This window comes from Veillonella fallax (assembly GCF_020687175.1).
Taxonomy (GTDB): Bacteria; Bacillota; Negativicutes; order Veillonellales; family Veillonellaceae; genus Veillonella; species Veillonella fallax.
The window spans coordinates 1-93,912 of sequence record NZ_JAJEQD010000009.1; the positions used below are offsets into that span (position 1 = coordinate 1).

The 93,912-nt window shown below is 39.5% G+C and carries 81 protein-coding genes and 1 other RNA gene; 81 read left to right on the forward strand and 1 reads right to left on the reverse strand.

Features of this window, described 5'->3' with window-relative positions:
* Positions 1-488 precede the first annotated feature (488 nt).
* The 42 genes from LKD20_RS05485 to pyrR all read left to right on the forward strand — a co-directional run bounded on the left by LKD20_RS05485 (position 489) and on the right by pyrR (position 48,223).
* A complete protein-coding gene (locus LKD20_RS05485; RefSeq protein WP_005385972.1) occupies positions 489-1,121 on the forward strand; it encodes a helix-turn-helix transcriptional regulator in 633 nt (210 codons plus the stop codon).
* A gap of 9 nt (positions 1,122-1,130) precedes the next feature.
* Positions 1,131-2,342 carry a diaminopropionate ammonia-lyase gene (dpaL, locus tag LKD20_RS05490; RefSeq protein WP_005385973.1) on the forward strand — a complete coding sequence of 404 codons (1,212 nt, stop codon included), beginning with the start codon at positions 1,131-1,133 and terminating at the stop codon, positions 2,340-2,342.
* Between the two features lie 12 nt (positions 2,343-2,354).
* Positions 2,355-3,665, forward strand: a complete 1,311-nt coding sequence (locus LKD20_RS05495; protein WP_119208547.1) for a YgeY family selenium metabolism-linked hydrolase — start codon at positions 2,355-2,357, stop codon at positions 3,663-3,665.
* 153 nt (positions 3,666-3,818) lie between these two features.
* Entirely contained in the window at positions 3,819-5,012 is a 1,194-nt protein-coding gene (gene ygeW, locus LKD20_RS05500) for a knotted carbamoyltransferase YgeW (RefSeq protein ID WP_227721114.1), read from the forward strand.
* 69 nt (positions 5,013-5,081) lie between these two features.
* Positions 5,082-6,017: a carbamate kinase gene (gene arcC / locus LKD20_RS05505; protein WP_005385976.1), complete on the forward strand. Its 936-nt coding sequence runs from the start codon at positions 5,082-5,084 to the stop codon at positions 6,015-6,017.
* Positions 6,018-6,069: 52 nt separating this feature from the next.
* Positions 6,070-7,398, forward strand: coding sequence for a putative aminohydrolase SsnA (ssnA, locus tag LKD20_RS05510; RefSeq protein ID WP_227721115.1), 1,329 nt, complete (start codon positions 6,070-6,072; stop codon positions 7,396-7,398).
* 28 nt (positions 7,399-7,426) lie between these two features.
* Entirely contained in the window at positions 7,427-9,118 is a 1,692-nt protein-coding gene (locus LKD20_RS05515; RefSeq protein ID WP_005385978.1) for a hypothetical protein, read from the forward strand.
* Complete coding sequence (hydA, locus tag LKD20_RS05520) at positions 9,115-10,464, forward strand: dihydropyrimidinase (protein WP_227721116.1); 1,350 nt, start codon at positions 9,115-9,117, stop codon at positions 10,462-10,464. The genes LKD20_RS05515 and hydA overlap by 4 nt, the downstream gene beginning before the upstream one ends.
* Positions 10,465-10,481: 17 nt before the next feature.
* The gene (gene xdh / locus LKD20_RS05525; RefSeq protein ID WP_227721117.1) at positions 10,482-13,031 is read left to right on the forward strand and encodes a selenium-dependent xanthine dehydrogenase; all 2,550 of its coding nucleotides are present in this window, start codon (positions 10,482-10,484) and stop codon (positions 13,029-13,031) included.
* Positions 13,032-13,176: 145 nt separating this feature from the next.
* Positions 13,177-14,562 (forward strand): nucleobase:cation symporter-2 family protein, encoded by a 1,386-nt coding sequence (locus LKD20_RS05530; protein ID WP_227721119.1) that lies wholly within the window; start codon positions 13,177-13,179, stop codon positions 14,560-14,562.
* Positions 14,563-14,767: 205 nt separating this feature from the next.
* Complete coding sequence (locus LKD20_RS05535; RefSeq protein WP_227721121.1) at positions 14,768-15,955, forward strand: RuBisCO large subunit C-terminal-like domain-containing protein; 1,188 nt, start codon at positions 14,768-14,770, stop codon at positions 15,953-15,955.
* A gap of 109 nt (positions 15,956-16,064) precedes the next feature.
* Entirely contained in the window at positions 16,065-16,871 is an 807-nt protein-coding gene (locus LKD20_RS05540; protein WP_227721122.1) for an MBL fold metallo-hydrolase, read from the forward strand.
* A 3-nt stretch (positions 16,872-16,874) separates the two neighbouring features.
* A complete protein-coding gene (rlmH, locus tag LKD20_RS05545; protein ID WP_005385984.1) occupies positions 16,875-17,354 on the forward strand; it encodes a 23S rRNA (pseudouridine(1915)-N(3))-methyltransferase RlmH in 480 nt (159 codons plus the stop codon).
* 204 nt (positions 17,355-17,558) lie between these two features.
* Positions 17,559-18,014, forward strand: coding sequence for a CBS domain-containing protein (locus LKD20_RS05550; RefSeq protein ID WP_024065467.1), 456 nt, complete (start codon positions 17,559-17,561; stop codon positions 18,012-18,014).
* A 163-nt stretch (positions 18,015-18,177) separates the two neighbouring features.
* Positions 18,178-19,482 (forward strand): trigger factor, encoded by a 1,305-nt coding sequence (gene tig, locus LKD20_RS05555; protein ID WP_227721123.1) that lies wholly within the window; start codon positions 18,178-18,180, stop codon positions 19,480-19,482.
* A gap of 36 nt (positions 19,483-19,518) precedes the next feature.
* Positions 19,519-20,112 carry an ATP-dependent Clp endopeptidase proteolytic subunit ClpP gene (gene clpP, locus LKD20_RS05560; protein WP_005385987.1) on the forward strand — a complete coding sequence of 198 codons (594 nt, stop codon included), beginning with the start codon at positions 19,519-19,521 and terminating at the stop codon, positions 20,110-20,112.
* Between the two features lie 12 nt (positions 20,113-20,124).
* On the forward strand, positions 20,125-21,378 hold the full coding sequence (gene clpX, locus LKD20_RS05565; RefSeq protein WP_255621279.1) for an ATP-dependent protease ATP-binding subunit ClpX: 1,254 nt from the start codon (positions 20,125-20,127) through the stop codon (positions 21,376-21,378).
* Positions 21,379-21,443: 65 nt separating this feature from the next.
* Positions 21,444-23,753: an endopeptidase La gene (gene lon, locus LKD20_RS05570; protein WP_227721125.1), complete on the forward strand. Its 2,310-nt coding sequence runs from the start codon at positions 21,444-21,446 to the stop codon at positions 23,751-23,753.
* Positions 23,753-24,451 carry a ribosome biogenesis GTP-binding protein YihA/YsxC gene (yihA, locus tag LKD20_RS05575; RefSeq protein ID WP_129823194.1) on the forward strand — a complete coding sequence of 233 codons (699 nt, stop codon included), beginning with the start codon at positions 23,753-23,755 and terminating at the stop codon, positions 24,449-24,451. Before lon ends, yihA begins: the two co-directional genes overlap by 1 nt.
* Positions 24,448-25,419 carry a polyprenyl synthetase family protein gene (locus LKD20_RS05580; protein ID WP_105094086.1) on the forward strand — a complete coding sequence of 324 codons (972 nt, stop codon included), beginning with the start codon at positions 24,448-24,450 and terminating at the stop codon, positions 25,417-25,419. The genes yihA and LKD20_RS05580 overlap by 4 nt, the downstream gene beginning before the upstream one ends.
* 1 nt (position 25,420) lies before the next feature.
* Positions 25,421-26,311 carry a twin-arginine translocase subunit TatC gene (gene tatC, locus LKD20_RS05585; protein ID WP_227721126.1) on the forward strand — a complete coding sequence of 297 codons (891 nt, stop codon included), beginning with the start codon at positions 25,421-25,423 and terminating at the stop codon, positions 26,309-26,311.
* A 21-nt stretch (positions 26,312-26,332) separates the two neighbouring features.
* Entirely contained in the window at positions 26,333-28,990 is a 2,658-nt protein-coding gene (locus LKD20_RS05590; protein WP_227721127.1) for a valine--tRNA ligase, read from the forward strand.
* 12 nt (positions 28,991-29,002) lie between these two features.
* The gene (locus LKD20_RS05595) at positions 29,003-30,310 is read left to right on the forward strand and encodes a bifunctional folylpolyglutamate synthase/dihydrofolate synthase (RefSeq protein WP_227721128.1); all 1,308 of its coding nucleotides are present in this window, start codon (positions 29,003-29,005) and stop codon (positions 30,308-30,310) included.
* Positions 30,311-30,319: 9 nt separating this feature from the next.
* Complete coding sequence (locus LKD20_RS05600; protein ID WP_227721129.1) at positions 30,320-31,558, forward strand: O-antigen ligase family protein; 1,239 nt, start codon at positions 30,320-30,322, stop codon at positions 31,556-31,558.
* A 519-nt stretch (positions 31,559-32,077) separates the two neighbouring features.
* On the forward strand, positions 32,078-33,583 hold the full coding sequence (gene scpC, locus LKD20_RS05605) for a succinyl-CoA:acetate CoA-transferase ScpC (RefSeq protein WP_039969068.1): 1,506 nt from the start codon (positions 32,078-32,080) through the stop codon (positions 33,581-33,583).
* Between the two features lie 28 nt (positions 33,584-33,611).
* Complete coding sequence (locus LKD20_RS05610; protein ID WP_005386006.1) at positions 33,612-35,258, forward strand: acyl-CoA mutase large subunit family protein; 1,647 nt, start codon at positions 33,612-33,614, stop codon at positions 35,256-35,258.
* 28 nt (positions 35,259-35,286) lie between these two features.
* Positions 35,287-35,682, forward strand: a complete 396-nt coding sequence (locus LKD20_RS05615; RefSeq protein WP_060923999.1) for a cobalamin B12-binding domain-containing protein — start codon at positions 35,287-35,289, stop codon at positions 35,680-35,682.
* Positions 35,683-35,760: 78 nt separating this feature from the next.
* The gene (gene meaB / locus LKD20_RS05620; protein WP_060923998.1) at positions 35,761-36,699 is read left to right on the forward strand and encodes a methylmalonyl Co-A mutase-associated GTPase MeaB; all 939 of its coding nucleotides are present in this window, start codon (positions 35,761-35,763) and stop codon (positions 36,697-36,699) included.
* Between the two features lie 51 nt (positions 36,700-36,750).
* Positions 36,751-37,173: a methylmalonyl-CoA epimerase gene (gene mce / locus LKD20_RS05625; protein ID WP_005386012.1), complete on the forward strand. Its 423-nt coding sequence runs from the start codon at positions 36,751-36,753 to the stop codon at positions 37,171-37,173.
* A 151-nt stretch (positions 37,174-37,324) separates the two neighbouring features.
* Positions 37,325-38,854 carry a methylmalonyl-CoA decarboxylase subunit alpha gene (gene mmdA / locus LKD20_RS05630; protein WP_227721130.1) on the forward strand — a complete coding sequence of 510 codons (1,530 nt, stop codon included), beginning with the start codon at positions 37,325-37,327 and terminating at the stop codon, positions 38,852-38,854.
* Positions 38,855-38,927: 73 nt separating this feature from the next.
* Positions 38,928-39,272, forward strand: coding sequence for a methylmalonyl-CoA decarboxylase subunit delta (gene mmdD / locus LKD20_RS05635; protein ID WP_039969070.1), 345 nt, complete (start codon positions 38,928-38,930; stop codon positions 39,270-39,272).
* Between the two features lie 23 nt (positions 39,273-39,295).
* Positions 39,296-39,463 carry a methylmalonyl-CoA decarboxylase subunit epsilon gene (gene mmdE, locus LKD20_RS05640; protein ID WP_004696483.1) on the forward strand — a complete coding sequence of 56 codons (168 nt, stop codon included), beginning with the start codon at positions 39,296-39,298 and terminating at the stop codon, positions 39,461-39,463.
* A gap of 101 nt (positions 39,464-39,564) precedes the next feature.
* Positions 39,565-39,948 carry a methylmalonyl-CoA decarboxylase subunit gamma gene (gene mmdC, locus LKD20_RS05645; protein WP_105089440.1) on the forward strand — a complete coding sequence of 128 codons (384 nt, stop codon included), beginning with the start codon at positions 39,565-39,567 and terminating at the stop codon, positions 39,946-39,948.
* A gap of 70 nt (positions 39,949-40,018) precedes the next feature.
* Positions 40,019-41,140: a methylmalonyl-CoA decarboxylase subunit beta gene (mmdB, locus tag LKD20_RS05650; protein WP_005386017.1), complete on the forward strand. Its 1,122-nt coding sequence runs from the start codon at positions 40,019-40,021 to the stop codon at positions 41,138-41,140.
* Positions 41,141-41,332: 192 nt separating this feature from the next.
* Positions 41,333-41,590, forward strand: a complete 258-nt coding sequence (locus LKD20_RS05655) for a hypothetical protein (protein ID WP_005377387.1) — start codon at positions 41,333-41,335, stop codon at positions 41,588-41,590.
* Positions 41,591-41,628: 38 nt separating this feature from the next.
* On the forward strand, positions 41,629-42,927 hold the full coding sequence (locus LKD20_RS05660; RefSeq protein WP_105089439.1) for an SLC13 family permease: 1,299 nt from the start codon (positions 41,629-41,631) through the stop codon (positions 42,925-42,927).
* A 617-nt stretch (positions 42,928-43,544) separates the two neighbouring features.
* Entirely contained in the window at positions 43,545-44,843 is a 1,299-nt protein-coding gene (locus tag LKD20_RS05665) for an SLC13 family permease (RefSeq protein WP_105098821.1), read from the forward strand.
* 238 nt (positions 44,844-45,081) lie between these two features.
* Entirely contained in the window at positions 45,082-45,345 is a 264-nt protein-coding gene (locus tag LKD20_RS05670; RefSeq protein WP_004696474.1) for a SemiSWEET family transporter, read from the forward strand.
* Between the two features lie 490 nt (positions 45,346-45,835).
* Complete coding sequence (gene fdxA / locus LKD20_RS05675; protein WP_005386021.1) at positions 45,836-46,000, forward strand: 4Fe-4S ferredoxin; 165 nt, start codon at positions 45,836-45,838, stop codon at positions 45,998-46,000.
* A 107-nt stretch (positions 46,001-46,107) separates the two neighbouring features.
* Positions 46,108-46,548 carry a signal peptidase II gene (lspA, locus tag LKD20_RS05680; protein WP_024065015.1) on the forward strand — a complete coding sequence of 147 codons (441 nt, stop codon included), beginning with the start codon at positions 46,108-46,110 and terminating at the stop codon, positions 46,546-46,548.
* A gap of 61 nt (positions 46,549-46,609) precedes the next feature.
* Positions 46,610-47,533 (forward strand): RluA family pseudouridine synthase, encoded by a 924-nt coding sequence (locus LKD20_RS05685; RefSeq protein WP_227721131.1) that lies wholly within the window; start codon positions 46,610-46,612, stop codon positions 47,531-47,533.
* Positions 47,534-47,701: 168 nt separating this feature from the next.
* Entirely contained in the window at positions 47,702-48,223 is a 522-nt protein-coding gene (gene pyrR, locus LKD20_RS05690) for a bifunctional pyr operon transcriptional regulator/uracil phosphoribosyltransferase PyrR (RefSeq protein WP_105089436.1), read from the forward strand.
* A gap of 44 nt (positions 48,224-48,267) precedes the next feature.
* On the opposite strand, the gene LKD20_RS05695 is transcribed toward pyrR, so the two are convergent.
* Positions 48,268-49,461 (reverse strand): tRNA(Met) cytidine acetate ligase, encoded by a 1,194-nt coding sequence (locus LKD20_RS05695; RefSeq protein WP_227721132.1) that lies wholly within the window; start codon positions 49,459-49,461, stop codon positions 48,268-48,270.
* Positions 49,462-49,647: 186 nt separating this feature from the next.
* Here LKD20_RS05695 and LKD20_RS05700 point away from each other — a divergent pair, with 186 nt between their 5' ends.
* The 39 genes from LKD20_RS05700 (at position 49,648) to rny (ending at position 93,707) form a co-directional block, all read left to right on the forward strand.
* The gene (locus tag LKD20_RS05700; protein WP_039969076.1) at positions 49,648-50,211 is read left to right on the forward strand and encodes a hypothetical protein; all 564 of its coding nucleotides are present in this window, start codon (positions 49,648-49,650) and stop codon (positions 50,209-50,211) included.
* 3 nt (positions 50,212-50,214) lie between these two features.
* Positions 50,215-51,420 carry an acetate/propionate family kinase gene (locus LKD20_RS05705; RefSeq protein ID WP_105089434.1) on the forward strand — a complete coding sequence of 402 codons (1,206 nt, stop codon included), beginning with the start codon at positions 50,215-50,217 and terminating at the stop codon, positions 51,418-51,420.
* Between the two features lie 151 nt (positions 51,421-51,571).
* A complete protein-coding gene (locus LKD20_RS05710) occupies positions 51,572-52,195 on the forward strand; it encodes a hypothetical protein (protein ID WP_105085904.1) in 624 nt (207 codons plus the stop codon).
* 102 nt (positions 52,196-52,297) lie between these two features.
* Positions 52,298-52,864, forward strand: a complete 567-nt coding sequence (locus tag LKD20_RS05715) for a Maf family protein (protein WP_156720049.1) — start codon at positions 52,298-52,300, stop codon at positions 52,862-52,864.
* Positions 52,865-53,031: 167 nt separating this feature from the next.
* A complete protein-coding gene (radC, locus tag LKD20_RS05720) occupies positions 53,032-53,730 on the forward strand; it encodes a RadC family protein (RefSeq protein ID WP_105094535.1) in 699 nt (232 codons plus the stop codon).
* A gap of 169 nt (positions 53,731-53,899) precedes the next feature.
* Entirely contained in the window at positions 53,900-54,937 is a 1,038-nt protein-coding gene (locus LKD20_RS05725) for a rod shape-determining protein (protein ID WP_060923982.1), read from the forward strand.
* 1 nt (position 54,938) lies between these two features.
* Positions 54,939-55,856, forward strand: coding sequence for a rod shape-determining protein MreC (gene mreC / locus LKD20_RS05730; RefSeq protein WP_227721133.1), 918 nt, complete (start codon positions 54,939-54,941; stop codon positions 55,854-55,856).
* A complete protein-coding gene (gene mreD, locus LKD20_RS05735) occupies positions 55,853-56,344 on the forward strand; it encodes a rod shape-determining protein MreD (RefSeq protein ID WP_178884681.1) in 492 nt (163 codons plus the stop codon). Before mreC ends, mreD begins: the two co-directional genes overlap by 4 nt.
* Before the next feature lie 23 nt (positions 56,345-56,367).
* The gene (gene mrdA / locus LKD20_RS05740) at positions 56,368-58,290 is read left to right on the forward strand and encodes a penicillin-binding protein 2 (RefSeq protein ID WP_227721134.1); all 1,923 of its coding nucleotides are present in this window, start codon (positions 56,368-56,370) and stop codon (positions 58,288-58,290) included.
* Between the two features lies 1 nt (position 58,291).
* Positions 58,292-59,215, forward strand: a complete 924-nt coding sequence (locus tag LKD20_RS05745) for a P-loop NTPase (RefSeq protein ID WP_227721135.1) — start codon at positions 58,292-58,294, stop codon at positions 59,213-59,215.
* 8 nt (positions 59,216-59,223) lie between these two features.
* Positions 59,224-60,327 (forward strand): rod shape-determining protein RodA, encoded by a 1,104-nt coding sequence (gene rodA, locus LKD20_RS05750; protein WP_082717856.1) that lies wholly within the window; start codon positions 59,224-59,226, stop codon positions 60,325-60,327.
* 57 nt (positions 60,328-60,384) lie between these two features.
* The gene (locus tag LKD20_RS05755) at positions 60,385-62,268 is read left to right on the forward strand and encodes a TIGR03960 family B12-binding radical SAM protein (protein WP_227721136.1); all 1,884 of its coding nucleotides are present in this window, start codon (positions 60,385-60,387) and stop codon (positions 62,266-62,268) included.
* Positions 62,240-62,935, forward strand: coding sequence for a TIGR03936 family radical SAM-associated protein (locus LKD20_RS05760; protein WP_060923975.1), 696 nt, complete (start codon positions 62,240-62,242; stop codon positions 62,933-62,935). Before LKD20_RS05755 ends, LKD20_RS05760 begins: the two co-directional genes overlap by 29 nt.
* A gap of 116 nt (positions 62,936-63,051) precedes the next feature.
* Positions 63,052-64,479 (forward strand): Rne/Rng family ribonuclease, encoded by a 1,428-nt coding sequence (locus LKD20_RS05765; RefSeq protein ID WP_156720056.1) that lies wholly within the window; start codon positions 63,052-63,054, stop codon positions 64,477-64,479.
* A 26-nt stretch (positions 64,480-64,505) separates the two neighbouring features.
* Entirely contained in the window at positions 64,506-65,081 is a 576-nt protein-coding gene (locus tag LKD20_RS05770; RefSeq protein WP_227721138.1) for a manganese efflux pump MntP, read from the forward strand.
* A gap of 204 nt (positions 65,082-65,285) precedes the next feature.
* On the forward strand, positions 65,286-65,597 hold the full coding sequence (gene rplU / locus LKD20_RS05775; protein WP_004698652.1) for a 50S ribosomal protein L21: 312 nt from the start codon (positions 65,286-65,288) through the stop codon (positions 65,595-65,597).
* 2 nt (positions 65,598-65,599) lie between these two features.
* Positions 65,600-65,914, forward strand: a complete 315-nt coding sequence (locus LKD20_RS05780; RefSeq protein WP_227721139.1) for a ribosomal-processing cysteine protease Prp — start codon at positions 65,600-65,602, stop codon at positions 65,912-65,914.
* Between the two features lie 12 nt (positions 65,915-65,926).
* Positions 65,927-66,211, forward strand: a complete 285-nt coding sequence (rpmA, locus tag LKD20_RS05785) for a 50S ribosomal protein L27 (protein WP_004696430.1) — start codon at positions 65,927-65,929, stop codon at positions 66,209-66,211.
* A 213-nt stretch (positions 66,212-66,424) separates the two neighbouring features.
* Complete coding sequence (locus LKD20_RS05790; RefSeq protein WP_060923971.1) at positions 66,425-67,081, forward strand: ABC transporter ATP-binding protein; 657 nt, start codon at positions 66,425-66,427, stop codon at positions 67,079-67,081.
* Positions 67,078-67,842, forward strand: a complete 765-nt coding sequence (locus LKD20_RS05795; protein ID WP_227721140.1) for an ABC transporter permease — start codon at positions 67,078-67,080, stop codon at positions 67,840-67,842. Before LKD20_RS05790 ends, LKD20_RS05795 begins: the two co-directional genes overlap by 4 nt.
* Positions 67,843-68,131: 289 nt before the next feature.
* Complete coding sequence (gene hydG, locus LKD20_RS05800) at positions 68,132-69,550, forward strand: [FeFe] hydrogenase H-cluster radical SAM maturase HydG (protein ID WP_227721141.1); 1,419 nt, start codon at positions 68,132-68,134, stop codon at positions 69,548-69,550.
* A 195-nt stretch (positions 69,551-69,745) separates the two neighbouring features.
* Entirely contained in the window at positions 69,746-71,728 is a 1,983-nt protein-coding gene (recJ, locus tag LKD20_RS05805) for a single-stranded-DNA-specific exonuclease RecJ (RefSeq protein ID WP_227721142.1), read from the forward strand.
* 11 nt (positions 71,729-71,739) lie between these two features.
* Complete coding sequence (locus LKD20_RS05810) at positions 71,740-73,980, forward strand: RelA/SpoT family protein (protein ID WP_105094523.1); 2,241 nt, start codon at positions 71,740-71,742, stop codon at positions 73,978-73,980.
* Positions 73,980-74,615 carry an MBL fold metallo-hydrolase gene (locus LKD20_RS05815; RefSeq protein WP_227721143.1) on the forward strand — a complete coding sequence of 212 codons (636 nt, stop codon included), beginning with the start codon at positions 73,980-73,982 and terminating at the stop codon, positions 74,613-74,615. The genes LKD20_RS05810 and LKD20_RS05815 overlap by 1 nt, the downstream gene beginning before the upstream one ends.
* A 40-nt stretch (positions 74,616-74,655) precedes the next feature.
* Positions 74,656-75,147 (forward strand): Fur family transcriptional regulator, encoded by a 492-nt coding sequence (locus tag LKD20_RS05820; protein ID WP_105085886.1) that lies wholly within the window; start codon positions 74,656-74,658, stop codon positions 75,145-75,147.
* A complete protein-coding gene (gene hemZ, locus LKD20_RS05825; RefSeq protein ID WP_227721144.1) occupies positions 75,140-76,567 on the forward strand; it encodes a coproporphyrinogen dehydrogenase HemZ in 1,428 nt (475 codons plus the stop codon). The genes LKD20_RS05820 and hemZ overlap by 8 nt, the downstream gene beginning before the upstream one ends.
* The gene (gene hisS, locus LKD20_RS05830; protein WP_227721146.1) at positions 76,567-77,838 is read left to right on the forward strand and encodes a histidine--tRNA ligase; all 1,272 of its coding nucleotides are present in this window, start codon (positions 76,567-76,569) and stop codon (positions 77,836-77,838) included. Before hemZ ends, hisS begins: the two co-directional genes overlap by 1 nt.
* Positions 77,839-77,846: 8 nt before the next feature.
* Positions 77,847-79,652: an aspartate--tRNA ligase gene (aspS, locus tag LKD20_RS05835; RefSeq protein WP_227721154.1), complete on the forward strand. Its 1,806-nt coding sequence runs from the start codon at positions 77,847-77,849 to the stop codon at positions 79,650-79,652.
* Between the two features lie 80 nt (positions 79,653-79,732).
* Positions 79,733-79,905: non-coding RNA, 6S RNA (gene ssrS / locus LKD20_RS05840), on the forward strand.
* Positions 79,906-80,081: 176 nt separating this feature from the next.
* Positions 80,082-81,383 carry a replication-associated recombination protein A gene (locus LKD20_RS05845; protein WP_227721147.1) on the forward strand — a complete coding sequence of 434 codons (1,302 nt, stop codon included), beginning with the start codon at positions 80,082-80,084 and terminating at the stop codon, positions 81,381-81,383.
* 82 nt (positions 81,384-81,465) lie between these two features.
* Entirely contained in the window at positions 81,466-84,210 is a 2,745-nt protein-coding gene (locus tag LKD20_RS05850) for an FtsK/SpoIIIE family DNA translocase (RefSeq protein WP_227721148.1), read from the forward strand.
* A gap of 48 nt (positions 84,211-84,258) precedes the next feature.
* Positions 84,259-84,711 carry a helix-turn-helix domain-containing protein gene (locus LKD20_RS05855; protein ID WP_105089411.1) on the forward strand — a complete coding sequence of 151 codons (453 nt, stop codon included), beginning with the start codon at positions 84,259-84,261 and terminating at the stop codon, positions 84,709-84,711.
* A 30-nt stretch (positions 84,712-84,741) separates the two neighbouring features.
* Positions 84,742-86,700: a YgiQ family radical SAM protein gene (locus LKD20_RS05860; RefSeq protein ID WP_227721149.1), complete on the forward strand. Its 1,959-nt coding sequence runs from the start codon at positions 84,742-84,744 to the stop codon at positions 86,698-86,700.
* A 61-nt stretch (positions 86,701-86,761) separates the two neighbouring features.
* On the forward strand, positions 86,762-87,799 hold the full coding sequence (locus tag LKD20_RS05865; RefSeq protein WP_105089409.1) for an ABC transporter substrate-binding protein: 1,038 nt from the start codon (positions 86,762-86,764) through the stop codon (positions 87,797-87,799).
* 64 nt (positions 87,800-87,863) lie between these two features.
* On the forward strand, positions 87,864-89,210 hold the full coding sequence (gene rimO / locus LKD20_RS05870) for a 30S ribosomal protein S12 methylthiotransferase RimO (RefSeq protein ID WP_227721150.1): 1,347 nt from the start codon (positions 87,864-87,866) through the stop codon (positions 89,208-89,210).
* 37 nt (positions 89,211-89,247) lie between these two features.
* The gene (locus tag LKD20_RS05875) at positions 89,248-90,495 is read left to right on the forward strand and encodes a competence/damage-inducible protein A (RefSeq protein ID WP_227721151.1); all 1,248 of its coding nucleotides are present in this window, start codon (positions 89,248-89,250) and stop codon (positions 90,493-90,495) included.
* 4 nt (positions 90,496-90,499) lie between these two features.
* Positions 90,500-91,540: a recombinase RecA gene (gene recA / locus LKD20_RS05880; RefSeq protein ID WP_005386086.1), complete on the forward strand. Its 1,041-nt coding sequence runs from the start codon at positions 90,500-90,502 to the stop codon at positions 91,538-91,540.
* A 2-nt stretch (positions 91,541-91,542) separates the two neighbouring features.
* Positions 91,543-91,986 (forward strand): regulatory protein RecX, encoded by a 444-nt coding sequence (locus LKD20_RS05885; protein WP_227721152.1) that lies wholly within the window; start codon positions 91,543-91,545, stop codon positions 91,984-91,986.
* Positions 91,987-92,162: 176 nt separating this feature from the next.
* A complete protein-coding gene (gene rny / locus LKD20_RS05890) occupies positions 92,163-93,707 on the forward strand; it encodes a ribonuclease Y (RefSeq protein WP_255403550.1) in 1,545 nt (514 codons plus the stop codon).
* Positions 93,708-93,912 lie beyond the last annotated feature (205 nt).

The window sequence follows — 93,912 nt, forward strand, 5'->3', positions numbered from 1 at the left end:
GTGATTTACATAATTATGATCGCCTATTTACCAATCTTTGGGACTGAAATAGCAACACTTTTTGTCCTATAAGCCAATATTTATAAGGGATATAGATAAATACTGATATACTGGATCTGTTTTGTAGATATAAGAATATAGATATACACTTGTCTCTATAGAATTTTACTATATTTATTTATGTAGATATGATGATGCATATGTCATCAAATTTTTTTATAACAATAAAATTATGTGATAAAAATCATAGTGTTTATATGTGTTTATATCAATGTACGTATATAGTTGAATAATTATTAATAACTTTAATGCATGATAGCGTTGCATTTTTGTATACATAGACCTATAATTTAAGTAAGGAACCTAACAAAAAATTAGGTTAATACAAAATTAGTTAGAATTATTCTCATAATACTAATTATGTAAACGGACTGAAGTTATTTAGACCATAAAGACTAACCGATACCGATGAGAGGGAGGTTATCTCAATGAGTACATTGGAACGGCTAAAAGTTATAGCCCATGGATTGGCCATACAATTTGGACCATCTTGTGAAGTACTAATACATGACTTACAAGGTGATCTTGATACATCACTTGTATATATAGAAAATGGTACAATAACGAATCGCCATGTTGGCGATGGTCCATCACATGTAGTTTTAGATGTACTCAACTATGATGATGGTAGTGAAGGTAGATTTGGGTATCTAACAAAAACTAAGGATGGACGGATATTAAAATCCTCTACCATGTATATCCGTGATGATGATGGCAATATTGCATACTTGTTAGGAATCAATCAGGATATAACAGAGTTTGTTATGATGCATCGATCACTCGAAAGTCTTATAGGCATAGGCCAAGCTGAGGCTGGCACTGTTGAAAAAATTACTACAAGTGTATCGGAACTATTAGATGATTTACTACTAGAAGCAGAACGGTTGGTTGGTAAACCTGGACCACTTATGAATAAAGTAGAACGGCTAAAGGCTATTAGCTACTTAAATGAAAAAGGGGCTTTTCTTATCTCGAAATCTTCAGAAAAGATTGCGGAGTATTTCAATATTTCTAAGTTTACTCTTTATAGTGATTTAAATACTGTAAAGGAAGAATCCTAGGAGGCAAATATGGACCGAATTCAGTGGAAACGTAATACGATGGCACCATCTAGTGACAAGTTCTTGTCCGTTATGGATGTTAGAGAAATCAAGAAAGCTAAAGCGTTTCATGAAAGTTTTCCACAATATAGTGTAACTCCACTAGTATCACTAGAAAAATTAGCATCTCATATCGGAGTTGATTCTCTCTTTGTGAAAGATGAGTCTTACCGCTTTGGCCTTAATGCTTTTAAGGTATTAGGTGGCTCCTATGCGATGGCAAAATATGTAGCACAACAAACCGGTAAAAATGTTGAAGATGTACCATACGATGTGTTAACATCTCCGCAATTAAAAGAAGAATTTGGTCAAGCTACATTCTTTACTGCTACTGATGGTAACCACGGTCGTGGCGTAGCATGGGCTGCTAATAAATTAGGTCAAAAAGCTGTAGTATTCATGCCTAAAGGCTCTACAGAATATCGTAGAAAACAAATTGAAAATGAAGGTGCTACCGTAACAATCGAAGAATTTAACTACGATGAATGTGTACGGTTAGCAACTAAAAAATCTAAAGAGGTTCCAAATGGTGTTGTAGTTCAAGATACAGCTTGGGAAGGTTACGAAGAAATTCCAAACTGGATCATGCAAGGTTATGGCACAATGGCTATGGAAACAGCAGAACAGTTAGAAGCTGCAAACTGCAAGGTACCAACTCACGTAGTTGTACAAGCTGGTGTAGGTTCTTTAGCAGGTTCTGTAGTGGGCTACTTCACTAATTTATATAGCAATGCAGCTAAGAAGCCTAAATTAGTAGTTGTAGAAGCTCAAGCAGCAGCTTGCTTATACAAAGGGGCTGTAGCTGATGATGGTAATCCTCGTATCGTTGAGGGTGATTTAGATACAATCATGGCAGGGCTTGCATGTGGCGAACCAAATACAGTTTCTTGGGATATTTTAAGAAACCATGCGGATGTGTTCGTATCTGCTCCTGATTGGGTAGCAAGACTTGGGATGCGCGTTGGTGGGGCACCAATTAAAGGTGATACACCAATTACGACCGGTGAATCTGGTGCAGTTCCACTAGGTCTTGTAACGGCAATTATGACAATGCCAGAATATGAAGACTTACGCAAGGAATTAGAATTAGATGCGTCTTCAAAGGTGCTCTGCTTCTCCACTGAAGGTGATACAGACCCTGAAAGATATAAAAACATTATGTGGTACGGTGAAGATCGTTAGGAGGCATTAATTATGGATTTACAAGCAATTAAACAAGCAGCAGCAACTTATGGACCAGCGATGACCAAGTTCTTACGTGAAATCGTAGCATTCCCTGGTGAAAGTGCAGAAGAAAAAGAACACGTTCAACGCATTGAAAAAGAAATGAAAGACCTTGGCTTCGACGAAGTTGAAGTAGACCCAATGGGTAACATTCTTGGTTACATGGGTACTGGTAAAACTCTAATTGCCTTCGACGCTCATATCGATACTGTAGGTATTGGTAACCGCGATAACTGGAACTTCGATCCTTATGAAGGTTTCGAAGATGAAACTAAAATCGGTGGTCGTGGCGTATCCGACCAATTAGGTGGTATCGTATCCGCTGTATACGGCGCTAAAATCATGAAAGACTTAGGTCTTTTAAGTGATAAATATCGCGTGCTTGTTGTAGGTACAGTTCAAGAAGAAGACTGCGATGGTCTTTGCTGGGAATACATGATTAAAGAACGCAATATTCGTCCTGAATTCGTAGTATCTACTGAACCAACTGACGGTGGTATCTACCGTGGTCAACGTGGCCGTATGGAAATCCGCGTAGACGTACAAGGCGTATCTTGCCATGGTTCCGCTCCAGAACGCGGTGACAATGCTATCTACAAGATGGCTGACATCCTTCAAGATATCCGTGAATTGAATGCTAACTCTGCTGATGAAAGCACAAAAATTAAAGGTCTTGTAAAAATGCTTGACCCTAAATTCAATCCTGACCACTACGAAGAAGCTCGCTTCTTAGGTCGCGGTACTGTAACTACTTCCCAAATCTTCTACACTTCCCCAAGCCGTTGTGCAGTAGCTGACTCTTGTTCCGTTTCCTTAGACCGTCGTATGACAGCTGGTGAAACATGGCAATCCTGCTTGGCTGAAATCGAAGCTTTACCACATGTTAAAGAGTATGGTGCAAAAGTATCCATGTACGAATATGCTCGTCCATCCTGGACTGGTTTAACATATCCAATCGAATGCTACTTCCCAACTTGGGTAATTCCTAAAGATCACAAAGTAACAGAAGCTTTGGAAGAAGCATATACTAGCTTGTATGGTAATGAACGTATCGGTGCAGAAGACACAGTTGAAATGCGTAAAGCTCGCCCATTGACTGATAAATGGACATTCTCCACAAATGGTGTATCCATCATGGGCCGTAATGGTATCCCTTGCATCGGCTTCGGTCCTGGTGCAGAAGCACAAGCTCATGCTCCTAACGAAATCACATGGAAACAAGACCTTGTAACATGTGCAGCTGTATATGCATTATTGCCATCCGTATACTGCAAAGACTAATATCAAATACATTGAATTAGATCTATTTAAAGCAGACATAATTAAAAATAGTTGATATTAAGAATTTCATATGGTACCTCACCCTTGGTTGAGGTACCGTATAAAGTTAGATCCTAAGTAGCCCTTTAGGGAATTGAAAGAGAGGACTTACAGATGACAGACTTCAATAAAAGTATTGAAACTTTAAAAGGCTTAGACGTTAGCAAAATGTACGGCGAAGATTTCTTCCTTACATGGGAAAAATCTGAAGATGAATTAAAAGGTGTTTGGGCAGTAGCTGATGCGTTACGTGCTCTTAGAGAACGCAATATTTCCACTAAAGTATTCGACAGCGGCCTTGGCATTTCCTTATTCCGTGATAACTCCACAAGAACTCGCTTCTCCTTCGCTTCCGCTTGTAACCTTTTAGGTTTAGAAGTTCAAGACTTGGATGAAGGTAAATCCCAAATCGCTCACGGCGAAACAGTTCGTGAAACAGCAAATATGATCTCCTTCATGGCCGATGTTATCGGTATCCGCGACGATATGTACATCGGTAAAGGTAATGCTTACATGCATCAAGTATCTGATGCAGTTAAAGAAGGTCATGAAGATGGCGTATTAGAACAACGTCCTACACTTGTAAATTTACAATGTGATATCGACCATCCAACACAAATCATGGCTGACGCAGCTCATATCATTAAAGAGTTCGGTGGTGTAGAAAACCTTAAAGGCAAAAAACTTGCTATGACTTGGGCTTACTCTCCATCTTATGGTAAACCTTTATCTGTACCTCAAGGTGCTATTGGTTTATTCACTCGTCTAGGTATGGAAGTTGTATTAGCACATCCAGAAGGCTACGAAGTAATGCCGGAAGTTGAAGAAATCGCTAAAAAACAAGCTGAAGAAAGTGGCGGTTCCTTCCGCAGAACTAACGATATGAAAGAAGCTTTCAAAGATGCAGATATCGTATATCCTAAGAGCTGGGCTCCATTTGGTGCAATGGAAAAACGTACTAAATTATATGGTGAAAATGATCATGAAGGTATTAAAGCATTAGAGAAAGTTCTCCTTGAAGAAAATGGTAAACATAAAGATTGGGCATGTACTGAAGAGATGATGAGTCTCACTAAAGACGGCAAAGCTCTTTACTTACATTGCTTACCAGCAGATATTACAGGTGTAAGTTGTGAAGAAGGCGAAGTTGACGCAACAGTATTTGATCGCTATCGCGTACCTCTTTATAAAGAAGCAAGCTACAAACCATATGTTATTGCAGCGATGATCTTCTTAAGCAAATTTAAGAATCCTGTAGAAACTTTAAAAGAATTAGAGCGGAAGGGAACTGATCGAGTTCAACCGTAAAGTAAAGTTTAGGGGCCATCCGCGGTGATGGCTCCTTTTTATTCTTATTAGTTTGTTATGAGGCATAACATGAAAAAAAGAGTTGTAGTAGCACTAGGTGGGAATGCATTGGGCAATTCCCTTCCAGAACAAAAGATTGCCGTAAAAAGTACAGCTAAAACAATTATTGATTTAGTAGAAGCCAATTGTGATGTAGTAGTAACTCATGGTAATGGCCCTCAAATTGGTATGATCAACAATGCGATGGCTGCGTTGACACGTGAAGTAGAAGGTCAACCAAATACTCCATTATCTGTATGTGTAGCAATGAGCCAAGCATATATTGGCTATGACTTACAAAATGCGCTCCATGAAGAGTTGCTAAATCGTGGTATTGAACATTTACCAACCATGACAATGGTTACACAAGTATTAGTTGATCAAAATGACCCTGGTTTTAAAAATCCTACAAAACCAATTGGTCACTTTATGACTAAAGAAGAAGCTGAATACGCAGAAAAAAATTACGATTACGTTGTAAAAGAAGATTCTGGCCGCGGTTATCGCCGTGTAGTAGCATCTCCAGCACCTAAAGAAATTATCGAAATCGAAGCGATTAAAGGCTTAGTAGGTAAACAATTAATCGTTGCTTGTGGCGGTGGCGGTATCCCTGTAACTAGAGAAGGTAATGAACTTCATGGTGCAGCAGCCGTTATTGATAAAGATTGGACTAGTAGCTTATTAGCACAAGAAATTGATGCTGATGTACTTGTTATCTTAACAGCAGTTGAAAAAGTAGCCATTAATTTTGGTAAAGAAAATGAACAATGGCTTGATGAAATCACTGTAGCAGATGCGAAAAAATATGCAGCAGCAGGTGAGTTTGCAGAAGGATCTATGAAACCAAAAGTAGAAGCTGCCATTGCATTTGCAGAATCTAAAAAAGGCCGTGTTTCTATTATCACATTATTAGAAAAATCTAAGGATGGTATAGCAGGAAAAACCGGCACGCGTATCGTATTATAATAATATATAGATTTATAAGTATGCATCCAACGATTCGTTGGGGAGGTGCCCTATGATTTTATTAGGAAAAGGTACTGTAATTACTCGCGATACTGATAGACCTATCATTTATGATGGCGCTGTTGTTATTGACGGAACTCAGATTATTGATATTGGCGCATATGATGAATTATGCAAAACATATAAAGAAGCAGAAGTTATTGATGCTCATGGCGGTTTGATTATGCCAGGCTTTATTAATGCACATCATCATATTTATTCTGCTCTTGCACGCGGTTTGTCCTTACCTGGTCCAGCACCAACTAACTTTGGTGAAATTTTAGAAGGTTTATGGTTCTATTTAGATAATAAATTGACCGCTCCAGATGTGAAGGCAAGCGCATTGCTTACATACTTAGGCTGTATCGAAAATGGTGTAACTACAATCTTCGATCATCATGCAAGCTACGGGGAAACTGCTAATAGCTTATCTATTATTGCTGATGTAGCTAAACAGTTCGGTGTTCGTTCTTGTTTATGCTATGAAGTCTCTGACCGTAACGGTGTTGACCAAATGAAAGCTGCTGTTGCAGAAAATGTACGTTTTGGTAAAGAGGCGAAAAAGGATCCATCTAGACTCGCAGCTATGATGGGCTTACATGCATCCTTTACATTAAGTCCTGAAACATTAGATTATGTAAAAGCACAAAATGAAGACAAGTTAGGCTATCACGTTCATGTTGCAGAAGGCCCAGAAGATGTGGCAGATAGTAAAGAAAAATATGGCATGACACCTGTAAGACGACTTGTAGAAGCTGGTATTTTAGGACCTAAGAGTATCGCTGGTCACTGCGTACACGTAACTGACCAAGATGTGGAATTATTAAAAGAATCTCAAGCTAAGGTTGTTCATAACCCTGAAAGTAACATGGGTAATGCAGTAGGTACAACAGATATCTTGAAGCTTTTAGGGGCAGGTATCACAGTTGGCCTTGGTACAGATGGCTATACAAATGACATGCTAGAATCCTACAAAGTTGCAAATTGTCTTGTAAAACATGAGCAACATAAACCATATGTAGGCTGGGGCGAAGTTCCTCATATGCTATTTGAAAATAACCGTAACATGGCAAATGAATTCTTTGACACCACAGTAGGCATTCTTAAAAAGGGTGCTGCCGCTGACGTAATCGTTCTTGATTACGCAGCACCAACACCACTTGATGAAAATAACATCAATGGTCACTTATTATTCGGTGCTAATGGTATGTATGTGGTAACAACTATTAGTGATGGTGTACCACGTATGATTGATCGTAAATTACAAGGCATCGATAAAGCTGAAGTAATGAACGAAGTTTTAGCAACATCTAAAGGTTTATGGAAACGACTAAACCCATAACGCAAACGCTTTAAAGGAGTGTGACATTATGAGTGACATTATGTATCCGGTAAGTTTCGGAAAATTGATGAACCACATTATGACTGAGTACAAGATGTACAATCGTATTTATAATGTAAATAAAATTCATCGTATCAATCATGAACAACGTTTACCAATGTTTGGTAAATCTATTGAAAATCCTGTAGGTCCAGCAGCAGGTCCTAATACACAGTTGGCACAAAATATTGTGGCATCTTATGTCGCAGGTGCTCGTTGCATCGAATTAAAAACTGTACAAATTATGTACGGTGAAGAACTAGGTATTCCTAGACCTTGTATCTACTCTGTAGACGAAGCATACAACGTAGAATGGTCTTCTGAATATAGCTGTGATGAAGCTGCTGATGAATATATCAAAGCATGGTTTGCATTAAAATTAATCTCTAAAGAATTAGGCTTAGGCGATCCAGATGGTTTCCTATTCATCATGAGTGTTGGTTACAACTTGGCTGGTATCAAGAGCCCTATGGTTGATAAATTCATCAACACAATGCGCAGTGCATCTCAATCTCCTATGTGGGATACTTGTAAACAATGGTGCCTTGACCATGTAGATGAATTTGAACATATCGATGCTGATTATATCAACTCTATCAGCGATGAACTTTGCCAAGCAATTACATTGTCCACAATGCACGGTTGCCCAGCAGAAGAAATCGAATCTATTTGTTCTTACCTTATCAGTGAAAAAGGCCTTCATTTATACTTGAAATGCAATCCTACATTGTTAGGTCCAAAACGCATTAGAGAGTTATTAGATAATGCAGGCTTTGAATACATTGACTTTGAAGATCATCAATTCGAAGTTGACCTTCAATTTGACAAAGCTGTTCCAATGTTAGAACGTCTTATCGCTCTTGGTGAAAAACACAACAAGATCTTTGGCGTTAAATTGACAAATACATTCCCTGTACAAATTCACAACAATGAATTGCCAGGTGAGCAAATGTACATGTCTGGTAAATCCTTGTTACCTGTAACAATTGGTGTAGCTGAGCTCTTAAGTGCTCAATTCGGCGAACGTTTACCAATGTCTTACAGCGGTGGTGCTGTAAAACAAAATATCAAAGCTATCTTTGATTGTGGTATCTGGCCTGTAACAGTATGTACAATTCTTCTTCAAGGTGAAGGCTACAATACATTTAAAGGTTTAGCCGATGAAGTAGAATCTACTGATTACAACGCTGCTTTGAAAGTACATAAAGATCTAATCGCTAAACTTGCTAAAGACATTAGTGAAAATAAAATCTTCAAGAAGAGCGATGCAATGAAGAAAAAACGTGAAGCAATGCCATCCTTCCCAGGTACACGTAGTTCTGATTATCACTGCCGTGTAACATGTGGATCTTGTGTTCGCGTATGTCCTAATAGATGTAATGAAGTCGTTACTGTAAATGATGCTAAATTGATCGTTCATGTAGATCAAAGCTGTAATGAGTGTGGTAACTGTGCATGTCATTGCGTAGAACCTTGTCAACCATACAAGGATCGCATTACATTCTTCCACAATGCTGAAGCTTTAGCAGATAGTACAAATGATGGTTTCTACATCACAGGCACTAGCTGTGGTTATCGCTTCAAAGGTGAAGAAGCCGTATGTGACATCGATGCATTACCTGAAGAATTGAAAGGAGTCGTACATGCCTTCTGTAAAGAGCATGTGTACTATGTATCATGATTATCATACAACAAGGGGACTTGGTCTTAACTGATCGAATTCTTACCGGAGATTTACTTATCGATGGCGACAAAATTGTCGCCATCGATGAACACATTTCTGTTCCAGAAGGTGCTGAAGTTATTAATGCAAAAGGTTGCTATGTGTTCCCAGGATTTATAGATCCTCATACACACTTTCAGATGACAAATGCCTTAGCGTCTACTGCGGATGATTTTGATAGTGGTACAAAAGCCGCTATTCTTGGTGGGACAACATCAATCATCAATTTTGCTTCTCCTGAGGAAGGATCCCTTTGTAAAGGTTTAGAAGTTCACAAGGAGCGTGCTGCAGGGCATTGCTCCTGTGACTACAAATTCCATATGGAACTTGTAGAAATGAATGAAGATGTAGCCCGTGAGATACCACAGGTCGTAGAGGCTGGTGTGTCATCCTTTAAAGTGTACTTAGCGTATGGTTTCCGTTTAACAGATCGAGAAATTTATGATGCTATAGAGGCAATTAAACCTACAGGAGCTCTTGTTGGAGCACACTGTGAAAATGGTGATTTAATTGACGCTCTCGTAGCTGATAAACGTAAACGTGGTGAATTAGATGTAGGCAATCATCCACTCACAAGACCGGCCATGATTGAATCGGAAGCGATTAAGCGTTTTAGTACAATAGGTGCTGCATTAGAGTATCCCGTACATATTGTTCATGTAAGTTCTAAAGAGGGGATAGAAGAGGTTATTCGGGAACGAGACCTTGGACATAAAGTAACTTGTGAAACTTGCCCACAATATTTGGTGCTTGATGAATCACGATATAATTTACCTGATTTTGAAGGTGTTAAATATGTGATGAGTCCACCGCTGAGAACGATACAAGATCAAATGGCATTAAAGGATGCATTAGTAAATGGTCTATTCCAAACTATTGGTTCGGATCATTGTAGCTTTACCTTTAATGATCAAAAATTAAAGAGTCGACATGACTTTACCCGGATTCCTGGTGGCATCCCAGGTGCTGAGGAACGAGGGATTGTCGCTTATGATGTGTTGGTAAACCAATGCAATATGAGCGCTGTAGATTTTATGAAATTAGTTAGTGAAAACCCTGCAAAACTTTATGGTATGTACCCTAAGAAGGGAACATTATCCATAGGTAGCGATGGGGATATTACAATTGTTGATAAGCGCATTGAGCATGTGCTTTCAAAAGAGTCTGCCCATACAAAGGCTGACTATATACCTTATGAGGGGATATCCGTAACAGGCAAAGTTCGAGATGTTATCCTTAGAGGTCACCATGTGGTACAAGATGGATCCTTATTAGAATCATATCTTGGTGAATGTATTCCTTAATGAGAGGAGGGCTATATATGTACCGCTTTCAAGTGAATGGCACCCAACATGAGGTTCAAGAGGATCAACGTTTAATTGATTTCTTGAGAGCTGATTTGAAATTGACGGGCACTAAAGAAGGTTGTAGTGCTGGTGCTTGTGGTACGTGTACAGTAATTATAGACGGAAAAAAAGCAAAGGCTTGTGTAACTAAATTATCCCAATTAGATGGTAAATCAGTCGTAACAATTGAGGGCTTATCTGAACGGGAAAAAGCGGTATACACCTATGCTTTTGGTGAATGCGGAGCGGTGCAGTGTGGTTTCTGTATCCCAGGTATGATTATTAGTGCAAAAGTTTTGATTGATGAAAATAATGACCCTACACCTGACGATGTTAAAAAAGCTATTTTAGGCAATATCTGTCGTTGTACTGGTTATGTGAAAATCGAAGAAGGCATTATGCTGGCAGCAAAAATGTTCCGTGAGAACTTACCAGTTCCTGAAAAGGATACAACTGGTAATGTAGGTGCTCGTTTACACCGCGTTGATGCGGAGGAAAAAGCACTTGGTACTGGACAATATGCTGATGATATCCATATGGATGGCATGATTTACGCAAAAGCGTTGCGTTCTAAATACCCTCGTGCTAGAGTCGATCGCGTTGATGTGTCTAAAGCACTTGCACATCCTAAGTGTGTAACGGCTTTGACTGCTAAAGATGTACCATTCAATAAGACTGGTCACTTAGTGCCAGACTGGGATGTACTCATCGCAGAAGGTGATAATACTCGCTATGTTGGCGATGCAATTGCATTAGTAGCAACTACAGAAAAGAAATATTTGGACGAAGTTCTTGCTCTCGTTGAAGTTGATTATACAGAGTTAGAGCCTGTAGTAGACCCATTAGAAGCATTGAAACCGGATGCACCTCAATTACATCCAGACGGAAATATATTGACTCGTCAAACATTATCTCGTGGTGATGTAGATAAGGCTATTGCTGAGGCCGCATTTGTAGTGACGAATCACTATTCCACACCTCAAACCGACCATGCATTCATGGAACCTGAATGTGCTGTAGCATATCGTGAAGGCGATGTAATTCATTTACATTCCGGTAGCCAAAATGTTTACGATGATCGTCATGAAGTATCTCGTATGCTTGGCATTCCTGAGGAATCTGTAAAAGTTCATAGTATGCTTGTAGGTGGTGGCTTTGGTGGTAAAGAGGACATGAGCGTACAGCATCATGCATCTCTTGTAGCTTGGCTCACAGGCAAACCAACTAAGGTTCTCTTCTCTCGTCAAGAAAGTCTTAATATTCATCCTAAACGACATGCGATGGAAATGGATATTACTACGGCTTGTGATGCAGAAGGTAACTTGGTAGCAAGTAAGGTGAACATCGTATCTAACTGTGGTGCATATGCATCCTTAGGTGGTCCTGTACTTCAACGTGCAGGTACACACTCTTGTGGTCCTTACAAATTTGATAACTTTGCCTTTGATGGTGTTTGCGTTTACACAAATACTGTTCCTGGTGGTGCATTCCGCGGGTTCGGTGTAACACAAACCATCTTTGGTCAAGAACAAAACATTGATGAATTAGCTGCATTGGTAGGCATGGATCCTTGGGAGTTCCGTTATAAAAACGTTGTTCGCCCTGGTGATTCTTTACCAAACGGCCAAATTTGCTCCGAAGAAACTGCATTAGCAGAATGTTTGGAAGCAGTAAAAGATGCATACTATGCATCTGACCGTACAGGTCTTGCAGTATGTTTGAAAAACAGTGGTATCGGTGTAGGTTTACCTGATACTGGTCGCGTTATCTTAGAAGTACGTGATGGTAAAGTTCGTATCCGTACTGGTGCAGCATGTATCGGTCAAGGTATGGCCACTATGGCTACTCAAGTACTTTGTGAAACAACTGGTTTAACAGCGGATAAGGTATTTGTAGAACGTCCTGATACAGTACGTACTCCAGACTCTGGTACAACTACTGCATCTCGTCAAACAGTATTTACTGGTGAAGCAACGCGTAAAGCAAGTCTTCGCTTAAAAGAAATGTTAGAAACTAAGACATTAGAAGAACTGAATGGCGTAGAAATTTATGAAGAGTTCCTTGGTGCAACAGATCCATTTAACTCTGATAAACCACATCCAAAAAATCACGTTGCTTATGGGTATGGTGCATGTGTAGCTAGAATTGGCGAAGATAATAAAGTTGCTGAGCTTCATGTAGCATATGATGTAGGTCGTGTAGTTAATCCTCAATCTTGCTCTGGTCAAGCTGAAGGCGGTGCTATCATGGGTATGGGCTATGCAGTTACAGAGGACTTCCCTTATAAAGATGGTTATGTAACAGCTAAATATGGTACGTTAGGCCTTCTTAGAGCTACACAATGTCCTCCAATTCATGTAAGCCTTATTGAAAAAGGGACACCAGAACAATATGCATACGGTGCCAAAGGTATTGGTGAAATCTCCAGTATTCCAATTGCTCCGGCCATTGCAAATGCGTATCGTCGTATCGACGGAGAACCACGTAGGTCCTTGCCGATTCAACATACAGGTTATAAAAAATAGAATATTTGCTTAGTGGAGAGGGGCTACGGCCCCTGTCCATCAAGGTTCCCACGTGAAGTCTATGAGATTTTTAAACTCTATCAAGTACGATAGTATGACTATATTATTTACTAGTAACTAAAACGTAAGATATGAGGTGATTCTTATGAGTAAAGGTGTATCTGGTGTCAACCATGTAGATGGTATGCTGCCAATCCCGCAATTATTTGCTTATGGTTTACAGCACGTGTTAGCCATGTATGCTGGTGCCGTAGCGGTACCAATCATTATTGCGCAAGCCATGCATTTGCCGATTGAAGATTTAATTCGTTTGATTACAGCTGATTTGTTCACATGTGGTGTAGCCACATTGATTCAAACATTAGGCTTTGGCCCTGTTGGTGGTCGTATTCCGCTTATTCAAGGTGTAACATTTGCTTCTGTAGGACCGATGATCATGATTGGTCAACAGCATGATATTAATACCATTTATGGTGCTATTATTGTAGCTGGTATATTTACATTTATTGTGGCACCATTCTTCAGTCGTTTGATTCGCTTATTCCCACCTGTAGTAACAGGTACCATCATTACTATTATTGGTATCAACTTGATGCCAGTAGCCGTTAACTGGATGGGTGGTGGCGTAGGTAATAAAAACTTCGGAGATCCACTATACATAGCTCTTGGTGTAGCTACATTTATTCTCGTTATTTTGACATATCGATTTGGTAAAGGGTTCCTGGGTAATCTGGCTATCTTGGTAGGGCTTATCCTCGGTACTGCTCTTGCTATGATTTGTGGTATTACGGACTTCTCTGAAGTAGGTCGCTCTCAATGGGTTTCCGTTGTAACACCATTCTACTTTGGCCTTCCTACCTTTGATTTTGCTTCTATTATTTCTATGATTATTGTAATGCTTGTAGTTATGGTAGAAACAACAGGTGATAGTATTGCGGTTGGTGAAATCGTAGACAAACCTATCGGCCAAAAAGAATTGGCTGCAGTACTTCGTGCTGATGGTTTATCCACTTTAATCGGTGGTATTCTTAATAGCTTCCCTTACACTGCATTCGCTCAAAACGTTGGTCTTATCGCTGTAACACGCGTAAAAAGTCGCTTCGTTGTAGCCGCATCTGGTGTAATCTTGATTTTATTAGGTTTATTCCCTAAGTTAGCAGCTGTTGTAGCTTGTATCCCTAATGCTGTATTAGGCGGTGCAGGTATCGCAATGTTTGGTATGATTATTGCCAGCGGTATTCGCTCCCTTGGTAAAGTTAGCTTCGATGGTAACTACAATTTGATGCTCGTAGCAATTAGTATTGGGGTATCCATGATTCCATTGGCAGCGCCTCAAATTTATGCACACTTCCCAGCTTGGGCACAAATTCTTTTGAAATCTGGTATCACAGCTGGTAGTATCGTAGCCGTTCTTTTGAACGTTGTATTCAACGGCTTCGGTTACAAAACAGTTAATGAACCTAACCGTGCAACACGTAAATATCGTCACTTCACACGATTCAAAGGTTATCCTAAACATTTCTATCAATAAGATATAGTTAAATTAGTTAATTCTCATACGATTGCATGTATTGTCTCTCACGGTAGAAACCTTGTTTATATAGGTAAAAATCTATATACATGTTTTCGCTCTTTCAAAAGGCCTCACTCTAGTTTTAGAGTGAGGCCTTTTTTGTATGGAATCGTGTACTACTTTGGTATATAATTAAATAATATTATTGCAAAGGAGACGCATTATGAAAGACGAGCGATTTATAGTTACGTATCGAATAGAAGCAAGTTCATATGAAGAGGCAAAAGCCATCGCATGGGCTGTTCAGGTAGAACAAACCATAGAGTTTCCTTATGAGTTTGTAACGGATCCGTATATTAAAGGAACTATCACTGGTAGATTAGAGTCACTTGAACCTATGGGGCCTGATTCCACATATGCCAATGTAGGGGTTATGCCTAATGTTACGATTAATCCGTCTCATTACTATGTGGCTCGTATTTCATACCTTGTAGATACAACAGCGCTAGAAGCAACGCAATTCTTAAACGTAGTCTTTGGTAATTCATCATTACAGCCACATATTTGGGTTGTGGATATTGAACTTTGTCCCACTCTATATGATGTGTTTAAAGGACCTAGATTTGGCTTGCAAGGGCTTCGTCAATTGGTTGAAACGCCAACGCGTCCTATGATTCAGGCCGTAGTAAAACCTATGGGAACACCGAATGAAGAGCTCGCTCGTATGTGCGGTGCTTATACACGTGGTGGAGCAGATGTTATCAAAGATGACCACGGTATTTCTAATCAGTCATTCTCTCAATTTAAAGATCGTGTACAACGATGTGCTGCCATGGTACGTGAAATGAATGAAGCCCATGGTACACATACACTATATGCAGCTAATGTGTCGGGTGATGGTACAGACGTAATAGAACGAGCTTATTTTGCTAAGGAAGCTGGCGCAACGGCCCTTATGGTGGCCTCAGGACTGGTTGGATTTGGTTGGCTACATAAACTGGCTAGTGATGAAAAATTAGGATTGCCCATTATTCACCATCCCGCTTATTCAGGTGGATTTGTAAGTCCTGGTACATCTGGTATAGCTGATTATCTACAATTAGGCTTGTTGCCTCGTATCTTTGGGGCTGATATGCCGATTTTCGTATCCTATGGTGGTCGTTTTACTTTCACTGAGGAACAGTGTAAGCGGATATCCAACTATATTAAACAATCGATGACCTTGATGAAGGCTGCGTGTCCAGCACCTGGTGGTGGTGTAACAGATGCACGATTGAATGAACTTGTTAAGTTATACGGCAATGATACAATGTTCCTCGTTGGTGGCGATATGTTCCGTAGAGGTCCGGATATTGAGTCTAATATGGCTTACTTTGTAGAGCGTTTGACTGACTTATCTGAAAGTAAGTAATGATAGTTTACGGGTACATAACTTAATACAATAGTTATATAGAATAACTAAGTCACTGACTTTCACAGAACTAGGTAAAGAATTATGATTTAGTATATGGAGTGTTTTGATGAGTGAATCCTCGCCGTTGGAGGTCCATGTCCTTGCTAGTGGTAGCAAAGGCAATTGTACAGTAATAAAAAAAGGGAACTCCGTCATATTGCACGATGTGGGCATTAGTTGTCGACGTATCGTCAATGGTTTAAAAGAATTGCATATCGATATGGCACAGGTAGAGGGCATTTTTATCAGTCATGAACATAGTGATCATATTGCAGGTCTTCAACAATTGTTGAAACGTTTTGATATCCCTGTGTATACGAAACAAGGGACGTGGCGTGAAATTCAAGATAAGTTAATTGTGCCAAAGAATCAATTAATAGAATTGACTAAGGGGAGCCTCTCTCTTGGTAATCTTGTAGTCGAGTCTTTTGGCGTTAGTCATGATGCGGCTGATCCAATAGGTATTAATGTATTTGCTGGAAAAGATAAGGCTACTGTCGTTACCGATACGGGTGTAATTTCTGATAGTATCTTACATCGTATGGATGATACGACTCTGTTAGTACTAGAAGCCAATTATGATCCTCATATGTTGCGGTTTGGTCCTTATCAACCATTTTTAAAACAACGTGTAGCTAGCGATGAAGGTCATTTAAGCAATGAAATGGCTGCCCGAGCTTTGCTTATGATGAAGCGACCTGACTTTATGCAAGTTATTTTGGCCCATCGTTCTGAAAATAACAATAATGCCATCCTTGTTACGCAAACAATAGGACAAATGCTCGTAGATGGAGGCATTCGCATTGGACCGGAAATGAAGTTGCAACATGGACAACCTAATGAAATTGTGTCTATGCAATCTGTAAAGAGGTAGAGTATGAGATTTTATGTAGTTTGTATTGGCAAGTTAAAAGATGCTTACTTGCGCGATGGGGTAGCGGAATTTGTAAAACGTATGCGTCCATACGGGGGCATTACGATTACAGAACTAAATGAAAGTAAAATTGGAGACAAACCAAGTGATGCAGATCGTAAACAAGTCGTTGTAGAAGAGGGGGAACGCCTATTAAAAGCGGTTCCTAAGAACGCCTATACCGTTTTGCTTGATGTGTATGGTAAAACGATGTCTTCTGAAGAGTTAGCTAAAACAATAGCTAAACTAGAAGTCGATGGTATAAGTGATATGGCATTCATCGTTGGCGGTGCTTTTGGCGTAAGCGATGAGTTGCGCAAGTCTGTAAATTATAAATTATCCTTTAGTCCTATGACATTTACCCATCAAATGGTACGTTTATTACTAGTAGAGCAAATTTATAGAGCATCTAAAATTAATCGCAATGAACCTTATCATTGGTGATGTAGTTAATTTAAATAGATCGTATCGCTTGAATAAATAATATATATTATGATGAGTGCAGATTGATTTTGTATTAGTATCAGAAATACTATTTGTAATAGCCTTATAAATTATTTATATAATGTTCTTATAAAAAAAGGAGTTTTATTATATTATGTCGAATAGTATAATAAAGCAAGATGTATTTGTAAGGAGGAATTCACTATGAAAATCCAAGAAGTAATGAATAAATACCCTGTTACTGTTGGCAAAGATGCGCCAATTTCTGATGTAGCTGATTTGTTGGTAAAATATAATTTAACAGCTGTTTCCGTAGTGGATGACAACAATAAATTATTAGGTATTATTTCTGAAGGTGATTTGCTTTATAAAAAAGTTCGCCCTCATGTACCTCACTATGTAAATGTGTTGGGCGCTAGTATTTATTACAATGGCATTGGCGAATATAATGCGCAATTCAAAAAATTGTTAGCATCTCACGTTCATGAGTTGATGACTGACGAAGTCATTACAACTACACCGGATAAAGATGTAGAGGAAATTGTATCTGTTATGCTTGATCAACATTTGAAAAATGTTCCTGTTGTAGATAAGGATTACCATTTGATTGGTATCTTGTCTCGTCGTGACATTATCAAATTGATTGCTAAAGATAACTAATTCGCATAATTATGTAGAACATAGAAAGACCACCTATTTTGGGGTGGTCTTTTAGTGTAAATTGAGAAGAATTGCATTGACCTTGCATTTATGTTATTATTAGGAGTGCATAATATACTACAGAAATTTGGGCGTATTGCCCTTCGAGGAGGACATATTTTAAATGAAAGCAACTGTAAATCCTGTTGATCAACACGTAGTAACGTTAACTATTGAAGTACCTGCAGCAGAAGTAGATAAAGGCATTAAACAAGCTGTAAAACGCATTGCAGGTCAAGTAAACATTCCTGGCTTCCGTAAAGGCCATGCGCCTCGCCGTATTTTGGAAATGAACTTCGGCAAAGAAGCTATCTTGGAAGAAGCATTCGAAGTATTGGCTAGCCAAAACTACAGTGCTGCACTTCGTGAAAACGATATCGTTCCAGTATCTGAACCAGAAATCGAACGCGAACAATTCGAAGAAGGTAAAGATTTGATTTTCAAAGCTACTGTAACTAAACGCCCTGAAGTTAAACTTGGCGATTACAAAGGCTTAGAAGCAGAAAAACAAGACGCTACAGTAACTGATGAACAAATCGAAGAACAATTGAACAACATTCGTGAACAACAAGCGAAAATGGTTGTTGCTGAAGAAGGCGCTACAATTCAAAAAGACGACTTCGCAGTAATCGACTTCGCTGGTTCCGTTGACGGTAAACCATTCGATGGTGGTGAAGGTAAATCCTACCCATTACAAATCGGTTCTGGTAGCTTCATTCCTGGCTTCGAAGATCAATTGATCGGCGCTAAAGCTGGCGATGATGTAACTGTAAAAGTAACATTCCCTGAAGACTACTTCGTAGCAGAACTTGCTGGTAAAGAAGCAGAATTCAAAACTCATATCCATGACATCAAACGTAAAGAGTTGCCTGAATTGAACGACGAGTTCGCAAAAGAAGCAAGCTCTTACGAAACTATTGAAGAATTGAAAAAAGATCTTCGCGCTAAAATGGAAGAAGAAGCTTCCCGTCGCGCAATCGATACTTACAATGCTGACTTGATTCAAACAGCTGTTAAAAATGCTACTGTTGAAATCCCAGAAGTAATGATCGAAGATCGTGTAGAACAAATGATTCAAGAATTGGCTATGAACATGGAAGGCCGTGGCTTGAAACTTGATGACTACTTGAAATTCTCCAACAAAACTATCGAAGATTTACGTTCTGAATACAAAGATTCCGCAGCTGAAAACGTACGCGCTGATTTAGTATTAGACGCTATCGCAACTGCTGAAGGCATCGAAGTAACTCCAGATGATATGAACCGTGAAATCTTCATTATGGCTCAAAACTTTGGGGCAGATCCTAAAGAAGTTTGGGATATTATTGCAAAAGAAGGTCGTGTAGCTATGTTGGCAGGCTCTGTAGCTCGCAAAAAAGCAGCTCGATTCATTATTGATAATGCAAAAGGCGCTGAAGCGGCTAAATAATAGTTTGCTCAACTAGGTACATGAAAAGGTGAATATATGTATGTACCAATCGTAGTTGAACAAAGTGAACGCGGTGAGCGTTCCTATGATATTTACTCTCGCTTGTTAAAGGACCGCATTATCTTCCTAGGTGGACCTATTGATGATAATGTAGCAAATGCGGTTATTGCGCAAATGTTATTCCTAGAAGCAGAGGATCCTGATAAGGATATCCATTTGTACATTAATAGCCCCGGTGGTGTTGTAACTGCCGGCATGGCTATTTATGATACTATGCAATATATTAAACCAGATGTGTCTACCATTTGTGTAGGCTCTGCAGCAAGCATGGGGGCCGTGCTTTTAACAGCAGGTGCCAAGGGCAAACGTTATGCGTTGCCTCATGCACGCGTTATGATTCACCAACCATTAGGTGGTGTTCAAGGGCAAGCATCTGAAATTGAAATCCATGCCCGTGAGATTCTTCGTATGCGTGAAGAATTAAATGGTATCTTAGCTTCTCGCAGTGGACAAGATATTGAGGTTGTAGCGCGCGATACAGATCGCGATAATTTCATGAGTGCTCAGGATGCTGTTGAATACGGCTTAATTGATGAGGTACTCACAAGAGAACCTGTAGAAAGCAAGTAATGGAGGCGCCCATTGGCAAAAGATAAAGACACTATGCGCTGCAGTTTTTGTGGACGCACAAGCGAAGAAGTCCGCAAATTAGTAGCGGGTCCTAACGTATATATTTGTGATGAATGCGTTGAAGTATGTGAACGTATTATTGCTGATGAGTTAGGTGACGTAGAGACGGACGACTTCAACTTAAAAGAATTGCCAACGCCGAGAGAAATTAAAGCTCATCTTGACGAATATGTTATTGGTCAAGATGATGCTAAAATCTCTTTAGCTGTGGCTGTATATAATCACTACAAACGTTTACAAACAGATAATGTAGTTGATGATGTAGAATTACAAAAGGCTAATGTTTTATTCATTGGTCCTACTGGTAGTGGTAAAACACTATTGGCTCAAACCTTAGCGAAAATGCTAGAAGTACCATTTGCTATTGCAGATGCTACAAGCTTAACTGAAGCTGGTTATGTAGGGGAAGATGTGGAAAATATCTTGCTCAAAATTATCCAAGCTGCAGATTATGATATAGCTCGGGCTGAACGTGGCATTATTTATATCGATGAAATTGATAAGATTGCACGTAAGTCTGAGAACCCTTCCATTACACGTGATGTGTCTGGTGAAGGCGTACAACAAGCATTGCTTAAAATCTTAGAAGGTACCGTAGCTTCTGTTCCACCTCAAGGTGGTAGAAAGCATCCAAATCAAGAAATGCTTCAAATTGATACTACAAATATTCTCTTTATTTGTGGTGGTGCATTTGATGGTATGGACAAGGTTATTACTAAGCGTACCGCTAAGAAAACCCTTGGTTTTGGTGCAGATGTACAACGTAAAGAAGAACGTAATGTATCGGCTATCTTGAAGGATGTTGTACCTGAAGATTTATTGAAGTTTGGCTTAATCCCTGAGTTCATTGGTCGTTTGCCAGTAATGGTAACATTAGATCAATTGGATAGAGATGCATTGATCCAAATTTTGACAAAGCCTAAAAATGCATTAACAAAACAATATGAAAAAATTCTATCCCTTGATGGTGTAGACTTAACTTTCACTGAAGATGCATTAGAAGAAATCGCTGATGAAGCATTACAGCGAAAAACAGGTGCTCGTGGTTTGCGTGCTATCATTGAAAAGGTGATGAAACGCGTTATGTTTGAAGTTCCTTCCATGCCAGAAGTAACTAAGTGCATAGTTAATCGTGAATCCGTGTTGAGCACAGGTGAACCTATACTCAAAAATGAGGCAGACCAAGACATCCAGTTGAAATCGTAATTCGAAGAAACTCATTTCTGTGTAGGAATGAGTTTCTTTTCATAATATAAATACCTGGAGGAAGTATGAATTTACTCGAAATTGGGATTCCAACTGTACCCCTTAGAGGTATGGTTGTATACCCGAATATCGTGATTCACCTCGATATCGGTCGAGACAAATCCATTAAAGCGGTAGAAGCCGCAATGAACGAGGATCGCATTTTAGCAGTTGTCAGCCAAAAGGATGATGCTGTTGATTCGCCTACTGTTCATGACTTAGCCCAAATGGGTACATTAGTAAAAATTAAGCAAATGTTACGCTTACCAGGTGGTATTGTACGTGTTCTTGTAGAGGGCATTACACGTATTCGCGTAATGAATATAACAAGTATGGATCCGTACTATGTAGGGGACTACGAACGTGTAGCCTCCGAATTTGAAGACGATGTTGAGTTAGAAGCCTATCGTCGTTTAGTGCAATCTAAGTTTGGCGAATGGGCTGAAGAGGCTAAATCTGTTACGGATGAAGGCGTAACACGGGTTATGGAATTACGTGACCCATGTGAATTAGCTGACCAAGTTGCGTTCTTGTTGCCTATTAATAATACTAAACGCCAAGAGTTACTTGAAGAGTTATCCGTAGCTCGTCGTTTAAATATGATCGTAGGCATCTTGAATATGGAATTACAAATTTCTGATTTGGAAAATTCTATTAATAATCAAGTTCGTCAATCTATGGAAAAAGCGCAAAAAGAATATTTCTTGCGTGAAAAAATCCGAGTTATCCACGATGAGTTAGGTGACAAAGGAGATCCAGAGGAAGAAGCCGAAGAGTTACGTGTTAAATTGAAAGCTCTTAACCTTAGCGAAGATGTACATGAGCGTATCGATAAAGAAATCTCTCGTTATAGTCGCATGCCTCAATTGATGCCAGAAGCAACTATTTTGCGCAATTACCTAGATTGGGTGTTGGCGTTACCTTGGAACGAATTGACTGAGGATCGCTTAGATATCAAAGAAGCTCATGATATGCTTGAGGCTGATCATTATGGCCTTGAAAAGGTTAAGAAACGCATTCTTGAATTCTTAGCTGTTCGTAAGTTAACTGGTAAGAATAGTGGTTCCATTCTTTGCTTAGTTGGACCACCAGGTGTTGGTAAAACATCCTTGGCTACGTCTATAGCTAAAGCAATGAACCGTAAGTTCATCCGCGCATCTTTAGGTGGTGTTCGTGATGAAGCCGAAATTCGTGGCCATCGCCGTACGTATATTGGTGCATTGCCTGGTCGTATGATTCAAGGCCTCAAGAATGTAGGCACTAAGAATCCTGTATTCTTATTGGATGAAATTGATAAACTTGCATCTGATTATAAAGGCGATCCATCCTCTGCATTGTTAGAGGTATTGGACCCTGAACAAAATAGCACATTTAGTGATCACTTCATTGAAGTACCATTTGATTTCTCCGAAGTATTCTGGATTACAACGGCTAACGTTGCATCCAATATTCCTGGTCCCTTGTTAGATCGTATGGAAATTATTGAACTATCTAGCTATATGGAACAAGAAAAATTAGAAATTGCTAAGCGCTATTTAGTACCTAAACAAATCAAGAAAAATGGCCTTGAAGATTACAAGGTCAAATTATCTGATGCAGTATTGAAAAAGGTGGTTTCCGAATATACTCGTGAAGCCGGTGTTCGTACCTTAGAAAAAACGATTGCTAAGATTTGTCGTAAAATTGCTTATAAAGTCGTTGAAGAAGGTGGGGATGCACCGAAAGTAACGACAAAAAATCTTCACGAATTCTTGGGTGCACCAATTTTTGTTGACCAAGAGCGCGAAAAGAAACCGCAAATTGGCTATGTTAATGGCCTAGCTTGGACTTCTGTAGGTGGCGTTGTATTGCCATGTGAAGCAACAACTATGAACGGTACTGGTAAACTTGCATTAACGGGTAGCTTAGGTAAGGTTATGCAAGAGTCTGGTCAAGCTGCAATGAGCTATATTCGCCACAATGCAAAAGCCTTAAAAATCGATGATGATTTCTATAAGAAACTCGATATACACGTTCACTTGCCAGAAGGTGCAACACCTAAGGATGGCCCTTCCGCAGGTATTACGATGACATTGGCTATGGTATCTATTTTAACAAATCGCAAGGTTCGTTCTGATATTGCCATGACTGGTGAAATTACATTGCGTGGCCGTGTACTACCAATCGGCGGTTTAAAAGAAAAGTTATTAGCAGCCTTGTCTAATGGTATTAAAGAAGTATTGATTCCTAAAGGTAATGAAAAGGATATTGCAGAATTACCTGATATTGTAAAAGACGGTCTCATTATTACGCCAGTTAAGACAATGGATGAAGTATTAGCAAAGGCACTTGTGTAATGCAAAAAAAGAAAAAATCCACTAAACAAATGGGCCCAAAACCACAATATACACGAAAAGAACCGAAGGGGCCTCGTATTATAGCAGCAAAATATAATACTTCCTGTGTTAAGGCTGATCAATATCCTGAAGGGGATACTGTGGAAATAGCCTTCATCGGGCGCTCTAATGTGGGCAAATCTTCGTTGATTAACTCGTTGTGTAATTATCGTGGGTTGGCTCTCGTTAGTGGCCAACCAGGTAAGACTAAGACAATTAACTACTTTGATATTGAATCAAAAGAGGATATTTCTGAAACAGAGGAACGCAGATATAACTGGTTTCTCGTAGACCTTCCTGGTTATGGTTTTGCAAAGACAAATAAGGGAAACCGCAACTTGTGGTCTTCCTTTATTGCCGATTATATTTTACATTCTGAACGATTGATGTTGTTGTGCTTACTTATCGATGGCCGTCATCCAGAGATGCCTATCGATAAGGTGGCCTATGATTGGCTTATTGAGGCTGGTGTACCATTACAAATTGTAGTTACTAAAGCTGACAAACTAACGGCTAAAGAGAAGTCTGCGAACTTGGCTAAAATTAAGGAAATGTATCCAACGAATACACCGCCTATTTTATATAGCTCCTTAAAACACACGGGACGTGAACTTTTACAACAACGCATCAATAAAGTTCTAGTAGGAGATGAAGCATGAGTCAAACCAATGAATTAGAGATTATGGAACGCATTGCTCTAGATTTAGAGGGTGTGGAAGAGTCTCTTGCATCATCTTTTAATACAGGTGCAGAAGACTTTAATGCACTGATTCGACCATTATCTGCTGCAGGTGGCAAGCGCTTGCGCGCGCAATTATGTTTATTGATTGCTAATGCAGGTACATCTGTAGAACGTCAGCGTATTAGAATTGCTGAAGCCGTAGAGATGCTTCATTTAGCGACTTTGATTCACGATGATGTGTTAGATCAAGCAGAGATTCGTCGAGGCGAAGAAACGATACATATGCATAAAGGAAATAAGGTAGCTATTCTTAGTGGTGATTACTTGTTTGCTAAAGCATTCCAAATTGTATCTGAAATGCCTAATATGAAATATTTGCAGATTTTTTCTCATATCATTACTTGTCTTGTGGAAGGCGAGTTTATGCAGATGGAAGATGTGTATCGCATCGATCAAGGGATTGAGCGCTATATGACTAAGACCCAAAAGAAAACAGCTGACTTTATGGAAGGCTGTATGGAACTTGGTGGCCTATTAGGGGGCTGGAGCGAATCTGAAATCGTTGAGTTGAAAAAATATGGTCATGCTCTGGGCATGGCATTCCAAATTACTGATGATATTATGGATTATCGTGAAACAACAGCGACGACTGGTAAACCCGTGGGGAATGATCTTCGCGAAGGTTTATTGACATATCCGTTGTTAAGTATCGTTAATGATGATAATAAAGATAAATTGCTTGAGGATATTAAAGCCTTGAATAATGGCGGCGATGAGCAGGCTATTATCGACTATGTTATCGCTCAAGGCGGTATTGATAATACATTAGCTGTAGCTGATCAATATTGCAAGGATGCTTTGGCAGCGCTCGATGCTGTACGTGATTTCCCAGGCAAGGAATTCCTTGTGATGGCAGTAGAAAATTTAGCTGATAGAAAGGTATAATATGGAACCATTCGAACCAAAACCGGACTTCGAATATCCCATACAAAAACCTTCTTTTGATAGTGTAGTTCGTCAAAAGCGTCGCGAAGCTGAACTAAAGGCTGAGCAAGAACGGTATAAGGTGGCAAATTTACAAGTTCCTGAGGAACCGGAGGATGAACCCATTTATACTGAAATGGAACAGAAAATGATGGACGAAGCTCGGGAACTATCCCTTGTGGGTCATCTATCTGAATTGCGAAAGCGTCTTATTATAATGGCTATTGCAGTTGTTATAGGAACTTGTATTTCTTATTATTATGTAGACTTTTTATTGGAAATACTCCTAAAACCAGCTGGTAAGCTCTATTATATGAAACCAACGGAAGCCTTCTTTACCTATATGAAGGTGTCTATAGTAGGTGGTCTTATTATAGCGGCGCCTATTATATTGCATCAGATTTGGCTATTTGTTAAGCCAGCTCTTACCGCACGAGAAAAGCAGTTATCTAACTGGATCTTACCTGTTGCCATAGGCCTATTTGGCATAGGTATTGTGTTTTCTTATTTTCTCGTGCTACCAGCAGCCGTTAAGTTCTTTATGGGCTTCGCAACAGACGAGTTACAACCGCTATTTTCCATTGGTCAGTACATGGACTTTGTATTGTCCTTTGTACTACCCTTTGGATTTATCTTTGAGTTGCCGTTGATTTTAATCATCTTGGGATATTTCAACTTAATTACATCGCGTTTTTTAAAAACGAAGCGAAAGATATTTATTCTTATATCCTTTATCATAGGTGCTGTCATTTCACCAACACCGGATATGTTCTCTCAAACGATGATTGCATTGCCTATGATATTGCTATATGAAATGAGCCTATTTGTATTGGCTAAGATTATGAAGCGCTAAGGAGTTTATTTAGGAGGAACGATGAAAACCTACGAAAATTTAACCACTTATAACCCCGGTGAAATAGAAGGGAAATGGTATTCTTATTGGGAAAATCAAGGATACTTTCACGAAGAAGTAGACACAAATAAAGAACCATTTAGTATCGTATTGCCGCCTCCTAATGTAACTGGTATGTTGCACATGGGCCATGCTTTAGATAATACATTGCAAGATATTCTTATCCGTTTTAAACGTATGCAAGGCTACAATGTATTGTGGATGCCTGGTACTGACCATGCTGGTATTGCTACTCAAATCAAAGTAGAAGAGATGCTCGCTAAAGAAGAGGGGAAATCTCGCTATGATTTAGGCCGTGAAAAATTTGTAGAGCGCGTATGGGAATGGAAAAAAGAATACGGTGATACTATCGTAAAACAAATCCGTAGCCTAGGCGCATCTTGTGACTGGTCTCGCGAACGTTTTACATTGGATGAAGGATACTATCATGCAGTGCGCGAAGTATTTGTAAGCCTTTATGAAAAAGGATTAATCTATCGCGGTGAACGCATTATTAACTGGTGCCCTCGTTGTGCTACTGCTTTATCTGATGTTGAAGTTGAACATGAAGACGAACATGGCCACTTATGGCATATTAAATATCCTGTAAAAGGTGAGGATAATCGTTTCGTAGTTGTTGCTACCACACGTCCAGAAACAATGTTCGGTGACGTGGCAGTAGCAGTAAATCCCGATGATGATCGTTATAAAGACCTCATCGGCAAAACATTGATTTTACCATTTGTTAATCGCGAAATTCCTGTAATTGCCGATGACTATGTAGATGCTAGCTTCGGTACAGGCTGTGTAAAAATTACGCCTGCTCATGACCCTAATGACTTTGAAATGGGCCAACGTCATAATTTGGAATCCATCGTTGTTATGAACAATGATGCCACAATGAATGAAGGTGCTGGCAAGTTCAATGGCATGACTCGTGAAGAAGCTCGTAAACAAGTAGTAGCAGAGCTCAAAGAATTAGGCTTGCTTGAAAAAATCGATGATCATGACCATGCAGTAGGTCATTGCTCTCGTTGTAATACAATTATCGAGCCAATGGTATCTAAACAATGGTTCGTAGATATGAAACCATTAGCAGAGCCAGCTCTTAAGGTTGTTAAAGATCACGAAGTAGAGTTCGTTCCTGAACGTTTTACAAAAACATATGTAAACTGGCTTGAAAACATCCGCGACTGGACGATTTCTCGTCAATTATGGTGGGGTCATCGTATTCCTGCATGGTACTGTGATGACTGCGGCGAAACAATCGTAAGCCGTGAAGACATCACTGAATGTCCTCATTGTCATGGTCATGTAACACAAGATCCAGACGTTCTTGATACATGGTTCAGTTCTGGCTTGTGGCCATTTGCTACAATGGGGTGGCCTGAGCAAACTCCTGAGCTTAAACAATGGTATCCAACAAGTGTTCTCGTAACTGGCTACGATATCATCTTCTTCTGGGTTGCTCGTATGATCTTTATGGCTCTTGAGTTCGAACATGAAATTCCATTTAAACATGTATTTATTCATGGTCTTGTTCGTGATAGCCAAGGTCGTAAAATGAGTAAATCCTTGGGCAATGGTATTAATCCTCTTGAAGTTATCGACCAATATGGTGCCGATGCATTGCGCTTTACTCTTGTTACTGGTAACACACCAGGTAATGATATGCGCTTCTATATGGAACGTGTTGAGGCTAATCGTAACTTTGCCAATAAGATTTGGAATGCATCCAAATTTGTATTGATGAATCTTACAAATTATGATGAAAGCTTCGTTCCAACTGCAGATGATTTGACATTAGCAGACCAATGGATTGTTCAAAAATATAACGAAACAGTACAAAGTGTAACGTCTAATCTCGATAAATTCGAGTTGGGTGAAGCTGCAAGTTCTGTATATGATTTCATTTGGAACACATACTGTGACTGGTATATTGAGTTAGCTAAACCTCGTTTATACAACGATGGTAATGAACGTGATCGTCGTACAGTTCAATATTTACTTGTAACAATCTTGCGTCACATGCTTGAATTGTTACATCCATTTATGCCGTTCGTAACAGAACATATTTGGCAACATTTACCTCATGAAGGGGATAGCATCGTTGTTGCAAAATGGCCTGAAGCATTAAAGTTTGATAATCTTGAAGGTGCAGCACGTCAAATGGAAGTTATGATGGATGCCATCAAGGGTATTCGTAACATGCGTGCTGAAATGAATGTGCCTTTAGGTAAAAAAGCTGAGGTTATCGTAGCACCAACAGATGAAGCATTAGCTCAAACTGTAGCAGATCATAGGGATTACTTTGTTACATTAGCTTGGGCTGAGAAGGTAACAATTCTTGGTGCCGATGATCCAAAACCAGAAAATGCAACTGTAACAGTTGTGAATGGTATGGAAGTATATCTCTTGCTTAAAGACTTAATCGATGGCGAAAAAGAAAGAGAGCGTATTGCAAAGGAAAAAATCCAAATGGAAAAAGAAATTTCTCGTTTGGAAGGTAAATTGTCTAACCAAGGCTTCCTAGCAAAAGCTCCTGAAGCTGTAGTAGCAAAAGAAAAAGAAAAGTTAGAAGAATATAAACAAAAACAACAAGCGTTATTGGAACGTGAAGCGTTCCTTGAAACCTTATAATAGGAGGTTTATATGACATATCAAGAGGCCTTAGCCTATTTAGAACAGGCATCTTCATTCGGTATTAAGCCTGGCCTTGAACGAATAACAGCCCTTATGGAAGCCTTAGGGAATCCACAAGAGGACTATAAAATTGTTCATGTTACAGGAACGAATGGTAAGGGCTCGGTTACCTCATATATTTCCTACGCACTGTTTACAAGTGGATTACGGGTGGGGCGATTTACATCGCCTCACCTTCAATCCTATACGGAGCGAATTCAAATCAATGATGGAAATATTACGGAGGAAGCCTTCGGTGAATTAATTAGCCGTGTAAAAGTGGCCGTTGATACTATCATTAGTAATGGAATAGAAGCACCAACGCAATTTGAAATCTTGACGGCTGCAGCCTTTTTGTTCTTTAAAGATCAAGCTGTAGACTATGCAGTGGTAGAAGTTGGCTTAGGTGGACTACTAGACTCCACAAATATCGTGACTCCAAAAGTATCTGTTATTACCAATGTAACAATCGATCATCAAGCCTACTGTGGTGATACTGTTGAGGAAATTGCACGTCATAAGGCGGGGATTATTAAATCTAAAGTCCCTGTTGTAACGGCTGCACAGGATGCACCTCTTCGTATTATTGAAGAGGTGGCTAAAGAGAAGCATGCTAAAGTATATGCTTTCAATAAAGATTTTGGTATCGATAGCCGTAGTGCCGTAACAGGTGGTCAAATGATTACTGTGAGCACTAATGATGCCGCTCCTGCAATGTTATTTACGACAATGGCAGGTATTCATCAATCTGTAAATCTCGCATGTGCATTGATGGCTGTACGTCTATTGATGAAAGAAGATAAGAGCATCAGTGAAGAAACGATGCGCGAAGGCTTTGCTCGTACTACGTGGGCAGGGCGTTTTGAAGTTAAACGCGGCTTAGATCGCACCTTTATCTTTGACGGCGCGCATAATGCGGCTGGCGCAGAATCCTTCAGTATAACCTATGGTGAGCTATTTAAGGACGCCCCAAAAACGATTGTGATGGCAATTCTTAAAGATAAAAATCAAGATGCCATTATTCGTGAAGTAGTTAAGGCAGGGGATACGGTTCTTGTAGTACCTGCACCTACAGATAGAACAGAAGTGCCAGAGGTTTTGGTTGAAAAAATACGTCACATTGTGCCAAAAGCTATAGCTCAAACAGCTGATTCTGTTAAAGATGCATTGGCTTTAGCCTATAAACATACAAAGAATGGTGATATTATCGCTGTTTGTGGTTCTTTATATATTTTAGGAGATGCTCGTCAGTGGTTTAACCATGAGATGAGTCACTAAGGTGAGCCTATGGAACTCTCACTTATTCCTAATCAGAAGAGAATCACGTTCTATATTGAGCGTCTAATTTATGGTGTGGTGGTTGCTATGCCATTACAACCTATGGTGGGGGATGTACTTCTGTGGCTAGCGATAGGGCTTGCTTTATATGATTTGATCTCTAGTAAATCACTAAGCTTACCAACGGGCTATTTATCGTGGTCCGTTATGATATTTGTAGTATGGACTGGCATATCTGCACTAGTATCAGAAAATTGGGATTGGTCAATTCAAAGTTGGTTTTATCAAATCGTAGCCAGCGGAGGAATGTATTATCTAGTTCGCACATACATTCAAACACCTAAACAGTGGAATTATTTTCTTCGTGCTCTATTAGGTACTGCTGTACTAGTGTGTATCATAGGAGCTTATCAATATGTATTTGTTCCTAATATTCATATAAAAGAGTGGGTAGATGCAGCACAGTTCCCAAAATTGATGCGACGTATGTCATCTACATTACAAAACCCTAATTTATTGGGCGCTTATCTATTGATGGTACTCAGCGTATGTATCAGCTATATTTTGGTATATATGAAAGAAAATCGTACCCGCGAAGTGGTTACGATGCTCATTATAGGTATTATATTATTCTTAACAATGCTATTAACTTATTCTAGAGGCATTTGGATTAGCTTTGCGGCGATGATCCTCTACTGGGCTATCTTTGTAGAGCGAAGATTATTCTTATCCCTATTAGTAGTGCCAATTATCTTGTACTTTTATGATGGTGAAATTACCTCGAGACTATGGTCCATATTCCAAGGCCATGATACATCAGCTGATCTTCGATGGGCTTTGTGGGATAGTACCATGTATATCGTACGTGAAAATCCTATCTTTGGTATTGGGTGGAATACATTTTACTTAGTATATCCAGATTATAACTATTATATTCAAGGACCTCACGTCTTGATGTATCATGCTCATAATTTGTATCTCAATATATTAGCTGAATCAGGCATCCCAGGATTGATATCATTCCTAGCAGTTATTATTGGTCATGTTATTACATCTATAAGACTTGAAGGGGATATATTCCGCCAAGCTGCACAAGTTGGTGTAGGTGCGTTAGCTATAGGTGTTTTATTTAGTGGCTTATCCGATTTTGAGCTATATAGTCATCAAGTAACCATCGTATTTTGGCAATTGTTTGGTTGGGTAGGGGCTTTTGTAAAAGTTCAGTTATCTGCTGATAAATCTGCATAATTGTCATATCTTGTATAATTAGCATGTTTTATGGTAGATATATAATTTCATAATATGGTATAATTAATACATACCTTGGGTAGGTACGTATTAGGTAGTATAACCGGTTTTCTAATGTTAGACATAATTGAACATTATCGTTAGCATTTGAAAGCCGGTTTTTTGTATATCATTGTATCTTTATAGGGAGGTGTAAGGTCTAGTTCTTGTATATGAGATGTTGTTTTATATTGAAAAGGGTCTATATATTGTATAGAGAGAGTTCGATTTAATTGAAAAACATCAATATATGCCATATATCGATGATTCCTGTGAGTTATAACGATGTGAATAAAACTTATGTGGAAATGTGAAAATCTATGCATTTTAATCATAATGCTAATCAAAGTGTGATAAAAAATACATTTTAGTCATATAAGTTGACAATGCATTGGATGTGGACTACGATGAAGTCGGTTTAAGGAACGACCAAGAGATCAAACTGTCGTTTATACAATGTTACTCTTAAAGGAGATGGTAATGGTGATAGACATCAAAGACCGCGTTAAATGTGCGGCCCTCCAAGGTAAAATTGTCACTGCTTATGATGCAGCTCTTTTGATTAACCCTAACGATAAAGTTGGTATTTCCGGCTTTACTCCATCTGGTTATGCAAAAGCAGTGCCATTGGCATTGGCAGAAAGAATGGAAAAAGAACCATTCAAAATTGATTTGTGGACAGGTGCTTCCGTAGGTGATGAAGCTGATGGCGCGTTAACTCGTGCTAACGGTATCAATCGTCGTTTCCCATATCAAACAAATGGGGATACACGTAAAGCCTTAAATAGCGGTGCTGTTAAATACATCGATATGCATTTAAGCACAATGGCACAAAATGTTCGCTATGGTTTCTTTGGCGATTTAGACGTAGCTATCGTAGAAGTTTGTCAAATCAACGAAGATGGCTCTTTAGTACCTACAACATCTGTTGGTAACTCTCCAACATTTGTTAGCCAAGCTAAAAAAGTTATCGTAGAAGTAAACGTATCCCAACCACTTTCCTTGGTAGGTATGCATGATATCTATGAACCACTCGATCCACCACATCGTAAACCAATTCCATTGGAAACACCTGGTGATCGTATTGGTACTGAAGCAATTCCTTGTGATCCAAGTAAAATTGTTGCAGTAGTACCTTGTGATGTTCCTGATACAACAAGACCTTTGGCACCTATCGATGATGATGCAAAAGCAATGAGTCAACACCTTATCAAATTCTTCGAACAAGAAATTGCAGAAGGTCGTTTACCTAAAAACTTGCTTCCATTACAATCTGGTGTAGGTTCCGTAGCGAATGCGGTAATCAGTGGTCTTGCTAAAGGCCCATTCACAGATTTGTCCATCTATACAGAAGTAATCCAAGATGGTATGTTCGACTTGATCGATGCTGGTAAAGTAACTGTATGTTCCGGTACTGCATTAAGTCCTTCTCCAGATGGGTTGAAACGTTTCTATGCGAATATTGATGAATATCGTAAAAAAATCATTCTTCGTCCGCAAGAAATTTCCAACAACCCTGGTATTGCTCGCCGTATTGGTGTCATTGCCATGAATACCGCTATCGAATTTGATATTTTTGGCAATGTAAACTCTACTCATATTATGGGTAGCAAAATGATGAATGGTGTTGGTGGTTCTGGTGACTTTGCACGTAGTGCATATCTCACTATTTTCTGCACTAACTCCGTTGCTAAAAATGGCGACATCAGTTCTATCGTTCCATATGTATCTCATGTGGATCACCCAGAACATGACACTATGATTTTCTGTACAGAACAAGGTGTTGCTGACTGCCGTGGTTTGAGCCCAGTGGAAAGAGCTCGTTTAATCATTGAAAAATGTGCTCACCCAGACTACAAACCTATGTTAACTGAATACCTAGAAAAAGCATTAGCTGCAACAAAGAATGCCCATACACCTATGTTGCTTGATGAAGCTCTTTCTTGGCATAAACGCTTCACAGAAACTGGAAGCATGAAAAAATAACCTGTTTTTTTAGGAGGATGATGAAAACATGGCTTACGAAAACTTAAAAGCCCAAATTGCTGAGTACAACAAACTTTGTGACGAAAAAAGTGCAAAAACTCCAGAACGTCAAAATTTAAAATACAACCGTGTATACACACCAGTTGATATCGAAGGTTTTGACTATGAACGTGATTTGGGTATGCCTGGCGAATTCCCTTACACTCGTGGCGTACAACCTACTATGTACCGTGGTCGTTTCTGGACAATGCGTATGTATGCAGGCTTCGCTACAGCAGAAGAATCTAACAAACGTTACCGCTACTTAATCGAGTCTGGTGCAACTGGTCTTTCCTGCGCATTCGACTTACCTACACAAATCGGTTACGACTCCGACGATGCAGTTGCAGAAGGCGAAGTTGGTAAAGTAGGTGTAGCGATTGACTCCTTGGCAGATATGGAAATCTTGTTCGACGGCATCGACCTTGGTAAAGTATCCACATCCATGACAATCAACGCTCCAGCATCTGTTTTGTTGGCAATGTACATCGCAGTAGCTGAAAAACAAGGCGTACCTTCCACAGAATTGAAAGGTACAATTCAAAATGATATTTTGAAAGAATACGCAGCTCGTGGTACTTACATTTTCCCACCAAAACCATCCATGCGTTTGATCACTAATATCTTCGAATATTGTTCTCAAAACGTTCCAAAATGGAACACAATTTCCATCTCCGGTTACCACATCCGTGAAGCAGGTTCCACAGCAGCTCAAGAAATCGCATTCACAATTGCTGATGGTATCGCATACGTAGAAGCAGCTTTGAAAGCTGGTCTTGATGTTGATACATTTGCTGGTCGTCTTTCCTTCTTCTGGAATGCTCATAACAACGTACTTGAAGAAGTTGCTAAATTCCGTGCATCCCGCCGTTTATGGGCAACAATCATGAAAGAACGTTTTGGTGCTAAAAAACCAAAATCCATGATGCTTCGTGTACATACTCAAACAGCTGGTTCCATGTTGACTGCACAACAAGTTGATAACAACATCGTTCGTGTTGCTCTTCAAACTGCAGCTGCTGTAATGGGCGGTACTCAATCCTTACATACAAACTCCCGTGACGAAGCGTTGGCTCTTCCTACAGAAGCATCTGTACAAGTAGCTCTTCGTACACAACAAATCGTGGCTTACGAATCTGGTTTGGCTGACGTAGTTGACCCATTGGGCGGTTCCTACTATGTAGAAGCTATGACTAACGCTATCTATGACGAAGCTATGGCATACATCAAGAAAATTGATGAAATGGGCGGCGCTGTAGTAGCAATCGAAAAAGGCTACATCCAAAAAGAAATTCAAGAATCCGCTTACAAATGGCAAATGGAAGTTGAATCTGGCTTGCGCACAATCGTTGGCGTAAACAAATTCCAAGTTGAAGAAGAAGCTCCAAAAGACTTACTTCGCGTAGATGCTTCCGTTGGTGTTAACCAATCCAAGAAAACTCAAGCAGTTCGCGCTAACCGCGATCAAGCAGCAGTTGATAAAGCATTAGCAGCTCTTAAAGCTGGTGCAGCTGATGAAAACGTTAACTTGATGCCATTAATTCTTGATGCAGTTAAAACATATGCTACTTTGGGTGAAATTTGTAATGTATTGCGCGAAGTATTCGGTGAATACGAAGCTCATTCCACATTATAATATCGGCTAATTTCGGAGGTAATTAATCATGGCAGAAAAACGTATTAGAGTAATCGTAGCAAAACCAGGTCTTGATGGTCATGACCGTGGTGCAAAAGTAGTAGCACGCGCACTTCGCGATGCTGGTTTCGAAGTAATCTACACAGGTCTTCGTCAAACTCCAGAACAAATCGTTGAAGCAGCTCTTTCTGAAGACGTTAATGTAGTTGCATTATCCCTTCTTTCTGGTGCTCATAACACATTGTTCCCTAAAATTGTTGAACTTTTGAAAGAAAAAGGCATGGGCGATGTACTTGTAATCGGTGGTGGCGTTATTCCTGACGCTGATATCCCTGGTTTGAAAAAAGCTGGCGTAGCAGCAGTATTCACACCTGGCACACCAACTGGCGATATCGTTAAATTCATCAACGAAAACGTTAAATAATTAATTGGGTAAGAGAGGAGCACAACTGAATAGTTGGCTCCCCTCTATTCCCATATTTTAAGATAGGTGGTGAGGCGAGTGGATTTAGTTAAAGAACTTTTTGAAGGTTCCCGACTAGCCTTAGCACGGTCCATAACGGCTGTAGAAAACGAGTATGAAAATGCCATTGATATTATGAAGGCTATTTACCCTAAAACAGGGAATGCACGTATTCTCGGTATTACTGGGGCCCCTGGTGCTGGTAAAAGTACTTTGACTGATAAAGTTGTTAAACATTATCTAGATCAAGGTAAAAAAATCGGCATCGTTGCCATCGACCCAACAAGCCCATTCTCTGGTGGTGCTATCTTGGGGGACCGTATTCGAATGAATGATTTGACATTAAATGAAAATGTATTTATTCGAAGCATGGGCACGCGTGGTAGTCTTGGTGGTTTATCCAAAAAGACTGCAGACGTTGTAAAACTCATGGATGCCTTTGGCATGGATTTAGTAATCATTGAAACAGTAGGTGTAGGTCAATCCGAAGTAGATATCGTTAAAAATGCTGATACTACATTGGTTGTACTTGTTCCTGGTCTTGGTGATGATATCCAAGCTATCAAGGCAGGTATTCTTGAAATTGGCGATGTATTTGCTATCAATAAAGCTGACCGAGATGGTTGTGATCGTTTGAATGTAGAAATTGAAATGATGCTTGACCTAGACTCTCGTGAAGTAAAATGGCGCCCACCAATTAAGCGCACAATTGCTAGTAAAGACCAAGGCGTAGATGAACTTATCGACGCTTTAGATGAACATTTTGAGTATCTTGAAGATTCTGGTGAATTGGAATCTCGTCGGGCAGAACGTACTCGTGATGAAATCATCGCAATGATTAATGAACAAATTGGTCGTTATGTAGCTGATAAAATCGTTACAAGCGACGAATTTAATAGCCAAGTGGCAGCTGTTAATGAACGCGAAAGCGATCCATACACAGTTGTTAACGGCGTAATGACAAGCGTGCTAAAGTAGACGGCGACTACATAGCATTAGAGATTTAGCCTTGAAAAGGAGATAATCGAAATGGCTTTTAAAGTATTACAAGTGGATCACATCGGTATTGGTGTTAATGATTTAGCAGCAACTAAAGAATTCTATAAAAATGCATTGGGTATTGAACATCTTCCAGAAGATGAAGTGGTTGAAGAACAAAAAGTAAAAGTATCCTTCTTCCCATGTGGCGATGCTGAACTTGAATTCTTAGAAACTACAACTCCAGATGGCCCTATCGGTAAATTCATCGAAAAAAATGGCGGTCGTGATGGTATCCAACACGTTGCATTGCGCGTTGATAATATTGAAAATGCTATTGCTGATTTGATGGCTAAAGGCGTTCGTATGATTGACGAAAAACCTCGTTATGGTGCAGGCGGTTCTTCCATTGCTTTCTTACATCCAAAAGCAACAGGCGGCGTATTGCTTGAATTATGTCAACGTATGAAATAATACAGTATCCAATTCACATCATTATGTATGAGTAATAGATATACATATTCATATAATCACTGGTTATATATTAAATATGTATGCATGCTTGAACTTTAATTATTAATGAAATAAAATGATACTGTAACAAGTTTTATTTGGAGGTGCTATAATGGCAACAGTGCAAGAAAAAATCGAGTTATTGCACGAAAAACTAGCTAAAGTTAAAGCTGGTGGCGGTGAAAAACGCGTTGAGAAACAACATGCTCAAGGCAAAATGACTGCTCGTGAACGTTTGGCTAAATTGTTCGATGATAACTCTTTCGTTGAACTTGATCAATTTGTTAAACATCGTTGTGTTAACTTCGGTCAAGAAAAGAAAGAATTACCAGGCGAAGGTGTAGTAACTGGTTATGGTACTATCGACGGCCGTTTAGTATATGCATTCGCACAAGACTTCACTGTAGAAGGTGGTTCCCTTGGTGAAATGCATGCTGCTAAAATCGTTAAAGTACAACGTTTAGCAATGAAAATGGGTGCTCCTATCATTGGTATCAATGATTCCGGCGGTGCTCGTATTCAAGAAGCTGTAGATGCTCTTGCTGGTTACGGTAAAATTTTCTTTGAAAATACAAATGCATCTGGCGTTATTCCACAAATTTCCGTAATCATGGGTCCATGCGCAGGCGGTGCTGTATATTCTCCAGCATTGACTGACTTCATCTACATGGTTAAACACACATCTCAAATGTTTATCACTGGTCCTGCAGTTATCAAATCTGTAACTGGTGAAGAAGTAACAGCTGAAGACCTTGGTGGTGCAATGGCTCACAACTCCGTATCTGGTGTTGCTCACTTTGCAGCTGAAGACGAAGATGATTGCATCGCTCAAATTCGCTACTTATTAGGCTTCTTGCCATCCAATAACATGGAAGATGCTCCATTAGTAGACACTGGCGATGATCCAACTCGCGAAGACGAAGGCTTGAACAGCTTGTTGCCTGATAACAGTAACATGCCATACGACATGAAAGATGTTATCGCAGCTACTGTAGATAATGGCGAATACTATGAAGTACAACCATTCTATGCTACAAACATTATCACTTGTTTCGCACGTTTTGACGGTCAATCCGTTGGTATCATTGCTAACCAACCAAAAGTAATGGCTGGTTGCTTGGACATCAATGCATCCGACAAATCTTCCCGTTTCATCCGTTTCTGTGATGCTTTCAATATTCCAATCGTTAACTTCGTTGACGTTCCTGGTTTCTTGCCTGGCACAAATCAAGAATGGGGCGGTATCATTCGTCATGGTGCTAAAATGTTGTATGCTTACTCTGAAGCTACAGTACCAAAAATTACTGTTATCACTCGTAAAGCATACGGCGGTTCTTACCTCGCTATGTGTTCCCAAGATTTGGGCGCTGACCAAGTATACGCTTGGCCTACATCCGAAATCGCTGTAATGGGTCCTGCTGGTGCAGCTAACATTATCTTCAAAAAAGATGAAGACAAAGACGCTAAAACAGCTAAATACGTAGAAGAGTTCGCAACTCCATATAAAGCTGCAGAACGTGGCTTCGTAGATGTTGTAATCGAACCAAAACAAACTCGTCCAGCAGTTATCAACGCTTTGGCAATGCTTGCAAGCAAACGCGAAAACCGTGCTCCAAAGAAACATGGTAATATTCCATTATAATTCGATTCGATAACAAGATCATCGAATTTGGGAGATACCTTTCTTTACTACTTTTTTAGAAAGGGGAATGATTATGGAAGGACAAGCAGTTACTACCAATCCTTGGTTAATCATGGCCATTAATATGACAGTTGTATTTGTTGTGTTGATTCTTTTAGGTATTTTGATGTCAATCGTTCATTTGATTGACCCTACTAAGAAGAAAAAAGACGTACCACCAAGTGCACCTGTTGCGGCTCCCGCAGCTACACCGGTGGCTGCACCAAATGCATCTGCTCAAAATGAAGGTGAAGTAGTAGCAGCTATCGTAGGTGCCATTGTGGCGATGGGGTATTCATCTGAACAAATTGCATCTATTCGACCTACAGCAACCAGTGCTAAATGGCGCTTGGAAGGTCGTTTAAGCGGTAGAGGTTAATAATATTTTAGGAGGCATTTGTAATGAGCAATGCTACAACAACTAACGGTAAAGCTCCATCTCAAGATGTAGTAGCAGTAATCGTTGGTGCATTAGCGGCAATGGGTTATTCCGCTGATCAAATCGCGCATATCCGTCCAATCGTAAGCTATAATTGGAAAATGGAAGGACGTTTGCGCGGTAATCGATAAGATTATTGGCAGTTAGATAATCTAATAGATTATCCAATTTATATGTGTAAAGAAAATTTATAAGTATTGTGTAGACACTACACATTTTGGAGGAATTTAAAATGAAAAAATTCAACATTACAGTAAACGGCACAGCATATGATGTAGAAGTTAATGAAGTAAAAGGTGCAGCTCCTGCAGCAGCTCCTAAAGCAGCTCCAGCAGCAGCTCCTAAAGCAGCTCCTGCACCAGCTCCAGCTCCAGCTGCAGCAGCAGCTCCAGTTCCAGCAGGTGCTGAAACTGTAAAAGCTCCAATGCCTGGTAAAATCTTATCTGTAGCAGTATCCGCTGGTCAAGCAGTTAAAAAAGGCGAAACTTTGTTGATCCTTGAAGCTATGAAAATGCAAAACGAAATCGCAGCTCCTCATGATGCTGTAGTTTCTGAAGTTCGCGTAGCAGCTAACCAAACTGTATCCACTGGCGACGACATGGTTGTTCTTGGTTAATACCAAGTTGTGTGTGGCGCGGCTGAGCCGCGTCATATAACAATTTTATATTTGTGAAAGGGGAACGCATATGGAGGCTTTTGCTGTTGCGATTCAATCCGTTATTACAGATAGCGGGTTCCTCGCATTTACAACAGGCAATGCTATTATGATTCTTGTAGGTTTGATCCTATTGTACTTGGCATTTGCTAAAGAGTTTGAACCTTTATTGTTGGGTCCGATTGCGTTTGGTTGTGTACTTGCTAATATTCCTCGTAATGGTTTCGAAGAAGGCGTTATGGCACTTATTAGCGCAGGTATCTCCCAAGAAATCTTCCCACCTTTAATTTTCCTTGGTGTAGGTGCAATGACTGACTTTGGTCCACTCATTGCTAATCCTAAAACATTGCTTTTAGGTGCTGCTGCTCAAATCGGCGTATTCGTTGCTTTAGGTGGCGCAATGATGCTTGGCTTCACAGCTCAAGAAGCAGCTGCTATCGGTATCATCGGTGGTGCTGACGGCCCTACATCCATTTACTTAGCTACTAAGCTAGCTCCTCATTTATTAGGTGCTATCGCGGTTGCCGCATATTCCTATATGTCCTTGGTACCGTTGATTCAACCACCTGTAATGAAATTATTCACTACGCAAAAAGAACGCGAAATTGTTATGGAACAATTGCGTGAAGTTACACGTTTTGAAAAAATCGTATTCCCAATTATTTCTACGATCTTCATTTCCTTATTGCTTCCTTCCATTACATCCCTTTTAGGTATGTTGATGTTAGGTAACTTGTTCCGTGAATCTGGCGTAACTGATCGTTTGTCCGATACATCTCAAAATGCTTTGATCAATACTGTTACTATCTTCTTAGCAACTGGTACTGGTTTAACAATGAGTGCGGAACACTTCTTAAGCGTGCAAACACTCCTTATCATTTGCTTAGGTTTGGTTGCATTCATCGGTGGTACTGCTGGTGGCGTATTATTCGGTAAATTGATGAGCTTAGTAGATGGTGGTAAAACAAATCCACTTATTGGTTCTGCTGGTGTATCCGCGGTTCCAATGGCGGCTCGCGTATCTCAAGTTGTAGGTGCGAAAGCTAACCCAGCTAACTTCTTGCTCATGCATGCTATGGGTCCAAACGTAGCTGGCGTTATCGGTACAGCAGTAGCAGCAGGTACAATGCTTGCTATGTTGTCCAGCCACTAGTAATTTAATAATTATTCACCAAGGTGTGCCTAATTAGGTACACCTATTGGTGAATATAAAAACCCTTCAAATCTATGTATTCATGCATAAATAGGGTATATTTGCAATAAATGCTTTTCAGATCGGTCATTAGGTGATACAAGCATTCACACAATAACCTTCTAGTGCTTTAAATATAGTAGAGGTGGTCACTTGTTATCTGTAGAATTAAAAATACTGATTTGTTTTATCTGGGCATTTATTGTATTTTTTATTACGGCACTGATTATCGGTGTTGAAGGCAAAGCTAAATGGTTTCAACGCAGAACTAAATATACTTGGTTTAATCGCCGAGGATTTTTAGGTGAAACCTTATTCTTTGGGTATCCTAAAACAAGAGAGGGATATGGGATTACTTTTTTGATGGCTTCCGCCATTGGTATCGTAGGTTATATTTTATACCTCTTATAACTATATCAGTGCATTTCTCTGAAGGGAGATGATGATGTATGGGTACTGCAGAACAAACCTTAATCGTCCTCGCAGTCATGGCTGTTTTATTTGTTACGGAAATTATTCCTTTAGCTATTACTTCTTTAGGCGGCGCTATTACACTTGGCCTTATGGGTATTATTACTCCTAAGGTTGTATTCTCTGGTTTATCTGATAGTACAGTTGTGTTGTTTGCTGGCATGTTCGTTGTTGGTGCAGCATTGTTCTACACTGGTTTGGCTCAAAAAATTGGGGAAACAGTAGTATCTCATGCTGGTACTAGCGAAAATGGCTTAATGCTAGCAATCATGGTTGTTACAGCAACTATGTCCGCATTCTTATCTAACACTGGTACTACAGCTGCTTTACTTCCTGTAGTTGTTGGTATCTGTGCTGTTGCTAAGATTCCTGCATCTCGCCAATTGATGCCTTTAGCATTCGCTGCAGGTATTGGTGGTATCATTACAATGGTTGGTACACCTCCAAACATTATTGTAAGTGGTACATTAACTAAATTTGGTGAACAACCATTTGGTTTCTTCGAATTTGCTTGGATCGGTATTCCTTTGACTATCGCCACAATCGCATTCATGATGCTTATTGGTAAACATTTATTGCCTAAACATGAAATTCAAGATGCTGGCGACGTTGAACAAGAAGTAGCTGCTGAAGATATTTCTAACGATCCTAAGAAACAATTATACTCTGGTCTTATTCTTTTAGGTGTAATCATTGCTATGATTTTAGGTGACTTCCTAAAAGGTTATGGTATCAACTTACCATTGAGCATGGTTGCAGTTATTGGCGCAATGCTTTGCGTATTAACTGGTTGCTTGAACGAAAAACAAGCTTACACATCTATTGACTGGGTAACAATCTTCTTATTTGCTGGTATGATGCCAGTAGCAACTGCACTTGACCAATCTGGTGCAGGTAAAATGATTGCTAATGCAGTAATCGGTGTTATGGGTTCTGACCCTAGCCCTTACTTTGCAACAGCAGTATTATTCGCATTGTCTTGTGTTATGACTCAATTTATGTCTAACACAGCATCTTGTGCATTGTTGGCTCCTATCGGTATCTCCATTGCTCAAGGTATGGGCGCTGACCCTCATGCTGTATTGATGGCTATCGGCGTTGCTGCATCTTGTGCATTCGGTACACCTGTAGGTACACCTCCAAATACATTAGTACTTGGCCCTGGTCAATACAAATTTACAGACTATGTAAAAGCCGGCGTTCCATTGATTTTAGTTTGCTTCGTAGTAAGCTTAATTATCATTCCAATGGTATGGCCATTCTTCCCTGGTAAATAATAGGGGATAGGTTACTCTACTATAAAGCACATACGAGGTCGAATCATAAGATTCGGCCTCGTTTTTTATGATAATAAATATTGATAATTAAGTTCCTAGTATAGCACTTAGGGTTTCATAAAAATGATAATTACTATACAAAAATATATATAGTTATTTATCATTTTCATTTGACTTTCAAAAAGAGCTGTATGATAATGAGAACATAAATTGAGGCAAGTGTCTTTCTAAATGATAATAAAAAGTTTAAATCTATGTATTCATGCATAAATAGGGTATATTTGTAATAAATGCTTTTCAGATCGGTCATTAGGTGATACAAGAATTCACAGAATAATCTTCTAGTGCTTTTAAAATAGTAGAGGTGGTCACTTGTTATCGATAGAATTAAAAATACTGATTTGTTTTATTTGGGCATTTATTGTGTTTTTTATTACTGCACTGATTATCGGTAATGAAAAAAAGGCCAAATGGTTCCAACGTAGAACTAAATATACTTGGTTTAATAGCCGAGGTTTTTTAGGGGAGTATTATTCTTTGGCTATCAGTATTGTAGGCTATATTTTATATCTCATCTAATACAATCAGTGCATTTCTCTGAAGGGAGATGATGATGTATGGGTATTGCAGAACAAACCTTAATCGTCCTTGCAGTCATGGCTGTTTTATTCGTTACGGAAATTATTCCTTTAGCTATTACTTCTCTAGGCGGCGCAATTACTCTAGGCCTTATGGGTATTATTACTCCTAAGGTTGTATTCTCTGGTTTATCTGATAGTACAGTTGTGTTGTTCGCTGGCATGTTCGTTGTTGGTGCTGCATTGTTCTACACTGGTTTAGCTCAAAAAATTGGTGAAACTGTAGTATCTCGTGCTGGTACTAACGAAAATAGCTTAATGCTTGCCATCATGGTTATTACAGCAATTATGTCCGCATTCTTGTCCAACACTGGTACAACAGCTGCTTTACTTCCAGTAGTTGTTGGTATCTGTGCTGTTGCTAAGATTCCTGCGTCTCGCCAATTGATGCCTATGGCTTTTGCTGCAGGTGTTGGTGGTATCAATACAATGGTTGGTACACCTCCAAACATTATTGTAAGTGGTACATTAGCTAAATTTGGTCTTACACAATTTGGTTTCTTCGAATTTGCTTGGATTGGTATTCCTTTGACTATCGCTACTATCGTTTTCATGATGCTTATTGGTAAACATTTATTACCTAATCATGAAATTACAGATGCTGGCGAAGTAGAACAAGAAGTAGCTGCAGAAGATATTTCTAACGATCCTAAGAAACAATTATTCTCTGGTCTTATTCTTTTAGGCGTAATTATCGCTATGATTTTAGGCGACTTCCTAAAAGGCTATGGTATTAACTTACCATTGAGCATGGTTGCAGTTATTGGCGCAATGCTTTGCGTATTAACTGGTTGCTTGAACGAAAGACAAGCGTACACTTCTATTGACTGGGTAACAATTTTTTTATTCGCTGGTATGATGCCAGTGGCAACTGCACTTGACCAATCTGGTGCAGGTAAAATGATTGCTAATTCTGTAATCGGCGTTATAGGCGATAATCCTAGCCCTTACTTTGCAATAGCTGTATTGTTCATCTTGTCTTGTGTTATGACTCAATTCATGTCTAACACAGCATCTAGTGCATTATTGGCTCCTATCGGCATCTCCATTGCCCAAGGTATGGGCGCTGACCCTCATGCAGTATTGATGGCTATTGGCATTGCTGCATCTTGTGCATTCGGTACACCTGTAGGTACACCTCCAAATACATTAGTACTTGGTCCTGGCCAATACAAATTTACAGACTATGTAAAAGCCGGCGTTCCATTGATTTTAGTTTGCTTCGTAGTAAGCTTAATTATCATTCCAATGGTATGGCCATTCTTCCCTGGTAAATAATAGGGGATAGGTTACTCTACTATAAAGCACATACGAGGTCGAATCGTAAGATTCGGCCTCGTTTTTTATGATTTTAGCCTATATGATTTTAATATAGATTACATATAAGTGTAATCAAAAGCAATATGAATTAAACTAATTTGCATGATTAATTTTACACAATTGACTACATCGGAAAAATATGATATAGTATATTGTGTAAGATATAATAATGTAATGTTGAATAAGGAGATCATCTATGACAAAAGAAAGATTTAACATGTTAGTTGGTTCTATTGGTGCATTTATTGGTGTATTTGTATTTTTAGCCTATATCCCACAAATAATTGCTAATCTTCATGGTCAACCTAGTCAACCATGGCAACCATTATTTGCAGCAGTATCCTGTTTGATCTGGGTATTATATGGTTGGACAAAATCACCTAAACGTGATTATATTTTAATCGTACCAAACCTTGCAGGCGTTATTTTAGGTACACTAACATTCTTAACATCTTTCTAAGTGCTATAAGAAAAAAATAGTATTATTGTTATATAGTGAATAATAGTAAAGATATTACTTTACTTTATAAATATAAATGAGGTCGAATCGTATGATTCGGCCTTTTTTAGAGTGAAGTTTATATGTTAGATTAAAATATAGATAAGCGTTAAATCTGTTGTAATAAAAAAATAGTTTTTATGATAATAAATATTGATAATTAAATTCCTATTATAATGATTAGGATTTTATAAAATTGATAATTACAACATTCTCATTTGTTGAATATCATATTCAATTAATTAAATGAAAAGTAATATCAAAATACCTATAAACATAGGCTTTGTATGATAAAAATGAAAAAGTAATATGCAAAAATATATACAGTTTTTTATCATTTTCATTTGACTTTCAAAAAGAACTGTGTGATAATGAGAACATAAGTTGAGGCAAGTGCCTTTCTAAATGATAATAAAAAGTTCTGATCTATATTTTTATGGAGGTCCTAATTATGAGAGTTATTGCTGATGGTTGCATTAAATGTGGTTCTTGCGCATCTGTTTGCCCAGTTTCTGCTATTTCTGAAGGCGAAACTAAATATGAAATCAACGATACTTGCATCGATTGCGGTTCTTGCGAATCCGTTTGCCCAGTATCTGTAATTTCCGCTGAGTAATCACAAATTAAACGGCCCCTCATTGAGGGGCTTTTTATTTTGCCTAAATTTGCTTAACTTAGTATAATAGGACTATTAAGATATATATTATTATAAGGGAGTACAGCTTGTTTTATATTATACTAATTCTTTGGTTACTCTTAGATCAATGGACTAAATATTACATTATGAATCATTTTATGTTAGGTGAGTCTTTAGTGGTTATACCCAATGTATTTCATTTAACATATATTATTAATCGCGGTGCAGCATTTGGTATGCTTGCTAATCAGCGATGGTTCTTCTTACTGGTAGCAGTTATTTTGCTGGGGGTTTGTGCGTATTATTGGAAGCGCTTATCAAAAGGTCCGTGGACTTTACAGATTGGATCTGCTTTATTAGTATCTGGTGCTATTGGTAATGGCATAGATCGTTACATGCTTCACGGCGTTGTTGATTTTTTTGATTTCCGTATATGGCCTATTTTTAATGTTGCTGATATTGGTATCTGTGTAGGCGTAGCTTTAGTAGTCTACTATTTATTTACATTAAAAGATGATGATAAATAATTCATATATTATGACAAATAATTAATTAATATATGATACTTAACTCATAGAGAGGTAGAGGATGAACGAATATATTGTAAATGCTGAGCAAGACGGTATGAGACTGGATGTGTTCTTAACAGAACATATGGAAGGGTCTCGTAGTTATATTCAAAGCTTAATTAAAGGTGGTCACGTTACAGTAGGTGCTAAGGTAGGGAAAGCAAATCTTAGACTTACACCCAATGCTATTGTACGTGTAGAGGTACCGGAACCTGAATCTGTAGAGGTAAAATCAGAGGATATTCCTTTAGATGTATTGTATGAAGATCATGATATTATCATTGTAAATAAACAACGTGGTATGGTTGTTCATCCTGCGGTAGGCAATTATTCGGGTACACTTGTTAATGCATTGCTATATCATTGTAAGGATCTGTCCGGTATTAATGGAGAAATAAGACCTGGTATTGTTCACCGTTTAGATAAAGATACATCTGGCGTTATGATGGCTGCTAAGAATGATGCAGCCCATATAGGTTTAGCTGAGCAGGTAAAAGAACATTCTGCTAAACGGACGTATTTAGCATTAGTACAAGGTAATATTGTAGAAGAAAAGGGTACTATTAAAGCTCCTATTGGAAGACATCCTAAGGATCGTATGAAAATGGCGGTTGTCTTTGAAAATAGTAAGGATGCAGTCACTCACTTTAACGTGGTTGAACGATTTGGTCATCAAACCTTGGTTGAATGTAATTTAGAGACTGGGCGCACACATCAAATTCGTGTACATTTTGCTCATATTGGACATCCTGTTGTTAATGATCCGTTCTATGGCTACCGTCGTATGGACTTCCCTATTGAAGGGCAAGCATTACATTCTAAATCTCTAGATGTAAAACATCCTATTACAGGTGAAAGTATGCATTTTGAGGCGCCTCTTCCAGATGACTTCAAAGCATGTATAGAGTTTGCTAAAACATATCGAGAAGATAAGCGTAAATAAACGAAAAAATGAAAAGAAATCAAACGAAATGTAAAGAAACGTAGACAAACGTAGACAAACGTAAATACATGCAAATGAAATAACTGCCTTATATTGTGGTTTACTAAATAATCTTCTAACTATATTTGTAAAGGGGCATAGAGAACTCTGTGCTATAAGGGCGTATATATGGAAAAGAAACGCTTATTGATGGATCAAGATGCTATTATGCGCGCGATTCGTCGTATTAGTCACGAAATCCTAGAACGTAATAAAGGCTTATCTAATGCTCTTATTGTAGGCATTGAACGACGTGGTGTTATTTTGGCAAAACGTTTGCAGGCCGAAATCGAACGCATTGAAGGTATTCGTATTGAATGTGAATCACTCAATGTAGCTATGTATCGTGATGATCGTGATGCTCGCCAAAAAGAGGGGAAACCATGTACGATTGATACAACGGAGAAAACAATCATTCTCGTGGATGATGTACTTTACACAGGGCGTACTATTCGTGCAGCGTTAAATGCATTGATGACATCTGGTAGACCTAAATCTATTCAATTAGCAGTACTCGTGGACCGTGGTCATCGTGAATTGCCGATTCGCGCAGACTATGTGGGTAAAAATATTCCTACATCACATCTTGAAAGTGTACGAGTTGCCGTAGAAGACTTAGATGGTGAAGAAGGGGTTACAATACAGGAATAATCTGTATTGTAACCCCTTTTTTGCTTAAATTAAAATTATACTTTTTATTTGATATATTGCGGTGTATAGGTATAGTCTGTATGCCCTATACGTTTACCTTTATTATGGAAACATAAGGCTTGTATATCTGTAGCTAGTGTATCTATATGATGCATAGATTTTCCAAGATTATTGAGCTGAGTAGGTGCTTTAGCCCATTTTTGAATGACTGGAATGTCATGTTTAGTCCTCAGCCATTGACGTCCTCTGTCGTTAAAGGCTAGTAATCTAGCGTATTGAGGGCCGTCTTGCATAGCGATATTTATCAAGTCTTTCGTAATGCCTAATGTAAGATATGCACCCATGCGCTGTAAACGGGCGTAGGTGTAGCGCTTGGATTTTATTTGCTCAATGGCAGATTCCCATGAAGGCTGTTGTGCTGCTTTTAACCACAAGTGTTCAATACCTTCAGTAAAATCAACAAAACGCTCTAATTCATTGATATTCATGCGGCGACTCAACATATGTACCATATTGTAATATCTATTGTAGTCGACATAGTCATCATTTGTGATTCTATGCGTCATATCAGCTAGAATTGGTGTTGGAATAGTACTTTGAAGCGTTGAACACATATCCAAGGGATTAGCAGTAGTGATGAGATGACGCAATGCCGTACCGGATGGTAACTCTTGATTGAAATTGTGATTGTGGTGATCAGATGTACGCTGAATAGGAATATATTCTAAGTTTGGATAATATTTTATTGCAGCACGGATATATTCAAGTCCTAATAAGGCATTAGGTGTGCTAAGTGATTCGGAGCCTAGCGCTTTACGGAAGGCTGTACCATAGGACATGCCTTCATTTAAATAATTGCGTAATTCATTTTGGGTGCTTTCACAATCCATACGCTTAGCCGTATGAATGAGTTGATTTAAATCAGTTGTTTCAGAACCAAAAGAAAGCGTATCAATGGATAAAGCCTTAATTAAACGAACCGCACCTGTCCCAAAAAGTTGCGCACTGCCTAAGGAATAGAGTGTAGGGAGTTCGATAACAACATCTGCACCGCCAAGCATGGCCCAACGCGCGCGATCGAATTTTGAGAAAAGGGCTGGTTCGCCACGTTGTACAAAGGAGCCACTCATAATACAGATGCGCAATACATCAGGATATCTTGTAGCTAATGTATGTAGTTGATGTGCATGACCATTGTGAAATGGATTGTATTCGCAAATAATACCGATGGTTTTCATAGTGACTCCTTTCATTAGTGTTAGTGTAACAAAGCATAGAGGTACTGTAAATAAATTTTGAATTTAATAGACTGTATAGTGAAAAAATAGATGTAAAAATATGTGTAAAACTAAAGTTTTTTGTGGATTTTATTTGTTCTATAGGCTATAATTAACTGTAAATGCTGAATTGATGTGAGGTATATGATGAAACAAAATTGGAAACGTACATTACAAGGGGCTCTGCTCGGTGCTGCGCTACTAGCAATGGCGGGATGTGGCTCTACAAATGTAATGGATACATATAGTTTTGGCCATCAAGTTATCCGTGCTGGTCAATCTGAAATTACCATTGCTTTGCCTTATGAAATGGGTAAAAGCACAAAAAATATGTCTGATGATGGGTATCCAATTGATATTTATGGATCTGTTACAGACCATATGGTGATTGAGGTTGAGGCTTTGCGTGCCGGTGAAAATAAACCATTGCCAACGGTGGATGAGTATGTTAACCGCAGCAAATCTGAGTTTACTAAAATTGGCGGCACCATCAAAGAAGAGTCTGTAGCTTTAGAAGGCGCGTCTGCTAAAAAGCTTGATGTGACTTATACAACTCAAGGGCAAACATTTAGATTTTCTCAATACGTATTCTTAGATCATGGCGTATTGTGGAATATAGTCTACCAATATCCTGAAAAGGATCAGGTAGGTGCTGATATCAGCAAAGAAATTCAAAACAAGATTCAAGTTACACAACAGAAAGAGGGTTAATCGATGAACGTATTAGTAGTTAACTGCGGTAGTTCTTCCTTGAAATATCAATTACTTGATATGACAACTGAAACAGAATTGGCAAAAGGTCTTTTTGAGAAGATTGGTGATCAAGACGCTATCTTCACTCATAAACGTCCTAACGCAGATAAATTAGAACGCGTTGAACCAATTTTGAATCATAAAGAAGCTCTTCGTATTTTACTTGATATTTTAGTTGATGCTGAATATGGTGTAATTAAGTCTATGGACGAAATCGACGCTGTTGGTCACCGTGTAGTACATGGCGGTGAAAAATTCGCTGACTCCGTATTGATCACTCCAGCTGTTATGGAAGCATTAGAAGAATGCTGCTCATTGGCTCCATTGCATAACCCACCAAACATTCAAGGTATCGAAGCTTGCCAAGCTATCATGCCTAACGTACCACAAGTTGCTGTATTCGATACTGCATTCCACCAAACAATGCCTAAAGAAGCTTACATGTATGCGCTTCCTTACGAATACTATGAAGATTATGGCATCCGTCGTTACGGTTTCCATGGTACATCCCACAAATATGTTGCACAACGTTGCGCTGAATTGATGGGCAAACACATGTCTGATCTTCGCATCATCACATGTCACTTAGGTAATGGTTCTTCCGTATCCGCTATTAAAGGTGGTCGCTCCATCGATACTACAATGGGCTTTACTCCATTGTCTGGTTTGATCATGGGTACTCGTACTGGTGATATTGACCCAGCTATCGTTCCATTCTTGATGAACAAAACTGGCATGAACTACGATGAAGTAGACGCTATTATGAATAAAAAATCCGGTGTACTTGGTATTTCCGGTGTGTCCAATGACTTCCGTGTTATCGAAGAAGCAGCATCTAATGGTAACAAACGTGCTCAATTAGCATTGAACATGTTCCATTACAAAGTTCGCCGCGTAATTGGTGCATTCGCAGCAGTTATGGGTGGCGTTGATGCTATCGTATTCACAGCTGGTATCGGTGAAAACGGTATCGGTAACCGTGATGCAATCTGCAACGGTTTAGAATACTTGGGTACTCGCATTGACTCTGAACGCAACAACATCCGCGGTAAAGAACAAGAAATCAGTGCTGAAGGCTCTAAAGTTAAAATCTTCGTAATCCCTACAAACGAAGAAATCATGATTGCTCGCGATACTCAACGTATTACAGCATCCTTGAAAAAATAATATAGTTCGTATCTGAACTAGGTGACTAATAGAGTCATACAACCCCGTCTATATCATAGATATAGGCGGGGTTTTTGTAGTTTTTATACTTAGAATACCTTATAATAGAATGTATAGTTATAAAGTAGTAGTTCTTTTAAAGGGGTAATATATGACAGTATTATATGAAGAAAAATCTCAGCGTGCTAAAAGTGCAGAGTGGTTAGTATTATGTTTTGTTATTCTATTATTATGTGGTGTCGGGTACACTACATATCGTAGTATTAACTTGCATACTATTTTAATAGCAGAATATTTTATTGAAATTATGGCTATCATCGTAATTGTTAAACAAGCTGTTAGTCGATATACCTATATTTTGACAGATACAAAGTTAGTAATTGAAGAATCTTCTATATTTAGAAAGCGCCATTTTGAGGTAGATTACGATATGATTGATGGCGTATTTAAGTTTGAACGTGAATTATTGACAAATATTAAATATCGATATAAATATAGAAAATGTTCAACTTCTGATCCACGTCCTATTTGGTCTCTAGTATATGCGATTGTAAAGGGTGATAAGGTTCAAAATGGTCGCCTTTTATTGAAAGCAGATGATAAATTTTTTGACATCTTAGAGGAACATGTACCAGGTCGTATCCGTGTGCCTCAAGCGGACATTGTGTTTTATGCTGCAGTCCGTGCTGATGCGGTAAAACATGGCGAAGATGTACAAGAGTACTATAAAAAGTTAACAACACCTGAAAAGGATGGCCCTAATATTCTTGTTTAATTTACAGATATTTTCTAATTTATATTATCTAAATTAGTTGGAATGGTTTTATTTATAAAACGGTGAAATTAACTAAAATTTGTATACGATAAAGGAGTGCAAATGGCTGGATTATATTTGGCGAGCCAATCACCACGAAGAACTGAATTATTAACACAAGTTGGTATTGATCATATTGTTGTATCAAGTACCTATGAAGAGGCTAATAAGGGTTATGATGATCCTATTGAAATGGTGAAAGAACAAGCTTTAGGTAAGGCTCGTGCGGCTGTAGGCGTACCTGAAGGGAGCATCGTACTAGGTGCTGATACGATTGTCGTATTAGACAATCAAGTGCTAGGTAAACCTCATAATGAATCTGAGGCCCGTCATATGCTAGAGCGTTTATCAGGCCAAGTTCATTCTGTAATTACTGGCGTAGCCTTGCTTATTAAAGGTCAAGAAATAGTTTTTCATAATGAAACAAAGGTATATTTTAAAAAATTAGCTCCTTTTGAAATAGAATCCTATATTGCTAGTGGCGAACCTATGGACAAAGCTGGCGCCTATGGCATACAAGGTAAAGGTGCTTTATGGGTAGAGAAGATAGAAGGCTCTTATACCAATGTGGTAGGATTACCTGTTGAACATGTATACGATGAATTGTGTAAAGCATTAGGTGCTAAATAATACTATCATTTGATGGCGATGGTGCTATAATCGGCTGTGCTGTGCTGTGCTGTGCTGTGCTGTGCTGTGCTGTGCTGTGCTGTGCTGTGCGCTATTGATATAGTAAGAGAGTAGATGTGTGTAGTTAGATTTACAAATGGTGTTATCTATTTGAATGGAGAGATTCTATGGAAGTACCAACAGTAAGTGTAAAAGACATGTTACCATTTCAGCGTCCCCGTGAAAAATTTCTTGCTTTAGGACCATCCCATATGGCGATGGAGGAATTGCTAGCTATTTTATTGCGTACTGGGGTGAAAGGTCAGTCTGCCATATCGCTAGCGAGTGATATTGTACAGTCCTATGATGATGGGGAGTACGGTCTTAATAGAATGACCGTTGAAGAGCTTATAAAAATTAAGGGAATTGGTACAGATAAAGCGGTAACTTTGTGTGCGGCTCTTGAGATGGGGCGACGATTAGGGGAACTAAAAATTAAGGAAACATACGAAGATTTTTCTCAACCTTTTGTCATTGCTCAATATGTAATGGAGCGCCTGCGACACGAAGATGTGGAGCATGTATGGGCAGCTATGTTGACGTCTCGAAATAAGTTGATTCAGTTAGAACATATTTCGAATGGAGGTTTAGTATCTAGCCTCGTAGAGCAGCGAGCTGTTTTTAAGAAGGCCATAGCTTGTAATGCGGCAGCCATTATCTTAATACATAATCATCCATCTGGCGATAGCCGGCCTAGTGACGAAGATATTCGGCTTACCAAGTTATTTGTTAGTGCAGGTCAGTTTATGGGAATACCAGTATTAGATCATATTATTATTGGTGATAATGAATTCACTAGCCTTAGTGAAATAGGTAAACTTAGTTAGAGAATGCACATATTAATAGTAAAAGCACTCATAATAATGAGTTCACTCTTTCTGATTTGTTCAGTGAAGAGATGTATACATCATTATAGGAGTGCTTTTTCTATTCAATAGATAAAGTCGCATTATATGTGGTAAAATGGAATGATGATGTAATGAAGGAGATTTTACTATGAGTTCCATTTTACCTACTCTAGGAAAAGATGTAAGTATAGATATTGGTTCCATACAGACGCGCCTCATGGGGGGGACGCGAGGAACTGTTATAAGCGAACCATCTATTATAGCAACTGATACAAAACAAGAAAAAGTAGTAGCCGTTGGGGATGAAGCGGCACGTCTTGTATTGCGTATGCCCGATATGTGGCGCCCTTTAACACCATTAAAAGATGGATTTATTGTGGACTATCGAGTTATGCACACGATGCTTAACTATTTTCTGAATAAAGTGTCTAATGCATTGCGCCGCGCTCGAGTTCTTGTTGGTGTTCCTTGTGGGATGACCGACGTTGAGCAAAGAGCGATGATGGATGCTGTTATTCAGGCTGGAGCACGCGAAGTATTTCTTATCGAACGACCTGTCGCTGCAGCCATTGGTTGCGGTGCACCTATCTTTGAAGCTCGTGGATCTATGGTCATTGATATTGGTGGTGGCACTGTCGATATGGGCATTGTTTCATTGGGCGGCATTGTAGACAGTAAAACGATTCGCTTCGGTGGCTCAGATATCAATAATGCATTACTACGCTATGTACGTGAGTGTTTTGGGGTTATCGTTTCTGAAGAAATTATAGAAGATATTAAACATACAGTAGGCACTGCTATGGCACCTTTAGAAGATGCTGAATATGCCTTTCAAGGCCGTGATATGATGAATGGTTTAGGCAGACGTTGTGTTATTCATCAGTCAGAGGTATATCAAGTTGTTAATGACTGTATTGCTGGTCTTTTAGATGAAGTGAAACAAATGATTCGTTCTGCTGAACCTGAGATTGTAGCAGATATTATGCAATATGGAATATATCTTACTGGTGGTACTGCGCAACTGTCGGGTTTGGCTGAGCGTATCGGGGGCGAGTTAGGTGTGCCTGTACATGTTCCGGATGCACCAGAGACAAAAGTCGTTGTGGGCCTTAACGGGGCTTCATCTGACTTGGTGAGCTTATCACGTTTTATTGTGAATTCTAAAAATAGAAAGGGCCAAGACTAATATGATACAGTCAGATAAAAAGTTAATTATCGTTGTTGTCATTAGCTGTATTCTATTAGCGTTGCTCGGATTTGCATGGAAACAACGAACTAGTATTCCTTTTGTTACTGTCACTCTTGAAGGTATTACAACGCCATTTGCTTATGGATCTGCCCGTTTGCTTGACGGTGTACAAACCGGTTTTACAGTGCTCAATAATGCTATTTCTGCAACTATTGAAAGTGATGAGGCAGCATCTCGCAAGGCTGCATTAGAACAAAAGGTTGTTAACTATGATGAAGTAGTAGCAGAAAATATTCGACTTCGTCAATTGCTCAACTATAAGAGCAATCATCCGGAATTCTCCATGACTTTAGCCGGTATTATTACAAAGGATTACGGCACATGGACAAATACTTTCACTATCGATAAGGGTAGTGAAGAAGGGATGGCTGTCAATATGGCTGTCGTTGTACCAAGTGGGGTAGTTGGTTTTATTACCGATGTATACCCTCACTCTTCTCGAGTACAAACCATTCTTGACCCGCGTAGTGCAATCGGTGTTATTGTACAACGTCCTGAATCTCGCCTATCTGGCGTCGTAAAAGGTGATGGTGACTCACCTCGTACGCCATCAATGATAAATATTGCCCGTGATGGTGATGTATTAGTAGGGGATAAATTAATCACCTCTGGGTATGGTGGTATCTACCCTAAAGGATTGCCTGTTGGTAATGTACAGTCCATCGAAAATGATACGGAAGGTTTTGTAAAGAATGCCGTAATTACACCAAGTGTGGACTTCTATCGTTTAGAAGAGGTATTTGTCCTTACATCATCTTCAGTAAGTGCACCACCAAAACCAGGGCTTGAGCCTAAACTAGTACCTCAAACACAACGAGATCAAGTTGAAGGGGCAAAGGGGGCCGTTAAACCATGACGCGTCTAGCTTTAGTACTCTGTGGATTTTTAATTTACTTTATACAGGCGCAATTATTGCCTGCTATTTTTCATACGAATTGGTTGCCAAATTTAATTTTGACCACCATTGTTATAGTCACACTATTTAAAGGTCGTTATATGGGGCTGATGGCAGCTGTTATAGGTGGTATTGTACATGATGTATTGATATCTAACTTCTTTGGGCTCCATTTATTCCCTTACGTTCTTGTGGTTTACCTATTATCTGCAGTGAAACATCGACTCTATGAAGAACGTTGGTATTGGTCCAGTGCTATTGTAGCCATTTGTACATTGCTTGATGGATTTATCCGGAGCTTAATGATATTGGCCAGTGGTGGAGATTTACATATAGGGCTATATATGTGGCATATGGTTATACCAGTACTATTTTGGAACGGTCTATTGGCGGCCATCGTACATGGATTATTGTGGCGTAAGGACGAACAGCAAGATTATATTTGGTAATAAATTAGTAAGGGGGTGAAAGAGTGCTTGAAGGCCTCTATAAACGAAGAAAAACGAGTCGCTTTGATGTACTCTTTTACATTGTAGCGGGCATATTTATAGTGTTAGCATTGCGTTTGTTTATGCTACAAATCTTGGCTGGTGGCTATTATCAAGCCAAGGCGGAAGGCAACCGATTGCGCATGGTACCGATGACTGCAGCACGAGGCGTTATGTATGATCGTAATGGTCAAATTCTTGTAGGCTCTCGACCTGCCTATACTATATCTATCATGCCTACCGGAAAGGCTTTGGATGATGGTGAAGTTGCTAAATTGGCAGCTTTATTAAAAATGAAGCCTGAAGATATTACAAAGAAGGTTAATGATCACAAGTATGGTTATGAGCCAATACGTATTGCTAATGATATTTCTATGGACGTAGTGACAACCATTGAAGAGCATCGTCATGAATTACCAGGGGTAACGATTGATGTTGAGCCACTTCGATACTATCCATATGAAACGATGGCGTCTCAATTATTTGGTTATGTTGGTGAAGTGAGTGAAGAGGAATTAGAAGAGCTAAAACAGCAAGACCCTAATACACTGGTAAGTGGTGGTACTATTTTAGGTCGTTCTGGTCTCGAAAAATTATATGATTCTATCTTGCGTGGTACCGATGGTGGTAAACAAGTTGAGGTAGATGCTACAGGTCGTCCCGTGGCTGAAGTAGATAGAAAACATACGGTGCCAGGTGCTAATATTCATCTAACCATCGATGTGAATTTACAAAAGGCTGCAGAAGAAGCTGTTAAAAACCAGCTCGATCAATTGCGTGCGCAAGGTATTCCCGCACAAGGGGCAGCAGTGGTGGCCATGGACCCTAATACAGGGGCTATTTTAGCTATGGTCAGTGCGCCTGAATTTAATCCAAACTGGTTTTCTAAAGGGATTACAACTGCTCAATGGAATCAGCTGAATAATGATAAAAATCATCCATTTGATAATAAGGTTATTTCTGGTGAATATCCACCAGGGTCACCATTTAAGATTATCACCGGTACAGCAGCGTTAGATCTTAAAAAGGTTACTCCTGAAGAGATGATCTTTGACAGTGGTAAGCACTGGTTGATCGATAAGAGAAATGCAGAAGGTGAAGCCTTAGGATGGCTTAATTTTAATAGAGCGCTTGCTAAGTCAGATAACGTTTACTTCTATGAAATGGGTAATCGCGTTGGTATAGAAAATCTCGATAAATATGCTGCTTATTTTGGCATTGGCGAAAAGACTGGTATTAATTTACCAGGTGAGGCGTCTGGCATTATGGCAAGCCCTGAGTATAAACGAAAAGTATATGATGAAGATTGGTACTTAGGTGAAACCTTCGATGCTGCTATTGGTCAATCTTTTACCTTAGTTACGCCATTGCAAATGGCTGTTTTGCTCAGCGAAGTAGCTAATGGTGGCATTAAATATAAACCTTATGTGGTAAGCCGTATTGATAATAAAGATGGCACTCCGAAAGAGATTTTCGGTCCTGATAAATTAGGTATTCTACCAGTTCCAAAAAATATTATGGACCTCATTCGAGAAGGTTTGCGCGATGTTACAAATGAAGGTGGTACAGCAGGGGACTTATTTAAAGGCTTCCCTATAAATGTAGCTGGTAAGACTGGTACTGCAGAAAATGCACATGGCCGAGATCATGGCTGGTTTGTAGCTTATGCACCATATGATAAGCCACAAATTGTTGTGGTTGCACTCGTTGAACAAGGTAGCTTTGGTGCAGGCTCTGCAGGTCCAATCGTACGAGATGTGTTAGCCGCATATTTCAATGTACCATTAAATAAAAAAACGAATGACACAAATACTAAAAGTAATAAAGATAGTACAACTGTAGGGAATACGTCTAATGGGCAGAAACCTCAGAATGCAGTAACAAGTGGGCAACCAAGAAAGGATTAGTATGGGCGAAATCATTGGTGTTGTATCCGGCAAGGGTGGCGTAGGTAAAACGACCGTCACTGCATGCTTGGGTGCAGCCTTAAGTCATGCAGGGCACCGCGTATTGCTCTGTGATGGGGACTTTGGATTGCGCGATTTGGATCTCGTATTAGGCGTGGCAGATGAAATTATCTATGATGCACTTGATGCGAGTGAAGATAAAGAATATACAGATGATGCTATTGTATCCATTGCAGAAAATCTAGATTTCTTACCAGCTAGTCAAAGTGCACGCTGGGAAGATATAGGTCGAAAGAAGTATAAGAAATTAGTTCGTCGACTTTGTGATGTATATGACTATATTTTAATCGATGCACCAGCAGGGATTGGTAAGGGCATTGAGTCTATTTTAGACTTGGTAAATCGGTGTATTGTTGTAACGCATCCGTTATGGGTATCCTTACGTAATGGAGCGCGCATGATTCAAGTATGTCAAGAACATAATATTCGCGACTTTGCTATTGTCTTTAATGCAGTGCCAGTAGATGGTGAAGACATAGATTTATATGATATGTTGGAAGTCCTTCGCGCCGAGTATGTAGGGGCTATGATTCCTTATGATGAAGATATCCTAACATATACACAAGATGGTCATTTGTTAGACCTTGCTTCTCCTGAGTTTCGTAATGTATTAGCACCTCTTGTAGACTATGTTGTAACAGGTGATTGTTGGGAAGATTATGATGTACAAAAACAATTTGATGCCTATGTAACTAAGAAAAAAGCGGCTAAAGAAGAAGCATGTACACCGACTCTTGCTTCAGCTGGTGAGTCTATCTTTGGAGATTCGAATACTGTTTTGTATATTAATCGCGGTGGATGGACTACTCAGCGTTTATTAGTGCAAGGTAAGCAAAGTTTATGGCGCCGTCGTAAATTGAAATAGGTGATATGATGTGGCGGAAACTATGGAATGATAGCGACTGGGCTATTATCATATGTACTTTTCTACTGGTTTGCATTGGCTTAGCAGCTATTGGCAGTGCAACTCATGTTAATCAAGAGCCTATTGGATTTGGTAGTTTAGTAGTAAAGCAACTTATATTTTTCCTTGCTAATGCAGCTGTTGTGATAGGCATGCAATTCCTTAACTACCATCGGTTAAAGGATTGGGGCAATATCATTTATGGCATTACCCTTTTGATGTTAATTGCCGTTATGGCCGTTGGTACATCTGCATTGGGTGCTCAACGGTGGATCCAACTGGGTCCTATTACCATTCAGCCATCAGAATTTTCTAAATTATTGATGATTATCTGTATGGCCAAAATGCTAGAGCCTCGTATTGGCAAGTTAGATACATTTAAGTCTTTAATATTGCCTGTATTATATGTTGGGGTACCTATTGGACTTGTATTTTTACAACCTGACTTAGGTACATCTCTTGTGTACATTGCCATTTTTGTGGGAATGCTATTTATCTCTGGCATTAAAACTAGACTCATAAAAATCATCGCGGGCACTGGTTTATTATTGATGCCTTTAGGCTGGTTTGTACTGAAAGAATACCAAAAACAACGTATTCTCGTATTTTTAAATCCAGATATTGATCCCTTTGGATCTGGCTATCATATTATTCAGTCTAAGATTGCCATTGGTTCTGGTTTGATTTTTGGCAAAGGTATCTTTAATGGCACACAAAGTCAGTTGAACTTCTTACCAGAAAACCATACGGATTTTATTTTCTCCGTTATTGGTGAAGAATTTGGCTTTGTAGGTTGTATCATAGTATTATTATTGCTCTTTATGCTGATTTATCGCAGCATTAAAGTGGCGTATATGTGCAATGATAATTTTGGTATGTTATTAGCTACAGGTATTGCCACCATGTTTACCTTTGAGGTACTCGTAAACGTAGGTATGACAATTGGTATTATGCCTGTTACTGGTATTCCATTGCCATTCCTTAGTTATGGTGTTAGCGCATTGACTACGAATATGTTGAGTATTGGTATTTTGTTAAATATCGCAATGCAACGGACAAAATATATTTTTTAAATAACCTATATATAGGATTGATTGTGAAAGAAGTCTTTCAGAAAAGACGGAGGATGTATGATTCAATTAGATACGTCATGGTTACAACATGTCCAAAAGCCTGCTCGTTATACGGGTGGCGAATATAACAGTATCGTAAAAGATCATAGTACTGTTGATGTAACAATGGCATTAGCTTTTCCAGATGTATACGAAGTGGCCATGAGCCATTTGGGTATTAAAATTTTATATGGTCTTGTAAACCGTCGTGATGATGCAGCAGCGGAGCGTGTGTTTGCACCTTGGCACGATATGGAAGAGGAGATGCGCAAGCGCAACATTCCTTTATTCTCTTTGGAAACTCGTACGCCTATTAAAGACTTTGATGTACTAGCCTTTACGCTTCAATATGAGATGAGCTTTACTAATATTTTAAATATGCTCGATTTGGCTGGCATTCCTATGTACGCTAAAGATCGTGATATGGATTTCCCGTTACTCGTATGTGGTGGCCCATGTGCATTTAATGTAGAGCCTATTGCAGATTTCTTTGATATTGTATCTCTCGGTGAATCCGAAGAATGGGGCGATGAATTTATCGACCTTTATAAAGCTGAAAAAGCAAAAGGATTCCCAGGTGGTAAAGAGGCGTTTTTGCGTAAAGTGGCTCAAATTCCTGGTACCTATTGTCCAGCGTTATACGATGTAGAATACACAGAACAAGGCGATTTTAAATCTATAACACCTCGCTTTGAAGAGGTACCGGTAGCTGTAGAGAAACGCATCGTAGAGGACGTAGAAAATGTATTTTACCCTACAAAACCTGTTGTGCCTTTCTTAGATATTGTGCATGACCGTGCAGTACTAGAATTATTCCGCGGCTGTACACGGGGTTGTCGTTTCTGCCAAGCGGGAATGCTATACCGCCCTGTTCGTGAAAAGACGCCAGAGCGTTTGCTTCGAATTGCTAAGGATACGATTGCTAACACTGGCTATAATGAAATCTCTTTGATGAGCTTAAGCTCTGCGGATTATTCTAAATTGCCAGAGCTGGTAGATATGCTTATGGAAGAGTTCAAAGACAAACAAGTGAGCGTAAGCTTGCCATCCTTGCGCATTGATAGTTTTTCCATCGATATTGCGAAAAAGGTGCAACAAGTACGTAAAAGTGGTCTTACTTTTGCTCCTGAAGCAGGGACACAGCGCATGCGCGATGTTATCAACAAAGGCGTTAGCGAAGAAGACTTATTGGCAGCGTGTACAAATGCCTTTAAATCTGGGTGGAATACAGTTAAATTGTACTTCATGATGGGCCTTCCAACTGAAACTGATGAAGACCTAGCGGGTATTGCTAATTTGGCGTATAAGGTGCTTGATTTACACCGCGATATTACGGGTAAACGCAATGGCTCTGTAACCGTTAGCGTATCCTTCTTCGTACCAAAAACACATTCTCCATACCAATGGTATGGTCAACAAGATGTAGAGGAAATTCATCGTAAGCAACGCTACTTAAAATCTCTCATCAATAACCGCAATATTTCTTATCACTATCATGATGGCTATACTGGCTACATGGAGGCCGCTTTTGCTCGTGGAGACCGTAGATTGTCTAAGGTTCTTGTAAAAGCCTGGGAAGCAGGTTGTAAATTTGATGGCTGGACTGAGTACTTTAACTATGAAACTTGGTTAAAAGCATTCGCTGACTGTGGTTTGGATCCTGCATATTTTGCACGTCGTACTCGTGATTTCGACGAGCCATTACCTTGGGATCATTTGGATTGCACTGTAAGTAAAGCTTTCTTGAAACGAGAGTGGGAACAAGCGGTGGAGGCAAACTTAACAAGTGATTGCCGTCGCGGTCCATGTAAGGGCTGTAACGTATGTCCAGAGCTAAATACTGCAATTATTGACTATAAGGAGGGTGGCAGAGTTGAAAAAGTTACGTTTGGCCTTAAATAAAGGCGAAAAATTGCGATTCTTGTCGCACCTTGATTATGCACAAGCAGTAGAACGTATGATTCGCCGCGCAGAAATTAAAATGGCTTATTCTGAAGGCTTTAATCCACATATGAAAATTAGCTTTTCCTCTGCACTTGCTCTAGGTGTAACAGCGGCGGCTGAATATATCGATATGGACGTGCTAGAAGAGGACTCTTTAGAGTCTATTATGGAGCGTTTGAACCGCGTAGCACCCCCTGGTCTTGAGGTACTAGGTGGCAAGGAAATGCCTGAAAAGGTTAAAAAGATGATGGCTATCTGTAACTTTGCTATTTATGAGGTAACAGGCCCTGTAACAGATGAAAACGCTGATTGGAATGCATTACTAAAACCTTTCAATGAAGCTACGGAGATTTCTTATGAAAAGGTAACGCCTAAGAAAACTCGCACTATTGATGTGAAAGAATTTGTAAAAGAACCTATCGTAGCATCTGTTAAGGACGGTATGGTAACCCTTACTATGGGCATTGGCATCTATCCGCAAGGTACAATCAAACCTAGCGAAGTGTGGAATCTTGGTAAAGACCAATATAATTGGCCTATTACAAGTGGCTATGAAATTCATCGTAAAGCCATTATGGTGGAAAATGAAGATGGTCGTTACACTCCATTGGAAATTAACTACTAATACTCGTTATATACATCTAAATTACTAATATCTTTACATAAATCTTAAGCGATTTATATATGCTTTAGTGCTTTAAAAGAGCTATATATTTTAAATTGAACGAAGGGAGGGATAGGATGCATAAAATTTTGGTCAATGTTATGCGAGAAGAAATCCGCATGGCTGTTATCGACGAAGAAGGGCAGTTAGTAGACTTTGTCTTAGAGCGTACTGATGAGTCTCATATGGCAAATCATATGTACAAAGGTACTGTTAAGAACGTATTAAACGGTATGCAAGCGGCCTTTGTTGATATTGGGGGCTCTCAAAATGCGTATTTGAACCTTCAACAGGGGAAAGAACAGAAAATCTTGCCACGCCTATCTGTGGGACAGCAAATTCTTGTACAAGTGGTAAAAGAGGAAATGCTTGGTAAAGGGGCTCGCGTTACAGCTGATGTGAGTTTGGCAGGACGTTTTATGGTGCTTTTACCATATTCTGAAGGCATGCATATTTCTAAGAAAATTACTGATGAAGCAGTACGTGCTAAATTACAAGAATTAGCAGCGCCTTATGTACAGGAAGGCTGTGGATTTATTATTCGTACGGCAGCCGCTAAGGCTAGTGCTGACGAAATCGGTCGTGATATGGAATATCTATGGCGTACATGGCAACATGTGTTAAAACGATTTAAGGTGGCTAAGAGTGGTACTGATCTCTATAGTGATGCGGACTTCTGGTTCCGCCTTGTACGAGACTATGCGCACCGCAATGTAGAGGAAATCATCGTCGATTCCGATATGGGTGAGTCTCGATTGCTAGATCTCTTAGGTCATGGGCCTACATCACAGCAAATTAAAGTGACACGTCACCGTGGTAGCACACCTATCTTTAAAGCCAATCATATTGAACCACAATTAGAAGATCTTATCTCTCGTGATATTAATCTACCTTCCGGTGGCTCTATCCGTATTGATCATACGGAGGCTCTCACCGTATTTGATGTAAACTCGGCTCATTACACAGGTAAGTCTAATAAGTTAGAAGATCTGGCTTTTACAGTCAATAAAGAGGCAGCAAAAGAAATCTGTCGACAATTGCGATTGCGCGATATTGGTGGTATTATCGTCGTCGATTTTATCGATATGAAGGATAAGTCCCATCAACAAGAGTTGTTAAAATTGTTGAGCGCACAGGCCAAGTTAGATAAGATGAAAACTGTGGTATGTGGTATTAGTTCGCTTGGTCTTGTGGAGATGACAAGAAAGCGTGCCCGTCAAGGTTTGCAAACTTTGATGTTTGATACATGTCCTCAATGTGGAGGCACTGGATACATGTTGTCAGGTAGAACTGTATACATGCAAATTATCCGTCGTATACGTGAGCTGTTTAAATCAGGTCGCATTAAATCTAATCTAGAAATCGAAGTACATCCAGAGGTAGCCCAATACTTAACTAAGGCTGTCCTTGAGGAGTTAGGCGATTCTATAGGGCGTAAGATTTCGATTGTAGTGAATTCACAAATTAGCCGAGAAGGATATTCTTTGATGGCAGTAGCAGAATAAGTAAGTAGTTTTTATAGGTGAGTTTCGTGTCTGTATTTGAAATTGTATTAATTAGTATTGGTCTAGCCATGGATGCCTTTGGTGTATCGATTGGTAAAGGTTTATCAATGCCGGTAGGTGAAAATGGCCGAAAGGTTACATTGGCATTCTTATTTGGATTATTCCAGTTTCTCATGCCTGTTATGGGATGGCTTATTGGTCGCCAGTTTATCGATGTCATATCTGAATGGGATCATTGGATTATCTTTGGACTTCTCGGCTATTTAGGTGTTGCTATGATTAGAGAAGGGCTTAGCGATGAAACTGATGAAGACGATGATAAGCAGTTTTTAGGCACTTGGGAAATGATGATGCTCTCCGTAGCCACCAGCCTTGATGCTATGGCTGTAGGTCTTACTTTTGCTTTTATGCCCATCAATGTGTGGGAAGCCTCTACTATGATAGGGGTAATTACCTTTGGTATTTCTCTTATTGGTGTGTACCTAGGCAAATTTATGGGCCAGTTCGTGGGAAAATATGCAGACATACTAGGTGGGGGTGTATTGATTCTCATCGGTACAAAAATACTTTTACAACACCTCGGTATTATTGGAGAATTTTAGAGGTTTGTATATATATGAAAGTATCATAAACTGAGCTATGTATGTTGAATTTTGTTTGACATAGATAGGTAAATACGATATACTATATCAGTATTAGTTCGGTTTACTGAACTTTGCAATCCGCGTGAAGCAGGTTTAAACGCCCGACCGAAGTTCGGGTCGGGATACCGAATTCAGCGAGTTCGATAACAAGGAGGTGTTCTCATGTACGCAATTATTAAAACTGGTGGTAAACAATATCGCGTTGCTGAAGGCGATGTAATTACTATCGAAAAATTGGAAGCAGCTGCTAACGAGTCCGTTACATTCGAAGAAGTTTTGACTGTAGTGAATGACGGCGACGTTAAAGTTGGCGCTCCTCTTGTAAACGGTGCAAAAGTTACAGGTACAGTTCTTGAGCATGGTAAAGGTAAAAAAATCTTAGTATTCAAATACAAAGCTAAATCCAACTACCGTCGTCGTCAAGGCCATCGTCAACCGTTCACAAAAGTTCGTATTGAATCTATCCAAGCTTAATTATGGTTTCCATTGAAATCCAGCGGAATAGTGAGAATCAAGTCATTGGTTGTCACCTATCCGGTCATGCAGGATATGATGAGCATGGCTTCGATATCGTATGTGCTGCAGTGTCTGCCTTAACGGCAACGGCAATGTTAGGACTTACCCAGATTGCTCAGCAAGAAGGGGAATATACGAATAGCGAAGGTCGATGTGATATGGTTCTCTCTGGTACGATTAACCAGAGTGGACAGGATATTCTGGGGACTATGCTTCTCGGTTTAGAGGAAATTAGCCGTCAATATCCAGAGTTTGTCCAAATACACGAAATATAGGAGGTGAACTTAATGTTTACTTTTGATTTGCAATTGTTCGCACATAAAAAAGGTGTGTCCAGTACTCGTAACGGTCGTGACAGTGAATCTAAACGTCTTGGTGTTAAATGCCATGATGGTTCCATCGTAAAGAGCGGTAACATCATCGTTCGTCAACGTGGTACTCACTTCCACCCTGGTACTAACGTAGGTATCGGTAAAGATGACACTTTATTCGCACTTGTGCCTGGTAAAGTAGCATTCGAACGTGCTGGTCGTTACAACCGTAAAGTTAGCGTATACCCTGTAGAAGCTTAATTTTACAAAGATTATTAATCCCTAGTGGTTTTCCACTAGGGATTTTTTGCTTTCTGTAGTATGTGTCTGATAGATATATTATAATTAAGTTTAGCATTATCATATTGGCAATGATATCATAATTAGAATCATTATGCTTAAGAATACTAAATAACTAGCAACAGTGAGCCGATATTTTGCTTTTAATACACATATGACGAGATAGGGGACATTATGGCACTGCTAGAATTATCAAATATATCTTATATTGTAAAAGACAAATCTATTATCAGTGATGTATCTTTATCGGTAAATCAAGGCGATTATATTACTATTGTAGGTCCTTCTGGAAGTGGTAAAAGTACACTTTTAAAATTATGTAGTGATCTGATTAGTCCTACATCGGGAACTATTACTTATAATGATCGTCCTTTAACGGCTATAGATCCTGAATCTTATCGTAGAGAGGTGGGCTACTGCTTTCAAAGACCTTATTTGTTTGCGAAAACAGTACGTCGTAATATTCTATTTCCTTATGATATTCGCGGTTTAAAACCGGATATGAGTCGTATAGAATATCTCTTTGATTTACTACATATGCCACTAAATTATATGGAACGCCGTAATGATGAGTTGTCTGGTGGTGAAATGCAACGAATATGCCTTATTCGGAGCCTTATTTTCGAGCCTAAAGTGTTGCTTTTAGACGAGGTTACGTCTGCCTTAGATGCGACGAATACATCTATTGTAGAAAATGTGATTGATGAGCTTCATAAAAAGGGGATCACCATTATCTCCATTACTCATAATGAAGAGCAAAGCTTGCGTATTGCAAATCGCCGCATCACTATCGTAGACGGTCAATTAGCTAAAGAGGAGGTACTGATATGAGTCAGTTTCAAACTATATCTACTATATCGTTGTGCCTTGCATCAGTGCTAGTTATTATTAGTATGATTATGTCTTATCGACAAGAATTGAAGCTAGAAAAGGATATTTTCATCAGTGCTATACGTGCTACAGTTCAACTATTAGTCATCGGGTTTATTTTATCGTATATTTTTAGTACGGAAAGTCCAATATTTATTATTGGCTTACTTGGATTTATGGCTTTTAATGCCGCTTATAACTCAGCTAAACGAGGGCAAGGGATTCCGCATGCGTTATGGATTTCCTGGTTTGCTATCACCATTGGTGCATGGATAACCTTATCTATTTTATTGGTAACTGGCGTGCTTAGTTTTACTGCGTACCAATTGATTCCTGTTGGTGGTATGGTCATTAGTGGTGCTATGGTAGCCATTGGGCTTTGTTATCGTCAAATGCTATCAAATTTTGAATTGCGTAAACAAGAGGTGGAAATTAAATTAGCCTTGGGTAGTACACCTAAACAAGCTTCGAAAGCAATAGTTCGTGATGTTATAAAGATGGGTCTACAACCTACTGTAGATAGTGCCAAGACATTAGGTATCGTAGCGCTGCCGGGGATGATGACAGGCCTTATCCTAGCAGGCATGCCTCCATTAGAAGCTGTAAAATATCAAATGATCGTTACATTTATGTCGTTATCCACTATATCCATTGCTTGTTTTATTACGTGTCAATTGGCATATAGAACATTTTTTAATACTAGAAATCAATTATATAAGTAATTTCTATTGAAATGTTAATAGTAAATAAGGAATTAATTTAATTACATACATTTTAGTCATATTCGATATAGATAATCGATATAAATTAGAAATTCCCATACTATAAAGGTTGCTTCCTCTTATGAGGGAGTAACCTTTTATTATTGTGTGTCAAATTCCTATGTTTTTTAGTAGGAATAGTGGTATACTATGTACAGTATCAGTGAAATACCAGAAGACTGGTTGTCATATACTTTCATATACCTAAAGAGGGGTGGCGTTGCCACTAGAAAGATTTGAGGTAAGTACTATGTATGATGTAAAATCTCCAAAGGCGGAGGAATTTATTTCCCATCAGGAAATCCTTGACACCCTTGCCTATGCAGAGGAAAACAAGGAAAATCGGGAGTTGTTAGATGCTATTTTAGCAAAAGCTGCTACATTTAAGGGGTTAAACCATAGAGAAGCAGCTGTTCTATTAGAATGTCCGTTGCCTGAATATAAGGAAAAGCTTTATGCGTTAGCTAAAGAAATCAAGAAAGCTATTTATGGCGATCGTATCGTTCTATTTGCACCATTATACTTGTCTAACTATTGTATTAATGGTTGTGTATACTGTCCGTACCATTCTAAAAATCGCGATATTAAACGTAAAAAGTTGACTCAAGACCAAATTAGAGAAGAGGTTATTGCCTTAGAAGCAATGGGGCATAAGCGTATCGTAATTGAGTCTGGTGAAGATCCTCTTAATAATCCGCTTGAATATATTTTGGAATCTATCAAGACTATTTACGGTATTAAAAACAAAAATGGAGAAATTCGCCGTGTAAACGTAAATATTGCAGCTTGTTCCGTTGAGGATTACAAGAAATTACATGAAGCTGGTATTGGTACATATACATTATTCCAAGAAACGTACAATAAAGAAAACTACGAAGCACTTCATCCAACAGGCCCTAAGAGCGACTACGCCTACCATACAGAGGCGATGGACCGCGCTATGCAAGGTGGCATTGATGATGTAGGTATCGGTGTTCTTTATGGCTTAGAACATTATAAATATGATTTTGTAGGTTTGTTGATGCATGCAGAGCATTTAGAAGCAGTATTTGGTGTAGGTCCACATACAATTTCTGTACCTCGTATTTGTCCAGCTGATGATATCGATGTAGATGATTTCAGTAATGCTGTACCTGACGATATATTTGAGAAAATCGTTGCTCTTATTCGTGTATCCACACCGTATACAGGTATGATTATGTCTACCCGTGAAAGTCAATCCATGCGTGAACGCGGTTTGGCATTAGGTATCTCCCAAATTAGTGGTGGCTCTCGTACTAGTGTAGGTGGCTACAAAGAAGAAGAAAAACCAGAAGATAATTCTGCTCAATTTGATCGCAGTGATACACGTACATTAGATGAAATTGTAGATTGGTTACTAGACCTTGGATATGTACCAAGTTTCTGTACTGCATGTTATCGTGCAGGTAGAACAGGGGACAGATTCATGGCCCTTGCTAAATCCGGTCAAATCCACAACTGTTGCCAACCGAATGCATTGATGACATTAAACGAATACATCATGGATTATGGTGATGAAAAGACTAAAGCTCATGGCGCTAAAGTTATTGAAGAACAGTTAGAAAATATCAAAAATGACTTAGTTAAAGATAAAGCGAAAGCTTATATTGCACAGATGAAAGACGGCGAACGAGACTTCCGGTTCTAAGTAATTCACTGATCTAGAACCTCCTATTGATAATGGGAGGTTCTTTTTTGTTGAGAAAAAGACAAGGCTTAAATGAGAATAAAATATATAAAATGGTTTATTTTATTCACTTTTTGATGTATAATAAATAAAAATGATAATGATAATACGTTGAATTATTATAATAATATTGATTATAAACTACTGAGGGATATGATGATTAAGAAAAAACGTTGGCGCATTTCTACAAGCGACAAAGAACAAGAAAATATCTTAATCCGTGAACTTGGTGTAAATCCTATTGTGGCAAAATTAATGGTAAATCGCCACATAGATGTTGACGAAGGACGGAAGTTTTTACAAGGCTCTTTGTCAGATTTGTTAGATCCATTCACATTAAAAGACATGGATGTAGCTGTTTCGCTAGTTCAGGAGACAATTGAAAAGCATAAACCAATCGTTATTTATGGCGATTATGATGTAGACGGTATTACGGCCACATCTGTTCTATATCGATTTTTAAAGAAACTAGGTGCCGATGTTACCTATTACATACCAGAGCGTCAAAGTGAAGGCTATGGACTCAATTTAGAGGCTTTAGAGCACCTTATAGAGCGGGGGACATCTCTAGTTATTACTGTAGACTGCGGTATCAGTTCTTACGATATTGTAGAGCCTGTACGTGACCGTATTGATATGATTATTACGGATCATCATACGGCACCAGATTTGATTCCACGAGCAAAGGCTGTTATTAACCACAAGCAGAAGGATTGTCCTTATAAGGATAAAAACTTGTCCGGCGTTGGGGTTGCCTTTAAATTATGCCAAGCTTTATGGCTCACAAAATATGGTGAATGGTATTTAGATGATTTAGATATTGTCGCACTAGGTACTGTGGCAGACGTAGTACCGTTAGTAGGTGAGAACCGCATCATTGTAAAAGCAGGCCTAGAGAAGATGAATAGTCATCCTAATTTGGGCATTAAAAAGCTTATCGATGTGGCGGGTCTCCATGATCGAACTATAACATCTGGACATATCGGTTTTACTTTGGCACCTCGCCTTAATGCAGCAGGTCGCGTAACTCATGCAACACGTGCTGTTGAGTTACTTGTTACCGATGATGCTGATATGGCTGAAGCGATTGCTGAAGAATTAAACGAAACAAATCGTGAGCGTCAAGAACTAGAGCGGAATATTCACGAACTAGCTCGTATTGATGTGGCTAACCAAGGCCATAAGGCTGACTATGTAACCGTTGTAGCCGGTGAAGAGTGGCATCCTGGCGTTATCGGTATTGTAGCATCTCGCTTGGTTGAGGAGTTTTATAAGCCAACCTTGGTTATTAGTATCCACGATGGCGTTGGCAAAGGCTCCTGCCGTAGTATCGATGGTTTTAATATCTACGATGCACTGAAGTCTTGTGAAGATGTTTTGCTTCAATTCGGTGGCCATGCTGCAGCAGCAGGCTTTAGTATTGATGCAAATCGTATAGATGAATTACGGGAACGTTTAACTGCGTATTGTAAGGAGCATGTAACACCGGAGGAATACATTCCTGTTGTTGCTATTGATGCGGAACTACCCGTTGATGATATCGATGTAGATATTATTGACCGCGTATCAGCCCTTGAGCCATATGGTATGGCCAATAGTACGCCGGTCTTTGCCGTTATGGAAGCAACCGTACAAGATATAATGCTAATGGGACAATTGAAAAATCATTGCAAGGTGATTTTAGAAACCTCTAGTGGCACATTGGATGCCATTGCTTGGAATCGACCCGATTTATTTAAAACTATATTCATTGGAACTGTGGTGAAAGTAGCATTTTCATTGCAAAAGAATGAATGGCAAGGGATGGTTTCTCCACAGCTTATGATCCAAGCTATTGAACCGCTCACTGAAGAGCCGATTACGCTTTCCACGGAAGGTCTTAGACAAATGTATGTCATAGTAAAACAAGCTATGCGTGGTCGTAGTCAATCGGTTTATAATGTGGAACAAGAAATTTTGCGCCGTAAGCCGGCAGATCAAAATAATCGCAGTGCCCTTACATCCTTAGATGTATTTAAGGAGTTGGGCATCATAGAAGAATATACCAGTGATGATGGTCAATTAATGCTAAGATGGAATGCCATTGAAGGAAAATTAGATCTTGTTACGTCCGTAACATTTCTTACCTATAGTGTATAGGAGGTGACACCATGACAACTGTAAATGAAGAAGGCAAAGCTTTAGTAGAACAAAGCACTTTTAATAAAGGAAAAGCTTTAGCTGAATTTATGGAGTATATCCATACCTATTTAACAGATGATGAGTGTAACCAAGTATTAAAGGCTTTTGAGCTTGCAGATAAGGCTCACGAAGGTCAGCTTAGAGCTTCTGGTGAACCGTATATCATGCATCCACTAGCAGTAGCTGATATTTTGGCACACTTACAAATTGACCATATTACGCTTATGGCAGCACTCATGCATGATGTGGTTGAGGATACATCATATTCAAAGGAAGACTTGGAGGAAATGTTTGGCTCTGAAGTAGCATTCCTTGTTGATGGTGTAACGAAATTAAACCAATTCCAATATGAAACAAAAGAAGATCGGCAAATGGAAAATTATCGGAAGATGATTTTAGCCATGGCGAAAGATGTGCGCGTCGTTGTTATTAAACTAGGTGATCGCCTACATAATATGCGTACCTTAAAGCATATGCGTAGCGACAAACAAAAGCGCATTGCAAAGGAAACATTAGAAATCTTTGCTCCTTTAGCACATCGCCTTGGTATCTTCAATGTGAAATGGGAGCTGGAAGATTTATCATTCCGGTATTTAGAACCAGAAAAATACTATGATCTTGTAGATCAAATGAAACAAAAACGCCAAGCTCGTGAAGACATTGTAAATGATACGATGAGTCAACTCACTAAGGCTTTAGGCGAAGCTCATATTAAGGCGGATATCAAAGGTCGTCCAAAACATTTCTACAGTATTTACAAGAAGATGAAAAAGGACAATCGCGATTTATCTCAAATCTATGACTTGCTTGCAGTTCGCGTTATCGTTGATACAATTCCTGATTGTTACGCGGTACTAGGCATTGCTCATAGTTTGTGGAAACCATTGCCATATCGTTTTAAAGATTATATTTCCATGCCGAAATCTAATATGTATCAATCGTTACATACTACGGTTATCGGTACCATGGGGCAACCTGTAGAAATTCAAATCCGTACATGGGAAATGCACCGCGTATCTGAATACGGTGTTGCAGCGCATTGGCGTTATAAAGAAGGCAATAAAAATGGCGATAAGGATTTCGACCAAAAGGTTGCGTGGTTGCGCCAAGTATTGGAATGGCAAGATACAAGTAATCCAACAGAGCTTGTAAACGCTTTAAAATTAGACGTATTCTCTGGTGAAGTATTCGTATTTACACCAAAAGGCGATGTTGTTAAATTGCCGATAGGGTCTGTTCCACTAGATTTCGCATATCGTGTTCATACCGATGTAGGGCATAGATGCGTAGGTGCCAAGGTAAATGGTAAAATTGTACCTCTTGATTACACCTTGCAAAACGGTGATATCGTAGATATCATTACATCTAAAACAGGTCGTCCGAGCCTTGATTGGCTTAATATCGTAGGTTCTTCTGAAAGTAAAAGTAAAATACGCAACTGGTTCAAGCGTGAAAATAAAGCTGAAAATATTGAAAAAGGCTTAGAAGCTCTTGAAAAAGAAGCAAAACGATTAAATTATAACTGGAAAGAATTGATTACCGACAATCGACTTCAACAGGTTACGAAACAGCTCAAAGCATGTACAGAAGAAGAAATGTTTGCCGCTTGCGGTTATGGTGGCATCCCTGTAAGCACTGTTCTATTGCGGTTAATTGAACTCTATAAAAAATCTAAAGAAGCAGAAGAGTCTAAACACAGCACTGAACAAATCATTGAGAAACTAAAAGCTCAAGGTCCGAAAACGACCAAGAATGGTACAGGCGTTCTTGTAAAAGGCGAAGCTGGTGTTATGGTGCGTATGGCGAAATGCTGTAGCCCTGTACCTGGTGATGATATCATCGGTTATATCACGCGTGGTCGTGGGGTATCCATCCATCGCTCCGATTGTACGAGTCTAGGGCATACGCCAGAAGATTTAGAGCGTATGATTGAGGTCTCCTGGGATGGTTCCTCTGGTGAATCTTTCCACGTAGGCATCGATATCCAAGCGTATGATCGAAATGGTCTGTTGATGGAGGTTATGGCTGTACTTTCAGAATTGAAAATCACCATTACAAACATCAATGCAAAGGTTCAAGAAGATACTAAAACCGTAAGTATCAATGTAGTTGTTGATATCCGAGATATTTCACAACTTGATTTTGTTATGACTAAGTTGCGTCGTATTCGTGAAGTATATACGGTACAACGTAGTAAAGGAGGGGCTTAATGAGTGAACAACAATTAGTGCTTATGCGCATGCCATTAGGTCCATTAGGGACTAACTGTTATGTTATCGGAGATAAAGAGGTAGGAGAAGCTTTCATTATTGATCCTGCTACTGCTGAAGTATTAGAGTATTTAAAGAAACATGATTTAAAACCAAAGGCGATTTTGTTAACCCATGGTCATGGAGATCATATTGGTGGCGTTCAAGATATTGTAGATACATATCATGTGCCTGTATATATTCAAAAGGGTGATGTACCATATTTGGCAGATCCTGAGTTAAATCTCAGCGCCTATAGCAATCCTACACCCATTAAGGTAAATGCTGATATCATCGAGGTTAAGCAAGGTGACCATATTACATGTGGCGCTATTGACCTTGAAGTACTTGAAACGCCAGGTCATACGCCAGGTGGGGTATGTTATTATATGGAAGGCCTTGTATTTGTAGGCGATACACTATTTAGAGATTCTGTGGGACGTACAGATTTTCCAAATGGTTCTTATGAGACGTTAATGGAATCCATTAAAACGCAGCTCTATAAGTTGCCTGATAATACTATGGTGTATCCTGGTCATGGGCCGGAAACAAATATAGGTTATGAAAAACAATACAATCCATTCGTTGGAGCGTAGGTTTTATAAAATTTTGTAAGAAGTAAAGGGGATAGTTATCATGAATACAACATTAGAAAAATTAAAAGAACGCATTAAAGACAAAAAATACAAATTGACTACACAACGTCAAACAATTTTACAAGCCTTCATCGATGCTGATGAAAATCATTTAAGTGCAGAAGACGTATATGTACTTGTAAAAGAAGTGGCTCCTGATATCGGCTTGGCTACTATTTACAGAACACTTGATCTCTTCACTGAACTTGATTTGTTGAAACGTCTTGATTTCGGCGATGGTCGTAACCGTTACGAATTAAATGATGAAGAGTTTGCTCATTTCCATCATCATTTGATCTGCGTTAAATGTGGAAAAGTATCCGAGTTTGAAGACGATATGCTTGAAACATTAGAGTCCATTATCGCTAAAAAATTGAACTTCCGCACTATCGACCATCAATTGAAAGTATATGGTTATTGCAGTGATTGCCAAAATCATATGTCTGAAGCAGAACTTGAAAAATTAGAACGTATGGCTCATCACCATGCTTAATGGATATCTATATACGGGACCATTACCGCTTGGTTCTGTAGTGGCTCATAATTGTGGTGCTGCAGGCCTGTTTTCTGACAAGGTGCATCCAGATGTTATCCTTGAAGCTCATGAAGTCGATGGATTGTATACCTTAACAGTTACCATTGGTGAGACAGTTCAGACTTTTGAAGGCCCTGTTTCCTCTATGGGACGACGTCAAATAGGGCAAGCTTTGTTAAGCTATTTGCGTGAATATCAAGGCTTGCCAGTTGATGCACCATGGGGGACTATGGTCGGTGTACGCCCTACAAAGCTACTACATAAATATATAGATACATATGGCTCTGTCCACGCAGCAACTCGTCACATTAGGGACGAGTTTTCTGTGTCTATGGAAAAGCTTGCAACGTTGGGGGCTATCGGTAAGTATCAACGGCCATTTTTAGCTGATACAGACCATAAAAAGGTGAGTCTCTATTGTGGCATTCCTTTCTGTGATACGCGTTGTGTGTACTGCTCGTTTCCTTATGGGCTCTATCAGGATTACACTGATAAAAGTCAATTCTTGACAGCTTTAGGCCGTGATATAGAGGATATGAAAGCTATTGCTCAGTCTTACGGCTTAATGGTAGATACCCTCTATATGGGAGGCGGTACACCGACGGTATTAGGGGAGGAAGACTTTCACCAAGTCCTAAAACAGTTATCTATACTAGTGCCAGAAGGACATGAGTTTACTGTAGAGGCGGGGCGTCCAGACTCTGTTAATCCTCGGAAGATACAATCTATGATCGATTTTGGTGTAAATCGTATCAGTATTAATCCTCAAACCATGCAAGACGATATTTTGCGGCGCATTGGGCGTGGGCATAGTGCGCAAGATATTGATGAACTGTTACAATATGTAAAAGTTAATACACCATTTGCTGTAAATATGGATTTTATTGCAGGTTTACCGCATCAAACGATGCAAAACATGGTAGAGAATATGGATTATGTATGTCAAAATTTGCCGGAAAATGTTACAATTCATACGTTAGCATTAAAACGTGGTAGCCCATTGTATGATTTAAATATGCAAGATGATATTCCTGAAGAACATCTCGTAGCAGAAATGGTACAATATGGTAAAGAGCATCTTGAAGCAGCTGGCTATGTGCCATATTATCTATATCGCCAACAATATATGAGAGGGCAGTTAGAGAATATTGGCTATACCTTGCCCGGTAAAGCGTGCGAATATAATATTCAGATCATGGAAGAGCGACAAAGCATTCTATCCATGGGACCTGGCAGCTCATCTAAGTGGATGCGCGCCCCTGAATATCGTCAATTGAAACAGCACATGCCAAAGGATGTTGATGTTTACCACGCAACGATAGATGCACTATTAGAGAAACGACATAGAATTTGTGAGAAATTTTGGGAGGTTGTGTAATGGCTATTAGAAAACCAAGAGGTACACAAGACTTTTTGCCAGAGCAAATGATAAATTGGCACTATATTGAACAACGTATGCGTGAAATTTGTAAAGTATACGGGTTCAATGAAATTCGCACACCTGCCTTTGAAGATACTAAATTATTCTTGCGCGGTATCGGTGAAACTACAGATGTAGTACAAAAGGAAATGTATACATTTACTACAGGCGATGACGGTGGCTCTAGCTTCACATTGCGTCCTGAAAATACGGCTTCTGCTGTACGTGCATACTTAGAAAATAAAGTATATGGTAAAGAAGGCCTTACAAAATGGTATTACATGGGACCTATGTTCCGTCATGATAAACCACAAGCAGGTCGTTACCGTCAATTCCACCAATTTGGTGCAGAGGTACTAGGCTCTCAATCTCCAGTTGTAGATAGTGAAGTTATCTGTATGGTTGTACAATTGTTGAAAGACTTTGGCCTTAAGGACCTCAATGTAGAGGTGAACTCTGTAGGTTGCCCGACATGTCGCCCTGTATACCGTGAAAAATTAATTGAATTCTTTGAACCTAAAAAAGAACAATTATGCAGTGATTGCCAAGAACGTTTATATAAAAATCCTTTGCGTATCTTGGATTGCAAAAATGAAACATGTAAATCTTTGTCCGTAGGTGCTCCTGAAATTCACGAACATTTATGTGATGAGTGTCATGATCACTTCGAAGAATTGAAGACGTATTTAACGGCTGCTAATGTGCAATATACATTGAACCCTCGCCTTGTACGTGGTCTTGATTATTACACAAAGACAGCATTTGAAGTACAATACACTCCATTAGGTGCACAAAGTGCCGTAGCAGGTGGTGGTCGTTACGATGGCCTTGTAGAGGAACTAGATGGTCCTCATACGCCAGCCATTGGCTTTGCTATGGGTATGGAGCGTTTGCTATTAGCACTTGAAAAACAAAACTTATTGCCTGAACCATCTGTTGAACCATCTGCATTTGTAGTGGCTCTTGGTGATGCGGCTAAGGTAGAGGCTTTCAAAATTTGCCAAGCATTACATGATGCATATGTAACCGTTGAAATGGACGGACAGGGCAAGAGTATGAAGGCACAATTAAAATATGCTAACAAAATTAATGCAAAATATGTTATCATATTGGGTGATGATGAATTGGCTCGTGGGGAAGCCATAATCCGATTCATGGAAACTAGTGAACAAGAAACTGTACCACTTGATACAGTATCTGAACGTATAACTTCTTTGGTGAAAGGATGACAATTAGAATGGAAACAATGCAAGGCTTACACCGTACGCACGGTTGTGGCACCATCTCTGAAGCAGAGGTAGGTAAAGAGGTCGTATTATGTGGTTGGGTTGAACGCCGTCGTGACCACGGTGGTTTGATTTTCTTGGATTTACGCGATCGTTCTGGCGTAGTACAAGTAGTAGCATCTCCAGACCATAACGTAGAATCTTTCCACAAAGCAGAGGATGTTCGTAATGAATATGTACTTTGTGTACGTGGCAAAATTACAAAACGTGATGAAGCAGCTATCAATCCAAACCTTCCTACAGGTGCATACGAAATGTACTGTGAAGAGTTGCGCGTATTGAACTCCGCTAAAACTCCTCCATTCTATATCCAAGATGATATCGATGTAGATGAAAATATTCGTTTGAAATATCGTTACCTTGACTTGCGTCGTCCAGAAATGCAACGCAACTTGATTTTGCGTCACAAAGTAACGAAAGCAATGCGCGACTTCTTCGATAGCCGCGATTTCTTGGAAATTGAAACTCCAATGCTTACTAAATCTACACCAGAAGGCGCTCGTGACTATTTAGTACCTTCTCGTGTAAATGCTGGTACATTCTATGCATTGCCACAATCTCCACAAATTTTCAAACAAATCTTGATGGTTGCTGGTTATGAAAAATACTTCCAAATCGTTCGTTGCTTCCGCGATGAAGATTTGCGTGCAGACCGTCAACCTGAGTTCACTCAGCTCGACTTGGAAATGTCCTTCGTAGATGAAGAAGACATTTACTCTATGCTTGAAGAAATGATTGCTCATGTATTTAAAACTACATTGGGCAAAGAAATTCCATTTCCTATGCCTCGTATTACATGGGATGAAGCAATGGATAAATACGGTTCTGATAAACCAGACCTTCGCTTCGACATGGCCTTTACTGATGTAACTGATCTTGTTAAAGATACAGAATTTAAAGTATTCCGCTCTGTAATCGATAACGGTGGTGTAGTTAAAGGTATCGTTGTACCTGGCGATGCTGGTATTCCACGTCGTGAACTTGATGACCTCGTTGAATATGTAAACCGTTACGGTGCAAAAGGCCTTGCATGGGCTTGCTTCAATGAAGATGGTTCTATCAAGTCTCAAATCATGAAGTTCTTAGGTGAAGATACAATCCGCAATATCGGTGAAAAAATGGGCGCTAAAGGTGGCGACCTTGTATTGATGATTGCTGATAAACCTGCCACTGTGGCACGTGCATTAGGCGAATTGCGCCTTGAAATGGCACGCCGCATGAACATGATTGACCAAGATAAATTGGCATTCACATGGGTAACTGATTTCCCTATGTTCGAATATAACGAAGATGAAAAACGTTATGTTGCAATGCACCATCCGTTCACAATGCCTCGTCATGAAGATCTTGATAAATTGGAATCTGATCCTGGCAGCGTAAAAGCGATTGCTTACGATATGGTATTGAACGGTGTTGAAATCGGTGGCGGTTCCTTGCGTATTTACCAATCCGATGTACAAGAAAAAGTATTCAAAGCTATTGGTTTATCTGAAGAAGAAGCTAAATCTAAATTCGGTTTCATGCTTGATGCATTCCAATACGGTGCACCTCCTCATGCTGGTTGTGCATTCGGCCTAGATCGTCTTGTTATGTTGATGGCAAAACGTCAATCTATCCGCGACGTAATCGCATTCCCTAAAACTCAATCTGCTTCTGATGTAATGAGCCAAGCTCCATCTGAAGTAGAACCTAAGCAATTAAAAGAGTTGCATATTAAACCAGATATCGAGGAAGAAGAAGAGCAATCTTTGGTGTAAAAACATAGGCAAGAATTGATTAAATTTGAAATGTCAAGACTTGTTAATTACGAATCTTTCTGATACTATTTATGTATAAGATATCCCTGCCATGTGCGTGTGATATCGCAGTTTTGAGCCAACACATTTACTTCGGGAGTCCGAACTCTCGTCTGAACGTTACGCCCTTACGGGACAACTGAAGGATGAGGAGGACACCCACCTGCCCTAAGCAGGATCAAAACGCGGTACATTACGGCATGGTGGGGCTTTTTTGCGTGTAAAAATGGCATGTAATGTCATATACTATATATAGAAAAGACCAGTCAATATCGTTATTATAGGTTATTGATCTATAAATTATATTCTTAATGAATACAATTTGCTGGACTGTACGATTAATAGAACTTTAGAGTTAATAGATAAGATGTTATGGATTGAGGTGATAGAATGGATAGTTTATTTGATATGACGCCTACCAATACGTATGAACCGTTACCGGTGCGTATGCGTCCTACCACATTAGATCATTTATATGGTCAAGAAAAAGCGGTAGGGAAGGGGACTTTCTTGCGCGCCATGGTTGAAAAGGATACAATTCCATCTATGCTTTTTTATGGCCCTTGTGGAACGGGTAAAACTACACTAGCAGGTATTATTGCGAAGGTTAGCAATAGTCATTTTGTAAATTTAAATGCTACTAATGCGGGCATAGGTGAGCTGCGTAATATCATAGAGGATGCTCGTAAGCGGGTGCGATCTTTACAACAACGAACCATTTTATTCCTCGATGAAATTCACCGCTTTAATAAAAGCCAACAAGATGTACTATTACCTTGTGTAGAGGATGGTACCATCATCCTCATTGGCGCTACCACAGAAAATCCTTTTTTTGAGGTAAATAGACCGCTTTTATCTCGTCTAAGATTAATTACCCTAGAAGCGCTTACACCAAAGGCTATAGGCCAAATTTTGCGCCGTGCTATTACAGATGAAGAGGTGGGCCTTGGTAAACGTCGACTACAGGTGACAGATGAGGTTCTTGAAGATGTAGGGATTTTTGTCAATGGCGATGGGCGGATGGCCTTAAATATTTTAGAGCAGGCAGCAGCAATGGTACCCGATGAAGGGGCTATTACTATAGAGGTCCTTGAAAAGGTCGTTGGCCGCCGTATTTATACATACGACAAAAAAGGTGATAGCCACTACGACACAATCTCTGCGTTTATTAAAAGTATGCGTGGTTCTGATGTGCAAGCGACGATGCACTACTTGGCACGTATGATTGAAGCTGGCGAAGATCCTAACTTTATCGCTCGTCGTATCGTAATTTGTGCTGCTGAAGATGTTGGTCTTGCAGATCCTCAAGCTTTAATTCTCGCCAATGCAGCCGCTCAAGCCGCTCATATGGTAGGCTTCCCGGAAGCGCGCATTATATTATCTGAGGCGGCTTGTTATGTAGCCTTAGCGCCGAAAAGTAATTCTGCTTATATGGCAATCGATGCAGCTATTGCTGATGTGCGCCACAAGGATTGTGGCCAGGTGCCAGATCATTTAAAAGATAGTCATTATAGTGGTGCTAGCAAACTAGGCCATGGGAACACCTATAAATATGCTCATAACTATCCAAATGGCTATGTAAAACAGCAGTATTTACCAACACCTCTTGTGGATGCTACATACTACAATGGCATTAAAAGGGGGAAAGAAGAACAGTTACTTCGTGACTGGGAGGAACGGCGTAAAAGTTAACTAAATACTTCGATATATGCTATAATATAATGATTAGTTAATTTACTGTAATGTTATATAAGTAAGGGGTTTGTATAGATTTATGGCAGAAGAAAAAACTTCCACCAAAAAACGCAATACACGACGAAAGCGAACAAGTACAAAACAGCAAACTAAATCTCAAGGATTTTCCTTGCGTAGCGAAGTTAAAGGTTTAATTATCATTGCCTTTGCAGTTATTTCCCTGCTCGGATTCTTTGACTTTGAACTCGGTCTTGTCGGTGAAATCTTAACAGGTATATTCCGCTACGGCTTCGGCCTAGGTGGGATTATTCCTTGTTTGTGTGTTTTCTGGGTAGGTTGGAGATTATTATATAAGGGGACATTTATTTCCATTACAAAACGAGGCATTGTAATGACCTTGTTTTTCTTATTCTTGTTAGCTCTCGTTCCGTTGTGGCGCGTTCCTGAGGGGCAGGAACTTATTACAACACAATTGGCTAACCAAGGTGGTGTTGTAGGTGGCGCCATTGCTACATTCATGCGCACTTTATTAGGTAATTTAGGTGCTATTATTCTTGATGTATTCTTATTGTTAGCCTTTGGTCTTCTTATTACTCGATTATCTCTGCGCAGTGGGTTGCAGAAGGCGGCGGATAAAACACAAGTCGGATTAGATGTAGCTAAAGAAGTGGCTGCTGAGAAGGTAGCTGTCGCTAAAGAGGTCTTTGACGACTGGAATGAGCAACGTAAAGAGGCGGCGGCACAGCGTAAAGCCTATAATAGGGAAAAAGATACGCGCTTTGAAGATGCTGCAGACCAAGCATTAGATACTTTAGAAAAACGCGGCATTACTACTGATAGAGACAGCTTTGAAACTGATACCTCTGTAGAGGTGGAACCAATAGCGGATACAGTCACAACTGTGGAAACACCAAAGGCTCCTACATCTTGGAAAGAATTAGCCGAGATAGAGGCACGCAATCGAGCAGCAGAACAATTGGCGAATATTTCTGAAGCTTCTGGTGATGCGAAGTCTTATGATGCGGCTGATTTCGATCAATTCTCAGATACTAGTAGATCTACTGGTGATGATTATGTGTATGTTCCAGATGAGGATTATACATATACTCCAGATGAAGGATATTCCGATGATTCTGAATCAGGAGACAATACTCATGAGGAGCAACCGGAGTTCACATATCAAAATACAACGATGGGTCCATTGGAAACTAACCATGCTGCCATAGCGTCTGCGGTACCTGGAACAGGTGCTGCTGCAAGTTCTGTAAGTGCTGGTGCAGGTATGACTGGTATGAGCTTACAAGTACCGTCTACCATTAGTACTACAGAAGATACAGCACAAGTAGCAGTGTCTAAAGAGGGTCAAATTCACCGTACCTATGATAGACCTTATCATTTCCCAAGCCTTGATATTTTGGCGAAAGGGAAGGGGAGTCAAAGCAATGGTGAAGAAGTAGCTCAAAATGCAATGATGCTTGAAAATGTATTGAGCAACTTTGGCATCACTGCTAAGGTCGTTAATGCAACACAAGGTCCAACTGTTACGCGTTATGAAATTGAACCTGCACCGGGTGTAAAGGTTAGCCGTATCGTTAATTTAACAGATGATATTGCCCTTAATTTAGCGGCTCAACATATTCGTATGGAGGCTCCAATTCCTGGTAAATCTGCTATTGGTATTGAGGTTCCTAATAAGACAACAGAGTCCGTGCATTTGCGCGATGTTCTTGATTGCAGTGACTTCAAGGATGCGCGTGGTGGCATTCCTGTTGGTCTTGGTAAAGATATTGCAGGGAAACCTGTTATTACAGACCTTGCGAAGATGCCTCACTTGCTTGTAGCAGGTACTACGGGTTCTGGTAAGTCTGTATGTGTTAATACCTTGATTTCCAGTATTCTATTTAGTCGTAAACCGGAAGAGGTCAAGTTATTATTAATCGACCCTAAGATGGTTGAATTGTCTATTTATAACGGCATCCCTCACTTGATGGCGCCAGTTGTAACAGACATGAAAAAAGCAGCTGCTGTATTGCGTTGGGCCGTTCGTGAAATGGAGGCTCGTTATAAAGCCTTTGCAGCATCTGGTAAACGAGATATTAAGAGTTATAACGAAGCGCATCCTAAGGCGGCTATGCCGTTAATTGTATTAATTATCGATGAGTTAGCTGACCTTATGATGACAGCTCCTGATGATATTGAAGAATCTATTAGCCGCTTAGCACAAATGGCGCGTGCTGCGGGTATTCATATGGTACTTGCTACACAACGTCCATCTGTTAACGTTATTACTGGTTCTATTAAGGCCAATGTACCGAGCCGTATTTCCTTTGCCGTAGGCTCTCAAATTGACTCCCGTACCATCCTCGATATGGCGGGGGCAGAAAAATTACTTGGTAAAGGTGATATGTTGTTTGCTCCAATCGGGGCGAATAAACCAATTCGTGTACAAGGTGCATTTATCTCTGATGATGAAGTTGAACATCTTGTGGAATTTGTAAAAGCTCAACGAGAACCAGAATATGATGATACTGTTACACAAGAGGCTGAAAAGGAAACAGAGAAAGAATCATCTGAAGAAAATGATATTTACCGCGATGAATTATTAGAGCGTGCTGTTAATCTTGTAATGGAATCTGGTCAAGCTTCTGTATCCATGTTGCAACGTCGATTCCGCATAGGTTACACTCGCGCGGCTCGCCTAGTAGATACGATGGAAGATCTTAAAATCGTGGGCCCTAGCATGGGCAGTAAAGCTCGAGAGATTTTAATGAGTCCTGAACAAGCAAAGGCTCGCTATTTCTCGGACTCCAATGATGAACAATAATTGAATGATTACGATATGAGTAGTATGTAGAGTTAGAAAGGAACGAAAATGGCTGAATTAGGCGAAGAATTACGACGTGAACGGGTAAGACGTAATCTAACCTTTAAAGATGTGGAGCAAGTACTTCACATTAAGACAACCTATTTGGAAGCTATCGAAGATGGTAAATATGACATCATTCCTGGTCAGGTCTACGTGAAAGGCTTTATTCGTAATTATGGCAATTATTTAGATCTTGATGGTGATCGCTTGGTGAAAGCCTACCAAAGCCAAGTAGGGGATATTGATACTTTTTCTTTACGCTCTGTGACGAGACAGAAAGCTCAAGCTACTCCTAATTTGGTACAAAGCGAGTTCGTTGAATACCAAACCTCTAAGAAACGAATGTCCTTAGAAACACGTCAACGTAAACGTCAACGCTCTATCGTACAAGAACGTATTATTTTAGGCATAATTTTATTCTGTATGGCATTATTTTTACTATGGTTATTCCTTTTCTAATAAAAGGAAAGAAAGGCATTTACTCAATCGATGGATAGATTTTTAGTAACAGAACCTTCGGATATGAAGGAACGTGGCTGGGCTGAATTAGACTTTGTCCTCATCAGTGGGGACGCTTATGTAGACCATCCGTCCTTTGCACCTGCTGTTATCGGCCGGTACCTAGAGTCCAAAGGTTATCGTGTAGGCATTATAGATCAACCAGATTGGAATGATGTAGAGGCTTTCAAAAAACTAGGTAAACCGCGTCTAGCGTCCCTTGTTACAGCAGGGAATCTAGACTCAATGCTCAATAAATTTACGGCCGCAAAGAAGATTCGCCGTCAAGATGATTATTCTCCCGGTGGTGAAGCTGGACATCGTCCAGATAGGGCTACCTTGGTATATGCGAACCGTATGAAAGAGGCATATAGTGATGTGCCGCTTATTATCGGTGGTATAGAGGCATCTTTACGCCGCTTTGGTCATTATGATTATTGGTCAGATACCGTACGTCGCTCTATCTTAGTTGATTCTAAGGCCGATGTACTTGTTTATGGTATGGGTGAACTTCAAATTGTGGAATTAGCAGATGCTCTAGATCAAGGTCGCTTTAAAGAGTCCTTGCCATCTATTCGCGGTATTTGTTACATGGCAAAGGAAATTCCTACTATAGACTATGTTGAATGCCCGTCTTTTGAGGAAATTAAAGCTGATAAGATGGCCTTTGCTGATGCTTTCCGTATTCAATATGATGAACAAGACCCATTTTATGGACGTATTGTAGTCCAAAAGCATGGGGACAGATATCTTATTCAAAATACGCCTGCTTTGCCTTTGACACAGGAGGAAATGGATGGTGTATATAACTTGCCATATACACGTAAGTGGCATCCTAAATACGATGATAAAGGTGGCGTACCAGCGTTAAGTGAAGTACAATTTAGCCTTGTTAGTCAACGTGGCTGCTTTGGTAGCTGTTCATTCTGTGCCATTACCAATCACCAAGGTCGTATCATCCAAAATCGTAGCCATGAGTCTTTAATCGACGAAGCTCAAACTATGATTGAGATGGATAATTTTAAGGGCTATATTCACGATGTTGGGGGTCCTACGGCAAACTTCCGTCATTTAGCATGTGATAAACAAGCTGTATATGGCGCTTGTAAAGGTCGTACCTGTGCGGCTCCAGAGCCTTGTGAAAATCTTAATACAAATCATGATGATTATATTGCACTACTCCGTAAATTACGTAAGCTAAAAGGGGTAAAAAAGGTATTTGTTCGCTCTGGTTTGCGCTATGACTATGTTCTAGCAGATAACAATAAAGACTTCGTACGAGAGCTGTGTGAGTTTCACGTTAGTGGCCAATTGAAGGTAGCACCAGAACACGTATCTAAACGCGTTACCAATATGATGGGGAAAGCTGGTAAGGAAGAGTTTCTCACGTTCAAATCTTGGTTTGAAGAGGCTAATAAAAAACTTGGTAAGAAGCAATATTTAGTGCCATACTTTATGAGTTCTCATCCTGGTTGTGCCTTGGAAGATGCTATTGAATTAGCGGAGTTCTTGCGTGATCAACATATGTATCCAGAACAAGTACAGGATTTTATTCCTACACCGGGGAGCCTATCGACTTGTATGTACTATACGGGTATTAATCCTCTAGATGGAAAGCCTGTATATGTAGCAAAAAAAGGTAGAGATAAAGCTAAGCAACGTGCTTTAATGCAATATAAAAATATTGAAAATTATGATCTTGTAAAAGAAGCACTCATAGAAGCCAATCGGCGTGATTTAATTGGATTTGGACCAGAATGTCTGATTCCACCACGCCCAATTGGTCGCAATAGTAATCGTACTGGTACGGGCGGTGGAAACCGCAATAGTGTACAAGCTAATAATCGTCGCAGCGGACGTCAGTCCGGTGAGCAGCGTAGTAAGGGAAGATCATCTCGCAGTGGTATGACTAAAGGTCGTCCATCTAACAAAAGCCGTGGTGGTCGTTAATTATAGAGATTAGTTTTACTAATCTCATTTGAGGATGCTTTATGTCTTATAGGAGGCATATATGAAACGATGGATTGCTCCGGGCATTTTAGCCCTTTTTGTGGTAGGGATGTTGACCTATGGCGTAAACTTTTACCATCAAGAACAATTAGAACATGAAAAAGAGCCTGTTCGTGGTGAGATTATAGTTTATACAGACTTACCGAATAATATAACTACATTGCTTGCCGATCGTTATGAAGATGAGAAGAATGTAAAAGTTACAGTTATGCCTCTTACAGAGGAGCAAATGGCGCAACGTTCGGCCTCAAATGTAGCTGATACATCTGGCGATATTGTGCTTACCTCTGAAGATAACCTCGTTGTAGGTGCCAATACTGGAAAATATGCACCTATCGTTAATGAGAAAATTGACGAGGTGCGTGACAATCTAAAGGATACAAATGGATATTGGGTAGGCCTTTGGTATGATCCTATCGTATTTGTTCAAAACGATACCTTCTACAATGGGGTTGGTAAATATATTACTACATGGGATACCTTGGCAAAACAAGGGGATTGGACCATTGTAATGACCGATTTTGTAGCTTCTCAGAATGCGGCGAACTTGTTATATAACATGGTGGAATATAGGGGGGAGCCTGAAGCATTAAACTATTTATATAGCTTAAAACCTCATGTAATACAACATGCTAAGTTCTTGTCTACCCCAGTTCGTTTAACAGCGCTTGGAGAGTCTAATATCGGCATTGGCAATTTATCTGATGCGGCCCAATATACTCGTCATGGATATCCAATTAAGGTCATTTATCCAACGGATGGGACCTCTTATTATGTAACTGGGGCGGCCGTATTAAAAAATTCAAAACATAAAGCAGATAGCGTCGAATTTATTAATTGGTTGTTATCTACAAAGACTGCAAAGTATATGGTTGAAAATAACTTCACCTATATATTTACAAACCCAGAAATGGATGAGCCAAAAGACTCATTGGGACATGAGCTAATTTTATGGCCTGTAAATGGCGGTTACACCATTGATGGTAAAAAATTATTACTAAATCACTGGGTTAGCCAAGTGCGTTTCCGTAAGGAATAACTCAGTTATATAGATCCTATTAAGGTAGTAAATTGAAAATAATCTTGTTAAGAAAGGATATAGAATGGGTAAGAAATTAGGATATGTTAGCCTAGGTTGTGCTAAAAACTTAGTAGATACAGAGGTAATGTTAGGCTTATTGAAAGATAATGGCTATACGATTACAGAGGACCTAAGCGAAGCAGATCTTATCGTCGTAAATACCTGTACTTTTATTGAGAAAGCCAAAGCGGAGTCTATTAATACCATTCTTGAGGTAGCTCAATATAAAGAAGATGGTACATGTAAAGGCCTTATTGTAGCAGGTTGCTTAAGCCAACAATATCAGGATGAGCTATTCAAAGAAATTCCTGAAATTGATGCTTTGATCGGTACAGGTGCATGGGACCAAATCATGGTTGCTGTTGATGCTATTAAGCATGGCAATCGCAGTTGTATCATGGAAAATATTACAAATATCTATGATGAACGCATGCCTCGTATTCAAACAACACCTCGTTACAGTGCGTATGTAAAAATTGCGGAAGGTTGTAACAACGGTTGTACCTTCTGCATTATTCCAAAGGTGCGCGGTGCATTCCGCAGTCGTACTATCGAGTCTATTAAGGCCGAAGTGGAACGATTAGCTGCAGCAGGTGTTAAGGAAGTTGTTCTGATTGCTCAAGATACAACTAGTTATGGTATTGACCTTAACGATGGTAAGCCGTTGTTGACTACATTGCTTAAGGAGTTAACTACAGTAGATGGTATCGAATGGATTCGCATGTTATACCTATATCCAACATTCTTCTCTGATGAATTGTTAGATCTTATCGTTAATGAGCCAAAACTTTGTAAATATGTAGATATCCCATTACAACATGTTAATAACGATATTTTAAAACAAATGAATCGTCGAGATGATCGCAATGATATTGAACGGTTGCTTAAGAAAATTAGAAATGCTCCTACACATATTACATTGCGTACATCTATTATTGTTGGATTCCCTGGTGAAACAGATGAGCAATTTGAGGAACTTTGCGACTTTGTAAAAGAAATCAAATTTGATAATATGGGCGTATTTACTTATTCTCAAGAGGAAGGTACACCAGCTGGTGCGCGTGAAGACCAAGTGCCAGAAGAGGTAAAAGAAGAGCGTTATCATATTCTCATGTCCATCCAAGCCGCTATTTCTGAAGAAAATAACCGCGATTTAGAAGGTACTATTGACTATGCAATGGTAGAAGAAATCGAGGAAGGTGAGAATGGTACATTACTCGCTAAAGGACGCTTAAAATCTCAAGCACCTGATGTAGACGGTAATATGTACATTGAAGACTGCGGAGAAGAGATTCAACCTGGAGATATTCTTAAGGTACAAGTAGAGCAGGGCTTTGCTTACGACGTAGTAGCTACGGTTGTAGAATAAAACACAGCTCGATACATTCGATTGTGGAGGTGATCTGATGATTGTAGAACTCATTTCTACAGGTTCAGAGTTATTGCTAGGTGATACAGTTAACACTAATGTATCTTGGCTAGCACAAGAATTAAATAAATTAGGCTATACTATTGCTCATCAATCGGTAGTAGGAGATAATCCAAAGCGTATGGCTGAAGTTTTTCAGTTAGCTAGCTCTCGGGCAGACATTGTTATTAGTACTGGTGGGCTTGGCCCGACACAGGGCGATATTACACGGAATGTATTGGCCGATTCTGTGGGCCGGAAGATTATATTTAATCAAGAGGCAATGGATGAGGTTGAAAAATTTTTCCAACGTGTAAAACGTACTGTGCCAGATGCAAGTCGTCGAGAAGCACAATTGCCAGAAGGTGCAAAGGTACTACATAATCCGGTAGGTGTAGCACCAGGTGTTGTCGTTGAAGACGGAGATACTACATATATTCTTTTGCCAGGACCTCCTGGTGAAATGAAGGGCATGTTCCAAGATAGTGTAGTTCCATATTTGTATGAGCGCTTTGGTTCACAAGGTGTGGTTACCTCTTATCGATATGGTGTATACGATATTCGCGAAATCGATTTGGAGAATACCTTAATGGATCTCATTAAGAATCAATCAAATCCGACTATAGCGTTATTAATCAAAAAAGGCTATATTGAGGTGCGCATTACGGCTAAGGCTGATACCTTAGAGGCCGCACATGAGCTTCTCAATCCTTGGGATGCTATCATTCGAGAACGGTTAGGCTCTCGGGTAGGTCGCGATTTATCTATTTCCATGGAGGAAACTCTGGGTCGTGCTTTACTAGAGGAACATAGTACGATTAGTACTGCTGAATCTTGTACTTCTGGCTTAGTTGGTAAGTTATTGACTAATGTCAGTGGTAGCAGTGAATACTATATGGGCGGTGTTATTTCCTATAGTAATGATGTAAAGCATCGTGTATTAGGTGTACCTCAAGATATGTTAGACACCTATGGGGCCGTTAGTGAGCAAGTTGCTAAGGCTATGGCAGAGGGGGCACGAACTGTTGGTCAAACAACATATGCCGTTTCTACGACTGGTATAGCTGGTCCTGGCGGTGGTAGTCCTGAAAAGCCTGTTGGTCTTGTATGGTTTGGGGTTACCGGACCTCATGGAACAGTGGCTCATAAGGCTAATTTAATTGGTAATCGTGAAGATATTAGACAAAGTGCAGCAGAACTAGCACTTTACTATGTTTATACTTATATAACAGAAAAGGGGAAATAAAAGAATGGCTGTAGATGGCAGACAAGCAGCGTTGGATAACGCGTTAAAACAAATTGAAAAAGACTTTGGTAAAGGCGCTATTATGCGTCTTGGTGAAGCGGCAGATCGCATGAACGTAGAGGTTATTTCCTCTGGTTCTCTTGCAATCGATATCGCTGTTGGCGTAGGTGGATTTCCTCGTGGCCGTGTAATTGAAATCTACGGTCCAGAATCCTCTGGTAAAACAACAGTAGCTCTCCATGCTGTAGCAGAAGCGCAAAAACAAGGTGGCATTGCAGCTTTTATTGATGCGGAGCATGCAATGGATCCTGTATATGCTCGTAATTTGGGCGTAGATATCAATAACTTGTTGATTTCTCAACCAGATAATGGTGAACAAGCTCTTGAAATTACAGAAGCCCTTGTTCGCAGTGGTGCTGTAGATATCGTCGTAGTTGACTCCGTTGCAGCCTTGGTTCCTAAAGCAGAAATCGACGGTGAAATGGGCGATGCTCACGTAGGTCTCCAAGCTCGTTTGATGAGTAAAGCATTGCGTAAATTGACTGGTATCATCAGCAAATCTAAAACTGTTGTTATCTTTATCAACCAATTGCGTGAAAAAGTAGGCGTAATGTTTGGTAATCCTGAAACTACAACAGGTGGTCGTGCGTTGAAATTCTATTCCTCCGTACGTCTTGATGTTCGTAAGGGTGAATTAATTAAAGCTAATAACGAAAATGTTGGTGCTCGCACTAAAGTTAAAGTTGTTAAGAATAAAGTAGCACCTCCATTCAAAACAGCTGAGTTTGATTTGATGTACGGTGAAGGTATCTCAAAAGCTGGTACACTTATCGATATTGGCACAAATATGGAAATCATCAATAAATCTGGTGCATGGTATTCCTATAATGGTGAACGCATGGGCCAAGGTAAAGAAGCAGCTAAACAATATTTGTTAGATAATCCACAAATCGCTGATGAAATCGATCGTATTATTCGCGATACATTAGCTGTTGGTACAGAAGAAATTGATGTAATCGGTGAAGAAGTAACTGAAGAAGTATAATCATGAGTGACGAAACGATGCAAGCTGCTATGGATCAAGCGTATCGCTTCCTGGCTCAACGATTTCTTAGTTCCTATGAACTGACACAAAAAATGAGACGTAAACAAATCGAGGACCCAATCATTGAGCGGGTCCTTGAACGCCTTAGAGACTATGATTATATCAATGATGAGCGCTTATCTGAGCAAGTATTGGCGTACTTGATGAAAGAACAAAAATACGGTGCGTATATGATTAAGCAAAAGATGAAGCTGCGAGGTCTTACAGTGCCTCAGGAAATCTCTAATTATGATGAAGTGAAAGCCGCTTATCGCGTAGTAGAGAAAAAATTTGGCTCCATTCTCAATGAAGAAGACACTCCTCGTGTAAAAGTATTTAATTTTCTCAAATATAGAGGATTTTCAACGAGCACTATCCAAGTTGTATGCAATGATTTTTATGAATAAATAGTGCTTTTTAAGAGGCCTTACTAGGCTTGTAAAATCTTGACAGAAAGGGCTTTCAAGTCTAAAATTAATAATAGCCTTATTTATTTATATGATGATATGGCTAAATGATAATTTTAATGCATGAAGGGCATAAAAAGGAGCATGAAAGCTCAATTTTGAGAATTTAAGAGGAGGTGAGACTAATTTTAGAGTATAGTCTAATTGCAGTGGTAATGGTACTGATTGGACTAGGGGTAGGCTATTTTTTAAGAAAAAATATTGCTGAAGGAAAACTGAATCAAGCTGAGCAAGAGGCTGCACGTATCATCGCTAATGGTGAACGCACAGCTGAGTCTAAAAAGAAAGAAGCTTTATTAGAAGCGAAAGAAGAAATTCATAAGCTCCGTTCTGATGTAGAACGAGAAAATAAAGATCGCCGTTCTGAACTTCAACGTATGGAACGTCGTATTCTTCAAAAAGAAGAATCTTTGGATAAAAAATTAGACAATATTGAGCACAAAGAGGAAGCTTTACATCGCAAAGAAGCTGACTTAGCCCAAAGCCGTGAAAAAATTGAAGCTTTGTATGAAAAACAAATGGCAGAATTGGAACGTATTTCTGGTATGACATTTGAAGAAGCTAAGAATATCTTGTTAACGAATGTGGAACAAGAAATTCGTCATGAAACGGCGATTATGGTTAAGGAAATGGAGCAGCAAGCTAAGGATGACGCGGAGAAAAAAGCAAAAGAAATTATCTCCTCTGCTATCCAACGTTGCGCAGCTGACCATGTAGCGGAGACTACCGTATCCGTAGTGGCATTGCCTAATGATGAAATGAAGGGTCGCATTATCGGTCGTGAAGGCCGTAATATTCGTGCACTCGAAACATTAACAGGTATTGACTTGATTATCGATGACACACCAGAAGCAGTTATTCTTTCCGGCTTCGATCCAATTCGTCGTGAAGTGGCTCGTATTGCTTTGGAAAAATTGATTGTAGACGGTCGTATCCATCCAGCTCGTATTGAAGAAATGGTTGGTAAAGCTCGCAAAGAAGTTGACCAAACTATTAAAGAAGCTGGTGAACAAGCAACATTTGAAGCTGATGTTCATGGCTTACATCCTGAAATTGTAAAGATTTTAGGTCGTTTGAAATATCGTACTAGTTACGGTCAAAACGTTTTGAAACATTCTATTGAAGTATCTCATTTAGCAGGTTTGATGGCAGCTGAACTAGGCTGTGATGTAACATTGGCTAAACGAGGTGGTTTAATCCATGATATTGGTAAAGCATTGGACCGTGAACTTGAGGGTTCTCATGTTCAAATTGGTGTTGATGTGGCTCGTAAATATCGTGAAAGTGCAGCAGTAATTAACTGCATTGGCGCTCATCATGGTGATGAAGAGTTCCAATCTGTAGAAGCTGTATTAGTTGCAGCTGCTGATGCTATCTCTGCGGCTCGTCCTGGAGCACGTCGAGAAACATTAGAAAACTATTTGAAACGTTTATCTAAATTGGAAGAAATCGCTGAATCCTTCGAAGGCGTTGAAAAATGCTTTGCTATTCAAGCAGGTCGTGAGATTCGCGTTGTAGTAAAACCGGATAAGATTGATGAAGCTGAGTCTACATTACTCGTTCGGAATATCGTAAAACGCATCGAGTCTGAACTCGAATATCCAGGCCAAATTAAGGTCGTAATTATTCGTGAAACTCGCGTTGTGGATTACGCAAAATAATATGCTATAAGCGATAAGTATAGGCTGCAATGATTTCATTGCAGCCTATTATTATCAAATATTATTCGCAGACTATAAAAGGATACGGCGTATAGGAATCACCATGTATTGATCCATAATAGATGGTGGGGTTATAGGACAAAACGTGTTGGTTTTATAGGCGATGGAGCCAGTAAATTACTGGCTCCATCGCTATTTTAAGTTC

Coding starts and splice junctions, on each gene's coding strand:
- ssnA (WP_227721115.1), top strand. CDS start 6,070: ATGATTTTATTAGGAAAAGGTACTGTAATTACTCGCGATACTGATAGA.
- scpC (WP_039969068.1), top strand. CDS start 32,078: ATGGTGATAGACATCAAAGACCGCGTTAAATGTGCGGCCCTCCAAGGT.
- LKD20_RS05885 (WP_227721152.1), top strand. CDS start 91,543: ATGAGTGACGAAACGATGCAAGCTGCTATGGATCAAGCGTATCGCTTC.
- LKD20_RS05540 (WP_227721122.1), top strand. CDS start 16,065: ATGAGTGAATCCTCGCCGTTGGAGGTCCATGTCCTTGCTAGTGGTAGC.
- mreD (WP_178884681.1), top strand. CDS start 55,853: ATGACGCGTCTAGCTTTAGTACTCTGTGGATTTTTAATTTACTTTATA.
- LKD20_RS05790 (WP_060923971.1), top strand. CDS start 66,425: ATGGCACTGCTAGAATTATCAAATATATCTTATATTGTAAAAGACAAA.
- LKD20_RS05665 (WP_105098821.1), top strand. CDS start 43,545: ATGGGTATTGCAGAACAAACCTTAATCGTCCTTGCAGTCATGGCTGTT.
- recJ (WP_227721142.1), top strand. CDS start 69,746: ATGATTAAGAAAAAACGTTGGCGCATTTCTACAAGCGACAAAGAACAA.
- LKD20_RS05820 (WP_105085886.1), top strand. CDS start 74,656: ATGAATACAACATTAGAAAAATTAAAAGAACGCATTAAAGACAAAAAA.
- LKD20_RS05660 (WP_105089439.1), top strand. CDS start 41,629: ATGGGTACTGCAGAACAAACCTTAATCGTCCTCGCAGTCATGGCTGTT.
- LKD20_RS05515 (WP_005385978.1), top strand. CDS start 7,427: ATGAGTGACATTATGTATCCGGTAAGTTTCGGAAAATTGATGAACCAC.
- LKD20_RS05765 (WP_156720056.1), top strand. CDS start 63,052: ATGCATAAAATTTTGGTCAATGTTATGCGAGAAGAAATCCGCATGGCT.
- arcC (WP_005385976.1), top strand. CDS start 5,082: ATGAAAAAAAGAGTTGTAGTAGCACTAGGTGGGAATGCATTGGGCAAT.
- tatC (WP_227721126.1), top strand. CDS start 25,421: ATGGAACCATTCGAACCAAAACCGGACTTCGAATATCCCATACAAAAA.
- mmdE (WP_004696483.1), top strand. CDS start 39,296: ATGAGCAATGCTACAACAACTAACGGTAAAGCTCCATCTCAAGATGTA.
- mce (WP_005386012.1), top strand. CDS start 36,751: ATGGCTTTTAAAGTATTACAAGTGGATCACATCGGTATTGGTGTTAAT.
- LKD20_RS05670 (WP_004696474.1), top strand. CDS start 45,082: ATGACAAAAGAAAGATTTAACATGTTAGTTGGTTCTATTGGTGCATTT.
- LKD20_RS05485 (WP_005385972.1), top strand. CDS start 489: ATGAGTACATTGGAACGGCTAAAAGTTATAGCCCATGGATTGGCCATA.
- hydA (WP_227721116.1), top strand. CDS start 9,115: ATGATTATCATACAACAAGGGGACTTGGTCTTAACTGATCGAATTCTT.
- LKD20_RS05685 (WP_227721131.1), top strand. CDS start 46,610: ATGAACGAATATATTGTAAATGCTGAGCAAGACGGTATGAGACTGGAT.
- LKD20_RS05595 (WP_227721128.1), top strand. CDS start 29,003: ATGACATATCAAGAGGCCTTAGCCTATTTAGAACAGGCATCTTCATTC.
- tig (WP_227721123.1), top strand. CDS start 18,178: ATGAAAGCAACTGTAAATCCTGTTGATCAACACGTAGTAACGTTAACT.
- LKD20_RS05705 (WP_105089434.1), top strand. CDS start 50,215: ATGAACGTATTAGTAGTTAACTGCGGTAGTTCTTCCTTGAAATATCAA.
- dpaL (WP_005385973.1), top strand. CDS start 1,131: ATGGACCGAATTCAGTGGAAACGTAATACGATGGCACCATCTAGTGAC.
- LKD20_RS05535 (WP_227721121.1), top strand. CDS start 14,768: ATGAAAGACGAGCGATTTATAGTTACGTATCGAATAGAAGCAAGTTCA.
- LKD20_RS05865 (WP_105089409.1), top strand. CDS start 86,762: ATGAAACGATGGATTGCTCCGGGCATTTTAGCCCTTTTTGTGGTAGGG.
- rlmH (WP_005385984.1), top strand. CDS start 16,875: ATGAGATTTTATGTAGTTTGTATTGGCAAGTTAAAAGATGCTTACTTG.
- LKD20_RS05875 (WP_227721151.1), top strand. CDS start 89,248: ATGATTGTAGAACTCATTTCTACAGGTTCAGAGTTATTGCTAGGTGAT.
- LKD20_RS05755 (WP_227721136.1), top strand. CDS start 60,385: ATGATTCAATTAGATACGTCATGGTTACAACATGTCCAAAAGCCTGCT.
- xdh (WP_227721117.1), top strand. CDS start 10,482: ATGTACCGCTTTCAAGTGAATGGCACCCAACATGAGGTTCAAGAGGAT.
- LKD20_RS05860 (WP_227721149.1), top strand. CDS start 84,742: ATGGATAGATTTTTAGTAACAGAACCTTCGGATATGAAGGAACGTGGC.
- LKD20_RS05855 (WP_105089411.1), top strand. CDS start 84,259: ATGGCTGAATTAGGCGAAGAATTACGACGTGAACGGGTAAGACGTAAT.
- LKD20_RS05745 (WP_227721135.1), top strand. CDS start 58,292: ATGGGCGAAATCATTGGTGTTGTATCCGGCAAGGGTGGCGTAGGTAAA.
- rodA (WP_082717856.1), top strand. CDS start 59,224: ATGTGGCGGAAACTATGGAATGATAGCGACTGGGCTATTATCATATGT.
- LKD20_RS05815 (WP_227721143.1), top strand. CDS start 73,980: ATGAGTGAACAACAATTAGTGCTTATGCGCATGCCATTAGGTCCATTA.
- recA (WP_005386086.1), top strand. CDS start 90,500: ATGGCTGTAGATGGCAGACAAGCAGCGTTGGATAACGCGTTAAAACAA.
- hydG (WP_227721141.1), top strand. CDS start 68,132: ATGTATGATGTAAAATCTCCAAAGGCGGAGGAATTTATTTCCCATCAG.
- LKD20_RS05610 (WP_005386006.1), top strand. CDS start 33,612: ATGGCTTACGAAAACTTAAAAGCCCAAATTGCTGAGTACAACAAACTT.
- LKD20_RS05715 (WP_156720049.1), top strand. CDS start 52,298: ATGGCTGGATTATATTTGGCGAGCCAATCACCACGAAGAACTGAATTA.
- rpmA (WP_004696430.1), top strand. CDS start 65,927: ATGTTTACTTTTGATTTGCAATTGTTCGCACATAAAAAAGGTGTGTCC.
- LKD20_RS05710 (WP_105085904.1), top strand. CDS start 51,572: ATGACAGTATTATATGAAGAAAAATCTCAGCGTGCTAAAAGTGCAGAG.
- mreC (WP_227721133.1), top strand. CDS start 54,939: ATGATACAGTCAGATAAAAAGTTAATTATCGTTGTTGTCATTAGCTGT.
- mmdD (WP_039969070.1), top strand. CDS start 38,928: ATGGAAGGACAAGCAGTTACTACCAATCCTTGGTTAATCATGGCCATT.
- aspS (WP_227721154.1), top strand. CDS start 77,847: ATGGAAACAATGCAAGGCTTACACCGTACGCACGGTTGTGGCACCATC.
- rplU (WP_004698652.1), top strand. CDS start 65,286: ATGTACGCAATTATTAAAACTGGTGGTAAACAATATCGCGTTGCTGAA.
- hemZ (WP_227721144.1), top strand. CDS start 75,140: ATGCTTAATGGATATCTATATACGGGACCATTACCGCTTGGTTCTGTA.
- LKD20_RS05495 (WP_119208547.1), top strand. CDS start 2,355: ATGGATTTACAAGCAATTAAACAAGCAGCAGCAACTTATGGACCAGCG.
- LKD20_RS05615 (WP_060923999.1), top strand. CDS start 35,287: ATGGCAGAAAAACGTATTAGAGTAATCGTAGCAAAACCAGGTCTTGAT.
- LKD20_RS05810 (WP_105094523.1), top strand. CDS start 71,740: ATGACAACTGTAAATGAAGAAGGCAAAGCTTTAGTAGAACAAAGCACT.
- mmdA (WP_227721130.1), top strand. CDS start 37,325: ATGGCAACAGTGCAAGAAAAAATCGAGTTATTGCACGAAAAACTAGCT.
- pyrR (WP_105089436.1), top strand. CDS start 47,702: ATGGAAAAGAAACGCTTATTGATGGATCAAGATGCTATTATGCGCGCG.
- LKD20_RS05850 (WP_227721148.1), top strand. CDS start 81,466: ATGGCAGAAGAAAAAACTTCCACCAAAAAACGCAATACACGACGAAAG.
- LKD20_RS05795 (WP_227721140.1), top strand. CDS start 67,078: ATGAGTCAGTTTCAAACTATATCTACTATATCGTTGTGCCTTGCATCA.
- radC (WP_105094535.1), top strand. CDS start 53,032: ATGGAAGTACCAACAGTAAGTGTAAAAGACATGTTACCATTTCAGCGT.
- lon (WP_227721125.1), top strand. CDS start 21,444: ATGAATTTACTCGAAATTGGGATTCCAACTGTACCCCTTAGAGGTATG.
- clpP (WP_005385987.1), top strand. CDS start 19,519: ATGTATGTACCAATCGTAGTTGAACAAAGTGAACGCGGTGAGCGTTCC.
- LKD20_RS05590 (WP_227721127.1), top strand. CDS start 26,333: ATGAAAACCTACGAAAATTTAACCACTTATAACCCCGGTGAAATAGAA.
- mmdC (WP_105089440.1), top strand. CDS start 39,565: ATGAAAAAATTCAACATTACAGTAAACGGCACAGCATATGATGTAGAA.
- LKD20_RS05530 (WP_227721119.1), top strand. CDS start 13,177: ATGAGTAAAGGTGTATCTGGTGTCAACCATGTAGATGGTATGCTGCCA.
- ygeW (WP_227721114.1), top strand. CDS start 3,819: ATGACAGACTTCAATAAAAGTATTGAAACTTTAAAAGGCTTAGACGTT.
- rimO (WP_227721150.1), top strand. CDS start 87,864: ATGGGTAAGAAATTAGGATATGTTAGCCTAGGTTGTGCTAAAAACTTA.
- LKD20_RS05725 (WP_060923982.1), top strand. CDS start 53,900: ATGAGTTCCATTTTACCTACTCTAGGAAAAGATGTAAGTATAGATATT.
- hisS (WP_227721146.1), top strand. CDS start 76,567: ATGGCTATTAGAAAACCAAGAGGTACACAAGACTTTTTGCCAGAGCAA.
- mmdB (WP_005386017.1), top strand. CDS start 40,019: ATGGAGGCTTTTGCTGTTGCGATTCAATCCGTTATTACAGATAGCGGG.
- LKD20_RS05700 (WP_039969076.1), top strand. CDS start 49,648: ATGAAACAAAATTGGAAACGTACATTACAAGGGGCTCTGCTCGGTGCT.
- LKD20_RS05695 (WP_227721132.1), bottom strand. CDS start 49,461: ATGAAAACCATCGGTATTATTTGCGAATACAATCCATTTCACAATGGT.
- fdxA (WP_005386021.1), top strand. CDS start 45,836: ATGAGAGTTATTGCTGATGGTTGCATTAAATGTGGTTCTTGCGCATCT.
- yihA (WP_129823194.1), top strand. CDS start 23,753: ATGCAAAAAAAGAAAAAATCCACTAAACAAATGGGCCCAAAACCACAA.
- LKD20_RS05845 (WP_227721147.1), top strand. CDS start 80,082: ATGGATAGTTTATTTGATATGACGCCTACCAATACGTATGAACCGTTA.
- LKD20_RS05580 (WP_105094086.1), top strand. CDS start 24,448: ATGAGTCAAACCAATGAATTAGAGATTATGGAACGCATTGCTCTAGAT.
- LKD20_RS05780 (WP_227721139.1), top strand. CDS start 65,600: ATGGTTTCCATTGAAATCCAGCGGAATAGTGAGAATCAAGTCATTGGT.
- LKD20_RS05550 (WP_024065467.1), top strand. CDS start 17,559: ATGAAAATCCAAGAAGTAATGAATAAATACCCTGTTACTGTTGGCAAA.
- LKD20_RS05600 (WP_227721129.1), top strand. CDS start 30,320: ATGGAACTCTCACTTATTCCTAATCAGAAGAGAATCACGTTCTATATT.